A 115,343-nucleotide genomic window follows, 5' to 3' on the forward strand; every position below is an offset into this window, starting at 1 on the left:
GGGTCCAGTTGTTGCCCAGGCTGATCGGGTAGCCGCCCTCGACCGAGAGGGTCAGGGCGTGGCCGTTGCCATCCAGGCGCTGGCCGCTCTCGCTGCGGCCATTGATATCAAAGCGCGTGCCCATGGCCACCGCATCCAGGTGCCAGCCCTGGTCGTGGGTCATGCTCCAGTACACACCCAGGCTTTGCCCGTCGAGGTTGAGCACGCTCTCTTTGTTGCCGACCTGGGGTTTGCGCAGGCCGTCGAAACCGCTTTGCAGGTTGCTGTGGCCGACAAAGAAACCGGCGCGGTGAGTATTGCCGCCGCCGGTTTCACGAACGAACAGATCAGGGCTGATTTGCAGGCTCTGGTTCGGCGTGGCGAGGTTGTCGGCCTCTGGGCTTGAGGTGCGCACCGCAGTCGGGAAAAACTGCGCCCACTGGCTGGCGATGCTGTCGTTCGGTGCTGGCGCATGGCGTTCGGCCAGGCGTTCGGAAAACGCACCGAGGGTGCTCAGGCCCAGGCCGCTGGCGCTGACCGGGTTGAGCGAAAGTGCAGGTTGGGCCTGTACCAGGTTGTTGAACGGGTCGTTATCCTCCAGGCCCAATGCATGGGTTTCCAACGGGGTTGCCAGTAGCAGCGACGTGGAAACCGCATAGAAAACATACTCAAAGCCCGCAGGATTCGGAGTTTTTTTCATGGCGGTTCTCCTCTGTTTTTATAAGCCAGGGTTCTGGCTTGATGTCACGGGCTGTAAAGCAAAACCAGAGGGCGACCCAAACCAGCAAACCGGTCCCTGTCGCGCGCTGAAAAGCGCGCGCTAGAGGCTCGGAATGGAATCTGCAGTTGCTGCATTACTTGTAGCTAAGGAGAGGACGGGGCGGGCGTCAAGAAAGCGTGAAATAACCGTTGTCAAGCTATTGGTAGTGGCAATTAGCTGAAATTAAACAAAAATTTACATCCTATAGCCGCAACCGCTCTTTCCAGCGGTGCGGCTATGCCGAATGATTGCTAAAGCTGCACTTCCACGGCCAATGGCAGGTGATCGGAGAGGTGGCTCCAGGGCTTGTTGCCGAGAATTTGCGGGGCATGGCTGTGGGCGTTGCGCAGGTAGATGCGGTCCAGGCGCAGCAGCGGCAAGCGCGCCGGATAGGTGCGGGCAAGCAGGCCGTGATGACGCTCGAAGGCTTCGTGCAGGTCGCGGTGCAGGTTGAGGGTGCGGTTGCCGCGCAGTTTCCAGTCGTTGAAGTCGCCGGCGATGATCACCGGGGCATCGCCAGGCAGCGAGTCGAGCAGCTTGCGCAGCAGTTGCAACTGCTGTTGCCGGTGGCTTTCGAGCAGTGACAGGTGCACGCAAATGGCATGCACCTCGCGCTGCCCGGGCACATCCAGCACGCAGTGCAGCAGGCCGCGGCGCTCGGGGCCGGTGATCGAGACATCCAGGTTGCGGTGCTCGATGATCGGGTACTTGGACAACAGCGCGTTGCCGTGATGGCCGTCCGGGTAAACGGCATTGCGCCCGTAGGCGAAATCGCTCCACATGCTGTCGGCGAGAAACTCGTACTGCGAGGTTTGCGGCCAGCCGGCGTAACGGGCGGCATGGCGGTCGTGGGAGCCGAGCACCTCCTGGAGAAAGACGATATCAGCGCGGGTGCTGCGCACCGCTTCACGCAGTTCGGGGAGGATGAAGCGCCGGTTGAAGGCGGTAAAGCCCTTGTGGGTATTGACGGTCAGCACCCGCAGGCGCTTGACCGCGGCCGCCTGGTTTTCAGACATCATCGTCACGGAACAGCTCCAGCAACAGCAACGAGCGGCCACTGACCTGGAACTCGCTGCCAAAGTCATGATGCTCGCCTTTGCGCAGTTGCGGCCGGTCGGTGTCGATCAGGCAGTTCCAGTATTCGCCTTCCGGCACCTCGGGCAAGGTAAAGGCCACGGTATCGTGGTGGGCGTTGACGATCAGCAGCAAGGTGGCATCGGCGCCGGGGCGCAGAATACCGCTGACCTGGGCGCGGCCATCCATCAGCATGCCCAGGCAGCGCCCGTGGGCGTCCTGCCATTGCTCGACGCTCATCTCGCTGGCGTCCGGCGCCAGCCAGGTGACGTCCTTGACCCCGATCGCCTCATTGTAGTCACCGACCAGAAAACGCGAACGGCGCAGCACCGGGTAGGCCAGGCGCAGCTTGGTCAGGCGCTTGACGAACTTGAGCAATGCCGCACCATCCTCGTCCAGCTCCCAGTTGATCCAGCCGATCTCGCTGTCCTGGCAGTAGGCATTGTTGTTGCCGTGCTGGGTGCGGCTGAACTCGTCGCCGGCGACGATCATCGGCGTACCCTGGGCCAGCAGCAGGGTGGCGAAGAAATTGCGCATCTGGCGCAGGCGCAGGGCTTTGATCTCGGGGTCTTCGGTGGGGCCTTCGACGCCGTGGTTCCATGACAGGTTGTTGTTGCTGCCGTCCTGGTTGCCTTCGTCGTTGTCCTCGTTGTGCTTGTCGTTGTACGACACCAGGTCGCGCAGGGTGAAGCCGTCATGGGCGGTGATGAAGTTGACCGAGGCGTAGGGCCTGCGCCCGCGGCGGTTGAACAGCTCGCCGGAGGCGGTCATGCGCGCGGCAAAGTCGGCCAGCTGGCCTTCGTCGCCTTTCCAGAAAGCCCGCACGGTATCGCGAAAACGGTCGTTCCATTCTGCCCAGCCGGGAGCGAAATTGCCCACCTGGTAGCCGCCGGGGCCGCAGTCCCAGGGCTCGGCAATCAGCTTGACCTGGCTGAGCAGCGGGTCCTGGCGGCAGGCAACGAGAAAGCTGTGACGCTCGTCGAAGCCCTCGTGGTAGCGGCCGAGAATGGTCGCCAGGTCGAAGCGAAAACCGTCGACGTGCATCTCGCCGGCCCAGTAGCGCAACGAGTCGGTGACCAGTTGCAAGACGCAGGGGTGGCTGAGGTCGAGGGTGTTGCCGGTGCCCGAATCGTTGATATAGAAGCGCTTGTCATCGGGCATCAGCCGGTAGTAGGAGCAATTGTCGATGCCGCGCATCGACAGGGTCGGGCCCAGCTCGTTGCCTTCGGCGGTGTGGTTGTAGACCACGTCGAGAATCACCTCCAGACCGGCGTCATGCAGGTGCGCGACCATCTCCTTGAACTCGGCGATCTTGCCGTTGGCCAGGTAGCGCGGGTGCGGGGCAAAAAAGGCGATGCTGTTGTAGCCCCAATAGTTGTTCAGGCCCTTTTGCAGCAGATGCTGGTCGTTGACGAAGGCATGGATCGGCAGCAATTCGATCGAGCTCACCCCAAGCTGCTTGATATGCCCCAGCAGTTCGTCGCACATCAGCCCGGCAAAGGTGCCGCGATTGGCCTCTGGCACCGCCGGGTGGCGCATGCTGATACCGCGCACGTGGGCCTCATAGAGGATGGTGCGCTCCCAGGGAATGCCCACGCGCTGGTCGCGCCCCCAGGTGTAGGCCGGGTCGATGACCTTGCACTTGGGCACGAACGGCGCACTGTCGCGCTCATCAAAGCTAAGGTCGCCGTCGGGGTGGCCGATGGTGTAGCCGAACAGCGCCTCGGACCATTTCAGGCTGCCGACCAGTTGCTTGGCGTAGGGGTCGATCAGCAGTTTGTTGGGGTTGAAACGGTGGCCGTTTTCCGGGTCGTACGGGCCGTGTACGCGGTAGCCGTAGATCTGCCCGGGATGGGCATCGGGCAGGTAGCCGTGGAAGATCTCGTCGGTGTACTCCGGCAGCTCGATGCGTTCGAGCTCGACCTCGCCGCTGGCATCGAACAGGCACAGTTCAACCTTGGTGGCGTTGGCCGAGAACAGGGCAAAATTGACCCCCAGCCCATCCCAGCTGGCGCCCAGCGGGAAGGGCAGGCCCTCGCGGATGCGCGAGGGTTCGAGGTGAACTTCGGCGGTAGGCTTTGGCTTGCTCATGGAAATCCTTGATCAGACCGGGGGTTGGCACAGGGGTTATCGCGGGGCAAGTCGAGGCGTCGCACCGCCGCTCCCACAGGCTGTGCAGGAGCGGCGGTGCGACGCCTCGACTTGCCCGGCGATCAGGTTCATGCAGTCGGTGGCTTTTTGCTTGCCCTGGGCTTTTTCGGCGCTGGCGCAGTGCTTGCCGGCTTGGCCTTGGCGTTACTGGCCGGCGGCGCCTTGGCCGGTTTGCGCGGCGTTACCTTGGGCGCCAGCGCTTCGGCCTCGGCAAGCTTGCGCGCCATCGCCCAGTGCCGCTCTTCCTGGCCTTCGGGCTTACCTTCCGACTCCCAGATCTGATAGGCGAATTCACGGATACGTTTTTCTTCGACACTCATCTCTACGCTCCTGAGGACTTAACGATGTTCAACGAACAGATTGACCGGAAACTCCTTGAGTGCAGTGCTCAGCCACAGCTCCTTTGAGGCTGTGACTGCGCCTGTGGCAAAAAGTCCCGAGCAATTGCCAGGCGACAAGGCAAACGGCAAAACCAGCCGGGTATCGTCCCAGTTCTGTGCCGGGATCAGCGGTAGCGGTGATTGGCCAAGCAAGCTGCAGGCCAGGCGCGGCACCACCACCACGGCGCGCTGTTCGGCGCTCACCCGGGCAAACGCCAGGACCCGCCCGGCGTGTCTGCCGCGCACTTCGATCGGCAGGTACTGACCGCGCAGGAACAGCGGCGGGGACTGCTGGCGCCACTCCAGCACCTGGTTGATCAGCGCCTGTTTGACCCGGCCGCTGCGCCAGTCCTGGAGCAACTGCGCCGTTGTGGTGCCATCCGCCAGGGCCTGGCGCCGACCGGCAAAGTCCACCGCGCGGCGGTTGTCCGGGTCGACCAGGCTGAAGTCCCAGAACTCGTTGCCCTGGTACAGATCGGGCACCCCGGGCACGGTCATGCGCAGCAGGCACTGCACCAGGCTGTTGAGGGCGCCTGGGCAGGCGATCGCCTGCGCCGCCTCGGCCAGGGAATGACGCAACTGCTGGCTGGCGCGCTCCAGCAGCAGGGTGTCGATGAAATCCAGGCAGGCCTGTTCATAGGCCTCGTTCGGGGCGCTCCAGCTGCTGCGCAACTTGGCTTCACGCAGGGCTTTGCGCTGCCATTGGCGCAGGCGCTCGGCATAGGCCTCAAGCGCCAGCGGATTGTTCTCATCAAGGTCCAGCGGCCAGCTGCCGAGCAGGGTCTGGTACAGCAGCAGCTCATCGCCTGCACCTGGCGCTTCGCCGTCGACCAGGGTGCTGCGCAAGGGGCTGGCCAGCTCGCGCCAGTGTTCGACCCGGCTGGCAAACCAGCTGCTGCGTTCGCTGAGCACTGCCAGGCGCGCACGGCTGTCTTCGCCGCGCTTGTGGTCGTGGGTGGCGGTGGCCAGCAGGTTGTCCGGGAACTGCTCAAGGCGCGTGAGGCAATGTTGGTGAAAGTCCTCGACCGGGGCGCTGAAACGTTCGGCATCAAAACCTACGTCGTTACGCGACAGCAACAGTGCCGAGCGGTAGAAGGCCGTGTCTTCCACGGCCTTGGCGGCGGTGGGCGAGGTCAGTTGCTGAAAGCGCACGCAGGCGTGGCGCAGGTGCTTGCGCGGCCGGCCCGGCGGCAAGCGCCGCCAGGGCTCGCCGCCGAGCCAGCGCTGCAGGTAGTCGAGCACCGGCCAGTCAGCCTCGCTCAGGCACTGGCGGGCACCGCGCATGGCTTGCTGGAAGTACGCTTCATCTTCTACCGGGCGCCCGCAGGCATTGATGTAGGTGCGGTACACCGGGTAGTGCTCGATCAGCGCCTGCAACGCCCGGCGAATGGCGCCCAAGGTCAGGTCGCGGCTCATCAGGTCGTCGCGGGCCACTTGCAACAGCGCCTGGGCCACCGACTCGAAATCGCCGGCCAGGCTGCCATTGAGGATTTGCTGGCGGGCCAGGCGCACTTCCTCGCTGAAGTCCGGGCGTTCGCTTAGCGCGCTCCATAGCGCCGCCAACTCTGCTTCGCCGTCTGGATCATGCTGCAGCAGCGAGACCTGGTTCATGAACTCGTAGCCGGTGCTGCCGTCGACCTGCCAGTCGCGGTGCAGCTGCTCGTCGGCGCCGAGGATCTTCTCGACATAGATCGGAAAGTGCTCCAGCGCTGCCTCCAGTGGGCGCTGGGCCAAGAGCCCGTCGACCCGCCGGCGCAGCTTGCGGCAGTAGCCGCGCGGATCGGCCAGGCCGTCGATGTGGTCGATGCGCAGGCCGTCGACCAGGCCGCGGCCGATCAGCTCGAAGACCTTGCTGTGGGTGGCCTCGAACACCGCCGCGCGTTCGACCCGCAAGCCGCCCAGCTCGTTGACGTCGAAAAAGCGCCGCCAGTTGATATCGTCGCCAGCAGTGCGCCAGCTGGCCAGGCGGTAGGACTGACGTTCGAGCAGCGCGTGCAGGCGCTTGAAACCTTCGGGGCTGCGGCTGTCGAAGGCGCCGAGCACATCGTCCAGGGGCTGTTGGCGGGCCAGCGCCGCCAGTTCGGCCAGCAGCGGCCTGGCCTGCGCCGGCGCATCGTCAGCGCTGCGCAAGGCATTGAAGCGGCTGGCCAGTGTCTGCAGGGCTGCGCCACCTTCGGCGAGCACCAGGCCATAGTCGGCCGGGCAGATCGGAAAGCGGTGCTCGTGGTGCTGGATATGCAACTGGCCGGTTGCAGCGTCGAAGCGCAGCGGGATGTCGCCGCCTTGCAGCATCGCGCCGTAGTCACCGGCCAGAAACGGCAGCAGCAACTGACCTTCAAGCAGCGGGTCGGGCGAGTGCCACTGGATGTCGAAGAACTCGGCATAGCGGCTGCGCCGGCCCCAGGCCAGCAGGTCCTGCCACCAGGGGTTGTCGCTGCCGACCGCCATATGGTTGGACACCATGTCGAGGATCAGGCCCATACCGTGCAGGCGCAGCGCTGCCACCAGGCGCTCTAGCGCAGCTTCGCCGCCCAGATGCGGGCTGACCTGCCCGGGGTCGACCACATCGTAGCCATGGCGCGAGCCGGGGCGCGCGCGCAGCAGCGGCGAGGCGTACAGGTGGCTGATGCCTAAGCGGGCGAAGTAGGGCACCAGCGCCGCCGCCTGGTCGAGGCCGAAGTCGGCATGAAACTGCAGGCGCAGGGTCGCGGTCAGGGCTTTCATCGGTCACGCTCCCAGGCTTGTTCGCGGGCCTGCGCCAGCAGCTCCAGGCGCCGCGCCGCATCCGCGTCGTCAAGCAGCACGCTGGCCGCCAGGGCAAAGCGCCGGCGCCAGTTGGGGTGGCTGTCGATGGTGCCGGGCAGGTTGGGTTGCTCATCGACACCCAGCAGATCTTCCAGCGGTACCAGCACCAGCGGCGCGCGGGTATGGCCAAGGTAGCGGATGCTGGCATCGATCAGCGCGTCGCTCTCGGCCAGGGCCTGGCCGTAGTTCTGTTCAAGAGTGCGCCGCAGGCCCTGGCGCTCGTGTTGGCGGCTGTCGCGCCAGTGCCGCTCGGTGATGCCGTCGATCAGGCTCAGGCGCTGGTTCCAGTCGATATCACGGGCCTGCAGCCAGCCGGCCAGCGGCGGCAGGTCATGGGTGCTGGTGGTGGCCAAGGCGTTGTCGGGCCAGTCGAGGATGGGCTTGAAATGGCCGGGCGGGTCTTGCTCGAACAGCAGTACGCGCATGCCGAGGATGGCCCGCGCGGCGAGCTTTTCGCGCAGCCCCTCGGGCACGGTGCCGAGGTCTTCACCCAGCACGATGGCCTGGTGGCGCACTGACTCAAGGCTGAGCAGGCGCAGCAGATCATCGAGCGGGTAGTGCAGGTAGGCTCCTTCGGCCGGGGTGGCACCCTGGGGGATCAGCCACAGCCGTTGCAAACCCATGACATGGTCGATGCGCAGGCCCCCGGCATGGGCAAAGTTGGCCCGCAGCATCTCGATGAACGCCCGGTAGCCGTTGCGTCGCAGGCCTTCGGGCGAGAAGGCGCAGATGCCCCAGTTCTGCCCGGCGCGGTTGAGAATATCCGGCGGCGCGCCGACATTGAGGCCGGCCAGCAGCTCGTCCTGGCGGCTCCAGGCCTGGCTGCCGGCGCCGTCGGCACCCACCGCCAGGTCGGCGATCAGGCCGATGCCCATGCCATGGCTGCGCGCCGCATCCTGGGCACGTTGCAGGCTGCGTTCGATCAACCACTGACAGAAGGCGTGAAACGCCACCTCCTCGCTGTGCTGGCGGGCGAAGGCACTCACCTCGGGGCTGTGCGGGTCGTGCCAGGCAGCGGGCCAGTCGCGCCAGTCCTGGCCGATGTCGCGCTTGAGCGCGTGCTCCAGCAGTACCTCGAAGCGGCAGTGGCGTTCCAGGGCGGGGCCGGCGTGCTGGCGATAGCTGTCGAAGTCGGCGAACAACGGGTGCTCGGTGGCGATAAAGTCGCGGTACAGCGCACGCAGCAAACGCTGGCGAAACGATGCGGCCTGCGGCCAGTCGATCAGCGGCAGTTGTTCAAGCTGCTCCAGCGGCCCGTGCAACTGGCAGGCTTCAATGGCCATGCGCACCGCACGGTCCCCGAGCAGCGCCGCCGGGCTTGCATACAGGCTGTTGAGAAACAGCCGGCTGGAGGGCGAGTACGGGCTGTAGCGCTGGCTGTCGCTGGCGAACATGGCGTGCAGCGGGCTGATCGCCAGGGCATCGGCGCCGCGTTCGGCGGCGCTGCGCACCAGCGCCTCGAGGGCCAGGCAATCACCATAGCCGCCATCGTCGGGGCGACGCAGGCTGTACAGTTGGGCGCTCAGTCCCCAGCTGCGAGGCGTCGGCGTGCCCAGCGCATCGGCGATGCTGTAGCAGCGGGTTGGCGCCACGGCCAGGGTGAACTGTTGCTGGTCGATCTGCACCTGGTGATAGCCGATCGGCAAGCCGGCGGGGAGCCTGGCCTGATCATCCAGTTGCAACGGTTGTTCGCTGCCATCTTCAAGCAGCACCTGGCAGTCCATCGCTGGCGGAAAATAGCCGGACAGCTGCAGGGGGAGGCCGTGGTCAACCGTCAACAGCGGCGGCAGGTGGCGGGCATCGTGGGCGCGCAGCAGCGCCTGGATACTGGCTTCGATCGCCTCAACGCTGTCGACCGGGTGGCCTAGGCCGGCCAGCACCCGCTGCAGCGCCGGGTCACTGACCCGCTGGGCGCGGCCGTTGGCGTCGATCCAGTCCACCGCCAGGCCCGCCAGTTCGGCCAGTTGCTGCAAGCGTGGGTCAGTCATGGGCAGGCTCCGCTGGGGTGGTCGGCAGCAGGCTGACCAGGGTGGTGTAGGGCGGCAATTGCGTGTTGCCGATGCAGCTTTCGCTACAGCTGAACAGGCGTGCAGCGTTGGCCGGCAGGTCGGCCACTTGCGCGGTAGGGCCAAGGTTGAGGTCAATACGCAGCTCGCCGCCGCGTTCGAGCTGCCAGCGCACCGTCAAGGCCTGCGGCCCCAGCACCCGGGCGCCGAGGGCATGGATGCCGGGCAGGTTGGGGACGATGTGGCGGGCGCGCAGGGCCAGTAATTGCCGGTACAACTGCAACCATGGCTGTTGGCATGAGTGTGCTGGCCGCGGCCGCGAAGCGTCGAAGGTCTCGAGGGCATTGGGGTCGGGAATCCGCGAGCGGGTGACGGCATCGGCGAAGTCGGCAAAACCGGCAAACTCGGCGCGCCGGCCTTCGCGTACGGCATCGGCCAGTTCATCGTGGTGATCGGTGAAAAACACAAAAGGTTGCTCGCAGCCCCATTCATCGCCCATGAACAGCAGCGGAATCATCGGCGCCAGCAGCAACAGGGTGGTGGCTGCGCGCAAGGCCTGGGGCGGGCACAGTTGGTTAAGGCGCTCGCCGAACGCGCGGTTGCCGATCTGGTCGTGGTTCTGCAGGAACAGCACGAAGGCCGTGGGTGGCAAATGCCCGCTGGGCTCGCCGCGGGGACGGCCGTTGCGGTCGGGCTGGCCCTGGAAGACGAAGCCCTGGCTCAGGCAGCGCGCGAGTTTTTCGATGGTCGACTCGCTGTAGTCGGCGTAGTACGCCTCCTGCTCGCCGGTGAGCAGCACGTGCAGGGCGTTGTGACCGTCGTCGTTCCACTGCGCATCGAAGCCCTGTTCAAGCAGGTGCGCCTGGTTGTGTTCGTTCTCAAGGGTCAGCCATACCTGACGCCCCGGGGTGATCTCGCTGCGCACCCGGCGCGCCAGTTCGGCAAGAAAATCCGGGTCGTCGATGGCGTGCACGGCGTCCAGGCGCAGACCGTCGACGCGGTACTCCTGCAGCCACATCAGGGCGTTCTCGATAAAAAAGTCACGCACCTGGCGGCGGCGAAAATCAATCGCCGCGCCCCACGGGGTCTGGCGATCCTGGCGAAAAAAGCCACTGGCGTACTGGCCGAGGTAATTGCCGTCCGGGCCGAAGTGGTTGTAGACCACATCCATCAGCACCATCAGGCCATGGCCGTGGGCCTGGTCGATCAGTTCGCGCAGTTGCTCGGGGCTGCCATAGCTGTGCTGTGGAGCGAACGGCAGGACGCCGTCGTAGCCCCAGTTACGCTCGCCGGGGAATTGCCCGAGCGGCATCAGCTCGATGGCGGTAATGCCCAGCTCGGCCAGGGCCGGCAAGCGCTCGATCACCCCGGCATAGCCGCCGCACAGGCCGACATGCAGCTCGTAGATGACCGCCTCAGGCCAGGGGCGCCCGCGCCAGTCGGGGTACTGCCAGCGGTAGGCTGCGGGGTTCAGCAACTGGCTGGGGCCGTGCACGCCGTCGGGTTGGTAGCGCGACGCCGGGTCGGCCACCGTGAGCGTGGCGTCGATCCGGTAGCGGTAGCGGTCACCGGCCTTGCACGGCAGCTGGCCGACGAACCAACCGTCGGCCTGGGCCTGCAAGGGCTGGCGCGCACCGGCGTCGAATTCAACCTCCACCTGCTGTGCGTCCGGTGCCCACAGGGCAAACCGGGCGCTGTTGCTGTCCAGCATCACGGCCCCGTGGGTCGCGTGTTCCTGTGACCTCAAGGGCATACCTGCCATCTCCGCTTCAGCGTGGGGTTGCTCGGGCGTTTTCGACCAGCTCCTGATAAAGACGGGCATAAGGCTCGACGGCCTGGCACCAGTTGAACGGTTGGGTCATCGCCAGGCAGCGCATGGCATTGAGCAGGTTCTTCTTGCTGTACACGTAGAACGCCCGGCCCAGTGCTTCGCGGTAGCTGTCGACGGTCGATTCATCGAACAGAAAACCGGTGACGCCATTCTCGATGGTGTCGGCCAGGCCCCCGGTGTTGCGCGCCACCGGCAGCGAGCCAAAGCGCTGGGCGTACATCTGGCTCAGGCCGCAGGGCTCGTAGCGCGACGGCATGAGCAGGAAGTCGCTGCCGGCGAACATGCGCCGGGCATCGGTTTCGTTGAAGCCGATGCGCACGCCGATCTGCCCGGGATGGCGCAGGGCAAGTTCGCGCATGGCCTGTTCTTCTTCCGGTTCGCCACGGCCGATGATCGCGATCTGGCCGCCCTGGCGGACGATGTATTCGGCCACCCCCAGGGTCAGGTCCAGGCCTTTCTGGTAGACCAGGCGCGAAACCACTGCGAACAGTGGCCCGTTCGAAGGTTGCAGGCCGAACAGCTCACGCACCTGGCGGCTGTTGGCGGCCTTGCCGTGCCAGTCGTTGAGGCTGAAGGGGTGATCCAGGTGCGGGTCGCTGGCCGAGTCCCAGCTCTCGTCGATGCCGTTGGGAATACCGCTGAGCAGGCCTTGCTGGGCCTTGCTGGCGAGAAAGCCATCCAGCCCGCAACCGAACGAGGGCGTAGTGATTTCCCGGGCATAGGTGGCGCTGACCGTGGTGATGTGGCTGGAGTAGGCAAGGCCGGCCTTGAGGAACGACAGCTTGCCGTAAAACTCCATGCCTTCCTGTTGCAGGGCGTGGTCGGGGATCGCCAGTTCCGGGCAGCAGGCGCGGCTGACCACGCCCTGGTAGGCCAGGTTGTGGATGGTGAACAGGGTCGGCGTCTGCAGGCCGCGCCAGTGCATGTAGGCCGGGGCCAGGCCGGCCGGCCAGTCGTGGGCATGGACCAGGTCGGGCTTCCAGTGGACCATGCCTTCACCGGCGGCGATTTCTGCCGCGGCCAGGCCCAGGCGGGCAAAGCGGATGTGATTGTCGGGCCAGTCGCGACCGTTGTTGGCGCCGTAGGGCGTGCCCTCGCGCTGGTACAGCTCGGGACAGATCAACACATAGATGACCAGGCCATCGGCCAGGTCCATGCGCCCGATCTTGCAGGGCGGCAAGGCCGCGTGGCCGCCCAGCTCGCCGACCAGGTGGATCGGGTTGTCGCTTTCCAGCACCTGCGGGTAACCGGGGATCAGCACCCGCACATCGTGCAGGTGACGCATGGCCCGTGGCAGCGCCGCCGAGACATCGCCCAAGCCGCCGGTCTTGACCAGGTCGGCGATTTCCGAGGTGACGAACAACACTTTGCGTTTATGTGAAGAGTGTCTGGGGTCAGCACCCAGTGCCTTGGCTGTCGGCGTGAAATCCGCTGCAAGCGGTTCACGCGAATCCGGGGTGAATTGCTCTACATGAGGTTCGACAGCGGCACTGATCATACTTCTCTCCGTCCCTATGTTGTGCGGGCGTGGGCGCCCGTTGTTGTTTGTCTACCGATACTGTTCTCTGTGAGTGGTATTGCCTTGCCTTCCATGCCCCGCAGCCAAGCGCACAAGCGCTACGCAAGCCGGCGTCCTGCCGACGGCGTGGTGACGATATGGGGTGGGTGGGCCGCGTCCGTTGAAGCGGAATCGATGGCCTACTTAGTTCCTGACCTACCGCGATTGCAGAAGTTTCGACTATTTTCAGTCGAGTTTTCCGGGCGATGTCTGGCCGAATACCGAGTGTAGGAGAGAATTCGTGAAGAATGTGACCCGCTGGTCACTTTTGCTCGCAGGAACCTGCAGCAGCGCGACTGCAGGTTGTGGCACAACGTTTCAGACGGCTTAGGCGGGAGAAATGCCGTCAAGCAGGGCAGAAAACATCAGGTGCACAACCCGCCGCGGGGACGCTCAGCTGCGCGCTGGCAACTGGCCGTCCTGGGCTTGCTGCAGAAGCAGACTGAGTTGGGCGACCTGTTGTTGCAACTGCTCGCGCTCTTCTTTAAGGCGACGCAGCTCGTCGCGGTGTACCGTCACGTAGAGGGTCTGGGCAGGCATTTTTGGCAGAAGGGTTCCCATTGCACACCTCGCATAGGGTGGTTCGTTTTTCTAACAGCGTAGCTGCTGGATCGGCGGCGATTCTGAATTCTTTTGCAGGCCTTGGGAACTTTTTTGTTTCTGGCTGTCTTGCCGTTCGTCGCTGAACCAAGCGCGCGAGGGCTGGACTAACCTTGAAGGCCTGAGGCGCTATTTTTCATTCCAGGGGAGCATCGCACATGCAATTGGGAATCGTGGGGCTGGGCCGCATGGGCGGCAATATTGCACGGCGCTTGATGCGTGGCGGGCACCGCATGGTGGTGCATGACCGCGATCGTCAGGCAGTGGAAACCCTGGTCAAGGAAGGCGCCAACGGCGCCCATGACCTTGGCGCGCTGGTAGGCAAGCTGGAGAAACCCCGGGCGGTGTGGGTGATGCTGCCGGCCGGTGAGCCGACCGAGCAGACCATTGCCCAGCTTGCTGACCTGCTCGACGCCGACGACGTGATCATCGACGGCGGCAATACCTTCTACAAGGACGACATGCGCCGCGCCGCCGAGCTGGGCAAGCGCAACCTGCACTATATCGATGTCGGCACCTCGGGCGGCGTCTGGGGCCTGGAGCGCGGCTACTGCATGATGATTGGCGGCGAGCAGGCGGTGGTCGATCGCCTCGACCCGCTGTTCGCCACCCTCGCCCCCGGGGTTGGCGAGATCCCCCGCACCCGTGGCCGCCAGGGCCCGGCCGGGCGTGCCGAGCAGGGTTATATTCATGCCGGGCCCGCAGGTGCCGGGCACTACGTGAAGATGATCCACAACGGCATCGAATACGGCCTGATGCAGGCCTATGCCGAAGGGTTCGACCTGCTCAAGAGCAAGGGCAGCGATGCCGTGCCGGCCGAGCAGCGCTTTGACCTGAACCTGGCGGAAATCGCCGAAGTGTGGCGCCGTGGCAGTGTGGTCACCTCCTGGCTACTGGATCTTACCGCCGACGCCCTGGTGGCAGACCCGCAACTGGGCGGCTACAGCGGCTCGGTGGCCGACAGCGGCGAAGGGCGCTGGACCATCGATGCGGCGGTGGAACAGGCGGTGCCGGTGCCGGTGCTGTCCAGTGCGCTGTTCGCCCGCTTCCGTTCGCGCCAGCAGCAGGGCACCTACGCCGACCGCATGCTGTCGGCCATGCGTTTTGGCTTTGGTGGCCACGTCGAGAAGAAAGCCGAATGAGCAAAACACAGATCGAAGCGGCACCGCCTTGCAACCTGTTCCTGTTTGGTGCCAACGGCGACCTGGTCAAGCGCCTGTTGATGCCGGCCTTGTACAACTTGAGCCGTGATGGCCTGCTCGACAAGGGGCTGCGCATTATCGGCGTCGACCACAACGCCGCCACCGACAACGAATTCGCCGCGCGCCTGCAAGCCTTCATGCGCGAACGCGACAGGGCCAGCGAAGGCGCCAGCAAGTGCCTGGATGACAAACTCTGGGCGCGCCTGGCCAAACGCATCGGCTACCTCACCGGCGATTTTCTCGACGAGGCCACCTACCAGGCCATCGCCGAACGCATCCGCAGCAACCCCAGCGCCAACGCGGTGTTCTACCTGGCCACCTCACCGCGCTTTTTCAGCGAAGTGGTGCAGCGCCTGGGCACCGCTGGCCTGCTCGACGAAAGCGCCGGCTTTCGCCGGGTGGTGGTGGAAAAACCCTTCGGCTCGGACCTGGTCAGCGCCGAAGCGCTCAATGCCTGCCTGCTCAAGGTCATGAGCGAAAAGCAGATCTACCGCATCGACCATTACCTGGGCAAAGAGACGGTGCAGAACATCCTCGTCAGCCGTTTTTCCAACGGCCTGTTCGAAGCGTTCTGGAACAACCACTACATCGATCACGTGCAGATCACCGCTGCCGAAACCGTCGGTGTCGAAAGCCGCGGCGCCTTCTACGACAGTACCGGCGCCTTGCGCGACATGGTCCCCAACCACCTGTTCCAGTTGCTGGCGATGGTCGCCATGGAGCCGCCGGCGGCCTTTGGCGCCGATGCGGTGCGTAGCGAGAAGGCCAAGGTCATCGGCGCGATCCGGCCCTGGTCGAAGAACATGGCCCTGAAAAACTCGGTACGCGGCCAGTACAGCGCTGGCAAACAAGGGCGCAAGAAGGTCCCCGGTTACCGCGAAGAACCTCGGGTCGCGCCCGACAGCAACACCGAAACCTTCGTCGCCCTCAAGGTAATGATCGACAATTGGCGCTGGGTCGGCGTGCCGTTCTACCTGCGTACCGGTAAGCGCATGAGCGTGCGCGACACCGAGATTGCCATCTGCTTCAAGCCAGCGCCCTATGCCCAGTTTCGCGATACCGAAGTCGAGCGGCTCAAGCCCAACTATCTGAAGATCCAGATCCAGCCCAACGAAGGCATGTGGTTCGACCTGCAAGCCAAGCGCCCGGGCCCGGCCCTGGCCATGGAGAACGTCGAGCTGGGTTTTGCCTACAAGGACTTCTTCAAGATGCAGCCGTCCACCGGCTACGAGACGCTGATCTACGACTGCCTGACCGGCGACCAGACCTTGTTCCAGCGCGCCGACAACATCGAGAACGGCTGGCGCGCGGTGCAGCCGTTCCTCGATGCCTGGCAGGAGGGAGGCGAGGTGCAGCTCTATGCCGCCGGTGACAACGGCCCGACTGCGGCGGACGAACTGCTGACCCGCGATCGGCGGGTCTGGCACCCGATTGGTTGAGGGTTCACGCACAAGGGGGATGAATGCCGGGTTTGATCGAAGACTACGCCCTGCTGGGTAACTGTCGCAGCGCCGCGCTGGTAGGCCGCGACGGCTCCCTGGACTGGCTGTGCCTGCCCAGGTTCGACTCCCCGGCGGTGTTTGCCGCCTTGCTCGGCAATGAAGAAAACGGCCGCTGGCGCCTGGCGCCGAGCGAGCCTTTGGTGCAGGTCAGCCGTGAATACCTGGACGGCACCCTGATCCTGCACACCACCTTCACCACCGCCAGCGGCCGTGCGCGCCTGATCGACTGCATGCCCCTGGCTGAACACAACAGCGTGCTGCGCATTGTCGAGGGCCTGGAAGGCGAAGTGCCGTTCGAGATGGACCTGGTGATGCGCTTTGACTATGGCAACAGTGTGCCTTGGGTCGAAAAGGCCGAGCCGCTGGTGCTCTCGGCGGTGGTTGGCCCCGACCGGCTGATACTGCGCAGCGGCGCCGCCACCCAGGCCCTGGATCACCACACCGGCAGCCGCTTTACCGTCAAGGCCGGCCAGCGCCTGGCCTTCAGCCTGAGCCACCAGGCGTCACACCTGCCATTGCCTGCAGCGTTCGATGCCGAGCAAGCTTTGCAACGGACCCGGGAGCAGTGGCAGCAGTTTTCGTCGCGCTGCCCGGACGTCGGCCCCTGGACGGCGCTGGTCAAGCGCTCACTGCTTACCCTCAAGGCCATGACCTACGCGCCCACCGGCGGCATTGTCGCGGCGGTGACCACCTCGTTGCCCGAGCGCCTGGGCGGTGAGCGCAACTGGGACTACCGCTATTGCTGGCTGCGTGATGCGACCATGACCTTGCTGGCGTTCATGAACCTTGGTTACTTCGAAGAGGCCCAGGCCTGGCGCGAATGGCTGCTGCGCTCGGTGGCCGGCAACCCCGAGCAGATGCAGATCATGTACGGCCTGGCCGGCGAGCGGCGGCTGGCGGAGTATGAAGTGCCGTGGCTGGCCGGTTATGAAGGTGCACAACCGGTGCGTATCGGTAATGCCGCAGCGTTGCAGCACCAACTGGATATTTATGGCGAGGTCGCCGATGCCATGAGCCAGGCAATTCGTGGTGGCCTGCCGCGCCACCCGCGCAGCGCGGCGATTGCCCGGTTGATCATGCCGTACCTGGAAAAAACCTGGCAGCAGCCGGACGAGGGCATCTGGGAGGTGCGTGGCGGGCAGCAGCACTTCACCCATTCCAAAGTCATGGCCTGGGTGGCCTTCGACCGCGCTGCCGGCTTGAGCGATACCACCGAAGAAGGTCAGGCGCGCGCCGGGCATTACCGTCAGGTGGCGGCCAGGATTCACCGGCAGGTGTGTGAACAGGGCTTCGATGGGCAGCTGGGCTGTTTCGTCCAGGCTTATGGTTCGACCGAAATGGATGCCAGCCTGCTGCAGATTGCCCTGACCGGCTTCCTGCCGGCGGATGATCCGCGCTTTCTCGCCACCCTTGCGCGCATCGAGCAGCGTCTGCTACGCAATGGCCTGTTGCTGCGCTATGACAGCGACAGCGGTTGCGATGGGCTGACGCCGGGTGAGGGGACCTTCCTGGTCTGTTCGTTCTGGCTGGCGGATGTCTATGTGCTGCTGGGGCGGGAGGAGGAGGCCAGGACCTTGTTCGAACGTCTTGCGGCCCTGTGCAACGACGTCGGCCTGCTGGCCGAGCAGTACGACCCGCTGGGCCGGCGCATGCTCGGCAATTTCCCCCAGGCTTTCAGCCATATCGGCATCATCAACACCGCGCTGAACCTGCACCGCGCCCAGTGCCCGGTGCGCGACCGGGCGCAATGTGGTTAAAGGCATCGCGGGTCAAGTCGGGTCGCCGCACCGCCGCTCCCACAGGTAGCGTAGGCCTTTAGAGGCGCGAGCTGATCCATTGGCGATGCTGCTCACACTTCACCTTTGCGCCTTGTCGGCGAATGGACCGGCGATGCACGAGAAGCGAAAGCAAAAAAGCGCTCTGCTTCTAGATGTACGTAATTGCAGACGCCACCGATCGTCCCTTGCAGAAGGCCGAGTGGAACCCTTGCGTAGTGGGGCGACGGCCATGGATGGCCGGCGAGCGCCGCAGGGCCAGGGACGGCCCTTCGGCGCGCCCCCACGGGAGCAAGGGTGGAAGGAGGGAACCCGGAGCGCAGCGCAGGGCCGATGAAGGGACAGGGCGTTTTTGGTTACTTTTGCCGCCAAGCAAAAGTGACCCGCCGTAAGGGCGGAAGGCGCCGGCAGCGCCTCATCATCAAATGGATCAGCTCAAACACAGCCTGGCTGCCCCAATACTTGCAAGCTGCTTAAGACAGTTGCTCCCACAGGCCCGTGCAGTCAGCGTTACAACCAGTAGGTCACCGCCCACCACCCCAGCCCACCCATGACCACGGTATAGGGCAGCGCCATCCACACCATGCGCCCATACGACAGGCGAATCAGCGGCGCAATCGCCGAGGTCAGCAGGAACAGGAATGCCGCCTGGCCGTTGGGCGTGGCTACGCTCGGCAGGTTGGTGCCGGTGTTGATCGCCACCGCCAGGGTCTCGAAGTGCTCGCGGCTCATGCCGCCGTTGACAAACGCCTGCTTGACCTCGGTGATATAGATAGTGGCGACGAACACGTTGTCGCTGATCGCCGACAACAGGCCGTTGGCGATAAACAGCATGCCCGGCTGCTGATCGGCCGGCAGCGCCAGTACCCACTGGATCAGCGGGGTAAACAGCTGCTGCTGGTGGATCACCGCGACCACGGCAAAGAACACCACCAACAATGAGGTGAACGGCATGGCGTCCTGGAACGCACGGCCCAGGCGGTGCTCGTCGGTGATGCCGGTAAAGGCGGTAATCAGCACGATCACCAGCAGGCCGATCAGGCCGACTTCGGCCACATGCAGGCCCAGGCCGATGATCAGGATCAGCGCTGCCAGGCCTTGCACCACCAGTGCGGCACGTTGCTGGGTGGTGCGCTGGGCGTCGTCTTCGGCGGCATAGGCGGCCAGCACCTGGCGCACGTTGTCCGGCAGCAGGGTGCCGTAGCCGAACCAGCGCAGTTTCTCCAGCAGCACGCAGGTGACCAGCCCGGCGGCCAGTACTGGCAGCGACACCGGCGCCACCTTGAGGAAGAACTCGGCAAAGTGCCAGCCCATTTCGTGGCCGATCAGCAGGTTCTGCGGCTCGCCGACCAGGGTGCACACGCCGCCCAGGGCGGTACCCACGGCGCCGTGCATCAGCAGGCTGCGCAAGAATGCGCGAAATTGCTGCAGGTCTTCGCGGTGCAGGTGGGCGACGTGCTGGTCGCTGTCCAGGTCCGAGTCTTCCCGTGGGTTGGCGCCGGAAGCGACGCGGTGATACACCGAGTAAAAGCCGACCGCCGCGCTGATGATCACCGCCGTCACCGTCAGCGCATCGAGAAACGCCGAAAGAAAGGCCGAGAGAAAACAGAACAGCAAGGCCAGCAGGGCCTTGGAGCGCACGCCGAGAAGAATCCGCGAAAACACGAACAGCAGCAGGTCCTTCATGAAGTAGATACCGGCGACCATGAACATCAGCAGCAGGATCACCGGAAAGTTGTGCTGCAGCTCTTCATACAGCGCTTGCGGCGTGGTCATGCCCAGCAGCAGGGCTTCGACCATCAGCAGGCCGCCGGGCATCAGCGGGTAGCACTTGAGCGCCATGCCGAGGGTGAAGATGAACTCGATCACCAGCACCCAGCCGGCCACCACCGGGCCGAGGGTGAACAGCAGCAGGGGATTGAGCAGCAGGAACAGGCACAAGGTAGCCTTGTACCAGCGCGGCGACTGGCCAAGAAAATTGTGGGCCAGGGCGCCGGCCAGGGAGCGGGACATGAAAATGTATCCTTATGATTCAACAGCTGGGCAAAGTGCCGCATGTGCGAACGGAGATCAAGGTAAAAGTCCCGGTTTTGGCACAAGCGCGGCCTTGGCGCCGACGGGCACCTTGTTATAGTCCTGCGATCAACCTCGCCGCCTTCAAGGAGAGCACCGTGACTGACTACCAAGCGTTCAAGGTCGAACTGAACAACCGCATCGCCCACGTGCAGATCAACCGCCCGGAAAAGTACAACGCCATGAACGCGGCGTTCTGGAGCGAAATCGTCGAGATCTTCCGCTGGATCGATGAAACCGACGAAGTGCGCGCGGTGGTCATCAGCGGTGCCGGCAAGCATTTTTCTTCCGGCATCGACCTGATGCTGCTGGCCTCGGTGGCCAACGAACTGGGCAAGGACGTCGGCCGCAACGCGCGCCTGCTGCGCCGCACCATCCTGCGCATGCAGGCCTCGTTCAATGCCGTGGACAACTGCCGCAAGCCGGTGCTGGCGGCAATCCAGGGTTACTGCATCGGCGGCGCCATCGACCTGGTCTCGGCCTGCGACATGCGTTACTGCAGCAGCGACGCGCAGTTCTCGATCAAGGAAGTCGACATGGGCATGGCCGCCGATGTCGGCACCCTGCAGCGTCTGCCACGGATCATCGGCGACGGCATCATGCGCGAACTGGCCTACACCGGGCGCAATGTCGCCGCCGACGAAGCCCAGCGCATCGGCCTGGTCAACCGTGTGTTTGACAGCCATGAGGCACTGCTTGACGGAGTCTTTGCCATTGCCGCCGAAATTGCGGGAAAATCTCCCATTGCCGTGGCCGGCACCAAGCACATGATCAGCTACATGCGCGATCACCGCATCGACGATGGCCTGGAGTACATCGCCACCTGGAACGCCGCCATGCTGCAATCCACCGATCTGCGGGTGGCGGTTGCCGCCCACATGAGCAAACAGAAACCCGAGTTCGCCGACTGACCCCCGGCGGCGAACCCCGCAAGGAACCGGCACATGTCAGCGCGTTGGACCACCGCAGTACTGGACACAAACCTCACCGGCGGCTGGGCGGTCGCCCGCAGCAGTGAGGGTTTTCTGGTCGATGACAACGGCGCGCTGTTCCCGCGCGACTGGCTCAAGCGCCAGGAGCTGGACGTGCTTTGCGAGCACGGCATCGGCCATTTCGATGGCCAGCCGGTGTTCCTTCTGGAGTTGCGCAGCCCCCAGGCGGTAGCCGGCTGCAGCTGGCGCGGCTTGCGTCAGTTCATGCTCGAAGGCGACTTCGAGACCTACAAGATTCTTGGCTATGCCGCGCAGATCGGCACCTGGGCCCGCGAGCATCGCTTCTGTGGCAGTTGCGGCCAGGCCATGGAGCAAATCCACTGGGAGCGGGCGATGTACTGCGCGCCGTGTGATTTACGCAGCTACCCGCGCATCTCGCCGAGCATGATCGTGCTGATCAGCCGTGGCGACGAAATCCTCCTGGCCCGTTCACCGCGCTTTGTCAGCGGCGTGTACAGCACCCTGGCAGGCTTCGCCGAGCCTGGCGAATCGGCCGAAGACTGCCTGGTGCGCGAAGTGCGCGAAGAGGTCGCGATCGAGGTGCAGAACATCCAGTACGTCGGCAGCCAGTGCTGGCCGTTCCCCCATTCGATGATGCTCGGTTTTCATGCCGAGTACGCCGGCGGCGAGATCGTCATGCAGCCGGACGAGATCGAGGACGCCCAGTGGTTTCGCGTCGATGCGCTACCGCCGTTGCCGGCGGGGCGTTCGATTGCGCGCTATCTGATCGACCTGTACGTGGCCCGCCGCCTAGGCCTGGCCGAACCAGTGCTGCCACGCTAGGCGCACGGTCAGCGCCAGCACCACGGTGATGAACACCGGGCGGATGAACTTGCTGCCGCCGCTGATGGCGGTGCGCGCGCCGAAGAACGCGCCGACCATCAGTGCCGAGCCCATCGACAGGCCCACCAGCCAGTCGACCTGGCCGGAGAAGATGAACACCGACAGCGCTGCGGCGTTACTGACGAAGTTCATGCTGCGCGCCACGCCGCTGGCCTTGACCAGGTCGATGGGGTAGAGCAGCAGCGTGCTGACGGTCCAGAACGCGCCGGTGCCCGGGCCGGCCACGCCGTCGTAGAAGCCCAGGGTGAAGCCTTGGGGGATCTGCCACTTCTTTTTCACCGGCGCATCGGCATCCAGCGGCGCCTTGGGCGTGCCGCCGAACAGCAGGTAGACGCCACAGAGAAAGACGATCACCGGCAGCATCTTGTTCAGCCATTCGGCCGGCAGGTAGTGGGCCACCACCGCACCGATCAGGGCACCGATAAAAGTACCGACCAGGGCATGACGCCACTGCGCCGGGTGGAACAGCTTGCGCCGGTAGTAGGTGAAGCCGGCGGTGGCCGAGCCGAAGGTCGAGCTGAGCTTGTTGGTGCCCAGCACCAGGTGCGGTGGCATGCCGGCGGTGAGCAGCGCCGGGGTGGTGAGCAGGCCGCCACCGCCGGCAATGGCATCGATGAAACCGGCAACGAAAGCGACGGCGGCAAGAATCGCCAGGGTGGTGGGGTCTACGCTGAGTTCGAAAGGCATGGCGTGGGCTTAATCGACTGGGCGCAGAAGGGCTGCGCCGAAGGGTCGATATGGTAATGGAGATCGGGACTGTCTGTCAGGGCCTCATCGCGGGGCTAGCCCGCTCCTACTGTAGGGGCGGGCCTGCCCCGCGATGCTTTCATCAGGACAAAAAGCCACCGTCGACATTCAACGCCACGCCAGTGGTGTAGCTCGATGCGTCGCTGGCCAGGTACAGCACCGCGCCGGCCATCTCTTTCGGGTCGGCCACGCGCTTGAGCGGGATCTGCTGCAGCGCGGTGTTGAGGATCGCATCGTTCTTGACCAGCGCCGAGGCGAATTTGGTATCGGTCAGGCCTGGCAGCAGGGCGTTGCAGCGGATACCGAACGGCGCGCATTCCTTGGCGAAGACCTTGGTCATGTTGATCACCGCCGCCTTGGTCACCGAGTAGATGCCCTGGAAGATCCCCGGCGACACGCCGTTGATCGAGGCAACGTTGATGATGCTGCCGCCACCGTTGTCGCGCATCAGCTTGCCGGCTTCCACCGACATGAAGAAGTAACCGCGGATGTTGACGTCGACGGTCTTCTGGAAGGCGCCAAGGTCAGTGTCCAGCACGTTGCAGAACTGCGGGTTGGTGGCGGCGTTGTTGACCAGGATGTCCAGGCGCCCGAACTGTTCGCGAATGCCGGCGAAGACCTGGCTGATCTGCTCCATCTCGCCGATGTGGCAGGCAACCGCGGTGGCCTTGCCACCGGCGGCGATGATCGCTTCGGCAACCTGCTGGCAACCCTCGAGCTTGCGGCTCGAGACGATCACATGGGCGCCTTGCTGGGCCAGCAGGTGGGCGATGGCTTCGCCGATGCCGCGGCTGGCGCCGGAGACGAAGGCGACTTTGCCGTCGAGGTCGAACAGGTGGGTCTTGGACATGGTCTTTTCCTTGTTGGAGTCGTCAGAGTGGGGACTTGCCGATGACCTGCAGGCTCATGTGCTCCAGCAGCGTGTTCATGTGGATGAACTGGGCGAAGCGCTTGTCCTGGGTCTGGCCGTGGAAGAACCGGTAGTAGATCTGCTGGACGATGCCGGCCAGGCGGAACAGGCCGTAGGTGTAGTAGAAGTCGTAGTTGTCGATTTTGATCCCGGCACGTTCGCCGTAGTAATCGACAAACTGCTGGCGGGTGAGCATGCCCGGGGCGTTGCTTGGCTGGCGGCGCATCAGTTGCACCGGCGCCGGGTCGTCGGCTTGAATCCAGTAGGCCAGGGTGTTGCCCAGATCCATCAGCGGATCGCCAATGGTGGTCATTTCCCAGTCGAGCACGCCGATGATGCGCATGGGGTTGTCGGCATCGAGGATGACGTTGTCGAAGCGGTAGTCGTTGTGCACGATGGCAGGCTTGGGGTGATCGGCCGGCATTTTCTCGCGCAGCCAGGCGATGACCTTTTCCCAGCGTGGCGCATCGGCGGTCAGGGCTTTTTCGTAGCGGCTGGCCCAGCCCTCGATCTGGCGTTGCACGTAGCCTTCGGGCTTGCCCAGGTCGCCCAGGCCGCAGGCGTTGTAGTCGACCTGGTGCAGCTCGACCATCCGCTCGATGAAGCTCTTGCACAGGGCCTCGGTGCGTTGGGCATCCAGGCCCAGCTCCGGCGGCAGGTCCGAGCGCAAGATGATGCCCTTGACCCGGTCCATGACATAGAACTCGCCACCGATCAGCGACTCGTCGGTGCAATGCACGTAGGCCTTGGGGCAGTAGGGGAAGCCGCTGTTGAGCTGGTTGAGGATGCGGAACTCGCGGCCCATGTCATGGGCGGATTTGGCCTTGTGACCAAACGGCGGGCGACGCAACACAAACTCGCGCCCGGCGTATTGCACCAGGTAGGTCAGGTTCGAGGCACCACCGGGGAACTGGCTGATGGTCGGCGCACCGGTCAGGCCCTGGATATGCGCTTTCAGATAAGGGTCGATCACTGCGGCATCAAGTTCTTCGCCGGGGCGGACCTGGGTGGACTGGTCGGTGAGCGTCATGCGTTTCCCTTATGTTCAAAGCCAGAGATTATTGGCCAATCTAATTCCTGCCGCGCACGCTCACAAGCACACCCGGGCGTTATAGGTGAGCGTGTTGCAGCACAATCAGCAGGTTTGATCGGCTGAGCATATATAACTACACCCCGCTCCCTGCGTGCCTTTGATTGACTGCTGCCTTCCGCCATCCATGAGGCAGCGACAATGACCACCGACACCCTGACGCCTTTCAAGAGCCATGAGCGCTATTTCAACCAGCAGATCCCCACCTGGCTGAGCCATGCCAGCACCCATGCCATCAAAGAGCTGCATCAACGTCAACTGCCTCCCGCGCAGAGTGCCGCAGATACCGACGCGCAACTGCGCCAGGCATTGAGCGACAGCCTGAGGCGTACCCAGGCCTCCAGCGCTGCGGCCGCCCGGGTTTTGAGGCAAATCAAGGGAATCAGCGAGTTTGCCGAGCCGCTGCTACGCGCTGAAATAAACAAGCGCTTCGCGCTGGATATCAGCGTAACGGCCAATGAGCTGGTGCACATGCGCGATGATGCTTCGTTGCGCGAAGATCGCCTGGCCTCGGTGTTGATATCACGCCAGCCGTTATTGCAGGCGGCCTTGCAGAATTTTACTGCAAGCGACGCAGAGATCTTTCGCACCGATACCTACAGTGCGGTGACGGCGGTCGGTGCCTTGCAACCTTTCCCCTCGACAGTGGACCCTGAGCGGCGCGCCCATCAATCCATCCGTTACGCCAGCAAGCTGCCCATCAGCCCCCAGCAGTTTGCAAAGCTGTGCCGGGAGCTGGATATCGGCCAACAGTACCAGGACCATCTCAAGTCGATTCTCGATGCCGCCCACAGTCGCGACGCCGTGCGCCGCACGCTGGTAGCAGCGGCCAGGGACCGCTGCGAAAGCAACGTGCACGCGGCGCGTATCGCCGGCCACATCAGCGAGCCGGCTTACCACATGCTCAAGCAGATGCTCAGGCAGTCGGCAAGCGCCCCGGCGACACAGACCTTGAGGGTCGACAAGGTGTATGAGAGTGGCAGCAGCGCGTTCGACGGCTCGCGTTGCTACCTGCTCAACCTCTTCGGTAGCACCCTGGGCGGCGGTTTTCTATTGCTTGGCCCCGATCCTGCCGGCCAGGCGCTGCCGGTGCCGGTCGTGGTGATAATGCCGGGCGATGCCAAGCCTGTGCAGGAATACGACTCCTACGCTGATTTTTACCGCAGCCTCAAGGCGCGCCTGCAAGACCCGCAGTTCCAGGGCTTTTTCAGTCGCTTCGTCGGGCGCCGCGGGCAATCCACCGTATTCGCTCAATTGAAGCAAAGCGACAACTGGCACGCGCACCCACCCAGGCTTCAGGAAATACGCGGCGAGTGCTTCGACTACCTGCACAGCGCGATGTTGGCCAGGGCCTGGGACGACGCCAGGACCCTGGCGGTGCCGACCGCTGATGTCGATCGCGACGCCTGGTTGCAGGAGCTGAACCATTACCTGGGCCTGGGCTTTAGTATGCTCAACGTAGCCGCGTTCTTCGTGCCGGGCCTGGGCGAGGTGATGATGGTGGCCCTCGGTGCGCAGCTGCTGGGCGACCTGTTCAACGGCCTGCAAGCCTGGGAGGCCAATGACCAGCAGCAGGCTATCAGCTACTTGCAGTCCTTCGGTATCAACCTGGCTATCACTGCCGGACTGGGTGTGGCTGCGGGAGCCGCGGGCGCAGCGTTGAGCCAGCCGCTGGCGATCGATGCGCTGGAAGTGGTCGAGCTACCAGGGGGTGAGGTCCGCCTGTGGCGACCGGATCTTGCCCCTTACCAGCAAAGCACAGCACTGCTGGAGGGCCACTTTGCCGATGCGCAAGGCATTTACCGGGTCGCTGGCAAACGCTACATCCGCATCGAGGGCAAGCCATTGGAAATCACCCAGGATTCGCACCTGGGCAAATGGCGTGTCGAGCACCCCGACGACCCTCAGGCTTACCGGCCTGTACTTGAGCATAACGGTGAGGGTGCCTGGCATCATGCGCTGGAGCGCGTCGACAGTTGGCCACGCCCGACCCTGGTGCGCAGGCTCGGGCACGCCTTCGAAGGTTGGGCAGACGCGGCGCTTGAGCGCATGGCCGACATCAGCGGCGTCAGCGATGCTGAGCTGCGTGCGGTCTACAGTGACGACCAACCCGCCCCGGCAGCCTTGCTCGACGTCAGGCGGCGGTTTGAAATCGATCGCCTGATCGCGGCACAGATCGACAATGTCAGGACCGGGCAGGGGTTGCAATCAGGCTTCAACTACCCGGTATCGCTGCTGCCGGAGTTACCGCGCTGGCCGCAAGGCAAAGCCGTCGAGCTGTATGACAGTGCCGAACTGTGGGGGCAACCGATGGTGTATGGTCGTGCGCAGCCTGAGGTGGCCGCCATCAAGCTCTCGCGCAGTGACCTGGCCGCAGGACGCCTGATTCGCAGGGTGGTAGAGGGTTTGAGCGTGGCCGAACGCAGCCGCTGGTTTGGTAATGACCACTTGGCCCGCGACCTTGAAGCCGAGATCGGCCAGCAACTGGCTGAGCAGATGCAGGCATCAAGGTCACGGATTTTCGACAGCCTGTACCTGAATGTGAGTGAACCGCTCGACCCCCTGCAAACGGCGTTGCAGCGGGATTTCCAGGGGCTGTCGCGGCCGCTCGCCGAAGCCTTGGTCAAGGCGGCCAGCGAAGTTGAGCGCAGCCGCTGGCAGGCTTCCGGGCGGGTGCCGCTGACGCTTGCCAAACGGGCCCGCGAGGCGTCGCGCCAGGTACGCCTGTCACGCGCTTGCGAAGGCCTCGAAATCAGCTACCTGGCCAATGACGACAACTACCGGCTGGCCCTGCATTTGTTGCCGGAATTGTCCGGCTGGAGCGACTCGGTTCATTTGAGCGTGCGCCGCGACAGTGTGTCCGGCACTGAGCTCGACAGCATTGGCAGCGCGGGCGCGACGTCGCGAAAAACCCTGGTTAAAAGTGCCCAGGGCTGGCGCGCTTTCGACGAAAATGACGCCGAGTTGAGCGGGCTTGAGACAGCGGATCACGGCTTCTTCACCAGCCTGCTGCAGGCTTTGCCCGATAGCGAGCGCGTGGCGCTTGGCTTGAACATCGGTGACAGCACCGCACTGCGCCGCGCCCTGCTGGTGCAGGCGGCGCGTCAGCCTGCCAAGGCGCGGCTGGCGTTGGGCATGGCGGTGGAGCAGGGGCGTTTCAGGCCGCCCCTGCCGGTCGGGGCCGGGCGCCGTGGCTATCCCTTGGGTGGTACGATCGGGCGCTTGTTGCCGCGCACGTATGAGCAGCGTCTGCGCAGCCTGTTTCCCGACAAGACCGATGAACAGTTGCGCGATATTGTCCGTAATGCAGTTTTGCAGGGTGAAAACCTGGAAAATTTAGTCGGCGATCTGGAGCAGGAGCTGGAAGCCGAACGCCAAGGCCTGTCGTCGTGGGTGGAACAGGGGGCTACAAACACGGCCCGCGAAAGGCGCCGGCAATTGGCGATGCAGTTGCTGGATGTCTGGCAACTGCGCAGCAGGGCGCCACTTGAGGTCAGCGAGTATCAAGTGGATGGGGCGCCCGGCTACGTACTGACACTCAACTCCCCCAGGGTTGATGCGCTGCCGCCTCTTACGAGCGCCGTCGGCCAGATTCTCGAACTCGAGTTGAGCAGCATGACGGCCATCAGTGAGTTGCCGGCAGAGTTCTTGAGCGCCTACCCCAATCTGCGTCGCTTGAGCGTACGTCACACGCCGATCACGCAAATCCCGCAGAACATTGGCCAACTGAGTGAGTTGCGGGTGCTGGATCTCACCTATAGCCGAACAGGGTTGGCCCACCTGGCGCGCTTGGGCGGGCTTCGGCGTTTGTGGTCGCTGGATCTTCGGGGCGTGTCGCCCTCGCCGGTCACTGTCACGGCCGAGCAACTGGCGCCCTTGCGGCAGCTGTCCGGCTTGCGCTTCTTGTCACTGATGGAGAACGAAGCCAGCTTCGGCCCAGGCGCGTTTGCCGAATTGGCCGGGATGCCGAACCTGCGCCGGCTGTACCTGACGCGCAACAACATCACCCTGAGCGAAGCCGATGTCAGTGAGCTGGCGGGCATAACCAACTTGCGTGAGTTGTCCATGGGCCATAACCCGCTGGTGCTTACTCCGGACATTCGCCAGATGCCGCGGCTGCGCCTCTTGGCGTTGCCGGACGCGCACATCACTGGCTGGCCGCTGGGGCTTGAGACCACCGCGAACTTTGACGTTCGCCTCGAAGGCAATGCCATTATCGAAGTGCCTGCTGGCGCCGGACGAATGCCGCGGCTGTTGTTTGGCTACGAGGGCATGAGCGAGGCGCTGACTACCCGCTTGATTCGTGAGCGCATGGCGGTTCAGGCCGAGCCCGGGGCGGACGTGCGTATCGAGGAGGTGCTGGATGACGGAGGGGACACCGACCTGAGCGCCTATCAGCAACTGACGCAAGAGCAGGAGCACACCGCGCTGGAGCTGTTTCGCCTGCCTGAGTCACGCTCGTTCAGGCGTTTACTGGCCCGGTTGCTGACCAACGGACAAGTAACCGAGCCTCAGGCTGTGCAACTGATCGAGGCGGCTGCAGCGGACCCTGAACAACTGGGCAGGCAACTGTTCGCCCAGGCAGTTGACGCCGATACCTGCGAGGACCGCGATATCGTGGTATTCAGTGACCTGCAGGGGCTGCGAGAGGCCGATCAGGCACTCGGTCAGGGTGGCCAGGCAAGTCGACAGTTGCTGGCCCTGGGCATCAGCCGCTGGCGCCTGCAACGCCTGCGCACCTATGTGGCGGAGCAGATCCGCGGCTGGCAGGCCGATCCGCAGTTCGTGCACTTCATCGATGCGATCGAAGTGGAACTGTATTACCGGATTCATCTGGCTGAACGCCTGGGCTTGCGTCATCAACCGACAGAAATGATCCATGGCCATACGGTGTTCTGGGTCACCAGCGATATGCTGGCTGAGGCTGCGCGTATAATCCGCCAGGATCAGGCGGCTCTGCTGCCTGAATGGATGACCCAGGAAATCTATTGGCAAGATTACCTCAAGCGCAGGTATCGCGCGCGCTACGAGGCGCTACAGGCTCAACTGGCCGGCATCTTCGATCCTGCGACCGGTTTCATGGAAGACTTGCAACGGCTACGAGGAACGCAAGCAGACCTGACGACGCCGCTTCCTGTGGTAGCGGGGGAGACGGCTGAACAGCTGGCCTCGGCATTTGCGCTGGCACCAAGCGAGCTGGCGCAGCTAGCGTACGATGAAGCCACATGGATTCAGGCCTACAGGAAACTGCAGGATGCCCGGGAAGTGAGGGAAAACGAGCTTCCAGGGGTGCTGACAAAAGAAGAAATTGGACGTGATGCTGGTTGAGCCAGCAAAAAAAACCGAAGCCTGGGCTTCGGTTTTTTTATCGCTGCCAGCCGATCAGGCCGGGAACAGCTCGCTCAGTTTCATCGACAGCATCATGTCGCCTTCAACGCGCAGCTTGCCGCCCATGAAGGCCTGCATGCCGTCGGTTTCGCCGCTGACGATACCCTTGAGGGTGTCGCTGTCCAGCACCAGGGTGCAGTTGGCGTCGGCGTTTTCGCCTTCCTGGATTTCGCAGGTGCCATCCTTGACGATGAGGGCGTAGTGCTTGTCTTCGTCAGTGATGTTGAAACCGAATACCAGGTCCAGGCCAGCGGCGGCGGCTGGGTTGAACTTGGCTTTCATCGCTTCGACGGCTTTTGCTACATCGCTCATGGTGTGTTCCTTATTAAGTGATTTGCGTGACGGGTGAGGTCACAACGAGCCGGGGTTCATCGGTAGGTGATGAGCTCCGGCGCCTTCAACAGCTGCACATGGGCCTGACTGTTGAAGGAAGCCAGGGCCACCTCGCGGCCGCGAAACTTCAGTTGGCTGAGCGAGGTGTTGATGATCTGCCAGTTCAGCTCGAAAGCCTGGCCGGCAGTGATACGGGTTACCAGGTGGAGCAGGGCGGCAATGGTGCCGCCCGAGGTGAAAATGGCAATGTTGTCGCCGTTGCCGGCCTGTTGCAGCACCCGCTGCAGGCCGCCATCGACCCGCTGGACAAAGCCCTGCCAGCTCTCGGCGCCTTCGCAGGCATGTTCGCCGCCGTGCCAGCGCTGCACCAGCAAGGCGAACAGGCGCTGGAACTCGCTGCGGTTCTGGGTGCCGTTGCGCAGCACGTGCAAGGCTTCCGGCTCGTCCGGCAACAGGCCGGGCAGCAGGCCGCGGATCACGCCGTCGGCATCGAATTCGTTGAAGGCGTTGTCGGTTTCCAGCGTGGGCACTTCGCAACCGGCGTTGTGCATCACTGCCAAGGCCAGTCGCGCGGTGTCCTGCTGGCGGCGCAGGTCGCCGGCCAGGCAGCGGTCCAGGCGCAAGCCCAGTTGCGCCAGGTGCTCGCCCAGGGCCTCGCTCTGGCGCATGCCCACGGGCGAGAGGACGTCGTAGTCGTCTGCACCAAATGAAGCCTGGCCATGTCGAATCAGGTAGATACTGCCCACGTCGTCCGCCTGCGCTAAGGATGAGCCGAGGTTAGGTTGCCGCTGTCAGGCTGTCAACGAAAAAACATACAAGCGTTTGAAAAGAGCGTTTGAACTGCATTGCCGAAGATTTCCTGCGCTGGCAGGGGCAGGGCGGCCTCGGTATGCTTGACTATCGGTTCGCGCCGCACGGGCGCAGGCATGTTAAGGAGTTACTGTGGAGTTTCTTGCAGAGTACGCAAGCTTTCTCGCCAAGACCGCGACCCTGGTGATCGCGATTCTGATTGTCCTCTCGGCAATTGCCGGTCTGCGCGGCAAGGGCCGGCGCAAGGGCGGCGGCCAGTTGCAGGTCAATAAGCTCAATGAGTTCTATAAAGACTTGCGCGAGCGCCTGGAAAGCAGCTTGCTGGACAAGGCCCAGTTAAAAGCCTTGCGCAAGCAGCAGGCCAAGGCCGAAAAACAACTGAAGAAAAAGCCCGAAGAAAAAAGCCGGGTGTTCGTCCTCGACTTCGACGGCGACATCAAGGCCTCGGCCACCGAGAGCCTGCGCCATGAAATCAGCGCGGTGCTGAGCCTGGCCACGGCCCAGGACGAGGTGGTGCTGCGCCTTGAAAGCGGCGGTGGGATGGTCCATAGCTATGGCCTGGCGGCCTCGCAACTGGCGCGCATTCGCCAGGCCGGCGTGCCATTGACCGTGTGCATCGACAAGGTCGCCGCCAGCGGTGGCTACATGATGGCCTGCATCGGCGACAAGATCGTCAGCGCACCCTTTGCCATCCTTGGTTCGATCGGCGTGGTGGCGCAGTTGCCCAACGTCAACCGCCTGCTGAAAAAACACGACGTCGACTTCGAAGTGTTCACCGCCGGTGAATACAAACGCACCGTGACCGTGTTCGGCGAGAATACCGAAAAAGGCCGGGAGAAGTTCCAGGAAGACCTGGACATCACCCACCAGTTGTTCAAGGACTTCGTCTCGCGCTACCGCCCGCAGTTGCACATCGATGATGTTGCCACCGGTGAGGTCTGGCTCGGCGTTGCCGCGCTGAACAAGCAACTGGTCGACCAGTTGATGACCAGCGACGAGTACCTGAGCCAGCGCGCCCGCGAGGCCAACCTGTATCATCTGCACTTTGCCGAGCGCAAAAGCCTGCAGGAACGTGTGGGCCTGGCAGCCAGCGGTTCGCTCGAACACCTGGCGGTCAAGCTCTGGAGCCGTCTCAGTGGCCGGCTGTGGTAACCGGCTAGCCCTGCAACGCCCAAGCATTAATTAGCACCCTGGCGGTGCTTGCGGCAGGTCTCCTAGGCATTCAAGCCAACAGGAGACTTGCCATGACCACCCCCTCTTCACTATCCGTTCCCGGCCTGCATGGCCCGTTCATTTCGCAACGCCTGCCGGCCTGGCTTCGCCATGCCCGGCCCGAAGACTTCGAGCGCATGGGCGCGCAGTTGCTGGCGCAGCAGCATGGCCGCGAGCAGCAAGACTGGTTTGCGACTGCCAGCGCAGCGGAACAAACGCTACTGGTCGATTACCAGCAGCGCAGCCGCCGCTCAGGCCAGCGCCTGGCCCGTGAGCTGAAAGACCTCAAAGGCATCGGCGCATTTTGCGAGCCCTTGCTCAGGGCCCGGCTCAACGCCGACCTTGGGGCCGAGCCTGATGTCGACTTCGATGAGTTCGTGCGCATCGAGCGTGAATCGGTGCTGCTGGGGTCAATGCTCAGGACTGTCCCGCGCCGCCAGAGCCTGATGCAGGCGGCATTGCAGAACTTTGCCGCCGACAGCGAGTTTGAAGCCGGCACTGCGCTGGCGCCCAAGGACGCTTTCTTTCTTGAACTGATACCGGGGACCGAGCAGGGCTACCCGTGTTTTCGCTATCGCTACAGGCAAAAGCTCGATATCGAACCCCAGGCGTTTGCCCGCGTATGCCATGACCTGGACCTGGGCGGGCAATACCAGCGGCACCTGAGCGAAGTGTTCGAGACACCGGCCAGCAGCGCCCTGCGTCGTAGCCTGGCAATCGAGCTGTACAAGGATCAGTTAAGGGTGAACCTGCAGGTCGCCTTCATGAAAAAACAGATCAGCGAGCGGGGACGTCAGGCCTTGCTCGATCTGTTGAGTGGCGTACGGGCGCCGCGCTGGAATGGCAAGCCCGTGCGTTGCAGCCAACTGAGCATGTTCGAAGCGCCGCTGTCCGATGTGCTGGTGATCGGGCCTGAACGCAACGACAATCGCGTCGAGCCGGTCATCCTCTACCTGCCCGGGGCGCCGGGCGCGGCGCTCAAGGAGTACCCCTCGGTCAAGGCTGCCAGCGACGACCTGAAGGCCCTGCTGCGCAAACCCGCGTACCAGTCACTGTTGCGCGGCTACGTTGCCCACCAATCGCAGCAGCATGTACTGAAACGGCTGGAGGAGGCGCTGTATCACTTGGTCAATGATGGCGATGGCCTGCACTGGCGGCGGCCGAACCCGGACGCCAACCTGCATGTGCGCGAGAGCTTCATCGACCAGGAACTGTTTGGCTACCTGCAGGACCGTCACCTGCAGAAGATCAAGGATGAGGCGCGGGCCCTGGCCGTGCCCAGCGCCGACGCCGATGACCAGGCCTGGCGCGAGCGCCTGGCTTACTGGGAGTCGATCGGTTTCAACCTGCTCAATGCCGCAGCGTTTTTTGTCCCCTCGCTCGGGGCGGTGATGGCCGCCGTGGCGGCGGCGCAACTGATCGGCGAGGTGGTCGAAGGTGCCCATGCCTGGGAGGCTGGCGAGCTGGCCGATGCCTGGACGCACTTTAAATCGGTCGGCCTCAATGTGGCCTTCATCGCCGGGCTGGGCCTTGCCGGCAGGGCCCTCGAGCCGGTTGCGGCCAGCGAAGCGATCAATCGCCTGGTCAAGGTCAGGCTGCCCGATGGTCAATTGCGCTTGTGGCAGCCTGCACTGGGCGACTACGTCCGGGACATCGACCTGCAAGGGGTCGAGCCTGATGGCAAAGGTCACTACCTGGTCGAGGGCAAGCGCTACATCCGCCTGGGCGACGACACTTTCGCCGTGGCCACAACCGAAACCGGGCAGTGGAGCATCCTCCACCCGGCAGACCCATCGGCTTACCGGCCTGTGCTTGAACACAATGGCCAGGGCAACTGGCGGGTGATCGGCGAGCAGCCACTGGGCTGGAGCCGCTTGCAGTTGTTGCAGCGACTGGGGCATGCCGCTGAGGGGCTCAGCGACGCCGAGCGGCTGCAGGCGGCCGATATCAGCGGGGTCAGCGATGATGTTTTGCGTGCCATTTACGCCACGCAGCAACCACTGCCACCGGTGCTGGCCGATACCTTGCAGCGTTTACGCCTGGACCGCCAGCTCGAAACCTGGATCGGCAACCTGCGCAGCGGCTCGCCGGGCGGCGTGGGCCGGGACTTTGCCGTGGTACTGGCCACCGAACTGCCCAACTGGCTGAACCTGCCGATCGAAGTGTTTCGCGGCCCCGAGTTATGGGGCGACTCAACGGTGTACGGCCTGGCCCGCTGGCCTGATAGGGCAACGTTCAAGGTGTTGATGAGTGAGCTCTACGCCAACCAGTTGCCCGAAGCCATACTGCAGCGCTTCGATGAACAGGCGATCAAGCGTCTGCTGGGTGCCCACGTGCAACCTGCTGATCGCCTTCAGGCACTGCGTAACGCATTGGCAGCGCGGGCGCAGCTCAGGCGTGCGGCGATATTCGAAAGCATCTATGCGACGCCTGTCCAGCAGGCGCAGGCAGAGGTGCGTCTGCTGCAACGGGACTTTCCCTTGCTGCCCCTGCAGGCCGCTGAAGAACTGCTCAACCATGCCACCCCGGGCGAACTGGGCACGCTGCAGCAAGCCGCCGCGCGGGTGCCCCTGCGCCTGGCCGAGGAGGCCCGGCTGTACCAGCGCCAGGTGCGCTTGAACCGTGCGTTCGAAGGGATCTACCAACCGCGTTTGGCCAGCCTGGACAGTGACCTGCTGATGCTGCGGCTGCTCGATCAATTGCCGGGCTGGACTGCCCGGGTTCACCTGCAAATGCGTGCCGAAACGTTTGATGGCGAGCTACTGGCGTCGGTTGGCGAGCCGAGCGGCGAACTCAAGACCCTGCTGCGCAAAGACCAGCATTACAGCGCCTTCGATGCGCACGGCAACGAACTGACGGTCAACGACGACATGGCCGGGGCGCTACTGCGGGCACTGCCGGACAGTGAACGCCAGTCACTGGGGCTGCAGATTGGCGAGCGGGATCGCTTGCAGGCGACGCTGGCGGCGTTGGCCTCGGCCGATCGGCTTCGCGCTTCACGCTTGCTCGGCCAGCAGCCGGTACGCCCCTGGTTGCGCTCGCCGCTGAGCCTGGCCGATGGACGCCTGGGCTACCCGCTCAGTGGCCGTGGGGCGGTGGGCAGTCGATTCGACAACAGCTTGCTGAGCCAGGTCCGCAGCCTGTATCCGATTCTGGAGCCGCAAGAGGCGCAGCGTTTGCTTCAGGAACTGGGCGCGACCGAGGTTGAGCAGGCCCAGGCGCTGGAACAGCGTCGGCAAGAGTACCGGCAGTTGAGTGAAACGTTGAAGCAATGGGCCGGCCAGGAGCAGGATTTAGGGTTTGGTGCGATGGTAGCCCCGGCAAACTCGCCGGCGCTGATTCGGGTAGTTGAACAAATCAAAAAGGCCTGGCGCCGGGAAACTGCCCGTGTCCACGCCGGTGACGGGCGCTTTATCGGCTACCGTCTGGACTTGAGCAACTGGCGTCTGGGCGTGCTGCCAGCATTGACGGCGGATTTCAGTCACATTGGCGACCTGGTTCTCTCGGCAATGGGCCTGCAAGCAGTGCCGGCAAGCTTTCTGCAGGTTTTCAGCAGGCTGCGCTGGCTCGACCTCAACGGCAACCGCCTGACCGGGCTTGACGAGGCAATCGGCGAGCTGCAGGGCCTGACCCGGCTACAAGTACGCCATAACAACCTGGAGATGACCGAGGCGACCCAGGCGGTGCTGGGGCGGCTCACGCAATTGAAACTGCTGTATCTGGATGACAATCCGCTGGGCCAGCCACCTGCAGTCGCAGCAATGTCGCAGTTGCTCAACCTGTCTTTGCGAAGCACCCAGATCAGCACCTGGCCTGACGGGGTGTTCGAGCTTGAGCGGCTGGTAGTGCTGGATTTGCGCCTCAACCGGATTCGCCATATACCCGAGGCGGTACTGCAGACCACGCCGCAGGTTGTGAGGGTCAATGGCATCACCAGCCTGCATGGCAATCTCCTGGATCAATTCAGCCTTGAGCGGCTCGAAACTTACCACCAGCGCACTGGCGTGAATTTCCAGGTAGTGCAGAACCTGCGCGGGCCGCACCTTGTAACACCTGAATCCCCTGTAACGCTCTGGCTGACCGGCGTCGACGCGGTCAGAGCGGAGCAAATCAAAAACGATTGGCGCGTTCTGGCTGACATGGCGGGAAGTGGCGAGTTTTTCCGTCTGCTCAACGATTTACCCGGCACCGCCGATTTTCGCCTCGATTACACCGGGTTGCGCGAGCGTGTACTGAACGTGCTCGCTGCTGCCAAAAGCGATACAAAAGTCCGCGCTTCGTTGTTCGAATTTGCCAATGGCTTGGATACCTGCGGCGACGGCGTCATTCTGGTGTTCAGCCAGTTTGAGGTGCTGGTGCTGGTGCAACAAGCGAAGCAAGCCGGGACAGTGGTCGGTGCCGAATACGCGCTGGTCAACCTGGCTCGTGGCACAAGCCGTCTGGATGCGGTGGAGCGGATTGCCTTGCGTGATATTGCTGTACGACGGGCGGCAGGGCTTCGGGTTGACGATGTGGAGGTGCGTTTGGCCTATCGCATTGGTCTGGCCGAACGCCTGGACCTGCCGGGGCAGCCGCAAAGCATGCTGTTCGGGCGCATAGCCAATGTGACCCAGGCGCAGCTTGACGCCGCCGAAAACGAGGTGCTTGCGGGGGAAACGCCGGAGTTCCTGAAGGCTGAGCTCTCGAGTCGAGACTTCTGGATCGAGTTTCTCAAAAATAATTACAAGTCTCGATTCGAAGAGGCCAACAAACCGATTTCTGCCCTGCAGAATCAGTTGGACCTCGACGCAGACACGATTACGTCCCAGGAATATAAGGAAAGAAGCGATGCCAACCTTGAAAAGGCAAAGGAGGTTGAGCGCGAACTGATCGAGACACTGACCGCGGATATCTGGAACAGCGTGCCGGACCAGGTTACCCATCTATAACCACTTGGCTCCCGTGCCTGGCCGGGTTCGGGAGCCGCTCTCTTACACATGCCATTACACAAGCACCGGCGTGACAGGTGCCGGCTGCGTAACACTTTGCCCTGGTGCGACTCCAGTCTCGATACATGGAATTTTTCCAAGAGTCTGCAGGAGTACGCCGCTTGAACAGTTTTTGCTCGCCATCGGCCCAAGCCGCATGTCAGCTACCGGTAGGGGCGTCCCAGCGACGTGGCCCGTTGCGTGCTGGGGAGCGTGTCCAGCTCAGTGATGAACGTGGCCATCTGAATGTCATCTGCCTGGCGCCGGGCGGGCATTTTCACACCCACAAAGGCTATCTTGCCCATGACCACATCATTGGCCGCCCGGACGGCTCGCGGGTAACTGGCAGTCAAGGCCGGCAGTACCTTGTCTTCAGGCCGCTGCTGAGCAATTTTATCCAGTCCATGCCGCGAGGTGCAGCAGTGGTCTATCCCAAGGATGCCGGCCAGATCGTGACCATGGCCGACATCTTTCCCGGGGCGCGGGTGGTCGAGGCTGGCGTTGGCTCCGGGGCACTGTCCATTGCGTTGTTGCGTGCTGTAGGTGACCACGGTTACCTGCACTCGATCGAACGCCGCGAGGAATTCGCCGATATCGCTCGTGGCAACGTCCAGAGCCTGTTCGGGCAGGCGCATCCGGCCTGGCGGGTAACGTTGGGAGATTTGCAGGAGCAGGTACTCAAGCACGAAGCTCCGGGTAGCATCGACCGTGTGGTGCTCGACATGCTGGCGCCGTGGGAATGCCTGGAGGCAATCGCCGAGGTGCTCGTCCCGGGCGGCGTCTGGATTAGTTATGTTGCCACCGTCACCCAGCTGTCACGTACGGCGCAGGCGATTTGCGCCGATAGGCGCTTCACCGAGCCACAGGCCTGGGAATCGATGGTTCGTGGCTGGCACCTTGAGGGGTTGGCGGTGCGTCCTGAACACCGCATGGTCGCGCACACCGGCTTCTTGCTGCTGACCCGGCGCTTTGCCGACGGGGCAGGGCCATTGGTGTCGGTGGGGCAGAAGAAAGCTTTTGCCGATGAAGACCTTCAAGCCTGGAACGCCATCGAGACGACCAGGCGCCCCACCTCAGGCCGCAAGCTGCGCCGGGCTGCGAGGGCTGCGGCAGAGGGTACGGGGTTAATGCAGGATGAGCAACGATCTGGAGATTGATCGCCGGGCGACTCGGGTCGCCCGGCAATGCATTCAGCGACGACGGAACAGCGGTTGCGGTTCGTCAGTGGCGGCCTGGTAGGTCACCGAGAAGTCCTGCAGGCTCTTCAGCGCTTCGACCGGGTCCTTGTCGGCACGCAGGGCAAAAGCATCGAAGCCGCAACGCTTCATGTAGAACAACTGGTCGCGCAGCACGTCGCCAATGGCGCGCAGCTCGCCGGTGAACTTGTAGCGGTCACGCAGCAGGCGCGCGTTGGAGTAGTTGCGCCCGTCGGTGAAGGCCGGGAAGTTCAGGGCAATGACCTGGAACTGGTTGGCCACTTCGCCGATTTCTTCGGCTTCTTCGTCGGCGTCCAGCCAGACGCCCAGGCCGCCGTCGCGGGCCTTGAGCATATGGCCGTGTTCACGCCACAGCTGCAGCGGCACGATGTAGTCGTCGCAGTTGGTCACTTCGTCGATGTTGAAATCCTTGGGCAGCAGGTGCCAGGTTTCGTCGACGATCTGGTTGTTCTTAATGATTCGCTGCATAGACGCGTTCCTTGAATGGGTCGATGCCAATACGTTGGTAGGTGTCGATGAAGCGCTCGTCTTCGGTACGTTTTTCAACGTAGACGTCGATCAGCTTCTCGATCACATCCGGCATGTCGTCCTGGGCAAAGGAAGGGCCGAGGATCTTGCCCAGGCTGGCGTCGCGGCTGGCGCTGCCCCCCAGGGAGACCTGGTAGAACTCTTCGCCTTTCTTGTCCACCCCGAGGATGCCGATATGGCCGACGTGGTGGTGACCGCAGGCGTTCATGCAACCGGAGATGTTCAGGTCCAGCTCGCCGATGTCAAACAGGTAGTCGAGGTCGTCGAAACGACGCTGGATGGACTCGGCGATCGGGATCGACTTGGCGTTGGCCAGCGAGCAGAAGTCACCGCCCGGGCAGCAGATGATGTCGGTCAGCAGGCCGATGTTCGGCGTGGCCAAGCCGTTTTCGCGCAGCTCCAGCCACAGGGCATGCAACTGGCTCTGCTCGACGTCGGCAAGAATGATGTTCTGCTCGTGGGAGGTGCGCAGCTGGCCGAAGCTGTAGCGCTCGGCCAGGTCGGCCACGCTATCCAGTTGCTTGTCGGTGAGGTCGCCGGGGGCGACGCCGGTAGGCTTGAGCGACAGGGTCACGGCGACGTAGCCAGGGCGCTTGTGCGCCAGCACGTTGCGCGCGCGCCAGCGGGCAAAGCCCGGGTGCTGCTGTTCGAGCTCACTGAAGTCGAGGTTGTCCAGCGCCTTGTAGTCCGGGTCGACGAAGTGCTTGGCCACGCGGTGCACTTCGGCTTCGGTCAGGGTGGTGCTGCCGCCGCGCAGGTGGGCCATTTCGGCCTCGACCTTCTCGGCGAACACTTCAGGGGTGAGCGCCTTGACCAGGATCTTGATCCGCGCCTTGTACTTGTTGTCGCGACGGCCGTAGCGGTTGTACACCCGCAGGATCGCGTCCAGGTAACTGAGCAGGTCCTGCCAGGGCAGGAACTCGTTGATGAAGGCGCCGACCACCGGGGTACGGCCCAGACCGCCACCGACCAGTACGCGAAAGCCCAGCTCGCCGGCTGCGTTGTACACAGGCTCCAGGCCGATATCGTGCACTTCGATGGCCGCGCGGTCGCTGCTCGAGCCGTTGATGGCGATCTTGAACTTGCGCGGCAGGTAGGCGAATTCTGGGTGGAAGGTGGTCCACTGGCGGACGATCTCGCACCAGGGGCGCGGGTCGATCACTTCATCGGCAGCGACACCGGCGAACTGGTCGGTGGTGACGTTGCGCAGGCAGTTGCCGCTGGTCTGGATCGCGTGCATCTGCACGGTGGCAAGCTCGGCCAGGATCTCGGGGATGTCTTCCAGGGCTGGCCAGTTGTACTGCACGTTCTGCCGGGTGCTGATGTGGGCGTAGCCCTTGTCGTAGTCGCGCGCGATCTTCGCCAGCATCCGTGTCTGGCGCGAGGTCAGCTGGCCATAAGGCACGGCGACCCGCAACATCGGGGCAAAACGTTGGATATAGAGGCCATTTTGCAGGCGCAGGGGGCGGAACTCTTCTTCGCTCAGTTCACCGGCCAGGTAGCGGCTGGTCTGATCCCGGAACTGCTTGACGCGGTCCTCGATGATCCGCTGATCGTACTCGTCGTATACGTACATAGGGGTCCTGTTCTCAAGCTGCTTGCAGCTAATCGCGCGCACGGCCGCGCACTCCGGTGCGGAGCCGAGGAAAGATAGCAGTTTGCGTTTATGCGCAAAAGTGAAGTTTTTGCATATGAAAAGAACCATTTGGACTAAGTGAGACTGACTGGCATTTGTCCAATGTGCCACTACGGGCGGTTATAATTGCCGGTTTGAATAGCGGGAGCGTCAACGCATGCTCAAGGCCTTGTGCCAAAGCCTTTGCCTGAGCCTGCCACTGGTGGCCGGTGCGCAGGCGGCTTCAGTGGTGTTTCTCAATCCGGGCTATTCCAACGAGACTTTCTGGGTCAGTTATTCGCGTTTCATGCAGGCTGCCGCCGACGATCTGGGCCTGCAGTTGCGTATCCAGTACAGCGAGCGCCGGCCGGAGCTGGCGCTGACCCAGGCCCGTGAAGTGCTCGAAGGCCGTCAGCGCCCCGATTACCTGGTGCTGGTGAACGAGCAGTACATTGCTCCGGAGATCATCCGCCTGTCCCGCGACAGCGGGGTAAAGCTGTTCCTGGTCAATAACGGCCTGACACCGAATCAGGTCGAGCTGATTGCCAGCCACCCGGACAAATACCCGCCCTTGCTCGCCACCCTGGTCGGCAATGACGAGCAGGCCGGCTACCAGATGCTCAAAACCCTGATTGCCCTGCGTGCCCGCCCGGGGGTGACCCGGCCGTTGGAGCTGCTGGCGTTTTCCGGGCTCAAGACCACCCCGGCCTCGCAGTTGCGCGAGCAGGGCATGCGCCGCGCCCTGGCCGAGCACCCCGAGGTGCGCCTGCGCCAGGTGGTGTATGGCGGCTGGGGCCGCGAGCGTGCCTACGAACAGGCCCGCCAGCTGTTACAGCGCTACCCGAAGGTCGAGCTGGTGTGGTCGGCCAACGACGAAATGGCCTTTGGCGCCATGCAGGCGCTGGAGGAAGCTGGGCGCGTGCAGGGCAAGGATGTGCTGCTGAGCGCCGTCAACAGCTCGCCGGCGGCGTTGCAGGCGCGCATCGACGGGCGCCTGAGCGTGCTCATGGGCGGACACTTTTCCCTCGGCGGCTGGGCCATGGTGTTACTGCACGATGATGCGCTGAAACTGCCAATCGACCGAGATGGCCGGCGCGATTACCAGGTGCCGGTGCTGCAGATGATCGACCCGCAACGGGCCCGGCGCTGGCTGAACCTGCAGGATCAAGCCGACTACGGCCTGGATTTCAACCGTTTCAGCGCTCAGGGCCATGCGCCGGATTACCGCTACCCGTTTCTCAACGCCCCGGTCGAATATTGAAATACCCCTGCTTGAGCAATGGCCATTGCTGAACTTAACTGCTACGGGTGACATGCATTCCCATAAACACTACAAGAGGCGATGCAATGGGAAATTCGACCAAAGCGGGTAAGCCTGACAGCAGTGTCGATGCCTGGGCGATACTCTGTCTGATCATCCTCGTGGTAGTGACCGCCGTGTACTGGGTCAGCCACCAGTGACATCACCCGATGGGTAACAGTGAACCGCCCGCAGAATGGACATCTGCGGGCGGACTGCTTTTCAGCGGGCGGTCAGGTGCATGGCCAGTTGCACCAGCCCGATCAATACCAGAATGAACAGCAAGGTGAACACGGTGCCCAGCGCGATGAAGTGGCTGGCCTTGCCGTGGTTGAAGTCGCGGGCGCGGTTCTTGCCGCTTTGCACCCCGAAGGCCGCTGCCAGGATGCTTTGCAGCATCTGCCAGAAGGTCGGGGGTTTGCCTTGGGCGGGTTCGTCCATGAGGGGCTCCTTATAAAAGCCATCCCCCTCAGTGTAGACGGTAGCTGCAAGCTATGAGCTACAAGCTACAAGAAGCTGGTGCGCCTTCTTGCAGCTTGCAGCTTGAAGCTTGAAGCTTGAAGCTTCAGTTGTCATAACCAAGGTTAGGCGCCAGCCAGCGCTCGCTCACGCTCAGCTCCTGGCCTTTGCGCGCGGTGTAGCTCTGCACCTGGTCCTTGTCGACCTTGCCGACGGCAAAGTACTGCGCCTGCGGGTGGGCGAAATACCAGCCGCTGACCGCCGCCGCCGGGAACATGGCGAAGTGCTCGGTGAGGAACACGCCGCTGGGCCCGGTTTCGCCGATGGCGGTGCCGTCGAGCAGGCGGAACAGGGTTTCCTTCTCGGTGTGGTCCGGGCAGGCCGGGTAGCCCGGGGCAGGGCGGATACCCGAGTACTGCTCCTTGATCAGCGCCTCGTTGTCCAGGTGCTCGTCCTTGGCGTAACCCCAGTAGTCTTTGCGCACCTGTTCGTGCAGCCACTCGGCGCAGGCCTCGGCCAGGCGGTCGGCGAGGGCCTTGACCATGATCGAGTTGTAGTCGTCGCCCTTGTCCTGGTACGCCTTGGCCACTTCCTCGGCGCCGATGCCGGCGGTGGTGATGAAACCGCCGACGTAATCGGTGATGCCGGTGTCTTTAGGTGCGACGAAGTCGGCCAGGGAGAAGTTCGGCTTGTTGTCCGGCTTGATGGTCTGCTGGCGCAGGTGGTGCAGGTGCGCCAGTGGCTGACCATCGGCGCCATAGACTTCGATGTCGTCATGGTTGACCTGGTTGGCCGGCCAGAAACCGAACACCGCGCGGGCGCTGATCAGCTTTTCGTCGATCAGCTTGGCGAGCATTTCCTGGGCATCCTTGAACAGCGCGGTCGCGGCTTCGCCGACCACTTCGTCAGTGAGGATGCGCGGGTACTTGCCGGCCAGGTCCCAGGAGATGAAGAACGGCGTCCAGTCGATGTACTTGGCCAGTACCTTGAGGTCGATGTTCTCCAGTACCTTGACGCCGGTGAAGCTCGGCACCACCGGCTGGTAACCGGCCCAGTCATACTTGGGCTTGGCGGCGATCGACTGCTCGTAGCTCAGGCGCTCGGTGCGGGCGCTGCGGTTGGCGGTGCGCTCGCGCACCTCGATGTAGTCCATGCGGGTCTTCTCGACGAAGCCTGGCTTGAGTTCCTTGGACAGCAACTGGGTGGCGACACCCACCGCACGTGAGGCGTCGGTGACGTAGATCACCGCGTCGTTGCTGTACTTGGGCTCGATCTTCACCGCCGTGTGGGCCTTCGAGGTGGTCGCGCCGCCGATCATCAGCGGCAGGTGGAAGTCCTGGCGCTGCATTTCGCGGGCAACATGGACCATCTCGTCCAGCGACGGGGTGATCAAGCCGGACAGGCCGATGATGTCGCATTTTTGCTCGCGGGCGGTCTGCAGGATCTTCTCGGCCGGGACCATGACGCCGAGGTCGACGATGTCATAGCCGTTGCAACCGAGCACCACGCCGACGATGTTCTTGCCGATGTCGTGCACGTCGCCCTTGACCGTGGCCATGAGAATCTTGCCCTTGGCTTCGGGCTTGTCGCCTTTTTCCAGTTCAATGAAGGGAATCAGGTGCGCTACCGCCTGCTTCATCACCCGCGCCGACTTGACCACCTGGGGCAGGAACATCTTGCCGGCGCCAAACAGGTCGCCGACCACGTTCATGCCGCTCATCAGCGGGCCTTCGATCACCTCGATCGGGCGCGCGCATTGCTGGCGGCACTCTTCGGTGTCTTCCACGATAAAGGCGGTGATGCCCTTGACCAGCGCATGTTCCAGGCGCTTGCCAACCGGCAGCGAGCGCCATTCCTCGTTCTCGACTTCCTTGACCGCGCCACCGCCCTTGTAGTCGTCGGCGATCGCCAGCAGGGCGTCGGTGCCTTCCGGGGTGCGGTTGAGCACCACGTCTTCGACCCGCTCGCGCAGCGCCGGCGGGATCTCGTCGTAGATCTCCAGCTGGCCGGCGTTGACGATACCCATGGTCAGGCCGTTCTGGATCGCGTGGTAGAGGAACACCGAGTGGATCGCCTCGCGCACCGGGTTGTTGCCACGGAACGAGAACGACACGTTGGAAACACCGCCCGAGCTCAGGGCGTAGGGCAGGTGGTCGCGGATATAGGCGCAGGCTTCGATGAAGTCGACGGCGTAGTTGTTGTGCTCCTCGATGCCGGTGGCAACGGCGAAGATGTTCGGGTCGAAGATGATGTCTTCGGCCGGAAAGCCCACTTCGTTGACCAGGATGTCGTAGCTGCGCTGGCAGATCTCGCGCTTGCGTGCGGCGGTGTCGGCCTGGCCGACCTCGTCGAAGGCCATCACCACCACGGCGGCGCCGTAGCGCTTGCACAGCTTGGCGTGATGCTTGAAGGCCTCGACGCCTTCCTTCATCGAGATCGAGTTGACGATGCCCTTGCCCTGGATGCACTTGAGGCCGGCTTCGATCACTTCCCACTTGGAGGAGTCGATCATGATCGGTACGCGGGAGATGTCCGGTTCACCGGCGATCAGGTTGAGGAACTTGACCATGGCCGCCTGGGAATCGAGCATCCCTTCGTCCATGTTGATGTCGATCACCTGGGCGCCGGCCTCGACCTGCTGCAGGGCGACTTCCAGCGCTTCGGTGTAGTTCTCTTCGCGGATCAAGCGGGCGAACTTGGCAGAACCGGTGATGTTGGTGCGCTCACCGACGTTGACGAACAACGAGTTGCGGTCGATGGTGAACGGCTCAAGGCCCGACAGCCGGCAGGCCTTGGGGATGTCGGGAATGGCCCGTGGCGGGTACTTGGCGACCGCTTCGGCAATCGCCTGGATATGCCCCGGGGTGGTACCGCAGCAGCCGCCGATGATGTTCAAGAAGCCGCTGGCGGCGAACTCTTCGACCACCACGGCCATTTCGGCCGGGGTTTCGTCGTACTCACCGAAGGCGTTCGGCAGGCCGGCGTTGGGGTGCGCCGAGACATGGGTGCCGGCTTTGCTCGACAGCTCTTCGAGGTAGGGGCGCAGGTCCTTGGCACCGAGGGCGCAGTTCAGGCCCACCGAGATCGGGTTGGCATGGCGCACCGAGTTCCAGAACGCTTCGGTGGTCTGCCCCGACAGGGTGCGGCCGGAAGCATCGGTGATGGTCCCGGAGATCATGATCGGCAATTGGACGCGGTCTTCCTCGAACACCTGCTGCACGGCGAAGATCGCCGCCTTGGCGTTGAGGGTGTCGAAGATGGTCTCGATCAGGATCAGGTCGGCGCCGCCAGCGATCAGGCCGCGGGTCGCCTCAAGGTAGTTTTCTACCAGCAGGTCAAAGGTGACGTTGCGATAGCCCGGGTCGTTGACGTCCGGGGAAATCGAGCAGGTGCGGCTGGTGGGGCCGAGCACGCCGGCAACGAAGCGCGGTTTGTCCGGGGTTTCGAGGGTCTTGGCGTCGGCGACCTGACGGGCGATGCGTGCGCCTTCGAGGTTAAGCTCATAGGCCAGCGACTCCATGCCGTAGTCGGCCTGGGAAATCTGCGTGGCGTTGAAGGTGTTGGTTTCGAGAATGTCGGCGCCGGCGTCCAGGTAGGCCTTCTCGATGGCGGCGATGACGTCGGGGCGCGACAGCAGCAACAGGTCGTTGTTGCCTTTGACATCGCTTGGCCAATCGGCGAAGCGCGTGCCACGATAGTCGTGTTCCTCGAGGCGGTAGCTTTGGATCATAGTACCCATGCCGCCATCGAGAATCAGGATGCGCTCTTTGAGTGCTTGCTGAAGTGCTTGGAAACGAGCGCTGCGGTCAGACATAGGACTACCTGGTCGGGCAAAAACAAAAGTTGCGGAATAATAACAAAGCTGCGCGGTTTTTAGACGTGTTGAAGATTTACATGAATTTCATTCATGTTGGCACGCCGCCAGCACCGGTAGAATCGTGAAGCTATCAATACCCAGGACATTCGGCACATGGTGCATCGCTTTCTTGCCGGCGCTTTCGCTCTGTTCATCAGCGGCGTGGCGTTGGGGCAAGCCCCTCAATCAAGCTCGGCTATTTCGTATACCCGGGACATCCAACCGATCTTCACCGAGAAATGCGTGGCCTGCCACGCCTGCAACGACGCGGCCTGCCAGCTCAACCTGGGCAGTGCCGAGGGCGCCTCGCGCGGTGCCTCCAAGGTGCCGGTGTACCAGGGCGAGCGCAGCAAGGCGGTCGCGCCGACGCGCTTGTTCTACGATGCCACCAGCACCGAAGGCTGGCAGCGCAAGGGCTTTTACTCGGTGCTCGACAACCAGGGCAGCCAGGCCGCGCTGATGGCGCGCATGCTCGAGCTTGGGCACAAGACCCCGCTGACGCCCAACGCCAAGTTGCCCGAGGAGATTGTCCTGGGCCTGAACCGCAACAACATGTGCCCATTGCCCGGGGAGTTCGACGCCTATGCCGGCGCGCACCCGAAAGAGGGCATGCCGCTGGCAGTTACCGGCCTCACCGATGCCCAGTACCAGACCCTGCAGCGCTGGCTGGCGGCCGGTGCGCCGGTAGAGCACGAGCCGATCCAGCCGAGCGCCAGGGAGGCCGCGCAAATTGCCGACTGGGAAGCGTTGCTCAACCGCCCCGGTTCGACCGAAGCGCTGGTCGGGCGCTGGCTGTACGAGCACCTGTTCCTTGCCCACATCCACTTTGTTGGCGGCGAGCAGGGGCATTTCTTCCAGTGGGTACGTTCGCGCACCCCAAGCGGCCAGCCGATCGACCTGATCGCCACGCGCCGGCCCAACGACCCGCCGGGCACCGACTTCTATTACCGGCTGATGCCGGTGCAGGGCGTGATCGTGCATAAAACCCACATCACCTACCCGATGGGCCCGCAGAAGCTCAAGCGCGTCAAGCAGCTGTTCTACAGCGGCGACTGGCACGCCAATGCGCTGCCTGGCTACGGCCCGCGTCACCGCGCCAACCCGTTCGAGACCTTCGAAGCGATCCCGGCGGTGGCCCGTTACCAGTTCATGCTGGATAACGCCGAGTACTTCGTGCGCACCTTCATCCGCGGCCCGGTGTGCCGAGGCCAGATTGCCACCGACGTGATCCGCGATAATTTCTGGACGCTGTTCCAGGAGCCGGCCCACGACCGTTACCTGACCGATGCCGAGTACCGCGGCCAGGCCACGCCGCTGCTGGCGATGCCCGGGCAGATCGACGACGTCGGCAGCATCCTGACCCTCTGGCATGCCTACCGCGACAAGCGCAACGAGTACGAAAAGCTGCGCCGCGAGGCCTATGCCGAAGTGCCGCCGCCGAGCTGGTCGACCCTCTGGGCCGGCAACGACAACGCGCTGCTGACCATCTTCCGTCACTTTGACAGCGCCTCGGTGAGCAAGGGCCTGATCGGTGACGTGCCAAAAACCATCTGGCTGTTCGATTACCCGCTGTTCGAACGCACCTACTACCAGCTGGCGGTCAACTTCGATGTCTATGGCAACGTCTCGCACCAGGCGCAGACGCGGCTGTACTTCGACCTGATCCGCAATGGCGCTGAGGTCAACTTCCTGCGCCTGATGCCGGCCGATGCCCGTGGCGCGATCCTCAGCGACTGGTACCAGAACGGCGGCAAGGTGAAGATGTGGATGGACTATGAGGACATCGACACCGACACCCCGAGCGCACTGAAACTCGACAAGCGCGACCCCAAGCGTGACTTCGGTCTCAAGCTGATCCAGCGCACCGGCAGCCTCAACGCCGCGCCCGACCCGATCAACCGCTGCCAGGGCGCCTATTGCTCGCGGCCGCAAATGAGCGAGGAGTTCCGTGATGTCGAGCAGTCGCTGAGCCGCCTGGTCTCGCGCCCGGCGGCGGGCCTTAAGGTGATCAATCAGTTGCCTGAAGCGACCATGCTGCGCATCGAAGGGCAGGGCGGCCAGCGCCAGGTCTACAGCCTGTTGCGCAACCGCGCGCACAGCAACGTCGCCTTCATGCTCGGCGAGGCCTACCGCTACCAGCCGGGCCTGGACACCCTGACCCTGGTGCCGGGCGTGCTCAGCAGCTACCCCAACTTCATGTTCAACGTTCCGGCCAGCGATGTGCCGGAGTTCGTCGAAGACCTGGAAGCGGCTCGCGACGACACCGCCAGGTTCGAGCGCATCGTCATGCGCTGGGGTGTGCGCCGCAGCCATCCGCAGTTCTGGCAGTACTTCCACGACCTCGACAGCTACATCAAGGAGACCGACGCGGTGGAGTCGGGGGTGCTCGACATGAACCGCTACGAGAACCTGTAAGCATGACCGCCGGGAAGGTCGCCTGACCTTTCCCGGCAACCTGTGGTCCGAGCTCTCATGCGGCCCCGGTTCCGGCCGGGGCTTGAGTGGGACTTGAGACGCAGGTAACCGGATGCTGTATTCGCTTCAGGCTTTAAGGGCGCTTGCCGCCTGGGTGGTGGTTTGCCATCACTTCATGCAGATTTTCTTCGACTTCCATGCCAGTGGCCCGATTGGACAGTTCTTGACTGACCGCGGCGCCGTGGGCGTGGATGTGTTCTTCGTCATCAGCGGTCTGGTGATCTACCTCTCGACCCGCGACAAGGCCATGCCGGCCCGTCGCTTTCTGCTCAACCGGGCGCTGCGCATCGTGCCGGCCTACTGGTTCTACACCGCACTGATGGCCTTGCTGCTGGTCGCCGCCAGCCAGTGGATGCCGCACCAGGCCATCGACCTTGAGCATTTTCTCTTGTCGTTGCTGTTCATTCCGGCCGAGAACCCCGGCGGTTACGGCCAGTACCCGACCCTCAATGTCGGCTGGACCCTGAACTACGAGATGTTCTTCTACCTGCTGTTCTCGCTGGTGTTCGTGGTCCGCCAGCAACACCGGCTATTGCTGGTGGCGTTAGCATTGCTGCTGGTCAGCGAGGTGCTGACCCGCGCCGGGCTGCTCAATCACTTCTACCGTAACAATATCGTCTATGAATTTTTGCTCGGTATCGGCATCGGCGTGCTCTACCGGCGCGGATGGATCGCCCAGGGCCTGTGGCTGCCGCTGGCGATCCTGGCGGCGGCGGGGCTGGCGATCTATCACCTGGATGCCTCGATGCGCTTGCTGCACTGGGGCGTGCCGAGCGCGTTGATTGTTTTCGCCTGCATTGCCTTGGAGCCGTACTTCAAGGGCAACCGCCTGCTCAAGGCGCTGGGCGATTGCTCGTACTCGGTGTACCTGATCCACGTGCTGGTGCTGTATGCCGGCTGGTTTGCAAGCGAGCGCCTGAACCTCAGCCCGTATGCGGTATTTGCCCTGTGCGTACCGTTGATCGCCGGGCTGTCGTGGGCCAGTTACCTGCTGCTGGAAAAGCGTTTGTACCGGCGCATGAGCGCCTGGTTCGAGGCCCGGCGCGGCACGCCGGTGGCGGTAACCCTTTCCTGACAGAATTACTAGGACTTTGTTCGGCGGCCAGGTTGGCGTAAACTGCCGGCAAGTCTGTGAGGAACTTCCATGAGCGCCATAACTATTACCGACGCCGCGCATGATTACCTGGCCGATCTGCTGGAAAAGCAGAACACCCCGGGTATTGGCATTCGCATTTTCATTACCCAACCGGGCACCACCTACGCTGAAACCTGCATTGCCTACTGCAAGCCGGGCGAGGAGAAGCCGGAAGACGAGGCGGTAGGTCTGAAGACCTTCACTGCCTACCTTGACGCGGTCAGCATTCCGTTTCTTGAGGATGCCGTGGTCGACTACGCTACCGACCGCATGGGCGGCCAGCTGACCATCAAGGCGCCGAACGCCAAGGTGCCGATGGTCAACGAAGACAGCCCGGTCAACGAGCGCATCAACTACTACCTGCAAACCGAGATCAACCCGGGGCTGGCCAGCCACGGCGGCCAGGTCAGCCTGATCGAAGTGGTCGAGGACGGCATCGCCGTGCTGCAGTTCGGTGGTGGTTGCCAGGGCTGCGGCCAGGCCGACGTGACCTTGAAGGAAGGCATCGAGCGGACCTTGCTCGAGCGCATTCCCGAGCTCAAAGGTGTGCGTGATGTGACTGACCACAGTCAGAAAGAAAACGCTTACTACTAAAGTCTGATCACGGGTCAAGCACGCTTCTTGTGGGAGCGGGCTTGACCCGCGATGGTTTTCAAGCCTCAAAAGTCATAACTGACACTCGCATAGTAAAACGCCCCCTGCGCCCCCTCCGGCGAGGTAATCGAATACTTCGGCACCCCATACAACTGTGGCCCATCGAGCTTATCCGGATGGCTGTCGAACAGGTTGATCGCGCCCACCGATAATTTCAGCCCCTGGTCGAAGCTGTAGCTCAGGTCCAGGTCGGTGATCCACTGCGCGCTGAAGGTCTGGTCCAGGTCCGGGTTGCTGCTGTTCAGGCTCTGCCACTCGCCATAGCGGCGCTGGGTCAGGGTCACGCCCCAGTTCTCGTACAGCCAGTTGGCGCTCAAGGTCAGTTTGTCTTCCGGCGTGCCGTGTTCGATCAGGCCTTGGGTGGCGCGGCCGACGATCTGCTCGCCGCTGATGCCGCCGACATCGCGCAGCTCGGTGATCCGCGTGCGGGTCTTGGCAAAGCCTGCGTTGAGGTTGAGCCGGCCAAACGGCTGCAAGTCCCACTGGTACTGCCCGGCCAGCTCGACGCCGTCGGTGCGGGTGTCGGCGATGTTGGTGTAGAACGCCGCGCTCTGGATGTTGGCGTAGGGCGTGCCGGCAAAGATCGGCCCGACCACGTTGCCCGGCAGCTGGTCGGAGAGGGTGATGCGGTTGTCGATATCGATGCGGTAAGCGTCGAGGGTCACTGAGGCATTGCTCAGTGGCCGCCAGACCAGCCCCAGCGACAGGTTGGTGGACTCTTCCGGCTTCAACGCCCGGCCACCCAGCAAGGCCGCTTCCGGGCTGTCGGCGCGCAGGGTGCGCTGCTGCACCTCGACCCAGTTGCCGCTGCCCGAAGGCTGCTCGACTACCTGCACACTGAACGACGAAAGGCCGCTCTGCACCAGCGACGGCGCGCGGTAGCCGGAGCTGATGCTGCCGCGCGCGGCAATCTGCGGGGTGAAGTCGTAGCGCAGCGACAGCTTGCCGTTGGTGGTGTCGCCAAAGTCCGAATAGTGCTCGGAACGCACCGCCACCCCGGCCTGGAACGTGTCGGTGATCTGCCCTTCGACATCGACATAGGCACCGAGCACCTTGCGCTCAAGCGAGGCGGCATCGACCTGGGTGATGCCAGCGTAGTAACCGGGAATGCGCCGGCCAGTGAGCGGGTCGAGGGTGTTGAACAGCGGCCCGTTCTGCCAGCCGGCCGCTTCGCCGGCACTCAGGCTGTAGTGCTCCTTTCGCCAGGCCAGGCCCGCCGACAGGGTCAGCGGCCTGGCCAGCAGGTCGGTGGGGAAGTCGCGGACCCAGTCCAGGGTCAGGTTGGTCTGCTCGTTCTCGCGCTCGCCGGTGTAGATTTTATCCGGGCTGGCGTTGCCCCAGCTGGGGTTGATGGCATTGCGATCGGTGGACTTGAGCGTGTCGTTGCCGTAGTTGGCGGCCAGGTCGAACTTGCCCAGGTGTTCGTCTTCGTAACGCAGGCCACCCGTCACGGCGTAGTCTTCGAGGTTGTAGCGGGTGATCGGCAGGCGCCCGTCCGGGTAGCGCTGCAGGGCCACGCTGGCGTAGTTGTTGCGCAGGGTGGTCGGCGGGTCGAAGAAGCCTTCGGCGTCGGTGTTCTTGTGCGCGTAGGTGGCAAAGCCGTAGGCGCTCAGGCCGTCGCCGATGCCCAGCTCGCTGTTGGCCACCAGGTTGTACTGGTCCGAGACATTGCCCGAGCCCCAGTTCCAGGTGCGGTAGCGGTTGTTCTGTTCGCGCTCGCTGTTGATGTTGGTCGAGCCTGGGTAAAAGATCCGGTTGTCCGCGCGGGTGTCGCTGGCCGGGTCCTGGCTGCCGGCATCGAAACTCAGGTTGAGAAAGCCATCGTTGGGCAGCGCCAGGCCTTTCCAGCCGCTGAGCTTGCGCTGCAGGCCGTCGCCCTTGGCGTAGCCGCCGAAGCGATAGCCGAGGTTGCCACCGGCGTCGTTCTCTTTGAGCACGATGTTGATCACCCCGGCGATGGCATCCGAGCCGTACTGGGCGGCGGCGCCGTCACGCAGGATCTCCACCCGTGAGATGGCGCTCAACGGGATCAGGCTCAAGTCCACCGCCGCCGCGCCGCGGCCGTTGGCCAGGCCCTGGCGGGTGACGTTGGCGCTGCTGTGGCGGCGCTTGCCGTTGACCAGTACCAAAACCTGGTCGGAGGCCAGGCCGCGCAACGAGGCGCCCTGGGCGATGGAGCCGGCAAAGGCGCCTTGCGGCGACTGCGGGAAGCTGAACGACGGCGACAGCGCGGTGAGCGCCCCGGACAAATCCTGGGCGCCGGTTTCCTGCAACTGCTCGGCGCTGAGCACATCCACCGGGGCGGCGCTCTGCAGGGCGGTGACATCACTGCGGCGGGTGCCGACCACCACCACGGTGTCGAGCTTGCTGTCGCTGGCGCCCGGCGCCTGGGCGTAAACGCCGGGCGCGCCGAAGCCGCCGATGACCAGCGCGATGGCGCCAGCCAAGGGGGTAGGTCGGAACATGGGAACAGACTCCTGTAAGGCAGAAAGGATGCAGCGATCAGAACCGGCTGGTGACACTCAGGCCCACGGTGCGCGGGTCGCCATAGGTGATCACGTACTGGCCGGCGGTGCCGTTGGGGCGGCCGTGAACCTGGTAGCGGCGGTCGGTGAGGTTATTGACGAAACCGGTGACGCTGAGCTTTTCATCCGGGCTGAACCAGGTCAGGCGGCTGTTGGCCAGGGTGTAGTGCGCCTGGTTGAGCGGCTGGTCGGCGCTGCTCTGGCGGTCGGCCAGAAAGTACTCGCGGTCACGGAAGCTGACATCGGCACCGGCCACCAGCTTGCCGCCGACTTCCAGCGGGATGGTGTAGTCGCCGCCCAGCGACACCACGTAACGCGGCGAGCGCACGAAGCTGTTGCCGCTGTAGTCGGCGGTCACCGCGCCGGTGGTGGGGTTGGTGTTCTTGAAGTCGGTGTACTCGGTGTCGAGGAACGACAGCGCCGCGCGCAGGTGCAGGTAGTCGGTCGGCTGGCCTTCGAGCTCAAGCTCGGCGCCCTTGACCTTGCCCTTGGCGCCGTTGGTCAGCGCGGTGGTGAGGATGCCGTTGTTGACCGTCAGCAGGTTGACCTGGATGTCCTGGTAGTCGTAGTAGAACAGGTTGGCGTTGACTGTCAGGCGGTGGTCGAGCCATTCAGACTTCAGGCCCAGCTCGTAGGCGTCCAGCTCTTCCGGATCGACCGTGGTCAACTGCGCAAGGCTGGTGGATAGACCGGTGTTGAAACCGCCGGAACGAAAACCATGGGCATAACGGAAGAACACCCGCAGGTTGTCGTTGATGCGGTACTCGGGGGTCAGGTCGTAAGTCCAGGCGTCCCAGCGCTTGGCCTCTTCCTGAGAGCCGTTGCTGCCGCTGGCGGTCAGCGGGATCAGCGGGCCGTTGGCAGTGGCGCGGGTCAATTGCACCAGGTCAAGGTCGATGTCCTTTTTCTCGGTGGTCCAGCGCAGGCCACCGGTAACGGTCAGGTTGTCGCTCAGGTCGTAGGCGAGGTTGCCGAACAGCGCGTAGCTGTCGGTTTTGTGGGTGTAGCTCAGGTCACGAAAATCCACCGTGCCGCCGGTCTGGTTGGAGCCGGTGCCGTTGGGCGTAGGCCCCGGGGTGACGGTGCGCAAGGCGCTGCTGTCGAGGGTTTCGTGGAAGTAGTGGGCGCCGAGCATCCAGCGCAGGGTTTCCTGTTGCGGCGAGGCCAGGCGAAATTCCTGGGAGTACTGGTCGTAACGGTTGTCGCTGTCGGCGGCGCCGTTGACTTCATAGGGGGTGTAGTCGGCGTCGCTGAGTTGCTGGTTGCGGATGTAGTCGTAGGCGGTGATCGAGGTCAGCTTGTAGTCGCCGATGTCCCAGTTCAGGGTCAGCGAGGTGCCGTTGTGGTCGAGCTTGGCATCTTCATCGACGTTCAGCTCGATGCGCCGGCCTTCCGGGCGCTGGTAGCCGACGTTGTAGTAGCGCCCCAGCGTCAGCGAACCGCTGCTGCCATCGCCCTTGAACTGGCGGCCGTGGACCTTCCACAGCGCTTGAAGGTCAGGGTTGAGCCTGGCCAGGAACTGCACACGCACAGCCTTCTTGTTGACGTCGCCGTAGGTCTGGTCGTTGCTCAGGTTGTGGGTGAAGCCATCGCGCTCTTCGGAGTACAGCGACACCCTTGCTGCCAGGCGCTCATCGACCAGGGCGCCGCCGATGGCGCCACTGAGGATTCGCTCGTTCTTGCTGCCAAAGCCGAGGGTGCCGAAGCCGTCGGTGTCGAAGCCCGGCTTCTTGGAGATGATGTTCACCGCGCCTGCGGTGGTGTTCTTGCCATACAGGGTGCCTTGCGGGCCGCGCAGGATCTCGATGCGCTCAAGGTCGAACAACGGGCCGCCGCCGGCCACCGGGGCATTGAGGTAGACGTCGTCGGCGTAGATACCCACCGGGTAGACGGTGGCGGCGCCGGTGTCGCCGGTGCCCAGGCCGCGAATGTACCAGCGCGGGCGACCATCGCCGTCGGGGTTCTTCGCCGAGGCGTTGGGGATGAAGGTGGTGATATCGCCCATGGCGCGCACGCCGTCGGCGGTGATGCTGCTGCCTTGTACCGCAGTGACCGCCACTGGCACTTCCTGCAGGGTTTCTTCGCGGTGCTGGGCGGTGACCGTAACGGTTTTCAGCGCCGGTGTAGTGCTGGTGTTGTCTTCGGCCCTGAGCAGCTCCGACTGGCTGGCCAGCAGGATGCTCAGGCCGATGCCTTTGGCGATTGGGTTAAGTGTGTGCATGCTGCTGGTCTCCCCGGATGTGCAGTTGAAGGGGATAGAGCAGGGTTTGTGCCATGTTTGTATCTTGTTGTATTTAAAGGATTTTATTGGGTTTTTTAGCGGTGGCTGCTAGTTATTCAGCAGGGGGGTGTGGAATGCCTGTTGCTGGGGCAGCAATCGCGGGGCAAGTCGGGGCGCCGCGATCAGGTAGCGACCCGCGAAGTAGAGCCGATCACCGCCTCCAGCACACTGAAATCAATCCACTCACGCACATCGAAACGCCGCGGTATAAAGTCCCAGCGATGGAGAAAATCGGTGAAGTCCTGCAACGCCTCGATCGAGCGGCCATCGAGGGTGGTGCGCAAGCGCCGGTGGGCGTCCTCGCCATAGGCCGCTGCCACCCAGTACTCGCTGGTGTTCAGCTCGCGGGCAAGATAGCGCCGGGTTTCATCGGCATTGGCCCAGGCCCACTGCTCGGTACGCAGCAGCACATCAACGATGCGCTTGCAGGCACCGAAGTGCTGCTCCAGCAGGTTGATGTCCACGGTCAGGGTCCGCGGCGTGCCGTTGTTGGCGCGAATCAGCGGATCAGGGTGGGAGCCGGTGTCGATCACTACCCGCAGGCCGAATTCGTGGGCCAGTTGCAGGGCCGTGGCGCCCTTTAAAAAGATCGCGTCGATATCGCCGCGCAGTAGGCCGATCAGCTCGTTGTTGCGGCGGCTGACGCGGTTGACGCCGAGGGTCACCGCCGCGCCATGCACATGAGTGACCTGTTCATCGCTGTGGGTGCCGCCGTAGGGGTAGTCGACCAGCTCGACATCGGCGACGTTCAGGCCTTCGAGCTTCAGCGCGTTCTCCAGCCCGCGCAGGGCCTGGGCGCGGGTGAAGTCGATCTGCACGTTGGCCCATTTCGGCAGGCCGAAGCGGCGGTTCTTGAGGTCGCGCACGGTGCGTACGCCGCTGTCTTCGGTGGTCAGGATCAACTGCACTTCATCGGCCCAGCTCAGGCCCAGCACGCGGGTCTGCACGCCGCTGGCGTAGGCCCAGATCGCCGGGATGTTGCCGCCGTGGCGCACCGAGTTGCGCAGGTGATGGTCGTAATGGGCTTCGCGCACTTCGCGCTCGCTCGATTCGCGCAGCGACTGGATCGAGGTGCCCAGCGGCTGGAAGGCTTCGGCCAGGCGCCCGCTTTGCACGGCGATGCCAAGGCCGGTGGGCACCGGGCTGTGGGTGTACCAGAGGGTATCGAGGGGTGTGCTCATTGTCGGTTCTAGTCCTTGTCAGGTGGCCGGTTAGCCGGCCAGTGCGGTATGCAGCCCGTCCATGGGGCGGCGGTCGATCCATCGGCGTACATCGAACGCCGTGCGGATAAAGCGCCAGCGCTGCAGAAAGGTCACGAAGTCCTGCAGGGCGGCGATGGCCTGTTCGTCGAGGGCGGTGCGCAAGCGCAGGTGCGCGTCTTCGCCGTAGGCGCGGCTGACCCAGTACTCGCTGCTGTTGGTTTCCAGCGCCAGGTAGCGGCGGGTCTGCTCTGGGTGCTGATGGGCCCAGGCTTCGGCGCGCAGGACGCTGTAGAGCACTTGGGTGGCCACCGGCAGGTGCTGGTCGAGCAGCGCCTGGTCGACCGTCAGGGTGCGCGGCGTGCCGTTGTTGCTGCGCATCAGCGGATCGGGGTGGGCGCCGATGTCCAGTAATGTGCGCAGACCGAAATCATGGGCCTGCTGCACGGCGCTGGCGCCCTTGAGAAAGATCGCATCGACTTCACCGCGCAGCAGGCCGATCAGCTCCAGGTTGCGCGCCTCGTCACTGCTGGCCACGCTGCTGCCGGCAACAACGCGCAGCGGGCTGTCACTGAAACCGCTGTCGTAGCGGTAGTTGACCAGCTGCAAGTCGCCGACCTGCAAGCCCTCGAGTTTCAGCGCGTTCTCCAGCCCGCGCAGGGCCTGGGCGCGGGTGAAGTCGATTTGCGCGCGGGCGCGGTCGGGCAGGCCGAAGCGCTTGCCGGCCAGTTGCCTGATGCTGTGAATGGCGCTGTCGGCGCGGGTCAGGATCAACTGCGCCTCATCGGCCCAGGACAGCCCGATCAGGCGCGTCTCGCGGCCCTGGGCGCGGGCCCAGATTGCTGGAATGCTGCCGCCATGACGCACTGAATGGCGCAGGCTGTGATCGAAGTGCGACTCGCGCACCGCAGCATCGTCGGCCTCGCGAATCGACTGCACCTGGGTGCCAAGCGTGTGCAGGCTGTCCTGCAGCCAGCCTTGCTGAACGGCAATGCCCAGGCCCGTGGGCACCGGGCAGCGGGTGTACCAGAGGGTATCGAGGGGTGTGCTCATATCGGGCTCCGGTCAGGCGCTGGCGGTCAGCGGCAGCACCTCCTGGCCGATGCGCAAGGCTTCTTCCAGGTGCGGGTTGCCGGCCAGGATAAAGGTCGAGAAACCGGCGTCGCGGTATTCGGCCAGGCGTTCGGCGATGTTCTCGTGGCTGCCCACCAGGCCCACGGTCGGACCAGGCTTGGCCTTGGCAAAACCGGCCCAGAGGTTGGCGCCGATGATCAGGTCGTCGAAGCGCTGGATGTTCTGGTGATAGGCGGTTTGCCGCGCGCCACCCACCGAGTCGCTGGCGCTGGTGAAGGCCGTGGAGACGGCGCTGGGCTTGCCTTCGAGCTTGTCGAACTGGCGGCGCAGGTCGCGCCAGGCGGCGTCTTCGGTTTCACGCGCGAACAGGTCGACGCGCAGGCCGAAGCGCACCGTGCGCCCTTGCTTGTCGGCAAGCTCGCGTACCCGCTCGATGTGCGGCTTGAGCTGCTCAACCGGCTCGGCCCAGTTCAGGTACACGTCGGCGTGGCGGGCGGCGACTTCCAGCGCCGGCTCGGAGAAGCCGGAGAAGTACACCCCCGGCTTGCGTTCGTTACCCAGGTGCGGCGGCAGTGCGCCGTTTTCCAGGCGGTAGATGTCGCCGTCGTAAGAGAAGCGCTCGTTGCTCCACAAACCCTGGATGATGTCGAGGAACTCGCCGGTACGCTTGTAGCGCTGGTCGTGGTCGAGAAAGTCGCCCTGGGCGCGCTGGCTGGCCGGGTTGCCGCCGGTGATGATGTTCCAGTCCAGGCGCCCGTGGCTCAGGTGCTGGAGGATTGCCGCCTGCTGCGCGGCGTAGGCGGGCAGGGTCCAGGTGGCCTGGAAAGCGATCAGAAAGCGCAGGCGGCGGGTTTCCCGGGCCAGGGCCGCGGCGGCGATCCACGGCTCGGGGCCGGTGGGCAGCAGCGCGCCTTCAAAGCCTGCAAGTTCTGCGGCCTTGGCCACCTGGGCGATGTAGTCGATGTAGGTGAAACCATCGGCGCTGCCGTCCTGCAACAGGCCGGGAGCGATATGCCCGGGGCTGCGGCTGAAACTGCCGCGGTTGTGCTTGTCGGTGCTCAGTTGCGGGCCGTCGGTGCCCAGGGGCAGACGCCAGAAGAATTCGGTGCTCATGGCTGTTCCTCGATGAAGGTAGAGACAGCGGTGCAACGCCCATGCCACGCCGCGCGGGCCCGTAATCATTGGGGGTTGGCGGCAGGGGTGTTGCCAGGGCAGCAACCGGTCAGCAGTGGCTGCGGCGGTTGCAGCACAAAGCATCGCGGGTCAAGCATTGACCTTGTGGGAGCGGCGGTGCGGCGCTCCGACTTGACCCGCGAAAGGCCTCAACCAACCTGTAACTCGGCACCGTGCTGATACCGCCGATACAACGCCGCATAATCGCCACCCTTGGCCAGCAACTGCTGATGCGGCCCTTGCTCGACCAGCTTGCCCTCGCGAATCAGCACGATGCGGTCGGCATCGCGAATGGTCGCCAGGCGGTGGGCGATGATGATCGCCGTGCGCCCCTCGCACAGGCGCCGAAGCGCCCGCTGGATGCGCCGCTCGGTGTGCACATCGACCGCCGAGGTGGCCTCGTCGAGCACCAGCACCGCCGGGTCCGCCAGGTAGGCGCGCACCAGGCACACCAGCTGGCGCTGGCCCTGGCTGAGGTGGCTGCCCAGCGGCCCGACCTGGGTGTCATAGCGATGCGCCAGGCGCTCCAGCACCTCGTCGGCGCCCAGCTCGCGCACCGCGTCAATCAGCGTGTCGTCATCGGCATGCGGCGCGGCCAGGCGCAGGTTGTCGAGGATGCTACCGTTGAACAGCACGTTGTCCTGCAGTACCACGCCAACGTGGCGGCGCAACTGTTGCTGGCTGAGCTGGCGAATATCGACGCCATCGAGGGTCACCGCGCCGTGATCAACTTCGTAGAAGCGTGTGAGCAACTGCACCAGGGTGCTCTTGCCATGCCCGGACGGGCCGACAATCGCCAGCACTTCACCGGCATTGATGCGCAGGTCGAGGCCGTCGATCACCGGCCGGGTGGGTTGCGGCAAATAGGCAAAGCGCACCTGCTGAAAATGCACCTCGCCGCGTGCCGCGGGCAAGTCCACCGGGGCAACCGGGTCGACAATCTGCGGCGCGGTGTCGAGCAACAGGAAGATCCGCTGAGCCGAGGCGGAACCGGTGGCATAGCGTTCGAACAGGTCGGTCAGTTCTTGCAATGGCCCAAGGAACAGCATCACGTAGAACAGGCTTTCGCCGACCTGGCCGACCGTGACCGTGCCCTTGGCCAGGCTGTAGCCGCCGACCAGCACCAGCACCGCCATGCCGGCGGCGCTGAGCAGCGCGGTAAAGGGCGCGAACCAGCCCGAGCGCAGGCTGCCGATGATCAGCGCTTTGTTGAAGTCGTGCAGCAGTTGTGTGTAACGCTTAAGGTTCGGCGCCTGCTGGCCGGTCTGCTGTAGCAGGCGCACGCCGCTGACGCTCTCGACCAGGTGCGCGGTGAAGCGGCTGCGCTGTTCGGCGACCTTGGCCCAGTTGCGCTGGGCGATGCGCTTGAACGCCCAGGTCGCCGCCAGCAGCAGCGGCACGCTGCCGATCAGGCTGAAGAAGAACAGCGGCTCGATCAGCCACAGCATCACCGCCGCCAGGCTGCAGCGCAGCAGGGCGCCGAGCAGTTCCGGCGGGCCCTGGATCAGCAGCGGCTCCAGGGCATCGACATCGCGGTCGGCGCGGGAAATGATACGCCCGGCGCGGGTGCGGTCGAAGTAACCGACGCTCAAGGCCTGGACGTGGGCAAACACCCGCACCCGCAATTGGTTGAGCACCTGGATCGCCGCGCTGCCGGCGATATACTGCGATACCCCGGCCAGCACAAAGCGCCCCAGCCAACTGGCCGCCAGGCCCAGCCCCAGCCACATCACCAGCGGTTGCTCGAGCAGCCAGCGATTGCCGTCGTGGATCAGACCGCGGTCGAGCAGTTCACGAACGAACCAGGGTCGCAGGAACACGGTAAACACCAGCAGCAGCTCCAGGCCGATGACCCAGGCGATCTGTTTGCGCACAGGCCGCAACAACGGCAGCAGGCGCTGGAACATGCTGCGATCGAGGGCTTTTTTTGCCAGCAGCTCTTCGATCTCGATATCGCTCAGGGCGTTGCCCGGCAGTGGCTTAGCCATGGTCGATCCCCAGCAGGTCACGGTAAGTCGGGTTGCGCTGCAGCAGTTGCGCGTGGGTGCCGCTGTCGGCGATGGCGCCGTGGTCGAGCAGCAGCACGCGGTCGGCGCGTTGCACGGTGGAAACTTTGCTGGCGATCAGCAGCAGGGTGGTGGCGCTTGCCTGCTGGCGCAGGTTGTCCAGCACCCGGCCTTCGCTCAGCGCATCCAGGGCGCTGGTGGCATCGTCCAGGCAGAGAATGGCCGGCGCCGCGAGCAAGGCCCGGGCCAGGCACAAGCGCTGGCGCTGGCCGCCGGAGAGGGTCACGCCGCGATCGCCGAGCGGGCTGTCGAGGCCTGCGGGCAGGCGTTCGAGGATATCGTCGGCGGCGGCCTGGTGCAGGGCCTGGAGCAGTTGCGGGTCGCTGGCGTCGGGCGCACTCAGGCGCAGGTTGGCGGCCAGGCTGTCGGCAAACAGAAAACTCTCCTGGGGCAGCACATGCACGCGCCGGCGCAGGTCGCGCAGCTCCAGGTTGCGAATGTCCTGCCAACCGGACTGCGCGTTGCCGAGCAGCACACGGCCCTGGGCAACATCGCTCAGGCGTGGCAACAGGCTGGCCAGCAGGCTCTTGCCGGTGCCGGTGGCGCCGACCAGGGCGACGGTTTCACCGGGGGCCAGCTCGAACGAGCAGTGACGCAGGATCGCCTGGCCACCGCCAGGGGCGGCGACACTGACGTCTTCAAGTCTCAGCCCCAGCGGCCCCTCGGGCAGGCGCTGACTGCCGCCGACAATCGCCGCCGGCGCATCGAGCAACTGCCAGATCCGCCCGGCCGAGGCGCGGGCGTCGGCGAAGGTCTGCATCACCCGGCCGATGCCTTCGATGCGAAATACCAGGGTGGTGGCGATCAGCAGCGACGTGACCAGTTCGCCAATGCCGATCCGGCCGGCGGCGACCAATTGCGCGCCCACCACCAGTATCCACACATGCCCCAGCGCCACCACCGCTTGCGGCAGTGGAATCCGCGAACTGGCGTAGGCCAGGGCCTGGCGTGCCAGGCTGCTGAACTGCAGGACCTGACGCTCGAAGCCGTCGATGCGCTGGGCTTGCAGGCCGAACGACTTGATCACCCGTACCGCGCCAATGCCTTCAGCGAGGTCCTGGTTGACCCGGTCGTAGGCGGCGCCGACCGCGCGGTCGAGGCTGACCAGGCGCTCGGTCTGCACTACGAATATCCACACACCGATCACCGTCAGCAGCAGCGGCCCGAGCGCCAGCCACGGGTGGTACCAGGCCAGCAGGCCGACGGTGGCGAGTATCACCAGCGGCGTTTCGACCAGCTGGCGCCAGAAGCTCACCAGTGCATCGCGGACCTTGTCGGCATCGCGGGTGGTGCGGGTGACCATCTCGCCCATGCCGTGCTGCCAGTGATAGCCCAGGTGCAGGCGCAGCACCTGCTCCAGCAGGCGCTCGCGCAGGCGCGTGAGCAGCGCCTGGCCAAGGATCAGCGAGCCGATGGCGGCGGCGTACTGCAGCAGCGCGCGGCCCAGGGCCACGCCGAGGATCAGCCAGAACCAGCCCCAGGCGCGCTGACCGTCGAGGCTGCCATCGGCCAGGCGCTGCACCGCCGTGCCGGCGCTGACCTCGTTGAGGGCGTGGCCGATCAGCCATTGTTGCCAGACCAGGCCAAGGTTGATGGAAACGAACAGCCCGGCGACCAGGGCGAAACGCCAGGGCATTTCACCGTAGATCGCCAGGCTGCGCAGCAGCGGGTGTCGAGGGCTCATGAAGGACTCGCGGCAGGAGGAAAGTGTGTGCTCAGCGGTTGGCGCCGGCCTTTTGCTTGGCATTGAGGATGGCGGTGTATTCGCCGGGGTCGATGCCGTTGAGGTAGTAGTTGCCGACGTGGTGCAGGCGCCAGCGGATCGGGTCGTGGGTGGTGTGCACCCGGGCGTTGCGCCAGAAACGGTCGAGGTTCCACTTGCTCAAGGATGAGCTGGCGCCGAGCAGCGAGAAGATGTCGCTGGAGATCTTCAGCGCAGCGCCATCGGAATGGGCGCGGGCGCTGGCCACCGAAAGGATCAGCTCGTCTTGCAGGGCCTTGTTGTCCGGGTCCTGCTCGTGGGCGTCGAAGGTTCGCGCGGCGTCGCGCAGCAGTGATTCGGCGGCGCGCAGGGCCACCGCGTACTCGCCGATCTGGCGAATGATGTGCGGCTCGTCGCTGGCCCGTTCCACCTCGCTCTCGACCCACGGCCGGGCGTGCTGGTTGAGGTAGTCGATGCCGGCCTGCAGGGCGCCGGCGGCGATACCGGTGTCGATGGCGGCGTGAAGGATCTGCGGGAAGGTCAGGCCGGTGCGCTTCATCGGGCCCTGGCGGCGCAGCACGTAGCGCTCGTCCAGCTCGATGTTGTCGAAGATTACCGTGCCGCTGACCGAGTTGTTCTGGCCGAAGGCGTCCCAGTCATCGACCAGGGTCAGGCCGGGCGTGTCGCGCTGCAGCAGCACGCCGGCGCCGCCGTCATCGCTGGCGGCGGTCAGCGAGATCCACTCGGCCAGGTAGGCGCCGGTGGAGTAGAACTTGCTGCCGTTGAGGATCAGCTTGCCATCGGCGCGGCGCTCGACCCGGGTCTTGAGGGCGAACTTGTTCTTGCCGCCGACCTCGGCCAGGGCATTGCCCAGGCGCTTGCCGGCCAGTACATCGGCGATCAGCCGATCACGCACGGCATCCGGGTAGCCGCTGAGCACGCCGCGCAGCATCACGTTGTGAATCTGCAGCAACTGGCCGACGCCGCCGTCGGCGCGGGAGATGATCCGCACGGTCTCGACGATGGTCTCGACCGACGCGCCCAGGCCGCCGAGCGCTGTCGGTACGCCGATGGCGGTGATGCCGCTGTCGGACAGTAACTGCGCCTGGCGCCGGGGCAGTTCGCGGTTGAGCAACGGGTCGGCAGCGAGGGCGGCGATTTGCTCGGCAATTTCATGGGCCGCGGCGATGGCCTGGGCGGGGCTGTGCAGGCGATGGGGCAGAGCACTCACGATAGGGCTTCCTTGAATGAACAGGTACCCAGGGCCTTGAGCAGGTTCTGTGCCAGTGGCGGCAAAGCCCCGTGGGGCAGGGCTTGCGGCGTTTTTGCCGGTGCCGGGTGTTGCTGGGGCAGCAGTAAGCCGGTGATTGTTGCTCTGGCAGCAGCAGGCTTGCGGCCCGACTGCTGGCAGATCAGCAGTCGCGCCTTGCGGCAAGGGGCAAAGCCCAATGAAATCAGGGCTTTGCCGAGTTGGCACGGGCGCTGCAATAGCTCAGGCACAGGCCACCTGGCCGATTCGATCCGCTTGATGGAGCATGCCCATGACAATCGCCGCCACCTTGCCACTGCCCAGCGCAACCACGCTTGAGCAACTCTGGTTCACCCGCTGCCCGGTGCCGACCGCTTCCGGCATCGCCTACACCCTGGGCTGGCTCACGGAAGAATTCGCCGCCGACGGCCTGCCGGTAGAAACCCTGCAGGAAGTCCGGCAACTGGGTCATCACCACTACGATCACCAACTGCCCGGGCTGTTTCGCGAGGGCGGTAACGTGCCGGCGTTGGCCGCCCGCGCCGCCGGTGCACCGAGCCGGCTGATCGGCCTGACCTGGATCGAGGAATGGCAGACCATCCTGGTGCGCCCGGATTCGGGCATTCGCAGCGCCGCCGACCTCAAGGGCAAGCGCCTGGCGCTACCGGCCTGGGGCGCCAACCGCCCCGGCAGCATCGCCCGGGCCATGAGCCTGCACGGCTACAAGGGCGCGCTGAGCCTGGCCGGGCTGAGCTTCGATGATGTCCAGCTGGTGGAGGTGGCGCTGCAGTCCCAGGACGATGCACCGACCCCGCAGCAGGGCCTGCAACGCCTGTGGTCGGGCCTGGATTACCTGGTGCGCGGCGAGGTCGATGCGGTCTACGTCAAGGGCGCTGCCGCCGCCGATGCCGCCCGGCGCCTGGGCCTGGTGGTGGGCATTGACCTGGACCAGATCACAGACCCACGCTATCGCATCAACAACGGCACGCCACGGCCGATCACCGTGCACCAGAGCCTGCTCGACGATCACTTCGAGCTGGTGGTGCGCTTTCTTGCCCAGACCCTGCGCGCCGCCGACTGGGCCCGCGACAACCGCGACGGCCTGCTGCGCATCCTCCAGGACGAAACCCGCGCCGGTGCCGAAGGCGTCGATCAAGCCTACCGCGGCGACTTTCATACCACCCTGGCCCCGGACCTTTCGGCCGAACGCCTGGCGTACCTCGACATCCAGAAAACCTTCCTCAACCTGCACGGCTTTCTCGAAGCCGATTTTGCCCTGGCCGACTGGGTCGACCCGCGTCCACTGCAAGCCGCCCAGCAACTGCTGGCTGAACGCCGCGCCCGCGCTTAAAGGAGCATTGCCATGACCGTACTGACCACCGAGCACCTGATCGACGCCGAGCTGCAAACCTTCATCGAGCAGGTGCTCGACGAGGCCGGGCAGGCCTTCACCGTGTTCCGCGAAACCAACACCATCACCGCCAACGGCACCGTCGGCTTTATCGAACGGGTACCGGGGCGCGAGCTGCTGGTGTCGGTCAACTACCCGGGGCCGTGGGAGTACCGCAAACCGCTGCAGGCCACGGTCAGCGACCTGGCCGGCAACCTGGTGCATGGCCAGGGCAAGGGTGGCCTGGGCCGTTACGCCAAACTGTTCCGCGAGCAGGCGCAGATCACCACGGTGTCGCATGTGCACTCGCCGTACCTCGGCGCCTGGGCCCAGACCCAGCGCACCTTGCCGTTCAACTACGTGCCGGTGCAGCGCTTCCAGCTGGCCCGCGAGCTGCCGACCTACATCGACCGGCGCCAGGACGAGGTCGATTTCATCCTCGAACGCCTGGCCGAGAACCCCTTCACCCCGGCCATCCTTGAAGCCAACGGTGGCGCCACGGTGTGGGGCCAGCAGGGCCTGCGCGCCACTGCCGAGTTCATCGTGCTGCTGGAGGAGGGCGCGCAACTGCAACTGCTGGCCGAAGCCATCGGCGGCTCGCGGCCCTTCGGCCCGGGCGTGCTCACCCAGCAATGGAAGATGAGCAGGCTGATCGACAAGGCCAGCGAGCTGGGCCTGATTCCCGCCACCGACCGCATTCGCGCCTGAGGAAAGACCATGGCAGTGAAAATTCTCTGGTACCTGACCAGCCCCGATGGCCCCTATCCGTGGGAAGCCCAGGGGCGCTGGAAAACCGATTTCGCCCACCTCAAGCAACTGGCGGTGGCCAGCGATCGCCTGGGTTACTACGGCTCGCTGCTGGGTTCAAGCCCCAACGAAAGCCTGGCAGTGGCCGCCGCGCTGATCGACGCCACCGAGCGCCTGCGTTTTCTGGTGGCCCAGCATCCGGGCGAGCTGTCGCCGGCGGTGCTGGCCAAGTGGGCGCTGACTTTTGACGAGTTCTCCAACGGCCGCCTGTTGTTCAACGTGGTCAACGGCAGCGACGCCGGCCTGGCCACCCTCGGCGTGCATTACCCGCACGACGAGCGCTACCAGTTCAGCCTGGAATACTGGCGCGCGTTCCAGAGTATTTATACCGGCGAAACCGCAGGCTTTGACGGTCAGTACGTCAAGCTGGCGCCGCGCCCGGCTGCGGCGGCACGTCACCCGCTGGGCGGCTGGCACCCGCCAAAACGCGCCAGCGTGCCGCTGTGGGGCGCCGGCACCTCGGGCCCGGGCGTGGCTCATTCGGTGCAACTGCTGGACGTTTACTTGAGTTTTGCCGACACCCCGCCAAAGCTTGGCGACAAGTTCCGCCGGGTAGCGGCAGAGGCGGCGAAGATCGGCCGCGAACTGACCTTTGGCACGCGCCTGCAGATCATCGTGCGCGAAACCGAGGAAGAGGCCTGGGCCCACGCCGAAAAACTGCTGCAGCAGACTTCGCTGGCCACCGCCCGCGCCGCCATCGAACGCCAGTTGCCGCCCGGGCAGAGCCTGGAGACCTTCAGCAGTGACAACCCGCAGATCCAGCGCAATGTGCAGAGCATTCGCGACGGCCGCCTGCCCACCGCGCGGGAGCTTGAGATCTATCCCAACGTCTGGACCGGCCCGAGCCTGTTCGGTTTCAACATTCTCGGCCCGGCGGCCGGTACCTACCTGGTCGGCAGCGCCGAGCAGGTGGCCGAACGGATTCGCGAGTACGAGGCCCAGGGCACCTCGGCGTTCATCCTCTCGGGCTTCCCGCTGATTGATGAAGCCCACCGGGTCGCCGACCTGCTGTTCCCCTTGCTCGACCTGGACCACGGTTTCGACATTGCGCACCTGAGTGTGCGCACGGTTGCCGAACCGGCTTAAGGAGTTGCCCATGCCAAACGAATTTTCCCGCCGGGTGTTTCTCGGCAACAGCCTGGCCGTCGGTGGCGGCCTGTTGCTCGGCTCCAGTTTGCTCACAGGTTGCGGCGCCGGCGAGCCGGCGGTGGTCGGCGCCATCAGCCGGCCCACCCAGCCGGTGCGTGGCGGGCGCTTGCGGGTTGGCATCATCGACGGCGACCAGGCCGGCAATCTTGATGCCCACAAGCCGTCTGGCGGCGGGATCATTCGCGGCTGGGCGTTGTACAGCAAGTTCTGGGAGTGGAACGACGACGTCAGCACGCGCCTGGGCCTGGCCGAGTTCGCCGAGCCCAACGCCGATGCCAGCGCCTGGACCATCCGCATCAAGCCGGGCCTGGAGTTCCACCATGGCAAGAGCATCACTGCCGACGACATGCTGTTTTCGATCCTGCGCCTGACCGACCCGAAACTGGCCTCGCCGTTTGCCGGGCTGGTCGGCGCCATCGACCGCCAGGCCTTGCGCAAGCTCGATGAGCGTACCATCGAGATCCGCTTCAAGCAGGGCCGCAGCTTCTTCCCGCTGGACGAAACCCTGATTGCCTTCGGCGCTATCGTGCCGACCGATTACGATCCGCTAAGCAACCCGGTGGGGGCGGGGCCGTACCGGCTGAAAAGCTTTGTGCCAGGCCAGCGCGCGCTGTTCACCCGCTTCGAGAATTACTACAAACCCAACCAGCCCTACGCCGACGAGCTGGAGATCATCGAATTCAAGGACCAGGTGTCGCGGGTCGCCGCCCTGCGCGCCGGGCAGATCGACGTCGCCAGCGGTGTGCAGGCCGAGCACAGCGCCCTGATCAAGGCCGACCCACGCTTGCAACTGGTGGTCTCGCCCACCACCTCGTTCAGCGGCTTCAACCTCAACACCGCCAAGGCGCCGTTCCAGGACGAGCGGGTGCGTCAGGCCTTTCGCCTGCTGGCCGATCGGCAAGAGCTGATCGGCCGTGGCCTGAATGGTTTCGGGCGCATCGCCAACGACCTGTATTCGCCGCAAGACCCGACCTACAACCACGCTATCGCCCAGCGCGGCTACGACCTCGACCAGGCCCGCTCGCTGCTGCGCCAGGCCGGTGCCACCGACCTGCGCGTCGAGCTGACCACCACCGCCAACGAAGTCAACGCCGCGCTGGTGTTCGCTCAACAGGCGAAGAAGGCCGGGGTCCAGGTCAAGGTCACACCCGTGGACAGCTCGGTGTTCAACGGCCCGCAGAAAGAGCAGTGGCTGATGTCGCCAGGCTCCACGCCTGCCCGTGGCTTCCTGGCCACCGGCCTGCACAACGACGCGCCGCTGGCGATCTACAACCGCAGCAATTTTCGCGATGAGCGTTTCTCCGAGCTGTTCACCCAGGCCCTTGGCCAGCCCGACCTTGAGCGGCGCAAGCAACTGGTGCACGAGGCCCAGAGCATCCAGCACCAACGCGGCGGCTTGCTGATCTGGGGCTTTACCGACGTGCTCGATGCCGCCTCCAGCAAGGTCGGCGGCTTGCACGGCGAACAGACCACCTTCGCCTCCTGGCGCTTTGACAGCCTGTGGTTGAACCATGCCTGAACCGTGCGCACGAACTTCCCGACTGCCTGCCTGGCTGCCCTGGTTCATCGGCCGCCTGGGCTACGGCCTGCTTACCGCCTGGGTTATCAGCCTGGTGGTGTTCATCGCCACCCAGGCATTGCCGTCGGACCCGGCGCGGGTCATCCTCGGCCCCGAGGCGCCGCTGCAAAGCGTGCTGACCCTGCGCGAGCAACTGGGCCTGAACCGGCCGATCCTGGTGCAGTATTGCAGCTGGCTTGGCCAGGTGCTGCGCGGTGACCTGGGCATCTCGCTGGACTCCAGCCAGCCGGTGGCCTCGATCATTTTCAGCCGCTTCGGCAATACCCTGGCGCTGCTGGCCGGCGTGCTGGTACTGGTGGTGCCGCTGGCCCTGGGCATCGGCGTCAGCCTGGCTTTGCGCCGCGACAGCCGCCTGGACCGTTTTGGCCTGTCGGCGCTGATCTTCCTTAAAGCCACGCCGGGGTTCTTGCTGGCCATCGGCCTGGTGCTGCTGTTCTCCATGCCCCAGGTCAACCTGCTGCCGGCGGTGTCGATCCTTGATCCGGACAAGGCCCTGTGGCAGCAGCTTGAGTACCTGCTGCTGCCGATCTTCGCGTTGAGCCTGTCGTCGCTGCCGTACCTGGCGCGCATGGTCCGCGCCTCGATGATCGAAGCGCTGGAGTCGGACTACGTCAGCGCGGCGCGCCTGCGCGGCATCGCCGAATGGCGCATCGTCTGGCGCCACACCTTGCCCAATGCCCTGGTGCCGGCGATCCAGGGCGTGGCCCTGACCCTGCGCACCTTGATCGGCGGCGCCTTGCTTGCCGAGGTGATCTTCAGCTACCCGGGCATCGGCACCCAGCTCAACAGCGCGATCCAGATGCGCGACCTGCCGCTGGTGCAGGGCGTGGTGCTGGTGATCACCCTCGGGGTGGTGCTGATCAACCTGGTGGCCGACCTGCTCACCGTGCTGCTGACCCCAAAACTGCGCACCGCCCGCCGTGCCACCCTGATCCAGCGCAACCGCCGTGGTATCCAGAGTTGGTGGCGGCGCCCGGCAGCCAAAGCCCCTTGAGAGGAATCGCCCATGTTCAATTCACGCTGGTGGCGTGAGCCGCAGATTCGCCGCGGCGCCCTGGTGACCCTGGCCATTGTCCTCCTGGCGCTGTTCGGGCCGTGGCTGGCGCCCCATGCGCCCACCGACATGGTCGGCGGGGTGTACGGCACGCCGGCAACGGATGCGCCGCTGGGCCATGATTTTCTTGGCCATGACGTGCTGTCGCGGTTGCTCAATGGCGGCCTGTCGATTTTGTGGATGTCGTTGGCGGCAGCGGCGATTGCTTTGGTCGTCGGCACCGTACTGGGTCTGCTGGCCGGTCTGTCGCGCCAGCGCCTGGACCAGGCGATCACCTGGCTTGCGGATGTCTGGCTGGCGTTCCCCGACCTGATCCTGGTGCTGTTGATCGTCTCGATGCTCGGCCGCGCGCCGTGGCTGATCGTGCTTACCGTGGCCATTGCCTTCACCCCCGGGGTGATCCGACTGGCCCGGGGTAGCGCGGTAGCGGTGGCCAGCCAGGAGTTCGTCGAGGCGGCGCAGATGATGGGCTTTTCGCGCACGCGCATCCTTGTGCGCGAGATCCTGCCCAACGTGCTCACACCGTTGCTGGTGCACTTTGGCAACATGCTCACCTGGGGCATCGGCATGCTCTCGGGCCTCAGTTACCTGGGGTACGGCGTGGCGCCGCCGGCTGCCGACTGGGGCCTGATGATCAATGAAAACCAGGCTGGCCTGCTGGTTCAGCCTTGGGCGGTATTGGCCCCGGCGCTGCTGATCGGGGTGTTCGCCTACGGCACCAACATCTTCGCCGAAGGCATTGCCCGGCACAGCGCGGGAGAGCGCCGATGAATTCCTATGCGCCATCGCGGGTCAAGCCCGCTCCCACAGGCTTGACCCGCGAAAAGCCGGCCCTGCGGGTGCAAAACCTGCGGGTTGAACTCAACACAAGCGCCGACATCATCGACCACATCAACTTCAGCCTGGCCCCCGGTGAAATCCTCGGCCTGGTCGGTGAGTCCGGCTCGGGCAAGACCACCCTGGCCACCGCCTTGCTGGCCCACGCCCGGCGCGGTGCACGGATTGCCACCGGGCAGATCGCGGTCGCCGACGTCAGCCTCCTTGAGCTGCGCGGCGAAGCCCTGCGCCAGGCCCGTGGCGGGCTGATCGGCTACGTCGCCCAGGACCCGGCGCAAGCCCTCAACCCGGCGCTGCGCATCGGCCGCTTGTTGCTGGAAACCCTGCACGCCCACGAACCGCAATTGGCAAAGGAGGCGCAGCAACAGCGCCTGCAGCAGACCCTGATAGACGTCGGCCTGCCGGGCGACGCCGAGTTCCTGCGGCGCTTCCCTCATCAGTTGTCTGGCGGCCAGCAACAGCGGGTGATGCTCGCCCTGGCCTTCGTGTTGCGTCCACGGCTGATCGTCCTCGACGAGCCGACCACGGCGCTGGATGTCAGCACCCAGGCGCACATCCTGCAAACCCTGCGCCGGCTGTGCAAGGAGCAGGGCGTGGCGGCGGTGTACGTGTCCCACGACCTGGCGGTGATCAAGGACCTGGTCGACCGGGTGATGGTCATGTACGCCGGGCGCATCGTCGAAGTCGCGAGCCGCGAACGGCTGTTCGCCCGCCCCAGCCACCCTTACACCCTGGGCTTGCTGGCGGCGATTCCAGACGTTGCCCGCCAGCACCCGCTGCAAGCAATTCCCGGCCATGCCCCGGCGCCGGGCCAGCGTGCCCATGGCTGCGCGTTTGCGCCGCGCTGCCCACGGCGAACGGCTGCCTGTGAACAGGCCGAGCCGGGCTTGCAAACCCTCGAGGCGCAGCAACAGGTCGCTTGCCTGCATCCGCAGCTTGAGGCACCAGCACCGATCGCGGCGCTGCAGGTTCGGGCGATTCGCGCCGATCAGGCACCGCTGCTGGCGATCAGCAATCTGAACCTCAGCTACGACCGCCAGGTGCTGTTCGACCTGGCCCTCGACGTGCAGGCAGGCGAATGCCTGGCGGTGGTCGGCGAGTCTGGCTCGGGCAAGACCAGCCTGGCCCGCACCCTGGCAGGCCTTGGCGACAACGCCAGCGGTGAGCTGCGTTTCGACGGCCAGCCGTTGAGCCTGCTGGCTCGGCAGCGGCCCAGCGCCAGCCGACATCGCATCCAGTATGTTTTTCAGAACCCGTACCGCGCCCTGAACCCCCGGCAGACCGTGGCCCAGTGCCTGCAGGCGCCGCTGGAGCACTTCTTCAAACTCAAGGGCCAGGCCTGCCGGGCGCGTATCGAGGCGGCGCTGCAGCGGGTGGCCTTACCCGCCTCGGTGGCTGACAAGTACCCCCATCACCTCTCCGGTGGCGAGCGCCAGCGGGTGGCGATTGCCCGCGCGCTAGTGTGCGAACCCAGCGTGCTGATCTGCGATGAAGTGACCTCGGCGCTGGACGTTTCGGTGCAGGCGGCGATCCTGGCGTTGCTCAAGCAACTGCAAGGCGAAGGCATGACCCTGGTGTTCGTCACCCACGACCTGGGGGTGGTGCGGGCGATTGCCGATCGGGTGGTGGTGATCCAGCAGGGGCGCATCGTTGAGCAGGGCCCGGTGGATCAGGTGCTGGACAGGCCGGCAGACCGCTACACCCAGAGCCTGCTGGCCCATACGCCACGCCTGGCGGCGGTCTAGCGGCTGCGCCAGGGCGCGCCGTGGGCAAAGCGCGCCTCGATCCACTGCTTGAAGGCGAGGGTCGCGGCGCTGTTGTAGCGGGCGCCGGGGCGCACCAGGTAAATGCCGGCGTCGGCATCCAGCTGCCAGTCGGGCAGCACCCGCAGCAGGCGGCCGCTGTCGAGGTCGTGCTGCATCAGCCAGTCGCCACCGGCAAGGATGCCAACCCCGGCCCGGGCGGCGGTCAGCAGCGCTTCGTTGTCGTTGCTGACCAGCGAGCCGCGCACTTTAACCGTGTGTTGCTGGCCCAGACCGGCCAGGCGCCACTCCGGGTACGAACGCAGGCCGGTAAAACCCAGGCAGTTATGCCCGGCGAGGTCGGCCGGGGTTTGCGGCTGGCCGTGCTGTTGCAGGTAGGCTGGCGCTGCGCAGAGGATACGCCGGTGCTCACAGAGCTTGCGCGCCACCAGGCGGCTGTCGGCCAGCTCGCCAATGCGGATCGCCGCATCGAAGCCTTCGGCGACGATATCGACAAAACGTTCGGCGTATTCGGTCTCAAGCTGCACCTGGGGAAACGCCAGGGCAAACTCGGCAAGCATCGGGCTCAGCCACAGCCGGCCCATGGACGAGGGCAGGGCGATGCGCAGGCGCCCGCGCACCTGGGTCGCACCTTCGGCGGCTTCGCGCTCGGCCTCGCTGATCAGGCTGGCGGCCTGGCGCAGGCGCTCGACCAGGCGTGCGCCTTCGTCGGTGAAGCGCAACTGGCGGGTGGTGCGCTCGACCAGGCGAATGCCTAAGCGCTGTTCCAGGGCCCCGAGGCGCTTGGACAGCACCGACGGGTGGCGCTGCAGCGTGCGCCCGGCAGCGGCAAACGAGCCGTGCTCGAACAGCGCCAGGAGGGTGGCAAGCTCATCGGCCTGGCGACTGTCGAACGGGTCCATCGCGGTTACCTCGGTAGGTCAGGGCGTGAGGATGATTGCGCCCTGTGAGCGTCCTTGTTGCAGGTCGTCATGGGCCAGTGCGGCGTCGGCCAGGGCATAACGCTGCCAGATCTGCGCGCGAATGATACCTGCCGCCAGCGCTGCCAGCACCTCCCCGGCGCGCTGCTGGTACTCGCCAGCGCTTGCCGTGTGCGCCGCCAGCGAGGGCCGGGTGATGAACAACGAGCCCTTGGCGTTGAGGGTGCTCAGCTCGATGGCTGGCGGCGCTCCCGAGGCCATGCCGCAGGACACCAGCAAGCCGCGCGGGCGCAGGCTGTCCAGTGAGGCCTCGAACGACAGCCGGCCAATCGGGTCGTAGACCACGTCGAGTTTGCGCCCTTGAGTGATATCCAGCACCTGCGCAGCGAGGGTCGCGGCGTCGAACACCAGCACCTGATCACAGCCGGCGGCACGGGCGCGGGCGACACTTTCCGGCTTGGAGACCACGCCAATCACAAATGCGCCCAGGTGCTTGGCCCAAGGCACCAGCAACTGCCCCAGGGCCCCGGCGGCGCCGTAGATCATCAGCCGCGTGCCGGGCCCGACCGGGTACGTGCTGTGAAGGAGGTAATGGGCGGTGATGCCCTTGAACAGCACGGCGGCGGCTTGCTCCAGGCCAAGATCATCGGGCAGTTTCACCAGCCGCTCGGCGGGGTACAGTCGGGCGCTGGCATAGGCGCCCAGGGGGCCGGTGGCGTAGCCGACGCGCTCGCCGACAGCCAAGCCGCTGACGCCGGCGCCGATTGCCGCTACCGTTCCGGCGCCCTCAAGGCCCAGCCCGCAGGGCAGGGCGATGGGCACATCGCCCTTGCGCTGGCTGACGTCCAGCGGGTTGACGCCGATCGCCGCCTGTTCAAGCCAGACCTCGCCGGGGCCGGGGGCTTGCGCGCTGGTTTGTTCGAGGTGCAGAACACTTGGTGCGCCCGTCTGCTGGAGGCGGATGTGCATGACCATGGTTGAGAGTCCTGAGACACAGTTAAGGTGCGTTCAAGGGTATTTTTTCAACCAGGGTCCAGCAATCGGCTTGCATGCAGTTGATTGCTGCAGCCAGTGCACGAGTCTGAGTGTTTGAACCTGCTTATGCCAGCAAAGGCCGTAATACGCCCGCTACGATGGTGTCGTTGAGGTACTCGACGATGCCGTGGCGGTTATCGCTGCCGTTGCTGGCGTTGCTGTGGTTTTGCACCGCAGGTGCTCCACTGAAGCGCGCGGCGGGAATTTCGTAGAGCGCCACCACATCGCGTTTGTCACGAATGTTGACCCAGCTGGGTACGCCATCCGGGGCCTTGCGCGGCGAACCGTTGGAGGGCAGCCGGCTCAGGATGGCTTCAATGCCCAGGGGCGAGCCGAGGGTCACCAGGCCCTTGATGTTGCTGCGTGCAGGCCGGTTCATCAGCAGGTTATAGGCAATGATGGTGCCCAGAGAGTGAGCTACCACGATGCACGGATCGTTTTCTGGAAGCTGGGCATCGACCAATTTGTTGACCGCGTCACGGATGGTTTTTTCGGTCAGGTAGTACCACACATCGCGGGTGAACAGCTCGACCGAAGTCGCGCCGACACCGGGCAACTGGTCGAGCAGGCGCAGGGCCGCCAGCACGCCGCGCCAGTTCTGAACACCTTTCTCAAGCATCTCGCCATTGGCCTCGGCGTTGATCTGTTCCTTGCTGATACCTTGCTGCTTGGCGATGTCGTAAATGACCTGGCGCATGAACTCTTCTTCCTCGCCACCCGGGGCCGCGGCGTCGGCGCCTTTGTCGGTGAGTACCTGAAAGTCTTTCTGCGCTCTGCGGTAGGTTTCGTCGAACAACAGATCACCGTAGTAAGGGAAGGCCACATCGACCACGCCAGGGTAGGGCGAACCGATGCCTTCAAAACCCTTGATCAAGGCATTGGTCCAGGTGTTTTGCAGGGTGAGCGGGTTTTTACCTTGTTGCGACCGGCCATGGATGAACACGACTTTCATGACAACTCTCCTTGTAGAAAAGCTTCGATAAGCGGTTGGGTATCGCGGCGGCGAAAGGTCGACCATTCAGTATTGAGCCGGTATTTACCGGCTTCGAGGATTGCAGGGTGGAGCTTCTGGTTCTTGCCATGGGCTGCCAGCACTGTCCAGCCAAGGCTCATCATCGGGCAGAACGGTGCGATCAGCGGCCGTGCCTTGCGCTTGCCGGGTGCCTGGGCGCCGGCGAGCAAAGCCACATCGAACGGCACGGGCAAAGGCGGTTGGGACGATGCCTGGTAGTCAAGGAAGTAGCTCAGCACCGAACGCACGCCTTGGTCGTCAGCGGCCAGCAGATAGGCGTAGGCGGCGTAGATGCCCAAGGTCGGGTCCAGGCGCTTTTCCTGGCGCAGGACATCGGCGAAGCTCGATGCCTGGATCGCGGCCAGGGTGCGCAGTTTGGCGCTGCTGGCGAAGGCTGCGGCAAGTGCTTGCAAGTGGTGCAGGTGCAGGCGCCTGCTCGGAGTTTGCGCAAAGGTCTGGGCCAGGGTCCTACCCATCTCGAACGAAACCGACTGCACCAGGCCTTCGTCTACGTGGACTGTGCCTATGTAGCCGGGCATGACCGGTAAGACGATCAGGGTGTCGTCGCTGAACGTGACGATGACTGACTGCGCCTGAGCAGACGGCGCCAGGCTGATGATGCTCTGCTGGTCATCGGTTTGCACATCGGGCGCCGCTTGGCCGGGGGCCACCAGGACGCTGATGGCCTGGCTACCGATGATGCGCAATCCGCTTTCGGCCGGGCTCTGGGGGAGTGCTGTGTAGCGCTGCAGGTTGCGCCGGTAGGCTTCGTCGAGGCCGGCTTGTTCAAGCAATGTGGTGCTGATGTACGCCTCGGGTTCCTTGAGAAAGCTGCTGGCCACCTGTTGTATCGCCTGGTTTCGGCTGGTGACCCTGAGGTTTGCTGGAAACAGCTCGGGAAGCGGCAGGATCTGGATTTGCTCAAAGTAGGGTGCTCCGGCTTCAGCGGGCAGGCCGTAGTCCAGCGGCCCGGGGCCAGGCAGCGGGGGAGGGCTGGCAAAGACTAGCGGCGGGCTGGCATAGCCGAGGAACAGCGGTTGGCGCGCCTGGACAATGATGTCCGGCGTTTGCTCGAAGCGCGGTGTTTGCTGCTGGGCGCGGGTCGGCACCTGGTTGTACAGGTAGTCTTCCAGAAGCCAGGTGGGAATGATCGGCACGCTGGAGCCCGGCCAGGTCTCGCAAATTTCTGTCGGAGGGCTTTGCAGCGCTTCGAGCAGGACCTTGGTAAAGAATCCTTCGCCTTTGTACTCCTTGGCGGTTTGTGACGGTTCGGTGGCGTAGAAGATATCGACCTTGCCGGGCTTGATGCCGACCACCGCACCGCGTTTCACCGCGGGCCTGCCACTGACCTGGCCCAGTGAGCCAAAGGGGTCGACCGCATTGCGACAGGCGTCGGAGATGATCACGACATGGGGTACGCCAATATGGCGGGCGTTGAGCGCCGTTGCAGCAATGTTGATGGCTTCGTCGGGGTAGTCCTTGACGTTCGACAGCAAGACTTGTTCATCGGCGCCGTTCTTGACAATGCCGTGCCCGGAGAAATACAGGATCAGCAGGTCGAGCCCGCCGACCGCGAGCAAGTCGCGGGCGGCGGTCTGGATCGCCTTGGCTTCGACCACCTGGTCATTCTGATCGGTCAGTACGCTGATGCTCGGGCTGATGCCGAACTGCTGTTGCTCCTCCAGCCAGCGGGCAAATTGCAGTGCCCCGCTGGCCGCGCCTTTCAACGAATCCAGAATGCCAGTGTGATCCACCCCGACGGCAATCAAACCAACGTTTCGGCTCATGGTCCGGCCCTCGGTCCGCTAGAGGCGTAGTGCTATCAGTATGGGGCGGTTTTTGCGCTTATCCAGTGCTGTGCCGCTGCCGGGCGACGAGGTACCAGCAGGATTGCATCTGGTTCTACGAGCGCACCACGTCGCACCGCAAGCGGCTGCGTCAGGAGTAGCCGCTGTTGTAGGCATGGTCTGATGCCCGGGTTTAAACGCGCGGCAAGCACACAGCGCTAAACCGGTGCATGCCGGCTGTTTAAACAACCCCCTCCAGCGCGCCATCTTGGCCCGCTATGTGCTTTGCCTCAGCTATCGATTACTGATCGATTGGTCAAACCTGCAAGTCGCTGGATTCGCTTGAGCGCGTAGGTTGTTTCTTGCAAATGCGTCTGTCGCCGAGTTGGGGCAGCGTTTACTGGAACCTGAGGCATGTCGCTCCCCGCAACCCCCGACCTGGACACCGCAGATGCCGGCTGGCGCGCCGAGCTGCGGCTGCGTTTCGTTCGGGGCGAGAGCAAGACCTGTATTGGTGCGCGGCGCCATTTCGGTCCTCTTTTGGTGCAGCGGCCGTTCTATCCCGAAGGCGCACCGTGCCACGTCTACGTGCTGCACCCGCCGGGTGGCGTGGTCGGCGGCGACAAACTGCTGCTCGATGTGCACCTGGAACCCGGCAGCCATGCGCTGCTGACCATGCCCGGAGCGACCAAGTTCTACCGCAGCGGCGGCCCGACCTCGATCCTCCAGCAGCATTTTTACCTGGACGAAAACAGCACGCTCGAATGGCTGCCCCAGGGCAACATCTGTTTTGCCGGCGCCCGCGTGCGCCTGGAAAACCGCTTTACCCTGGCGCCTGGCGCGCGCCTGCTGGCCTGGGAAACCCTGTGCCTGGGCCGCCCGGTGATGGCCGAGACCTTCAGTCACGGCGCCGTCGACAGTCGCCTGCACATCGAGCTGGCCGACGACCCGGGCCTGCACGAGCGTCTGCGCATCGACGGCGGGCAGCTCGACAAAGTCGCCGGCTTGCCGCTGCAAGCAACCTTTTGCGCCTATCCGGCCAGCAGCGAACTGCTTGAACAGAGCCGCGCCTTGCTTGAAGACCTGGGCGCTCCGGCCGGCGCGACCCTGCTTGGCCAGTTGCTGGTGGTACGCCTGCTCGATCACGACAACCAACGCCTGCAACTTACCCTGCAGCGGCTCTGGCACGCCTTGCGACCCGTCGTGGTCGGCCTGGCGCCATGCCCGCCGCGTATCTGGGCCACCTGAGAGAACGCCATGGAGCTGACCCCGCGAGAGAAAGACAAACTGCTGCTGTTCACCGCTGCACTGCTGGCCGAACGGCGCCTGGCCCGTGGCCTGCAGCTCAACTACCCGGAGGCGGTGGCCTTGATCAGCGCCACGGTGATGGAAGGCGCCCGCGACGGGCGCACCGTTGCCGAGCTGATGAACCTCGGCCGCGAGGTGCTGCGCCGTGACCAGGTGATGGCCGGGGTCAGCGAGATGATCGCCGATGTGCAGGTGGAAGCGACCTTTCCCGACGGCACCAAGCTGGTCACCGTCCATGACCCGATTGTCTAGGAGCACAGGATGATTCCCGGAGAAATACAGGTTGCCGACGGCGACATCGAACTCAACGCCGGCCTTGAGGTGATCAGCGTCACCGTCGCCAACCACGGCGACCGGCCGGTGCAGGTCGGCTCGCACTATCACTTTTTCGAGGTCAACAACGCCCTGGTGTTCGAGCGCGAGCCGACCCGAGGTTACCGCCTGGACATCGCCGCTGGCACCGCCGTGCGTTTCGAACCGGGCCAGGCGCGGACCGTCCCGCTGGTGCCGTACCGCGGCAAGCGCGAGGTCTACGGCTTTCAGGGCAAGGTCATGGGCAAGCTGGAGAATCAGGCATGAGCCGCATATCGCGCAGGGCCTATGCCGACATGTTCGGCCCGACAGTGGGCGATCGCGTACGCCTGGCCGACACCGAGCTGTGGGTCGAGGTCGAGAAGGACTTCACGATCTATGGCGAGGAGGTCAAGTTCGGCGGCGGCAAGGTCATCCGCGACGGCATGGGCCAGGGCCAGATGCTTGCCGCGCAGGCGCTGGACCTGGTGCTGACCAACGCGCTGATCATCGACCACTGGGGCATCGTCAAGGCCGACATCGGCATCAAGGACGGGCGCATCGTCGGTGTCGGCAAGGCTGGCAACCCCGATGTGCAACCGGGAGTGACCTTGCCAGTCGGGCCGGGCACCGAAGTGATCGCCGCCGAAGGCAAGATCGTCACCGCTGGCGGCATCGACTCGCACATCCACTTCATCTGCCCGCAGCAGGTCGAAGAGGCGCTGACCTCGGGCATTACCACCTTCATTGGCGGCGGCACCGGGCCTGCCACCGGCACCAATGCCACCACCTGCACCTCCGGGCCCTGGTACCTGGCGCGCATGCTCCAGGCCGCCGACCAATTGCCGATCAATATCGGCCTGCTGGGCAAAGGCAACGCCTCGCGGCCCGAAGCCTTGCGCGAGCAGATCGAAGCCGGCGCCGTGGGCCTCAAGCTGCACGAAGACTGGGGTTCGACCCCGGCAGCCATCGACTGCTGCCTGGGCGTGGCGCAAGAGCACGACGTGCAGGTGGCGATCCATACCGACACCCTCAACGAGTCGGGCTGTATCGAGGACACTCTGGCGGCGATTGGCGATCGCACCATCCATACCTTCCACACCGAAGGCGCCGGCGGTGGCCATGCGCCGGACATCATCCGCGCGGCGGCCTTTGCCAATGTGCTGCCGTCCTCGACCAACCCGACCTTGCCCTACACCCAGAACACCGTCGACGAGCACCTGGACATGCTCATGGTCTGCCATCACCTGGACCCGAGTATTGCCGAGGACGTGGCGTTTGCCGAGTCGCGTATCCGCCGCGAGACGATTGCCGCCGAAGACATCCTCCATGACCTGGGCGCGTTCTCGATGACTTCGTCCGACTCCCAGGCCATGGGCCGGGTCGGCGAAGTGGTGCTGCGCACCTGGCAGGTGGCGCACCAGATGAAACTACGCCGTGGCCCCTTGGCGCCGGATACCGCGCGCAGCGACAACTTCCGGGTCAAGCGCTACATCGCCAAGTACACCATCAACCCGGCGCTGACCCATGGCATCGCCCACGAAGTGGGCTCGGTGGAGGCCGGCAAACTCGCCGACCTGGTGCTCTGGGCGCCGGCGTTCTTCGGCGTCAAGCCTGCGCTGGTGATCAAGGGCGGGATGATCGCCATGGCGCCGATGGGCGATATCAACGGCTCGATCCCGACCCCGCAACCGGTGCACTACCGGCCGATGTTCGGCGCCCTCGGTGCCGCGCGCCACGCCACGCGCATGACCTTCCTGTCGCAGGCGGCGATCGCGCGTGGCGTGCACCGGCAACTGGGGCTGCAGAGCCTGATCGGCGAGGCCCGGGGCTGTCGCACAGTGCGCAAGGGCGACATGGTCCATAACGGCCTGTTGCCGATGATCGAGGTCGACTCGCAAACCTACGAGGTGCGCGCCGACGGTGAACTGCTGGTGTGCGAACCGGCCACGGTGTTGCCGATGGCCCAGCGTTATTTTCTGTTTTAAGGAGCGAAGATGATCCTGTTGACCCGTCGCCTGAGCGACGCCGCCACGGTAAGCGGCACCGTCACCCTCACTGTCGATACGCGGATCAAGAGCCGCGTGCGCGTCACCCTCGACGATGGCCGCGAGGCCGGCCTGATGCTCGAACGCGGGCAGTTGCTGCGCGGTGGCGAGCTGCTTGGCGAAGCGCAGGGCGGCGAGGTGATTCGCGTGCTGGCGGCGGCCGAGCAGGTGTCCAGCGTGCGCTGCGCCGATCCACTGTTGCTGACCCGCGCCGCCTATCACCTGGGCAACCGCCATGTGCCGCTGCAGATCGAGGCCGGCCTGCTGCGCTATCAGCACGACCATGTGCTGGATGAAATGGTCCGTGGCCTGGGCCTTGACGTAACGGTCGAGCAAGCACCGTTCGAGCCTGAAGCCGGGGCCTACCAGAGTGCCCCGCACAGCCATGCCCACAGTAACCACCTGTTCGTTCGCGTCGCTCACCACTGATTGTCGATAAGGAGATTGTCCCATGAAAAAACTCGTCACCCTCGCGTTGCTGCTGGTTGCGCTTCCGGCCTTTGCCCACCCCGGCCATGATGCCAATCCGCTGCAGGATGGTTTGCTGCACCCGCTGACCGGCCTCGATCACTTGCTCATGCTGCTTGGCACCGGGGTGCTCGCGGCGCTGACCGGGCGTACCCTGGCGCTGCCGTTGCTGACCCTCGGGGCGATGTTCGGCGGGGCGCTGATGGGCCATGTGTTCGGCGGTGTGATCGGCATGGAGCAGATGATCATCGGCTCGCTGCTGGTGGCCGCTGCCGCGCTGCTGCTGCCCAGCCGCCAGGTGCTGCTGGCCCTGGCCATGCCGCTGTTTGCCCTGTTCCACGGCTGGGCCCACGGCGTTGAAGCCAGCCCGGGTGCGTTCTGGGTGTTCAGCGCAGGTTTCGTCACGGTCAGTGGCCTGTTGCTGCTGGCAGGCTTTGCCGGGGGTTGCCTGCTGCGTCGGCACACCGGCCTGCAGAAAGTCTTCGGTGGCGGCTTGCTGGCCGGTGCCGCGCTGGTGCTGGCCGGCTGATGAGCAGCAACCTGAAGCTGCTGCGCCTGTTGCAGCTGGCAAGCCCCAGCCTGCCGGTAGGCGGCTTTACCTACTCGCAAGGCCTGGAGTGGGCGGTGGAGGCCGGCTGGGTGCAGGGCGCCGAAGGCTTTCGCGCCTGGCAACGCCAGCAGATCGAGGACACCCTGTGCCACCTCGACTGGCCGCTGCTGGCGCGCTTGTACCAGGCTTGCCTGGCGGATGACGCCGAAGCCTTCGCGCGCTGGAGCCGGTTTTTGCTGGCCAACCGCGAAACCGCCGAACTGCGCCTGGAAGAACGCCAGCGCGGCAAGGCCCTGACCCGTTTGCTCGACGGCTGGCAACTGGGCCAGGCACCCCAATGGCGCAGTTCGCTTGAGCTCAGCCAACTCGGCGGCATGGCCTGGCTGGGCGTGCACTGGGATATCCCCTTGGCTGACCTGGCCCTCGCGCACGGCTATGCCTGGCTCGAAGGCGCGGTGATGGCCGGGGTCAAGCTGGTGCCGTTCGGCCAGCAAGCAGCGCAGACCCTGTTGCGTGACCTGAGCGAAACCTTGCCCGCTGTGCTGGTAACTGCTCTGGCCCTGGACGATGACCAGCTTGGCGGCGGCCTGCCGCTGCTGGCGATTGCCTCGGCGCGCCACGAAACCCAATACACCCGATTGTTCCGCTCCTGAGGAAAGCCCCATGCAAAGTTATCAGCAACCCCTGCGCGTTGGTGTCGGCGGCCCGGTCGGCTCCGGCAAGACCGCGCTGCTTGAAGCGCTGTGCAAGGCCATGCGCGACCACTATGAAATCGCCGTGGTAACCAACGACATCTACACCAAGGAAGACCAGCGCATCCTCACCGAGGCCGGCGCCCTGGCCCCCGAGCGCATCGTCGGAGTGGAAACCGGCGGCTGCCCGCACACCGCGATTCGCGAAGATGCCTCGATGAACCTGGCGGCGGTGGAAGAGCTGGCGCGCAAATTCGGCAACCTCGAAGTGATCTTCGTCGAGAGCGGCGGCGACAACCTCAGCGCCACCTTCAGCCCGGAACTGGCCGACCTCACCGTGTACGTGATCGACGTCGCCGAAGGCGAGAAGATCCCGCGCAAGGGCGGGCCGGGGATCACCAAGTCGGATTTCCTGGTGATCAACAAGATCGACCTGGCGCCTTATGTCGGCGCTTCGCTGGAGGTGATGGAAAAGGACACCTGGCGCATGCGTCCGGAAAGACCCTGGGCCTTCACTAACCTCAAGACCGGGCAGGGGTTGCAGCGGGTGATTGATTTCATTGTCGAGCGGGGGATGTTGAAAGTGTCGGTGTAGCCAAAAGCATCGCGGGGCCGCGCAATCCTGTGGGAGCGGCGGTGCGACGCCTCGACTTGCCCCGCGATCAATCTATCTGCGCCCCACAAAAGGCAACAACATCCCGACCTTGCGCTGATACTGCCGATACTGCTCGCCAAACAACTGCACCAGGTCCTTCTCCTCCAGCAGCGTGCCCATCAGGATGTACAAGGTACTCACCCCGGCAAACAGCAAGTGGCCAACCGTCATGTGCGGCGTCGCCCAGAAGCTCATGACAAAGCCCAGGTACAACGGGTGGCGCACCAGCCGGTACAGCCAGGGGGGCTTGAAGGCGCTGGCTTCGCCGGGGTGTGGGCGAAAGGCGTCGAACGCCTGCTTGAGGCCGAACAGTTCGAAGTGGCTGAGCAGGAAGGTGGCCAGCACCAGGATGATCCAGCCCAGCCAGTAGAGCGCCTCGATCAGCCCGCGGGCCGGTTGCGCCTGGACATCCCACAGGGTCAGGGGAATCGGTTGCCAGAGCAGGAACAGCAGGCTCAGCGCCAGGCTGCTGAACAGCACATAGGTGGCCCGCTCGATGGGCGCCGGTACCCATTGCAGCCAGAACTGCTTGAAGCCCTTGCGCGCCATGCCGCTGTGCTGCAGGGCGAACAGGCTGATCAGCAGCACATTGATCGGCACCGCGAAGTACCAGGCGGTCGGCGGGCCGGAGTTGATGTCCTTGGGAACTTCCGGGGGGCCAATAAAGCCCACGAAGTACGCCAGCACCAGCATGGAGAACAGGTAACAGACCAGGCTATAGAGCAAGCCGAGGCATTTGCGCAGCAGGGGGATCTCGTCCATGAGGGGCTCCTTTGAGTCAGCACCTGAACGTCCTGCTCAGGTGGGGTGCAACGGCTGAACCCTTAACCCTAGACCAGTAAAACTGCCGCCAAGCCGCGTGGGGCAATCAGCCGCAGCTCAACTTTGCCCGGCGAGCCTGCTAGAGTCGCGCCCCTTAACCAATCAATCCGGTGCAGGAGGCAGCTTTGATGATGTGCAGTCAGTGCGGTAACGACCACGGCGATGAACTGGGGGAACTTGCGTTTCGGCGCCCGGATGCGCTGTTCGCGCTAGCCGCCGAGGAACGCCAGAGCAAGGTCAGGGAAAGCAACGACTGGTGCGTGATCGCCGGCGAGCGGTTTTTTTTGCGGGCACTGCTGCCGCTGGCCGTGGCGCAAATCAACGATAGTTACTGCATCGGTATCTGGGTCGAACTGCAGCCGGCGGATTTCGAGCGCGTCTGCGAGCTCTGGCGCGATGAGCACCAGGCCGCCGAGCCGCCTTTTGCCGTGCGCCTGGCCAACAGTATTCCGACCCTGGCAGAAACCCTGGGGCTTGAAGGCCGGTTGCAGTTGAGCGGCCCGACCTCGCGCCCCAGCGTGACCCTGGCCGCCAGCAGCCACCCATTGGCGGTGGAGCAGGCCAAGGGCATTTCCCTGCACCGCGCCCACGAGTACAGCCAGGTGTTTGCCTGACAGGCTCAGGCCTTGAGCGTGGCCATGTCGATGACGAAGCGGTACTTCACATCGCCGGCGATCATGCGGCTGAAGGCTTCGTTGATGTTACCGATATCGAGCATCTCGATGTCGCAACTGATGCCGTGCTCGGCGCAGAACTCCAGCACTTCCTGGGTTTCGGCGATGCCGCCGATCAGCGAGCCGGCCAGCACCCGGCGCTTCATTACCAGGTTGGCGGCGTGCAGCGCCGGGTCGACCGGCTCGATCAGGCCGACGAGAATGTGTACGCCGTCGAACTTCAAGGTCTGCAGGTAGGGGTTGAGGTCGTGCTGGACCGGAATGGTGTCGAGAAGAAAATCGAAACGCTCGGCCGCGGCGCGCATCTGCGCCTCATCGGTGGACACGATCACGTGGTCAGCCCCCTGGCGCCGGGCTTCTTCGGCCTTGGCCGGCGAGCGGGTGAAGAGGGTGACTTCGGCGCCCATGGCCTTGGCGAATTTGATGCCCATATGGCCCAGGCCGCCCATGCCGAGAATGCCCACGCGGTCACCGGGCTTGACCCCGTAATGCTTGAGCGGTGAGTAGGTGGTGATGCCGGCGCAGAGGATCGGCGCCGCGCTGGGCAAGTCCAGGCCTTGTGGAATGCGCACGACAAAGTGCTCGCTGACCACGATGCTGCTGGAGTAACCGCCCATGGTGTTGCTGCCGTCGACCCGGTCGGGGGTGGCGTAGGTCATGGTCGGGCCTTGCAGGCAGTATTGCTCCAGGTCCGCCTGGCAGGCTTCGCAGTGGCGGCAGGAGTCGACCATGCAGCCCACGCCCACCAGGTCACCGACCTGATAGCGGCTGACCTTGGCGCCGACGGCGGTGACCTTGCCGACGATCTCGTGGCCGGGCATCAGCGGATACACGGCGATGCCCCACTCGTTGCGGGCCTGGTGGATGTCGGAGTGGCACACGCCACAGTAGAGGATCTAGATCGCCACATCGTCGGCGCGCGGGCTGCGGCGCTGGAAGGTCATGGGCGCCAGGGGCGTGGTGGCGGACTGGGCGGCGTAACCGATGGCTGTGTACATAGGGCCTCAATAAACGGTGATCGGTGAAGGCTGCGCATTCTGCGCATCCAGCGTCGGCTCGCCTATCGTCATTCCTCCGCCAGTCATGCCTAAAACTCCGTACTTGGTCGCCGGACTCTGGCGCCTGGCCGCGAAGCTGCGATGATGTCAGTGTCCAATCCTCCGTGCGGTTTTTCATGCAGCTCACTCGCCACTCCGATGCCAACGCCACCCTCTGTACCCTGATCCGCTCCCTGGCGCTGCGCCCGGGTTTTGTCGACACGCCACTTGCCCAGGTGCAGGTGCTGTCGGCCAGTCACTACGTGGCCAGCAGCCCGCAGATTTACGAACCGAGCCTGATGATCCTCGCCCAGGGCAGCAAGCTGGCGCGCCTTGGGCCGCGTACCCTGGAATACGGCGCCGGGCATTACCTGGTGCAGGCGCTGTCGGTGCCGTTCATGTGTGAGACCTTTGCCACCGAGCAGGAGCCGCTGCTGGGGGTGTCGGTGGCCATCGACCGCGGCGTGCTCGGGGAGCTGGTGCAGAGCATGGGCCTGGCGCCAGACCGGGCGATCACGGCGCAAACCCCGGAGTCGATGACCTCGGCGGCGCTGGATGAGGCCATGCGCGACAGCGTCGAGCGTTTGCTGCGCTGCCTGCTCGACCCGCTGGACTGCCAGGTAATGGGCCAGGCGCGGGTGCGGGAGGTGCTGTATGTGGCCTTGCGCGGGCCGCAGGCCGGGGTGTTGCGGGCACTGGTCGAGCAGCAGGGCCACTTTGCCCGCATCGCGGCGGCGCTCAGCTACTTGCGCGAGCACTATGCCGAACCGCTGAGCGTCGAAGCGCTGGCGGCGTGCGCGAACATGAGCGCCTCGACCTTTCACGAGCACTTCAAGCGCAGCACCTTGCTGTCGCCGATGCAGTACCTCAAGCGCCTGCGCTTGCTCAAGGCCCAGCAGATGCTGATCGGTGAGGGCATGGGCGTGGCCCAGGCGGCGCACCGGGTGGGCTACCAGAGCACCTCGCAGTTCAGCCGCGAGTACAAGCGCCATTTCCAGCGCAGCCCGGGGGAAGAACAGCCGTATCTGTGACCCGGCCTGGCTCTCGTCTGCTTACACATTGTGGTTTAAGGTGGGCACCTGCCTCTCATGACAGGGATCGATCATGAAACACCCGCTTTTGCAGCCCCTCGTTGTCGCGCTGTTGCTGGGCGCTGCCGTGCAAGCCCCGGCGGCGTTGCCCAGCGCGCCGTCGTATATCGACGATAGCCTGTATTCCCCGGCTGCCAAGCAGCGCATCCTGCCAGCGATGTTCGCCCAGACCCTGGCCAGCACCCGTTACCTGGCCAGGCCGGACAACCCGCTGATCACCCAGGCCGAGGCGAGCGAATTTCGCCAGACCAGCAACTACGACGAAACCCGCGCCTACATGACCCGCCTGGCCGCCGCCTCCGGGGGCAGCATCGTGCTCAACGACCTGCCGGAGAAAAGCGCCGAAGGCCACCCGATGTTGATGGCCATCGCTTCCCTTGAGGTCGACAAGTCGCCGGCCGGGCTCAACGAGTCGGGCAAGCCGACGATTTTCGTCGAAGCCCAGATTCACCCCGGCGAAGCCAATGGCAAGGACGCGATGTTCATGCTCCTGCGCGACATGACCACTGGCGACAAACCGCTGGCTGCGTTACTGGAGAAGGTCAACATCCTTTTCATTCCCACCGTCAATGTCGACGGCGACCTGCGCCGCAGCGCCTACGGGCGCATCAACCAGAACGGCCCGGATGAAACCGGCTGGCGGGTCAACGGCCTGAACTACAACCTCAACCGCGATTTCACCAAGCTCGACAGCGCCGAGATCCGCAACGTCGCCTGGGTGTTCAACACCTACCAGCTGAGCTTTTTTGCCGACACCCATTCCACCGACGGCGCCATGTACCCCTACGACAGCTCCTATTGCCACAATGGCAACGGCTGGTCGCCGGCCAGCAGCGCCTGGATCGACAAGGTCATGCGCGCACCGGTGTACCAGGCGCTGGAGGCCGACGGCCATGTGGTGCATGAATGCATCAGCCTCAACAGCAACCAGGACCCGACCCAGGGTTACTACCCGTACCGCACCGACTACGCGCGCTTTTCCAACCAGTACGGCGACATCCGCAACGTGCCGTCGATCCTCATCGAGCAGCACGCCTTGCACCCGTATCAAACCCAGGTGCTGGGCAACTACGTGATGCTCAAGAGCATGTTCCAGGTGATTGGCGATCAGGCCACGTCGCTTGGCGAAGCCATCCGCCAGGACCGCGAACGCCTCGAAGCCCAGGAGCAGGTGACCCTCACCTGGAAACCGGGCAAGGCCCAGAGCACCGCCTTTACTGTCGGTGACTATCGCTATGAGCAGTCGCCGATCACCGGTGCCAGGACCCTCGTCTGGAGCAACACGCCGAAGAAGCTCAGCGTGCCGGTGACGGGCAACACCGAGCCCGACCTGGTGGTCAAACGGCCTAAACAGTATGTGGTGCCGGGCCAGTGGCGCGAGGTGATTGCCCGGCTCAAGGCCCATGGCATCCACATGACCACCCTCGACAAGCCGACGCCGATTGCCGTCACCCTGTATCGCATGGACCAGGTAAAAGTGGCGGGGGGCTTCGAGCCCGACCGCACCCAGGTCAACCAGATCCCGGGCTACGAAGGGCGCTTGCTGGTCAGTGGCGTGGCCAAGCCGCTGGAGCGCTTGCAGACCTTCCCGGCCGGCTCGGTGGTGATCGATACCGACCAGCCGCTGGGCGTGCTGGCGGTCAACCTGCTGTACCCCGAAAGCCCCGACTCGTTCTGGGCCTGGGGCTTTTTCAATGCGACCCTGGTGGCGGCGGAAGAACCTGAGGAATACGTGATGGAGCCGATGGCGCGCAAGATGCTCGCCGAAAGCCCCGAGCTCAAGGCCGAGTTCGACAGCAAGCTCAAGGGTGACAAGGCCTTCGCCGCCAGCCCCAGCGCACGCTTGCACTGGTTCTACCAGCGTACGCCGTTCTATGACGTCAATGCCTTTGTCTATCCGGTGGGGGCGGTGTACTGAACCGGTATCGATCGGTCTGAAAACGGTATTGGTCATACGCAAAAACCGTGATCTATAAAGGCTCTGGTCTTCCCGCCCGAGCCTTTATGCATGAACACCCGCCGTCGTTCACTGATTGCCGCCAGCATGGCCCACGCCGTGCACGATGGCCTCACCGATGTCATCTACGTCTTGCTGCCGCTGTGGCAGGCGCAGTTTGCCCTGAGTTTCGCCCAGGTCGGCCTGCTGCGTGGCGCCTACGCCGGGATGATGGCTGGCCTGCAATTGCTGGCCAGCCGCGCGGCAAAACGCTGGGGCCGTGAGCGTCTGCTGGTCGGCGGCACCGCCCTGGCCGGGCTGGCCTACCTGGTGGCTGGCCAGGCCGGGGGCCTGGGTATGCTGCTGTTCGCCTTGTTGCTGGGCGGCCTCGGTGCCAGTACCCAGCACCCGCTGGCATCGTCGTTGGTCAGCGATAGTCATGAGGCCGGCGGCGAGGTCAAGGAGGCGCTGGCGCACTACAACTTTGCCGGTGATATCGGCAAGATGCTGGTGCCCGCCGGAGTCGGCCTGTTGCTGGTGGTGACCAGCTGGCAAACCAGCGTCACCGTGCTGGGCATCCTTGGCCTTGCGGCCGCTGCGCTGCTCTGGTGGCTGATCGCGCCGCAGCCGTCGGCGGCGCCGGGCGTGCGCAAAGCAGTGATTGCTGTTGGCAGCGACTCCGCCAGCGGCCTGGCCGCCTTGCTGCTCACCGGCACCCTCGACAGTGCGGTACGCATGGGCTTTCTCACCTTTCTGCCGTTTCTGCTGCAAGCCAAGGGCGCAGGCTCCGCCGGTATCGGCCTGGCGCTGATGCTGCTGTTCGTCGGCGGCGCCTTCGGCAAGCTGCTGTGCGGCTACCTGGGCGCACGTATCGGCATGATGAAAACCGTGTGGTGCACCGAGTCGCTCACTGCGCTGCTGATCGTGTCGATGCTGTACCTGCCGCTGACGCCGATGCTGGTGCTGTTGCCGCTGTTGGGCCTGGTGCTCAATGGCACCTCGTCGGTGCTCTACGGCGTGGTGCCGGAGCTGGCGGGGGCGGGCAGGCGCGACCAGGCCTTTGCCCTGTTCTACACCGGCACCATCGGCGGCGGCGCCCTGGCACCGGTGGTGTTTGGCGCTGTTGGCGATAGCGCCGGCATCACCACGGCGGTGATCAGCCTGGCGGCACTCCTGCTGCTGACCCTGCCGCTGTCCTGGTGGGTGGAGCGGCAACTGCATTGCGGCTTGCCTGGCAAATTTGGATCTAACTATAATGAATGAGATTCATTACCAGATAACTTTGCCCAGGCCGCCTCCATGTCCAGCGCTGACCCTTCGCTGCAACTCGCTGTTCACACGCTGTATGAGGCGCATCACCCGTGGCTGTGCGGCTGGCTGCGCAAGCGCCTGGGCTGCCGCGAGCATGCCGCGGACCTCGCCCAGGACACCTTCATCCGCGTCATGACCCAGCGCAAGGCCCCGGAATTGCGTGAGCCACGGGCCTACCTGAGCACCGTCGCGCGCAGCCTGATGATCGACCTGTTCCGCCGCCGCGCACTGGAGCAGGCCTACCTCGAAACCCTCGCCGCACGCCCGGAGCTGCTCGACATCTCGCCGGAAACCCGCGCCCTGGTGATCGAGACGCTGATGGAAATCGACGCCATGCTTGACGGTCTGGGGCGCAAGACCCGCGAGATCTTTCTCATGGCCCAGCTCGACGGCCTGAGCTACGTGGAAATCGCCCGGCGCCAGAACCTCGCGGTCAACACGGTGAAGAAACACGCCGTGCGCGCCCTGACCCATTGCCTGCTGCTGGCCGAGGACTGAGCGGTGAGCGCCCAGCGCCTGGATCGCGCCACCCTCGAAGCGGCCGCCCACTGGTTCGTCGAACTGCGCTGCGAAGCGCCAGACCCGGCTACCCGCCTTGCCCACCAACAGTGGCTGGCCGGTGATCCGCGCCACCGCCAGGCCTGGGAGCGCTTGCAGCGGGTACAAGGCACCTTTGCTCAGGTCAGTGCTGGCGTTGCCCGGCCGCTGCTGGCCAGCGCCCAGGCCAAGCGCCGCGAAGTGCTCAAGGTACTGTCGCTGCTGCTGGCCGCGGGCGGGGCAGGGACCCTGGCCTGGCAGACCACGCCGTTGCCGGCCTTGATCGCCGACCAGCGCACCGGCACCGGCGAGCGGCGCAGCATAGGCCTGCAGGATGGCAGCCAGTTGCACCTGAACACCGCTACCGCGGTGGATATTCACTACAGCGGGCAGCTGCGCGAACTGCGCCTGCTCAGCGGCGAGATCCTCATCGAAACGGCAAAAGATGCCCTGGCCCGGCCCTTCATCGTGCATACCGGCGAAGGCAGCATTCGCGCGCTGGGCACGCGTTTTATCGTTCGCCGCGACGCCGGGCGCACCCGGGTGAGCGTGCAGGAGCATGCCGTGCAAGTGCGTTGCAGCGCTGATCTGCTCACCCCCGTGCGGGTCGAGGCCGGCCAGCAACTGAGCTTTGAGCGCGCCAGCATCAGCCCGTTGCAGCCCGCCAACCCCGAGGCCGACGCCTGGCTGCGCGACCTGCTGGTGGTGCACGACTGGCGCCTGGACGACTTTATCAACGAATTGCAGCGCTACCGGCCCGGGCACCTGGGGTGCCACCCGGCGGTGGCCGGCCTGAGAATTTCCGGGGCCTTCCAGTTGGCCAACAGCGACCCTATTCTCGCCAACCTGAGCAGCACCTTGCCGGTGCGTATTCGCCAGTTCAGCCGCTACTGGGTCAGGGTCGAAGCGGCCTGAAACGCAGCAGAAAATTATTTTCACAAGGGGGGTGTTGATTCAGATTCTCATTCGACTTGTAGGTAGAGGCGCCTCAGACGCCACCACCACTGCCAACGGGCGAAAGGAAACTGCATGTCCCTTTGTAATCCACACTCCACGCGCAACCTGCGCACACTCACCCCTTTGCGCCGTGCCATTGAGGCCGCGCTGTTCGGCTCGGCCCTGGCAGGCGCCGGCGCCAGCCTGATGGCCGCTGCGCCGGCCTGGGCCGAGACCCGCGTCGAAAGCCAGTTCGACATTCCCGCCGGCTCCCTGGAGTCGGCGCTGACCCGCTTTGCCGCCAGCGCCGGGGTCACCGTGTCGTTCCAGCCGGCCGATACCCGTGGCCTGCAATCGCCAGGCTTGCATGGCCGCTACAGCGTCGAGGCCGGCTTGCGCCAGCTGCTGGCCGGCAGCAACCTGCAACTGCTGCGCCAGGACAGCGGTAGCTACTCGCTGCTGCCAGGGGCGGGCGATGACGCCAGCGTGCAGCTGGACGCCACCGCCATCAACGGCAAGGCGGTCGAGTCGGCCTACGGGCCGGTCGATGGTTATGTCGCCACCCGCAGCGCCACCGGCACCAAGACCGACACGCCGATCCTGGAAATCCCCCAGGCGGTCAACGTGGTCACCGCCGCCCAGGTCGAAACCCAGGGCGCGCGCAATCTCACCCAGGCCCTGCGCTACACCCCGGGCCTGAGCGTCAACGGCTTTACCGACCGCAACAACATTGCCGACGAGATCACCAGCCGCGGCTTCGCCCCGACCCCGCTGTACCTGGACGGTGCCTACCTGCCGTACGCCGGAAGCCTGGGCGGTGCGCCGCAGATCGACCCCTACACCCTCGAACGCATCGAAGTGCTCAAGGGCCCGTCGTCGGTGCTGTATGGCCAGAACCAGCCGGGCGGTATCGTCAACATGGTCTCCAAACGCCCGACCCGCGAACAGCGCAACCAGGTCAAGTTCGGCCTGGGCAGCTACAGCCGGGTCAATGGCGCGATTGATCTGAGCGGCCCGATGGATGAAGCCGGGACCCTCAGCTACCGCCTGGTGGGCGTGGCGAAAAAGGGCAACGACCAGCTCGACCACACCAACAGCCAGCGCATGCTGCTGGCGCCGAGCCTGACCTGGGCGCCTAACGAAGACACCGCGCTGACCCTGTATGCCCAGCTGCAGCGCGATGACGGCCTGGCCGATTACCAGGCCTTGCCGAAAATCGGCTCGCTCGACCGCGGCCCCGATGGCCAGCGCATCGACCGCGATGCGTTTCTCGGCGACTCCCATTACAACGACTACCGGCGCGACCAGTTTGTGCTCGGCTACGACTTCAGCCATGCCTTCAGCGACGACTTGAAGTACCGCCAGACCGCGCGCTACATCGACATCCGCGACCGCTACAAGGGTTTCTACCTGCGCGGCTTCGTCAGCGATGCCGACACCGGCGTGCTCGACCAGACCCACGCCACCCGCACCAAGCTCGACTGGCGCCAGCACAACACCGCCTACACCATCGATAACAACCTGGAGTACAAGTTCGCCACCGGCCGCCTGCAGCACACCACCCTGGTGGGCCTCGACTACCGCCGCTTCAACCGCAAGTACACCGGCTACAATGCCTATGGCGTGGCCCCGGTCGATCTGTACAACCCGAGCAACTACCCCACCGACGACGTGGTGCCGCAGCTGACCACCCAATGGGACAACACCATCGGCCAGACCGGCCTGTATGTGCAGGACCAGATCAGGCTCGACCAGTGGATCATCACCGTCGGCGGGCGCCAGGACTGGGCCAAGGTCGAAAACAAGGACCTGCTGGCGCGGACCATCACCGAGCAGAACGACCAGAAATTCACCGGCCGGGTAGGGCTGACCTACGTCACCGAGTTCGGCCTGGCGCCTTACATCAGCTATTCGCAGTCGTTCCTGCCGACCATCGGCACCAGCGCCCCGCAGCGCGGCGCCAAGGCCTTTGAGCCGACCGAGGGCGAGCAGTATGAAATCGGCGTCAAGTACCAGCCGCTGGACAAGACCCTGATCACCGCCTCGCTGTTCGAGCTGACCCAGAAGAACGTCAAGACCGGCGACAAGCTCTACCCTGAGTACGAAAGCCAGGACGGCGAAGTGCGCTCGCGCGGTGTCGAGCTCGAGCTCAAGACCCGCCTCGACAACCTCGACGTGCTGGCGGCGGCCACCTACATCGACTCGTTCTACACCAAGAGCAACTATGGCGATAAGGGCAACCGTTCCGAGGCGCAAGCGCCGGTGTCGGCTACCCTGTGGGCCGACTACCACTTCACCCAGGCTGCGCTCAACGGCCTGACCGTCGGTGCCGGCGCGCGCTACACCGGGCGCAAGCCGGGGGATTCGGCCAACGCCTTCGACGTGCCGGCGTTCGTCGTTTACGACACCACTATCCGCTACGACCTGGGCAAACTCGACCCAAGCCTGCGCGGGCTGCAGACCAGCCTGAACGTGCAGAACCTGTTTGACCGCGAGTATGTCTCGGACTGCAACTATTCCTTTGGCTGCTACTACGGGCAGGAGCGGGTGGCGTCGCTTGAAATGACTTACGACTGGTGATATGAGCCGGCCTCACTGGCGATGGGCCGCATAGCGGCCCTGGGCTGGACGCTCTTGCACCCCTGTGTCACTGTCGGCGCCACCGTTCGGCAGCAAACAGGGTTGGCCAATGCTCAGCAGTACCCAGTTCAAGGCGTTCAATCGTTGTGTCCTGCAACTGGCGAGCTTGGCCCGCGAGGGTGGCGGCTCGCATTTCATCGCCGAGGGCCTGCAGGCGTTTCGCGCAATAGTGCCGTTTGCCTCGGCCTGGTGGGGCGAGATGTCTGGGGCTGGCGCAACCGCTGCGCCGCAAAGCTGGATGCACGGGCGCATCGACCTGCCGCCGGCCTTTGCCCGCGAATGGAGCGAGGTTGCCGGCATCGACTGTTTCGCCCACACCACCCTGGCGCGGCCAGGGCAGGTGGTGCGCGACAGCGAGTTCACCGACCCCAACGAGGCGGTCAATGTCTTCGCCCGCCGCTACGACCTCTATCACCTGATGTGCATTACCTTCGAGCTGCCACAGAGCGGCCTGAACTTTTACGTCTGCCTGTACCGCGGCGAGCACGACGCTGCCTTTTGCGAAAGCGAAGACGGCTTGTTCGCCGCCTTCTGCGAGCAGCTGCTGCAACTGTGGCGCTTCCAGGTGCAGGACATGATCCGTCTCGATACCGGCAACGCGGCTGCCGATTTCGCCATTGCCCGTCTCGATGGCAGCTTGCTGTATGTGGGCGCGCGGGTGTGCGCGGCAATCGAGCAGGCGCTGCCGGGCTGGAGCGGCTCGTTGCTGCCGCCCCAGGTGTGCGCGCAACTGGCCAGGGCGCCGTGCGTGATGCGCCTCGGGCGCAGCAGCCTGACCCTCAGCGCCAATGGCGAGCATGTGATTGTGTCGCTGGAAGCACCCGCGCCAGGGGTGCTGCTGGCGCCCCGCGAGCGCACCGCAGCCATGCTGTTTGCCGCCGGGCACTCCTACAAGGAAATCGCCCGGATGCTGTCCTTGAGTCCGGCGACGGTGCGCACCTACCTGCGCAATTGCTACGTGCAACTGGGGGTCAAGAGCAAGGTGGAGCTGGGTGCGGCGTTGCGCCTGTCGATGCCGGTGGCGGAAAAAACCGCCTGACCCTCCTCATTTGCAGAGGTCCATTGCCGCGCTGCGCGCTATAGGGTGTCACCAGCCCTATAACAACAAGAGAGCGCTGCAATGCAACGATTGATCCCCACGCTGTTGGCCACTGCCCTGGCCTGTGCTTCGCTGCCGGCCCTGGCCGCCGCCGACCTGGTGCTGTTCAACGGCAAGGTCTACACCGGCGAACCCGGCCAGGGCTTGATGCAGGCGGTTGCGGTCAAGGATGGCAAGGTCCTGCAAGTGGGTAGCGATGCGCAGATCCAGGCCCTGGCCGACACCCACACGCAACGCATCGACCTGGCCGGCAAGGTGCTGATGCCCGGCATGATCGACAGCCACAGCCACCCGGTGGTGGCGGCCTACGACAGCCTCGGCGCCAACCTGCAGGATGAGGTCAAGCCGCTGCCCGCGCTTGAGCAGTGGATCCTTGCCGAGGTCGAACAAGGCCGTGGCAAGGCTGGCGATGTGATCAGTGTCGCCGGGGCGAGTTCGGCCTACTGGGACAACAGTCGCGAACTTGGCCAGTTGTTCAACCAGGGCCGCTGGGCCACTCAGCCGCTGGTGCTTAGTGGCATCGACGGCCATACCGGTTGGGCCAACCAGGCCATGCTCAAGCGTATGCAGATCGACGCGGCGTGGGTCAAAAGCCTGTCCGAGCAAGACCGCAGTTATGTCGGCCACGAGGCCGACTTCAGCCCCAACGGCTACTTCGCCGAAGCGCGCTGGGACCAGGTCCGCAGCCAGATCCCCGCAGCCAGCCAGGAAGTGATGCTCAAGGCCGCACGCGAGGCGGTCAGGGTCAACAACCAGTATGGCGTCACCGCCTGGATGGATGCCGCAGCCAATGCCGGCAGCGGCGATTCGCTATTCGATTTCAAGGCCACGGCGCAAACCGTTGGCGTGCTGCCGCTGTACCGGGCGCTGGCCGAGCGCGGTGAGCTCAATGCCCATGTCGCGGCGCTGATGATCACCAACCCCAAGAGCCGGCCGGCCGACCTTGAGGTGCTGGCCCAGGTCGTGAAGCAGTTCGAGGGGGTGCCCAACCTGAGTTTCCCGGGCATCAAGGTGTTTGTCGATGGCGTGCTCGAATATCCGGGGCAGTCGGCGGCGGTCATCACCCCATACAGCAACAGCCACAAGAACGGCCAGTTGTTGATCGAGCCGCAGCATTTCGGCGAGCTGGTGGCCGCGGCCGAGCAGCGCGACTGGATTGTGCACATGCATGCGGTCGGTGACCGGGCGGTGCGCGAATCGCTCAATGGCGTGGCCTATGCACGCACGCTGCAAGGCAAGCCGCTGGCGCACAGCATCAGCCATCTGCAGATGGTCGACCCCAAGGACTTTGCGCGCTTCAAGCAACTGGGGGTGATCGCCTCCATGCAGATGCTCTGGGCGACCGCTGAAAACTACACCGTCGAGCTGGTCAAACCCTACGTCAGTGCCCAGGGCTACGCCTTTCAATACCCGGCGCACTCGTTGCAACAGGCCGGTGCGCTGATCGCCGGCGCCAGCGACTGGCCGGTGTCCAGCCCCAACCCGTGGAATGCCATTGCCCAGGCCATGACCCGCAAGGGCCCGCTGGGTGTGCTCAATGCCAAGGAACGTGTCGACCGCCAGGTCATGTTCCAGGCCTACACCCTCAACGCCGCCAAGGCCCTGCGCCTGGAACGGCAGATCGGCTCGCTAGCGCCCGGCAAGCAGGCCGACCTGATCGTGCTCGATCGCGATGTGTTCAAGGTCAGCGCCCAGGAGCTGTTCGACACCAGGGTGCTCAAGACCTACTTCGCCGGCAAGCAGGTGTACGCCAGCGAGTCCTGACAGCGCCGTTACCCGCACACGCATAACAACAAGGGTCTGGTATGAACACACGCTTGCTCATTGCTTCGCCTGCCTGGCGCCGCTGACGGCCCAGGCATTGACACTCAACGATTCCTTCAGCCTCGACATGAGCCTGGCCGCGACCAGCGACTACCGCTCCCGGGGCATCTCGCAAAGCCTCGGCGACCCGGCGCTGCAGGCCGGCGCCACGCTGATGCACAGCAGCGGCCTGTACCTGGGCGCCTGGACTTCGACGGTGGATTACGGCTTCGACTACAAGACCCGCCAGGAAATCGAGTACTACGCCGGCTGGTACTGGCAGGCCAGCGATGCCATCAGCCTGGATATTGGCTACCTCAAATACAGCTACCCCAAGGAAGGCCAGTTCAACATGAGCGAGGTCTACGCCATCCTTGACCTCTATGGGCTCAAGCTGGGCGCCTATTACTCAAGCGATGCGCCCAACGCCTTTGGCAAGGACCAGGACACCCTGTACAGCTATGTTGCCTACAGCTTCGCCTTGCCGGCCGAGGTCGGCCTGGAACTGCGGGCAGGGCGCAACGATGTCAAGGACCCGGCGTTCTGGTCGGCCAGTGGCGATGACCGCAATGCGTACTATGAGTGGGAGGCAAAGCTGAGTCGCGAGTTTGTCGGCGTGACCTGGGGCTTGAGTTACATCGACACCGACCTGTCCAAAAGCGAGTGCAGCAATTGGTATGGCTATGACGACCTGTGCTCGGCGACTGTGGTGGTAAGTGCCAGCAAGGCGTTCTGAGCCGGCATCAATCCAATGCTGAAGGCAGCGCCGAACCTGTGGGAGCGGGCTTGCCCCGCGATCGAGTGCGCAGCGCTGGTAATTTTCTGGCTGCACAAAGCCCATCGCTGGCAAGATGGGCGCAGTCCGGTAGAACGAGCGTTGTATGCCCCACGCCAACGATCACACGCCATGGCAGGTTTTCCTGATCTTCCTGCGCCTGGGCCTGACGTCGTTCGGTGGCCCCGTCGCCCACCTTGGCTTTTTTCGCCAGGAGTTTGTCAGCCGTCGGCGCTGGCTGAGCGAGCGCAGCTATGCCGACCTGGTGACGCTTTGCCAGTTTCTGCCGGGCCCTGCCAGCAGCCAGGTCGGCATCGCCCTGGGCCTGTCGCGCGCAGGTTACGCCGGGGCGCTGGCGGCCTGGCTGGGATTCACCCTGCCTTCGGCGCTGGCCCTGACCCTGCTGGCCCTGGGGCTGGGCGGTTATGCCGAGGCGGTGCCGGCCGGCATCCTCCATGGTCTTAAGGTGGTGGCGGTCGCGATTGTCGCCCAGGCGGTGTGGGGCATGGCCCGCACGTTGTGCCCGGATGCGCCGCGGATTGTGCTGATGCTGGCGTCTGCCGGGCTGGTGCTGTTGCTGCCCGGTGCCGGGGCGCAGGTGGCGGTGATGGTTGCAGCGGCTGGCGCGGGGTTGATGCTGCTGAAACCGGGCAGCAGCGTTGTCCACGAGCCTTTGCCGATCGGGGTCAGCCAGCGCGCTGGCGGCTGGTGGTGGCTGCTGTTCTTCGCCCTGTTGCTCGGTTTGCCGCTGCTGGCCGGGCTCTGGCCCGATCCGACCTTGAGCATGATCGATGCCTTCTACCGCACCGGCGCGCTGGTGTTCGGTGGCGGACACGTGATGCTGCCACTGCTGCAGGCTGAAGTGGTGCCCACCGGCTGGGTCGGCAACGAGACGTTTGTGGCAGGTTACGGCGCTGCCCAGGCTGTGCCCGGCCCCTTGTTCACCTTTGCCGCCTTTCTTGGCGCCTCGATGCACGGGCCGCAGTCCGGCTGGCTGGGGGCGGTGCTGTGCCTGCTGGCGATCTTCGCCCCGGCGTTCTTGCTGGTGTTCGCGGCGTTGCCGTTCTGGGAGCGCATGCGCCGCAACCCGCGCCTGCAGGCGGCGATGCTGGGCGTCAATGCGGCGGTGGTGGGGCTGTTGCTGGCGGCGTTGTATCAGCCGCTGTGGACCAGCGCCATTGGCCAGCCGCTGGATGTTGTCCTGGTGTTGCTGGCGCTGGTCGCACTGATGGCCTTCAAGCTGCCGCCCTGGCTGGTGGTGATCGCCTGTGGCCTGGGCGGGCAGTGCTTGAGCCTGCTCAGATAAAAATCGTGCCGCGCAGGTACAGCGCCGCCTGGCCGCTGATGATCACCCGGCCGTTGTCGAGCACTTGGCAATGCAACTGGCCTTTGCGCAGGCCGCCTTGCTCGGCGCTGAGGCTGTGCTTGCCCAGGCGCGCGGCCCAGTAGGGCGCCAGCGAGGTATGGGCAGAGCCGGTGACCGGGTCTTCATTGACGCCTACCCGCGGGCCGAACCAGCGCGAGACGAAGTCAACCTCGCGGCCCGGGGCGGTGACGGCGATGCCGCGCACGTCAAAGGCGGCCAGGGCGGCGAAGTCGGGGGCAAGCGCTGCGACCAGCGCCGGGTCGTCGACCACCACCAGGTAGTCATCGGTGCGGTACAGCGCCTCGATCCGCTCAAGCCCCAGGGCCTGCAACAAACCCTCGGGCACGGCCAGCGCCTGTGGCTGGCGGGCCGGGAAGTCCATGGCCAGGCGAGCGCCGTCACGCCGAACGCGCAACTCGCCGCTGCGGGTGGCAAAGCGCAGGGTGTCGCGTTGTTCGCCCAATTGCTCGAACAGCACCCAGGCCGCCGCCAGGTCGACTTCTACCGTCGGGGTAAACCAGCGCAGCTCGAACAGCTCGCCATTGGCGACCACGAACGCGGTTTCCGAGAGGTTGTTTTCGGCAGCAATCTGCTGCAGCGTCGCGTCTGCCAGCCAGGCTTCAAGCGGGCACACCGCTGCCGGATTGCCGCCAAACGCCGTGGCTGAGAACGCGTCTACCTGGAATATTTCAACTTGCATGGGTCATTGCTGTCCGTTGTCTGTTGCCCGGAGCTGCTCCAGGTAGTTGTAGATGGTGTAGCGGGTCACGCCGAGCGATGCCGCGGCCTTTTCGATGCCGCCCTTGACCAGAAACAGGCCGCGTTCCTGCATCAGCCGCACCGCTTCGCGCTTTTGCGCCGTCTTCATGCCGAGCACACCGCCGGGGCAGGCGTCGTGAATGATCTCGGCCATCAGCTGTTGCAGGTCCCTGGTCTCGTCCGCCACCGGCGCGGCCGCACTGGCCAGGCCCAGCAGCCCGCCGAGCAACTGGTGCGCAGCTTCGACGGCGCTCAGATCGGCATTCACGCACAGGCTGGCAAACGGCTGCCCGCTGCTGTCGCGATAGACCACGGTAGCGCTGCGCAAGGTGCGGCCGTCGGGGGCGAGGGTGGCGTAGTTGTCGACCACGATAGGCTCGCAGCTGCTGCGATCGTCCATGGCCCGGCGCACCGCGGCAAAGCCCAGATCATGACGCGGGCTGCCGAGCAGCGAATCACCGACCCGGCGCCCGGTGACATGGCCGTTGGCGATGGCGAGGATCGAGCGCTCAGGGTTAAGCAGGTCGTGCAGGACAACCTCGGTATGGTTACCGACGACCTGGCTGAGCATTTTCAGGGTGCTGTGCAGTACGCCGAGGATAAGTTGCTGTTCGTGGTTCTTTGCTGGGCAAACCTTCATCGCAGCCTTCGTGGGCGTTGGACGGTGAAGGTAGGCTATCAACGTAAATTTTAAATATCAACACTGTGTTGAATTTGCTGTTTGTAGTCGCAGCAACCGCTCGACCTGCGCCAGCTCCCAGGTGCTGAGCAAGCTCACCGGATCTGTGCCCCATTGCCAGCTGTCCAGCGTGCCTTCACGGCCATCGCTGCTGCGGCAGGCGAGGCAATGGTGCAAGTGGCTGCCGTCGAAATCCAGGTGCAGGCGCCAGCCATCGATGTCGATCTCAACCCCGACACGGCGCAACGGGCGAAGGCCGAGGGCGGCGTCACGCAGTTGCTGGCAAACCTCGCGGGCACTCAGGGCTGGCATCTGTTTCATTCTCAAAAGCGGGGGGCTGAGCATAAAGCCTGCCGGCGCCAGTGTCAGCCGTTGCCCGGGCTTGATCTGCGCGAGCCAAGTGCGTAGCGTCCGCGCCCTGGTCCTTTGAGAAATTGCTATGACCCTGATGGAACGACTCTTCACCTGCGCGTTGGGATTGAGCGCAATCGCCCCGGCCGTGGCCGCCGACAGCCTGGCCATTGAACACTGGACCCAGCCCAGTGGCGCGCGGGTCTACCTGTTGGCGCAAAGCCAGGCCAGCGACCTGCAGATCCAGGTCGACTTCGATGCCGGCAGCCGCCGCGACTCACAGGACCAACCGGGCCTGGCGGTGCTTGGCGCGGTCCTCGCGGTGGAAGGTGTGCACGCCCAGGGCGACGCCCCGGAACTGAACGGCAACGCGCTGCGCATGGACTGGATGCGCCTGGACAGCCAACTCAATACCCAGGTCGATGCCGACCGTTTCAGCTACATCCTGACCATTACCGATAACAACCCCCAGCGCCAGGCCGAGGCCAGCGCCTTGCTCGGCCGGCAGATTGCCGAGCCGGCCTTTGCCGGCAGTATCTGGTTTCGCGCCAAGCCCTATTACATTCGCCAGGTCAACGGTGAAACCACCAAGCGTTTTCCCGGGGTAGGGCATCGCTTTGCCCAGGCGCTGTACGGCGACCACCCTTATGCCCGCGAGCTGACCCGCCCGGGGCTGCAGCGCAACAAGCAGATCGACCTGTACGAATACGCGCTGCCGTTCGGCTATGCCCTGACCCCGGCCATGCTCGAACGTACCCGCATGGAGGATCTGCGCAGCCATTACACGGCAATGATGCTGCCGTGCCGGGCCACGGTCAGCCTGGTCGGCAAGCTTGACCGGGCCCAGGCCGATGCCGTGGCCAGCGCGGTACTGGGGCGCTTGCCGAGCGGTCAGTGCACGGCATTGCCGGCGCTGCCCAAGGTGCAGGCCCTGAGCCAGGCCAGCCACCAGCAGATCGAGCCACAGCAAGGCACGATCTGGATACAGATCGGCCAGCCGGCGGTGCCGCGCAGCGACCCGGACTTTTTCCCGTTGCTGCTGGGCAGCGACATTCTCGGTGGCGAGCACTGGCCGACGCGGCTCAATCGGGCCATCGGCCAGGCGCTTGGCGGTGATGTCAGTTGGCAGTCGGCCAGCTATTTCGCCATGGGCCAGCAAGCCGGGGCGTTTGTGATCTCTGTGGAAGTGAGCGCCGGGTACCAGCAGCAGGCCGAGCAGGCGGTTCATCAAGCGTTAGCACGCTTTGTCAGCGAAGGCCCGAGCCCGGAGGAGCTGGACGAGGCCAAGGCGCGTTTGCTTGCCCATTTTGACGGTACCAGCCGCCAGCGCCTGCTTGAACACGTGGCGCAGGTCGCCTTGAACCAGCTGCCGGACGACACCTTGGTGACCTGGCGCGAGCAGCTTGAGGCGGTGACGCCTGCGCACGTAAAAGCGGCATTCCAGCGCGTCGTACAGCCGGGTAAACAGGCGACGGTGGTGGCGGGGCAGGACTACTGAGTTTACCCCGCGATCAGCCGCGCAAAAAATCCGGGGTATTGAAATTGCTCAGGCGCGGGTCTCCCTCGGCGCACTCCACCGCCCGCAGCGGATGCTGGCGCAAGGTTCGCTGCACCCCCCGGTCGCCGGCGTCCCAGGCGTGCTGCAAGTCGCTGCGCAAGGCGCAGGGGATCAGGCTGAACATCGGCTGCCAGTAACCACCCTGGCGAATCATCGCCGGTTGCTGCTGGTCATTGGCCAGGTTCATCAGCTCAAGGATCAGTGCCTGGTCAATCAGTGGCGCATCGCAGGCCAGCACCAGTATCCAGTCGTGGCGCGCCACTGCAAGCCCGGCCAGTACTCCGGCCAGCGGCCCGGGGAAGTCCGCCTCGGCGTCGCCGACCAGTTGATCGGCATAGGCCCGGTAGCGGTCCGGGTTGCGGTTGCAGGAGATGATCAGGTCGTCGGTCAGCGGCCGCACCACGGCGTGGATGTGGGCGATCAGCGGCTGGCCCTGCCAGTCGAGCAGGCCTTTGTCCTGGCCGCCCATGCGCTGGCCACGGCCACCGGCAAGAATGAGGATGGAGCAGGGAGGCGGGGCGGCGGGCATGGTCAGGGTTCCTGGCAGTATCAGCCGCTCACCTTCCCATGCACGCCGCGGTCTGTCCAGATCAGCTGTCGCTGGCTTCTGGCGCAGGGGCTTGAGCCTTGGCCCGGCGTTTGCCGGTCAGGCGCATCACAACAACAAAGAACACCGGCACGAACACCACCGCCAGGGTGGCGCTGAGCATGCCGCCGATCACCCCGGTACCGATCGCCTGCTGGCTGGCGGAGCTTGCGCCGCTGGCAATTGCCAGGGGCACCACGCCGAGGATGAATGCCAGCGAGGTCATGACGATCGGCCGCAGGCGCAGGCGCGCCGCCTGCACGGTGGCATCGACCAGGTCGTGGCCTTCATCGACCAGGCTCTTGGCGAACTCGATGATGAGGATGGCGTTCTTCGCCGACAGGCCGATCAGGGTGATCAGGCCGACCTTGAAGAACACATCGTTGGGCATGCCGCGCAGGCTCACCGCAATCACTGCGCCGAGCACCCCCAGCGGTACCACCAGCAGCACCGAGGTCGGGATCGACCAGCTCTCGTACAAGGCCGCCAGGCACAGGAACACCACCAGCAGCGACAAGGCCATGAGGATCGGCGCCTGGGAGCCGGACAAGCGCTCCTGCAGCGACAGCCCGGTCCATTCCAGGCCCATGCCCAAGGGCAGTTGGTCGACCAGGCGCTGGATCTCGTTCATCGCCTCGCCGGAGCTGTAGCCCGGTGCCGGCTCGCCCGACACGGCAATCGCCGGGTAGCCGTTGTAGCGGGTCAGCTGCACGGGGCCGGTGATCCACTTGGCCTGGACGAACGCCGACAGGGGCACCATCTTGCCGCTGCTGTTGCGCACGTGAATTTTCAGCAGGTCATCGACCTGGCTGCGCTGGTCGCCTTCGGCCTGCACCACCACGCGCTGCATGCGCCCCTGGTTGGGGAAGTCGTTGACGTAGTTGGAACCCACCGCAGTGTTGAGCACGTTGCCGATATCGGCAAACGATACGCCCAGGGCGTTGGCCTGCTTGCGGTCGACTTCCAGCTGCACCTGCGGGCTTTCGGCCAGGGCGCTTTCGCGCACGTTGACCAGCACCGGGCTCTTCTCGGCGGCGGCGAGCAACTGGTCACGCGCCGCCATCAGCCCGGCATGGCCGAGGCCACCGCGGTCCTGCAGGCGGAACTCGAAACCGCTGGAAGTGCCCAGGCCGTCCACCGGCGGTGGCAGCACCGAATAGGCGATGGCGTCCTTGAGCTGGCTGAAGGCGGCGTTGGCGCGGTCGGCGATCGATTGCGCGCTGTCGTCGCTGCCGCGTTCGGACCAGTCCTTGAGGGTAGTGAATGCCAGCGCCGCGTTCTGGCCGTTGCCAGAGAAGCTGAAACCGAGAATCAGCGTGCTGTTGCCCACGCCAGGTTCGGTGGCGTTGTGCGCCTCGATTTGCGCCGCCACCTGTTCGGTGCGGGCGCGGCTGGCCCCCGGCGGCAGCTGGATGTCGGTGATGGTGTAGCCCTGGTCTTCGGTGGGCAGGAACGAGGAGGGCAACTGGCTGAAGCCGTACACCAGCCCGGCCACCAGAACCGCGTAGACCAGCAGGTAGCGACCGCTGCGCTTGAGGGCCTGGATCACCCAGCGCTGGTAGCCGTTGGTCATGCTCTCGAAGCGGCGGTTGAACCAGCCGAAGAAGCCGGTTTTTTCGTGGTGCGAACCCTTGGTAATCGGCTTGAGCAAGGTCGCGCACAGGGCCGGGGTCAGGCTCAGGGCGAGGAACGCCGAGAACAGGATCGACACTGCCATCGACACCGAGAACTGCTGATAGATGACCCCCACTGAGCCTTTCATGAAGGCCATCGGCAGGAATACCGCCACCAGTACCAGGGTGATGCCGACGATGGCGCCGCTGATCTGGCTCATGGCCTTTTTGGTCGCCTCGCGCGGCGCCAGGCCTTCCTCGCTCATGATCCGCTCGACGTTCTCGACCACGACGATGGCGTCGTCCACCAGGATACCGATGGCCAATACCATGCCGAACAGGGTCAGGACGTTGACCGAGAAGCCCAGCGACAGCATCACCGCAAAGGTGCCCATCAGCGCCACCGGCACCACCAGGGTCGGGATCAGCGTGTAGCGGATGTTCTGCAGGAACAGGAACATCACCGCGAACACCAGGGCCATGGCTTCGAGCAGGGTGGTGATCACCTGCTGGATCGAGACCTTGACGAACGGCGAGGTGTCGTAGGGGATGTCGAACTTGGCCCCCGGCGGCAGGTAGCGCGACAGCTCGCTGAGCTTGGCTTGCACCAGGGTCGCGGTTTCCATGGCGTTGGCGCCGGGCGACAGCTGCACGCTGAAGGCACTGGTCGGCTTGCCGTTGAGGCGGGTGCCGTACTGGTACTCCTGGCTGCCGATCTCGACCCGGGCGACATCGCCAATGGTCACGGTCGAGCCATCGGGGTTGGCGCGCAGGACGATGTCCTGGAACTCCTGGACCGTGCTGAGCTGGCCCTTGATCACCACGTTGGCGGTGATTTCCTGGGTGCCGGTGCCCGGCAGGTCGCCGATGCTGCCCGGCGCCACCTGGGCGTTTTGCGCGGCAATGGCCTCGTTGACGTCATCGGGGGTGAGGTTGAAGCCGATCAGCCTGGCCGGGTCGATCCAGATGCGCATGGCCCGCTCCGAACCATACAGCTGGGCCTTGCCGACACCCTTGAGGCGGCGGATCTCGTTCATCACGTTGCGGGCGAGAAAATCGCTCAGGGTGACTTCGTCAAGGCTGCCGTCCATGGCCGTGAGGGTCACCATCAGCAGGAAGCCGGTGGAGACTTTCTCGACTTGCAGGCCTTGCTGGCTGACCGGGCGCGGCAGGCGCGACTCGACCACTTTCAGGCGGTTCTGCACATCGACCTGGGCCAGGTCCGGGTTGGTGCCCGGTTCGAAGGTGGCGGTGATGGTGGCGCTGCCCAGGCTGCTTTGCGAGCTGAAATAGAGCAGGTTGTCGGCACCGTTGAGCTCTTCCTCGATCAGGCTGACCACGCTGTCGTCGATGGTCTGCGCCGAGGCACCCGGGTACACGGCGTAGATTTCCACCTGCGGCGGCGCCACGTCGGGGTACTGGGCCACCGGCAATTGCGGGATGGCCAGGGCGCCGGCAAGCAGGATGAACAAGGCGACCACCCAGGCGAACACCGGGCGGTCAATGAAAAACTGCGGCATGAATCAGGCCCTCACTGGCCGTTGGACTGAACGATGGGGAGGGCGTCCTTGCCCGCGTTGTCGACCTCTACCTGGTCGCCGGGGCTGATGTGCTGCAGGCCTTCGACCACCACCCGGTCACCGGGGGCCAGGCCTTCGCTGACAATCCAGCGGTCGTTCTGCACACTGCCCAGCACCACCGGGCGTTCGCTGACGCGCTGTTCGCCATCGACCAGCATGACCTTCGGCTTGCCGGCGCTGTCGCGCAGGATGGCCCGCTGCGGCACGCTGATGCCTTGCTGCTTGACCGCCTGCTCCAGGCGCACGCGGATGAAGCTGCCCGGCAGCAGGTCGAGGTCGGGGTTGGGGAACTCGCTGCGCAGGGTGATCTGGCCGGTGCTCGGGTCGACGCTGATGTCCGAGAACAGCAGTTTGCCCGGCAGCGGGTAGGGCGTGCCGTCGTCCTGGATCAGCGTCGCGCTGGCCTGGTCCTGGCCCACCTGCTGCAGTTCGCCGGCACGCAGGGCGCGGCGCAGGGCATTGAGTTCGCGGGTCGACTGGGTGACGTCGGCATGGATCGGGTCGAGCTGCTGGATGGTCGCCAGCGGTGTGGTTTCGTTCTGCCCGACCAATGCCCCTTCGGTCACCAGGGCGCGGCCGATGCGTCCGGAAATCGGCGCGGTGACGGTGGCGTAACCGAGGTTGAGCCTGGCTCGCTCAAGCGCCGCCTTGGCCGCGGCGACGTCGGCATCGGCCTGCAGGAAGGCGGCGCGGGCATCGTCGTGCTGCTGGCGGCTGATGGCATTGATGGCGATCAGTTCGCGGTAACGCTGATCCTGCAGGCGCGCCTGGTAGCGCGTGGCCTCGGCGCGGGCCAGGGCGGCGCGGGCACTGTCGAAGTCGGCCTGGAACGGCGCCGGGTCGATGCGAAACAGCACATCGCCCTGTTTGACGTCGCTGCCTTCGCGGTACACGCGCTTGAGCACCACGCCGGCCACCCGCGCGCGCACTTCGGCAGTGCGCGGGGCGAGGATGCGGCCATTGAGCTCGGTGGTGATCGCCAGCGGCTGCACCTGCACGGTCTCGACCCGCACTGCGCTGGGCGGGGCCTTTTCTTCGGCAGGCGATTTGTCGTCGCAGGCGCTCAGGGCGAAAGTGATCAACAACAGCGGCGCCAGGGCGCGCAGACGGGCGGGACTTGAACTGGACATGCGGATCTTCCGAAAATGACCCGGCAATGCTAAGGCAGGCGACCGACGGGCAACAGTTAAGCTGTGTAGGCCATGTGTAAAAAAGTGTGAAGCTTTATCCTGCGAGCGCGTGAGCTCTTATATCCTGCCTGACTTTCCCAGCCTGTCAAACTGCCCATGCCCAATATTCTCCTGGTCGAAGACGACTGCGCCCTGTCCGAACTGATCGCCAGCTACCTGCAGCGCAACGACTTCAGCGTCAGCGTGATTGCTCGTGGCGATCACGTGCTGGCCGAGGCGCGGCGCAACAAACCGGACCTGGTGATCCTCGACCTGATGCTGCCGGGCCTCGACGGCCTGCAGGTGTGCCGGCTGTTGCGCGCCGAGTCCCAGGCCCTGCCGATCCTCATGCTGACCGCCCGCGACGATAGCCACGACCAGGTGCTGGGCCTGGAAATGGGCGCCGACGACTACGTGACCAAACCGTGCGAACCACGGGTGCTGCTGGCGCGGATACGCACCTTGCTGCGCCGCAGCAGCATCAACGAGCCACGCCTTGAGAGCGACCTGATCGTGGTCGGCGGCCTGCGCATCGATCTGGCCGAGCGCAATGTGTTCTGGCGCGAGCAGCCGGTGGAGCTGTCCAGCGGCGAATTCAATCTGCTGGTGGTGCTGGCGCGCAATGCCGGCGTGGTGCTCAGCCGCGACCGCATCCTCCAGCAACTGCGCGGCATCGAGTTCAACGGCACCGACCGCTCGGTGGACGTGGCGATTTCCAAGCTGCGGCGCAAGTTCGACGACAGCGCAGGCGAGGCGCGCAAGATCAAGACCGTGTGGGGCAAGGGGTATCTGTTCAGCCGGGTCGAGTGGGAGTTCTAGCGGCTCATGCTGAAAATCCTCATCCGCCTGTACCTGATCACCATCGTCGCCTATGCCGGGGCGATCTTTTTGATTCCCGATGCCATCGTCGGCGCCTTTCACCAGCGTTTCATTGCCTACAACCTTGACCAGGCCCGTGGCGTGCAACGCTTGATCGTCAAGCAGTTCGAGCAGGTGCCGAGCACTGAATGGCCGGCCAAGGCCAAGGAACTGGCGGCGGATTTCGCCCCGCTGGAAATCCAACTGCGCCGCCAGGACCAGATTGGCCTCAGCTATGCGGAGCGCGACCGCCTCAAGGCCGGCCTGAACGTGGTGCGCCTGGGCGACTGGGGCTACTACGAGACCGCCCTGGCACCACTGGACGACACCTGGCTGGTGGAACTGAGCAATCCGCCCGACCCCCTGGACATCAGCCTGCTGTCCTGGGTGGTGACCGTGCTGATCGGCGCCGCGTTGCTCGGCTGCCTGCTGTTCTGGGTCTGGCCGCACTGGCGCGACCTTGAACGGCTCAAGGAAACCGCCCGGCGCCTGGGCCAGGGCGAGCTGTCGCAGCGCACGCATATTCCGCCGCGCTCGAACATCGGCGAACTGGCCCAGGTGTTCGACACCATGGCCCAGGACGTCGAACGCCTGCTGACCCAGCAGCGCGAACTGCTCAATGCCGTGTCCCATGAGCTGCGCACGCCGCTGACACGCCTGGATTTTGGCCTGGTGCTGCTGTTTGACGAAGTCCCGCCCAACTGCCGCAAGCGCCTGCTGGAACTGGTCGGGCATGTGCGCGAGCTGGATGAACTGGTGCTCGAGCTGTTGTCCTACAGCCGTCTGCAGAACGCCGACCAGGCCCGCGAGCGGGTCGAGGTGTCGCTGCTGGAGCTGGTCGACAGCATCCTCGGCAGCTTTGCCGAAGAGCTCGATGGCCGTGGCATCGAATGGCAGGTGCGCGCCGACGACAACCTGCCGCGCTTCATCCTCGACCCACGGCTGACCGCCCGTGCCTTGCAGAACCTGGTACGCAACGCCATGCGCTACTGCGACGGGCAGATCCTCCTGCGCCTGAGCCTCGACCCCCAGGGCCATTGCCTGCTGACCGTGGAGGACAACGGCATCGGCATCCCCCACGACCAGCGCGAGCTGATCTTCCAGCCGTTCTACCGCCTGGACCGCAGCCGCGACCGTACCACCGGCGGCTTCGGCCTGGGCCTGGCGATCAGCCGCCGGGCCATCGAAGGCCAGGGCGGCACCCTGACGGTCGGGCAGTCGGCGCTGGGCGGTGCGCAGTTCAAGATCAGGCTGCCGCGCGGCTAGCGGCGCGGGCGCAAGTCGCGCCAGTGCTGCTCGACGTAGTCCAGGCACAGCGCTTTGCGCTGCGGGCCGAACACCGCCTGCCAGCCGGGCGGGCAGGCCAGGTAGGCCGGCCACAGGCTGTGCTGGTGCAAGTGATTGCGCAGCACCTGGAATTGCCCTTGCGGGTTGTCGAATGGGCTGCTCATGGGTTCACCTCCTGGGCACGGCGGGCGCTTTCGCTGGCCTGCAGGGCCCTGGCCAGCAGCGGTGCGATCTGCGCCACGGCGTCGGCACGCAGCATGTTTTCGTGCATGCAGGCAATATCGTGGACCTGCAACCGGCCATCGACGTGGGTGCGCCAGTGCTCGGGGTCTTGCCACAGGGCGTCACGCAGCCCTTCGGTAGCGCGCAGGAACAACACCTCGCCGGCAAACACCTGCGGTTTGAAACGCTCCATCAACGGCACGGTCTGGCGCACTTCATCGCAGAAGGCCTGGACGATCGCGCCTTCCAGGTTGAGCACTTCGGCCAGGTAACGGCGCTGCTCGGCGATCGATTGCAAGGGCTGGCTGAAGTCTGCCGGGCTGTTGGTCAGGGTGCCGATCAGCAGGGCCAGCAGTTGTTGGTCGCTCAGTTGCGGGACCTGGCTGAGAGGTTGCAGCGGGTAGCCGTCGAGCAGCGCCAGCAGTGCCACTGACTCGCCCTCGCGCTGCAGCAAGGTCGCCACGGCGTGGGCGACATGGCAGCCGAATGACCAGCCGAGCAAATGGTACGGGCCAACCGGCTGGACCTTGCGGATCTGCGCCAGGTAGTCGCTGGCGCAGGCTTCGACGCTCTGCGGGCGTAGCCCCGGGTTGCGCAGGCCGCGAGCCTGCAGGGCATACAGCGGGCGGTCGGGCAGGTAACCACTGAGCGCCGCGTAAGGCCAGCCCAGGCCGCCGCCCGGCGGCAGGCAGAACAGCGGCGCCTGGCTGCCCTCGCTGCGCAGTTCCAGCAGCACCGTGAACGGGTCGCCAGGACGGACCAGGTCCGCGCTGCGCTGGAGCTGCTCGGCAAACTGGTGCAGCACCGGGCGGGTGAACAGATCGGTGGGCATCACTTCTATGCCCAGTTGCTGGCGCAAGCGTGCGGCGACTTGCACTGCCAGGATCGAATGGCCGCCCAGTTCGAAGAAGTGGCTGTTGCGGTCGATACCCTGGCGCTGCAGCAGTTCACTCCAGATCTGCACCAAGGCCTGTTCGAGCGGGCCTTGCGCAGGCTCGGCGGGGCGTTGTGCCTGCAGGTGCTGCGCCGGCACCGGCAGCGCCCGGCGGTCGAGCTTGCCATTGGCGGTGCACGGCAGTTGCGCCAGCACCACAAATACCTTGGGCACCATGTACTCGGGCAGGCGCTCGCCCAGGTAATAGCCAAGCTGGCCCAGGTCCAGCGCCTGTTCACCGGCCAGCACCAGGTAGGCCACCAGTTGTTGCTGGCCGGGGCAGTCTTCGCGCACCTGCACCGTACAGCGGGCAATCTGCGGATGGCTGGCCAGCAGGTGCTCGATCTCGCCGAGCTCGATGCGCAGGCCGCGCAGCTTGACCTGCTGATCAACCCGCCCGAGGTATTCAAGCTGGCCGTCGGCGCGCCACAGTGCCAGGTCGCCGGTACGGTACAGGCGGCTGCCGGGCGGCCCGAACGGGTTGGCGACAAAGCGCTCGGCGGTCAGCCCCGGGCGGCGGTGATAACCCCGGGCCAGGCCGATGCCGCCCAGGTACAGCTCACCAGGGCTGCCGATTGCCTGCTGGTGCAGGCTGCTGTCGAGTACATAGGCCTGCAGGTTGGCGATCGGTTGGCCGATCGGCACGCTGTGGCTACCATCGTCGCGACAAGTCCAGTGACTGACATCGATGGCCGCTTCGGTGGGGCCATAGAGGTTGTGCAGGGCGGTATTGGGTAGCGCCTGCAGCACCTGGTGCTGCAGCTCGGCGGGCAGCGCTTCGCCGCTGCAGATGATGTGCCGCAGGCTTTGGCCCTGGCCGGGTTGGAGCTCGGGCACAAACACCTGCAGCATCGACGGCACGAAGTGCAGGGTGGTGACCTGGTAGCGCTCGATCAGCGCCAGCAACTGTTGCGGGTCGCGGTGGGCCCCGGGCTCGGCGATAGCCAGGCGGGCACCGCTCATCAACGGCCAGAAGAACTCCCAGACCGACACGTCAAAGCCACAAGGGGTCTTCTGCAGCACAGTGTCGGCGCTCGTCAACGGGTAGGCCGCCTGCATCCACATCAACCGGTTGTACAAGGCCTCATGGCTGTTGCCGGCACCCTTGGGCTGGCCGGTGGAGCCGGAGGTGTAGATCAGGTAGGCGAGGTTGCTGCCTTGCACGTGGCTGAGGGGGGTATCGTCGTTGCCGTGCTCATCGTCCAGCAGGTCATCGAGCATCAGTTCAGGGGCAAGATTGGCGCCAAGGCCGCTGTACGCCTGCGCTGTCAGCAACAACTGGACTGCGCTGTCCTCGATCATGAAGCGCAGTCGCTCGCGCGGCAGCTCCAGGTCCAGCGGCACATAAGCGGCGCCGGCCTTGAGGATGGCCAGCAGGCCGATCACCAGTTCCAGCGAGCGCGGCATGGCGATGGCGACCAGGCTGTCGGCGCCGATGGCGTGCTGTTGCAGACGATTGGCCAGGCGATTGGCCTGCTGGTTCAGGCGCCCGTAGCTGAGCTGCTGGTTGGCGAACAGCAGCGCGCAGGCATCGGGTGTGCGCCGGGCCTGCTGCTCGATCAGTTGGCTGACCGGCTGCCACGGCGAGTAGTCCACCGCGGTGCGGTTCCAGGCGTGCAACTGCTGGTGCTGTTCGTCGCTCAGCAGTTCGATGCGGGCAACCATCTGTTGGGGCTGTTCGATCAGCGCGTCGAACACCTTGAGCAGGCGCTGCTGGTGTTCGGCCAGTGCCTGGGCGCTGTAAAGCCCGGGGTTGGCGTCGAAATCGAACTGCAGGTCCTGGCCCAGGCCGCGCTCATAGAAGAAGATGCCCAAATCGTCGGTGGTGCCGTTGGACAGGTTGCGTGCGCGGGTAGGGTGGCCGTCGAAGGCAATGGCGTAGTCGAAGGGCTCGATATTGACCAGGGTGGTGAACAGCTGCTGATGAGCCCCGTGCAGGCCCAGGTCGTTGCGCAGGTGCTCGTAGCGGTATGACTGGTGGCGCAGCAACTGGCGCATTTGCCGCGATACCTCCTGGACCAGCTCGGCCAGGCTCATGTCCGGGCGCATGCTCAGGCGCATCGGCATGGCGTTGGCGACCATGCCCGGCACCTGGCGCATGCGTGCGTTGCGCCGGGCGCTGAGCGGCACACCGATGACCATGTCCTGGTTGCCGGTGGCCCGATAGAGGTAGGCGGCGGTGGCGGCGGTGAGGATCTGCGGCAAGGTGCTGCCCAGTTCGCTGGCGCGCTGGCGCAGGGCGTCGACCCTGGCCGCGGGCAGGTGGGCGGTGCGGCGCAGCAGGCCGTCGTGGTTGAGGGTGCGCTGGCGCGCCAGGCTCATCGGCGCCGGCAGGTCGGCGAAGCGCTGCATCCAGTACTCGCGGTCACGCTGAAAGCGCTCCGACTGGCGATACTCGCTGTCTTGTTCGGCCAGTTCGCTGATCGGCAGCAAGGCGCTGGCGGCGGACACCGGCTGGCCTTCGCCGAGGGCCTGGTAGGTGTCGGCCAGGCGCCGCACCAGCAACCCGGCGCCAAAGCCGTCGAGGATGATGTGGTGCGGGCGCTGGTACCAGACAAAATGCGCCGGGCCCAGCTTGAGCAGCGCCGACATCCACAGCGGGTCGCAGCCCAGGTCGACGCGGCGCTGGATGTCGTCATGCATCCAGGCATCGGCACTGGCCCGTGGATCATCCGCCGTGCTGAAGTCGAGAAACGGCAGTTCCCCCCTGAATCGCGGGGCCAGCAGTTGCCGCGGGCCTTCGGCGCTGTCAACGAAGTTCAGCCGCACCGCTTCGGCCTCATCAGCCACTCGGCGCAGGGCGGTCATGAAGCGCTCGACGTCCACCGCGCCAAATATGTCGACGGACTCCGCCAGGTTCATGTTGGTCTGAGGTGGGGCAAGCTGGGCGTTGAACCACATGCACAGTTGGCCTGCGGTCAAGGGGTGGCCGGTTTCGCTGGTGATGTTCGAATCCATTCGAGTGTTCCTCTGTCCGGGTTTGCGCGAAATTGCAGCGTAGAGCGGCGCAAATGATCTGCAAGTGCACGCGGACGGGGGCTTTGAGAGGCAGCGCAAGGGGGCTTGGCGATGACCGGCAGAGCACTACTACAGCCGCTGTGACGGCACGATTGCGGCCTTTACCGGCAGGATGGTCGCGGTTGGCCGCAGGCTTGCACTCGCTGCCAGGCGGCTCGGCAGGGGTGGCGGGAGCATCTCGGCGAAGGCGCGGCGCCATTGGCGGCCGCCGCGAAGGGCTGAAGGCTTACAACCCGAGAGGCTCGCGCCACAGCACGTAGCGGTCCTTGCCACTGCGCTTGGCCTCGTACAACGCCTGGTCGGCCTTGACCAGGGCGTTGCTCAGGGTGTCTTCGGCGAGGATTTGCGCCAGGCCGATACTGATGGTCACCGGATGCTCGGCGACTTCGTCACGGACCCGCCGACACAGGGCGTCGATGCGCCGTTCGGCGTCGGCCTGGTTGAGCCCCCAGACGTAGATCACGAACTCTTCACCGCCCAGCCGTGCGTACTCGAATTCGCTCATCGAGGCCTTGATGCTGGCGGCGATGCGCTTGAGCACCACGTCGCCGATGTCGTGGCCGAACTGGTCGTTGACCTTCTTGAAGTTGTCGATGTCGATCATCGCCAGGTAGCGCGTGGCGGCCGCGTCCTGCTGCAGGTGTTTTTCGGCCTTGGCCATGAACGAACGGCGGTTGGGGATCTCGGTCAGGGCATCGACGTAGGCTTGCTCGAGCAGCAGCTTGGCCATGTAGAAGTTGTACAGCTTGGCCCGGCGCATCTTCAGGTAGCTGTACAGGGTCAGGCCGTTGAGAAACACCGCATAGCAGACGAACATGCTGCCACGCAGCTCGAACAGGTGCATGTCCGGGACCTGGAACGGGTTGAGGTTGACCCAGGTCACCAGCATCGTCGCCAGGAACGACCAGCGCCGCACCGGCAGCACCGACACGCTGTACAGCACACTCGAGGCGCCGAGGACCATCCAGGCCGGGCGCAGCGCTTGCGGCAGGCCGTCGATCACCAGGCGCACCGCCAGGGTGATCACGGCGATGAACACCAGGTTGAGCACATCGAAATGCGCCGCCTTGCGGACGAAGCCGAGGATGATGGTGAGCATGCCCATCACCGCAATGAACAGCGCCGACAGCCAGGTCAGGCCCTGATTGCCCTGGTAGCTGACGATCAGGTCGAACAGAATCCAGATCCCCAGGCTCAGCACGAACACCAGCAAGCTGAACGACTTCAGGCTTTCGAAGTCGTGCTGGCGGAATTCTTCGCGCAGTTGCGGCGGTGCGACGTTCCTGCGCACTTGCTGTTCGATGGTCTTGTACATGGCAGCCCTGAATGCTCGAAGAAGACGGTTTCAGTGCCCGGCCAAGGGCAGTACCCCCTGGGTCCAGGGCCGGTAGCGCAACGAGAACACTGCCCGCGGATGACAGTCGCTGCGCAGCTGCGGTGGCGCTGCCACGGCAGTGAAGGGCTGGCCGGCGGCGCTGGTCTGGCGAAAGGCTTCGTTGACGATGCCGATGCTGCAGGGCAGGGCATCCTCGTAGTGCTGGCGCACCAGCGGCGCCAGGCGCCCGGTGCCGGCGCCGTCCTGCCACCAGACCTGCAGCTTGAGGCTGGCCAGCTGCTCGAGCCAGCGAGCATTGACTTGCGGGCTCAGGCGCGCGGCGCTGAAAGCGCTGATGTGCAGCGGCGCATCCAGGCGGCGATTGAAGGCCTGTAGCTGGGTGTACAGCGCCTGGCGGCGGTCGGCACTGTGAAAGTGCAGGTCGTCCAGCTCCATCGGCAGGTACCAGCCGGCCACCGGCAACTGCCAGTCCTGGCGGATCTTGCGCTGCTGGGCCAGGGAATTGCCCAGTTGCGCGCGCCAATA

The 115,343-nt window shown here is 64.8% G+C and carries 85 protein-coding genes and 1 pseudogene (2 of these 86 only partly in view); 42 read left to right on the top strand and 44 right to left on the bottom strand.

Translation table 11 applies throughout. The features are described from left to right. The 9 genes from LOY22_RS11630 to LOY22_RS11670 form a co-directional block, all read right to left on the bottom strand. On the bottom strand, nt 1–679 hold the 5' portion of the coding sequence (locus LOY22_RS11630) for an autotransporter outer membrane beta-barrel domain-containing protein (protein ID WP_093383718.1). Its footprint begins 392 nt before the window's first position; 679 of the gene's 1,071 nt are visible here — the first part of the coding sequence; its start codon is at nt 677–679; its stop codon lies off the left edge, out of view. Nucleotides 680–990: 311 nt separating this feature from the next. Continuing rightward, nucleotides 991–1,758, bottom strand: a complete 768-nt coding sequence (locus LOY22_RS11635) for an endonuclease/exonuclease/phosphatase family protein (protein WP_093383713.1) — start codon at nt 1,756–1,758, stop codon at nt 991–993. Next, a complete protein-coding gene (gene glgX, locus LOY22_RS11640) occupies nt 1,748–3,904 on the bottom strand; it encodes a glycogen debranching protein GlgX (RefSeq protein WP_258597551.1) in 2,157 nt (718 codons plus the stop codon). The genes LOY22_RS11635 and glgX overlap by 11 nt, the downstream gene beginning before the upstream one ends. A 128-nt stretch (nt 3,905–4,032) precedes the next feature. After that, entirely contained in the window at nt 4,033–4,284 is a 252-nt protein-coding gene (locus LOY22_RS11645; protein WP_093383704.1) for a DUF2934 domain-containing protein, read from the bottom strand. An 18-nt stretch (nt 4,285–4,302) separates the two neighbouring features. Continuing rightward, nucleotides 4,303–7,068 carry a malto-oligosyltrehalose synthase gene (locus LOY22_RS11650; protein WP_258597553.1) on the bottom strand — a complete coding sequence of 922 codons (2,766 nt, stop codon included), beginning with the start codon at nt 7,066–7,068 and terminating at the stop codon, nt 4,303–4,305. Then, on the bottom strand, nt 7,065–9,137 hold the full coding sequence (malQ, locus tag LOY22_RS11655; RefSeq protein WP_258597555.1) for a 4-alpha-glucanotransferase: 2,073 nt from the start codon (nt 9,135–9,137) through the stop codon (nt 7,065–7,067). The genes LOY22_RS11650 and malQ overlap by 4 nt, the downstream gene beginning before the upstream one ends. Further along, nucleotides 9,130–10,908, bottom strand: coding sequence for a malto-oligosyltrehalose trehalohydrolase (treZ, locus tag LOY22_RS11660; RefSeq protein ID WP_258597557.1), 1,779 nt, complete (start codon nt 10,906–10,908; stop codon nt 9,130–9,132). Before treZ ends, malQ begins: the two co-directional genes overlap by 8 nt. Before the next feature lie 16 nt (nt 10,909–10,924). Beyond that, the gene (gene glgA, locus LOY22_RS11665; RefSeq protein ID WP_045198548.1) at nt 10,925–12,484 is read right to left on the bottom strand and encodes a glycogen synthase GlgA; all 1,560 of its coding nucleotides are present in this window, start codon (nt 12,482–12,484) and stop codon (nt 10,925–10,927) included. Nucleotides 12,485–12,937: 453 nt separating this feature from the next. Beyond that, entirely contained in the window at nt 12,938–13,105 is a 168-nt protein-coding gene (locus LOY22_RS11670) for a DUF6026 family protein (RefSeq protein WP_176794265.1), read from the bottom strand. A 197-nt stretch (nt 13,106–13,302) separates the two neighbouring features. Between LOY22_RS11670 and gnd the strand changes: the two genes are divergently transcribed. The 3 genes from gnd to LOY22_RS11685 are packed head-to-tail and all read left to right on the top strand — an operon-like array spanning nt 13,303 to nt 17,605. Beyond that, nucleotides 13,303–14,286 (top strand): phosphogluconate dehydrogenase (NAD(+)-dependent, decarboxylating), encoded by a 984-nt coding sequence (gene gnd, locus LOY22_RS11675; RefSeq protein WP_195883850.1) that lies wholly within the window; start codon nt 13,303–13,305, stop codon nt 14,284–14,286. Beyond that, a complete protein-coding gene (gene zwf, locus LOY22_RS11680) occupies nt 14,283–15,785 on the top strand; it encodes a glucose-6-phosphate dehydrogenase (RefSeq protein ID WP_258597559.1) in 1,503 nt (500 codons plus the stop codon). The genes gnd and zwf overlap by 4 nt, the downstream gene beginning before the upstream one ends. A 23-nt stretch (nt 15,786–15,808) precedes the next feature. After that, on the top strand, nt 15,809–17,605 hold the full coding sequence (locus LOY22_RS11685; protein WP_258597561.1) for a glycoside hydrolase family 15 protein: 1,797 nt from the start codon (nt 15,809–15,811) through the stop codon (nt 17,603–17,605). A gap of 528 nt (nt 17,606–18,133) precedes the next feature. Here LOY22_RS11685 and nhaB read toward each other — a convergent pair. After that, the gene (nhaB, locus tag LOY22_RS11690) at nt 18,134–19,636 is read right to left on the bottom strand and encodes a sodium/proton antiporter NhaB (protein WP_093383671.1); all 1,503 of its coding nucleotides are present in this window, start codon (nt 19,634–19,636) and stop codon (nt 18,134–18,136) included. 158 nt (nt 19,637–19,794) lie between these two features. Here nhaB and LOY22_RS11695 point away from each other — a divergent pair, with 158 nt between their 5' ends. Together LOY22_RS11695 and nudC are read left to right on the top strand one after the other, a co-directional pair. Then, nucleotides 19,795–20,607, top strand: coding sequence for a crotonase/enoyl-CoA hydratase family protein (locus tag LOY22_RS11695; RefSeq protein ID WP_045198558.1), 813 nt, complete (start codon nt 19,795–19,797; stop codon nt 20,605–20,607). Nucleotides 20,608–20,640: 33 nt separating this feature from the next. Continuing rightward, the gene (gene nudC / locus LOY22_RS11700; RefSeq protein ID WP_093383666.1) at nt 20,641–21,471 is read left to right on the top strand and encodes an NAD(+) diphosphatase; all 831 of its coding nucleotides are present in this window, start codon (nt 20,641–20,643) and stop codon (nt 21,469–21,471) included. On the opposite strand, the gene LOY22_RS11705 is transcribed toward nudC, so the two are convergent. The 3 genes from LOY22_RS11705 to LOY22_RS11715 form a co-directional block, all read right to left on the bottom strand. Further along, nucleotides 21,439–22,218 (bottom strand): TSUP family transporter, encoded by a 780-nt coding sequence (locus LOY22_RS11705; RefSeq protein WP_045198562.1) that lies wholly within the window; start codon nt 22,216–22,218, stop codon nt 21,439–21,441. The two genes, nudC and LOY22_RS11705, sit on opposite strands and share 33 nt — an antisense overlap. Nucleotides 22,219–22,360: 142 nt before the next feature. Continuing rightward, nucleotides 22,361–23,128 (bottom strand): SDR family oxidoreductase, encoded by a 768-nt coding sequence (locus LOY22_RS11710; RefSeq protein WP_045198566.1) that lies wholly within the window; start codon nt 23,126–23,128, stop codon nt 22,361–22,363. 22 nt (nt 23,129–23,150) lie between these two features. Next, nucleotides 23,151–24,218 (bottom strand): phosphotransferase family protein, encoded by a 1,068-nt coding sequence (locus tag LOY22_RS11715; protein ID WP_093383661.1) that lies wholly within the window; start codon nt 24,216–24,218, stop codon nt 23,151–23,153. A 201-nt stretch (nt 24,219–24,419) separates the two neighbouring features. On the opposite strand from LOY22_RS11715, the gene LOY22_RS11720 reads away from it, so the two are divergent. After that, nucleotides 24,420–29,606 carry a dermonecrotic toxin domain-containing protein gene (locus tag LOY22_RS11720; protein WP_258597563.1) on the top strand — a complete coding sequence of 1,729 codons (5,187 nt, stop codon included), beginning with the start codon at nt 24,420–24,422 and terminating at the stop codon, nt 29,604–29,606. Nucleotides 29,607–29,660: 54 nt separating this feature from the next. Here the strand turns inward: LOY22_RS11720 and LOY22_RS11725 are convergent, their stop codons facing one another. Both LOY22_RS11725 and LOY22_RS11730 read right to left on the bottom strand, forming a co-directional pair. Continuing rightward, the gene (locus LOY22_RS11725) at nt 29,661–29,978 is read right to left on the bottom strand and encodes an SCP2 sterol-binding domain-containing protein (RefSeq protein WP_045198572.1); all 318 of its coding nucleotides are present in this window, start codon (nt 29,976–29,978) and stop codon (nt 29,661–29,663) included. Nucleotides 29,979–30,034: 56 nt separating this feature from the next. Then, complete coding sequence (locus LOY22_RS11730) at nt 30,035–30,745, bottom strand: histidine phosphatase family protein (RefSeq protein WP_093383652.1); 711 nt, start codon at nt 30,743–30,745, stop codon at nt 30,035–30,037. A 196-nt stretch (nt 30,746–30,941) separates the two neighbouring features. On the opposite strand from LOY22_RS11730, the gene sohB reads away from it, so the two are divergent. The 3 genes from sohB to LOY22_RS11745 all read left to right on the top strand — a co-directional run bounded on the left by sohB (nt 30,942) and on the right by LOY22_RS11745 (nt 38,145). After that, nucleotides 30,942–31,961, top strand: coding sequence for a protease SohB (gene sohB, locus LOY22_RS11735; protein WP_093383647.1), 1,020 nt, complete (start codon nt 30,942–30,944; stop codon nt 31,959–31,961). Nucleotides 31,962–32,053: 92 nt separating this feature from the next. After that, a complete protein-coding gene (locus LOY22_RS11740) occupies nt 32,054–36,949 on the top strand; it encodes an NEL-type E3 ubiquitin ligase domain-containing protein (RefSeq protein WP_258597566.1) in 4,896 nt (1,631 codons plus the stop codon). 161 nt (nt 36,950–37,110) lie between these two features. After that, nucleotides 37,111–38,145, top strand: a complete 1,035-nt coding sequence (locus LOY22_RS11745) for a tRNA (adenine-N1)-methyltransferase (RefSeq protein WP_258597567.1) — start codon at nt 37,111–37,113, stop codon at nt 38,143–38,145. 33 nt (nt 38,146–38,178) lie between these two features. Here the strand turns inward: LOY22_RS11745 and LOY22_RS11750 are convergent, their stop codons facing one another. Together LOY22_RS11750 and LOY22_RS11755 are read right to left on the bottom strand one after the other, a co-directional pair. Beyond that, complete coding sequence (locus tag LOY22_RS11750; protein ID WP_045198582.1) at nt 38,179–38,673, bottom strand: DUF934 domain-containing protein; 495 nt, start codon at nt 38,671–38,673, stop codon at nt 38,179–38,181. Further along, nucleotides 38,657–40,309 (bottom strand): nitrite/sulfite reductase, encoded by a 1,653-nt coding sequence (locus tag LOY22_RS11755; RefSeq protein WP_093383634.1) that lies wholly within the window; start codon nt 40,307–40,309, stop codon nt 38,657–38,659. The genes LOY22_RS11750 and LOY22_RS11755 overlap by 17 nt, the downstream gene beginning before the upstream one ends. A 217-nt stretch (nt 40,310–40,526) precedes the next feature. On the opposite strand from LOY22_RS11755, the gene LOY22_RS11760 reads away from it, so the two are divergent. Next, the gene (locus LOY22_RS11760; RefSeq protein WP_258597569.1) at nt 40,527–41,609 is read left to right on the top strand and encodes an ABC transporter substrate-binding protein; all 1,083 of its coding nucleotides are present in this window, start codon (nt 40,527–40,529) and stop codon (nt 41,607–41,609) included. A gap of 261 nt (nt 41,610–41,870) precedes the next feature. Here the strand turns inward: LOY22_RS11760 and LOY22_RS11765 are convergent, their stop codons facing one another. Both LOY22_RS11765 and metH read right to left on the bottom strand, forming a co-directional pair. Beyond that, a complete protein-coding gene (locus LOY22_RS11765; protein ID WP_010223692.1) occupies nt 41,871–42,089 on the bottom strand; it encodes a DUF2970 domain-containing protein in 219 nt (72 codons plus the stop codon). A gap of 124 nt (nt 42,090–42,213) precedes the next feature. Next, complete coding sequence (metH, locus tag LOY22_RS11770) at nt 42,214–45,921, bottom strand: methionine synthase (protein ID WP_258597570.1); 3,708 nt, start codon at nt 45,919–45,921, stop codon at nt 42,214–42,216. 156 nt (nt 45,922–46,077) lie between these two features. Between metH and LOY22_RS11775 the strand changes: the two genes are divergently transcribed. The 3 genes from LOY22_RS11775 (at nt 46,078) to nfuA (ending at nt 50,167) form a co-directional block, all read left to right on the top strand. Further along, nucleotides 46,078–48,378, top strand: coding sequence for a fatty acid cis/trans isomerase (locus LOY22_RS11775; RefSeq protein WP_093383624.1), 2,301 nt, complete (start codon nt 46,078–46,080; stop codon nt 48,376–48,378). 112 nt (nt 48,379–48,490) lie between these two features. Beyond that, the gene (locus LOY22_RS11780; protein WP_093383619.1) at nt 48,491–49,513 is read left to right on the top strand and encodes an acyltransferase; all 1,023 of its coding nucleotides are present in this window, start codon (nt 48,491–48,493) and stop codon (nt 49,511–49,513) included. A 69-nt stretch (nt 49,514–49,582) separates the two neighbouring features. Next, a complete protein-coding gene (gene nfuA, locus LOY22_RS11785; protein ID WP_045198594.1) occupies nt 49,583–50,167 on the top strand; it encodes a Fe-S biogenesis protein NfuA in 585 nt (194 codons plus the stop codon). A gap of 65 nt (nt 50,168–50,232) precedes the next feature. Here nfuA and LOY22_RS11790 read toward each other — a convergent pair whose 3' ends face one another. The 9 genes from LOY22_RS11790 to LOY22_RS11830 all read right to left on the bottom strand — a co-directional run bounded on the left by LOY22_RS11790 (nt 50,233) and on the right by LOY22_RS11830 (nt 63,747). Further along, nucleotides 50,233–52,692 (bottom strand): TonB-dependent siderophore receptor, encoded by a 2,460-nt coding sequence (locus LOY22_RS11790; RefSeq protein WP_258597572.1) that lies wholly within the window; start codon nt 52,690–52,692, stop codon nt 50,233–50,235. 37 nt (nt 52,693–52,729) lie between these two features. Beyond that, nucleotides 52,730–54,973 carry a TonB-dependent receptor gene (locus LOY22_RS11795; protein ID WP_093383608.1) on the bottom strand — a complete coding sequence of 748 codons (2,244 nt, stop codon included), beginning with the start codon at nt 54,971–54,973 and terminating at the stop codon, nt 52,730–52,732. A gap of 182 nt (nt 54,974–55,155) precedes the next feature. Then, complete coding sequence (locus tag LOY22_RS11800; protein WP_045198597.1) at nt 55,156–56,214, bottom strand: ABC transporter substrate-binding protein; 1,059 nt, start codon at nt 56,212–56,214, stop codon at nt 55,156–55,158. 30 nt (nt 56,215–56,244) lie between these two features. Beyond that, nucleotides 56,245–57,285, bottom strand: coding sequence for an ABC transporter substrate-binding protein (locus LOY22_RS11805; protein ID WP_258597574.1), 1,041 nt, complete (start codon nt 57,283–57,285; stop codon nt 56,245–56,247). A 12-nt stretch (nt 57,286–57,297) separates the two neighbouring features. Then, nucleotides 57,298–58,419: an LLM class flavin-dependent oxidoreductase gene (locus LOY22_RS11810; protein WP_258597576.1), complete on the bottom strand. Its 1,122-nt coding sequence runs from the start codon at nt 58,417–58,419 to the stop codon at nt 57,298–57,300. A gap of 209 nt (nt 58,420–58,628) precedes the next feature. Then, complete coding sequence (locus tag LOY22_RS11815; RefSeq protein ID WP_258597578.1) at nt 58,629–60,467, bottom strand: ABC transporter ATP-binding protein; 1,839 nt, start codon at nt 60,465–60,467, stop codon at nt 58,629–58,631. Beyond that, the gene (locus LOY22_RS11820) at nt 60,460–62,229 is read right to left on the bottom strand and encodes an ABC transporter ATP-binding protein (RefSeq protein WP_093383586.1); all 1,770 of its coding nucleotides are present in this window, start codon (nt 62,227–62,229) and stop codon (nt 60,460–60,462) included. The genes LOY22_RS11815 and LOY22_RS11820 overlap by 8 nt, the downstream gene beginning before the upstream one ends. A gap of 31 nt (nt 62,230–62,260) precedes the next feature. Continuing rightward, the gene (locus tag LOY22_RS11825) at nt 62,261–63,478 is read right to left on the bottom strand and encodes an acyl-CoA dehydrogenase family protein (protein ID WP_258597580.1); all 1,218 of its coding nucleotides are present in this window, start codon (nt 63,476–63,478) and stop codon (nt 62,261–62,263) included. Further along, nucleotides 63,475–63,747: a hypothetical protein gene (locus LOY22_RS11830; RefSeq protein ID WP_143013291.1), complete on the bottom strand. Its 273-nt coding sequence runs from the start codon at nt 63,745–63,747 to the stop codon at nt 63,475–63,477. The genes LOY22_RS11825 and LOY22_RS11830 overlap by 4 nt, the downstream gene beginning before the upstream one ends. A gap of 41 nt (nt 63,748–63,788) precedes the next feature. Between LOY22_RS11830 and LOY22_RS11835 the strand changes: the two genes are divergently transcribed. The 7 genes from LOY22_RS11835 to LOY22_RS11865 are packed head-to-tail and all read left to right on the top strand — an operon-like array spanning nt 63,789 to nt 72,057. Further along, on the top strand, nt 63,789–64,847 hold the full coding sequence (locus LOY22_RS11835) for an ABC transporter substrate-binding protein (protein WP_093383571.1): 1,059 nt from the start codon (nt 63,789–63,791) through the stop codon (nt 64,845–64,847). Nucleotides 64,848–64,859: 12 nt separating this feature from the next. Further along, the gene (locus tag LOY22_RS11840) at nt 64,860–65,594 is read left to right on the top strand and encodes a class II aldolase/adducin family protein (RefSeq protein ID WP_045198608.1); all 735 of its coding nucleotides are present in this window, start codon (nt 64,860–64,862) and stop codon (nt 65,592–65,594) included. 9 nt (nt 65,595–65,603) lie between these two features. Then, nucleotides 65,604–66,779: an LLM class flavin-dependent oxidoreductase gene (locus tag LOY22_RS11845; RefSeq protein ID WP_258597583.1), complete on the top strand. Its 1,176-nt coding sequence runs from the start codon at nt 65,604–65,606 to the stop codon at nt 66,777–66,779. Nucleotides 66,780–66,789: 10 nt separating this feature from the next. Beyond that, entirely contained in the window at nt 66,790–68,361 is a 1,572-nt protein-coding gene (locus LOY22_RS11850) for an ABC transporter substrate-binding protein (protein WP_093383562.1), read from the top strand. Then, complete coding sequence (locus LOY22_RS11855) at nt 68,354–69,415, top strand: ABC transporter permease (protein ID WP_093383558.1); 1,062 nt, start codon at nt 68,354–68,356, stop codon at nt 69,413–69,415. The genes LOY22_RS11850 and LOY22_RS11855 overlap by 8 nt, the downstream gene beginning before the upstream one ends. A gap of 12 nt (nt 69,416–69,427) precedes the next feature. Further along, a complete protein-coding gene (locus LOY22_RS11860) occupies nt 69,428–70,246 on the top strand; it encodes an ABC transporter permease (RefSeq protein WP_093383553.1) in 819 nt (272 codons plus the stop codon). Beyond that, nucleotides 70,243–72,057, top strand: coding sequence for an ABC transporter ATP-binding protein (locus tag LOY22_RS11865; protein ID WP_093383549.1), 1,815 nt, complete (start codon nt 70,243–70,245; stop codon nt 72,055–72,057). Before LOY22_RS11860 ends, LOY22_RS11865 begins: the two co-directional genes overlap by 4 nt. Here LOY22_RS11865 and LOY22_RS11870 read toward each other — a convergent pair. The 4 genes from LOY22_RS11870 to LOY22_RS11885 all read right to left on the bottom strand — a co-directional run bounded on the left by LOY22_RS11870 (nt 72,054) and on the right by LOY22_RS11885 (nt 76,829). Then, complete coding sequence (locus LOY22_RS11870; protein ID WP_093383544.1) at nt 72,054–72,977, bottom strand: LysR family transcriptional regulator; 924 nt, start codon at nt 72,975–72,977, stop codon at nt 72,054–72,056. The genes LOY22_RS11865 and LOY22_RS11870 overlap by 4 nt on opposite strands. An 18-nt stretch (nt 72,978–72,995) precedes the next feature. Then, nucleotides 72,996–73,970, bottom strand: a complete 975-nt coding sequence (locus LOY22_RS11875; protein ID WP_195883871.1) for a quinone oxidoreductase — start codon at nt 73,968–73,970, stop codon at nt 72,996–72,998. A 124-nt stretch (nt 73,971–74,094) separates the two neighbouring features. Further along, entirely contained in the window at nt 74,095–74,982 is an 888-nt protein-coding gene (locus tag LOY22_RS11880) for an alpha/beta fold hydrolase (RefSeq protein ID WP_093383533.1), read from the bottom strand. After that, nucleotides 74,979–76,829 carry a caspase family protein gene (locus LOY22_RS11885; protein ID WP_258597586.1) on the bottom strand — a complete coding sequence of 617 codons (1,851 nt, stop codon included), beginning with the start codon at nt 76,827–76,829 and terminating at the stop codon, nt 74,979–74,981. The genes LOY22_RS11880 and LOY22_RS11885 overlap by 4 nt, the downstream gene beginning before the upstream one ends. A gap of 414 nt (nt 76,830–77,243) precedes the next feature. Here LOY22_RS11885 and LOY22_RS11890 point away from each other — a divergent pair, with 414 nt between their 5' ends. From LOY22_RS11890 to ureG, 8 genes are read left to right on the top strand one after another with little or no spacing between them, the layout of a single operon-like run. Then, a complete protein-coding gene (locus tag LOY22_RS11890) occupies nt 77,244–78,077 on the top strand; it encodes an urease accessory protein UreD (RefSeq protein WP_093383524.1) in 834 nt (277 codons plus the stop codon). 9 nt (nt 78,078–78,086) lie between these two features. Next, a complete protein-coding gene (locus LOY22_RS11895; protein WP_093383521.1) occupies nt 78,087–78,389 on the top strand; it encodes an urease subunit gamma in 303 nt (100 codons plus the stop codon). A gap of 9 nt (nt 78,390–78,398) precedes the next feature. Then, on the top strand, nt 78,399–78,716 hold the full coding sequence (locus LOY22_RS11900) for an urease subunit beta (protein WP_045198635.1): 318 nt from the start codon (nt 78,399–78,401) through the stop codon (nt 78,714–78,716). Further along, nucleotides 78,713–80,416: an urease subunit alpha gene (gene ureC, locus LOY22_RS11905; RefSeq protein ID WP_045198637.1), complete on the top strand. Its 1,704-nt coding sequence runs from the start codon at nt 78,713–78,715 to the stop codon at nt 80,414–80,416. Before LOY22_RS11900 ends, ureC begins: the two co-directional genes overlap by 4 nt. Nucleotides 80,417–80,425: 9 nt before the next feature. Then, nucleotides 80,426–80,905 carry an urease accessory protein UreE gene (gene ureE / locus LOY22_RS11910; RefSeq protein ID WP_093383518.1) on the top strand — a complete coding sequence of 160 codons (480 nt, stop codon included), beginning with the start codon at nt 80,426–80,428 and terminating at the stop codon, nt 80,903–80,905. Between the two features lie 22 nt (nt 80,906–80,927). Further along, nucleotides 80,928–81,473 (top strand): HupE/UreJ family protein, encoded by a 546-nt coding sequence (locus LOY22_RS11915; protein ID WP_093383515.1) that lies wholly within the window; start codon nt 80,928–80,930, stop codon nt 81,471–81,473. Next, complete coding sequence (locus tag LOY22_RS11920) at nt 81,473–82,147, top strand: urease accessory protein UreF (RefSeq protein WP_093383509.1); 675 nt, start codon at nt 81,473–81,475, stop codon at nt 82,145–82,147. The genes LOY22_RS11915 and LOY22_RS11920 overlap by 1 nt, the downstream gene beginning before the upstream one ends. Before the next feature lie 10 nt (nt 82,148–82,157). Next, nucleotides 82,158–82,781 carry an urease accessory protein UreG gene (gene ureG, locus LOY22_RS11925; RefSeq protein ID WP_045198646.1) on the top strand — a complete coding sequence of 208 codons (624 nt, stop codon included), beginning with the start codon at nt 82,158–82,160 and terminating at the stop codon, nt 82,779–82,781. A 72-nt stretch (nt 82,782–82,853) separates the two neighbouring features. On the opposite strand, the gene mddA is transcribed toward ureG, so the two are convergent. Then, entirely contained in the window at nt 82,854–83,603 is a 750-nt protein-coding gene (gene mddA, locus LOY22_RS11930) for a methanethiol S-methyltransferase (RefSeq protein WP_258597591.1), read from the bottom strand. Between the two features lie 188 nt (nt 83,604–83,791). On the opposite strand from mddA, the gene LOY22_RS11935 reads away from it, so the two are divergent. After that, nucleotides 83,792–84,277, top strand: coding sequence for a DUF2199 domain-containing protein (locus tag LOY22_RS11935; protein WP_093383494.1), 486 nt, complete (start codon nt 83,792–83,794; stop codon nt 84,275–84,277). 5 nt (nt 84,278–84,282) lie between these two features. On the opposite strand, the pseudogene LOY22_RS11940 reads toward LOY22_RS11935, so the two are convergent. Beyond that, nucleotides 84,283–85,335, bottom strand: a pseudogene (locus tag LOY22_RS11940) (NAD(P)-dependent alcohol dehydrogenase). 176 nt (nt 85,336–85,511) lie between these two features. On the opposite strand from LOY22_RS11940, the gene LOY22_RS11945 reads away from it, so the two are divergent. From LOY22_RS11945 to chrA, 10 genes are all read left to right on the top strand, one after another. After that, nucleotides 85,512–86,405 (top strand): AraC family transcriptional regulator, encoded by an 894-nt coding sequence (locus tag LOY22_RS11945; RefSeq protein WP_045198654.1) that lies wholly within the window; start codon nt 85,512–85,514, stop codon nt 86,403–86,405. A 73-nt stretch (nt 86,406–86,478) separates the two neighbouring features. Next, nucleotides 86,479–88,383 carry a M14 family metallopeptidase gene (locus tag LOY22_RS11950; RefSeq protein WP_093383489.1) on the top strand — a complete coding sequence of 635 codons (1,905 nt, stop codon included), beginning with the start codon at nt 86,479–86,481 and terminating at the stop codon, nt 88,381–88,383. Nucleotides 88,384–88,473: 90 nt separating this feature from the next. Further along, the gene (locus LOY22_RS11955; RefSeq protein WP_045198657.1) at nt 88,474–89,664 is read left to right on the top strand and encodes an MFS transporter; all 1,191 of its coding nucleotides are present in this window, start codon (nt 88,474–88,476) and stop codon (nt 89,662–89,664) included. 36 nt (nt 89,665–89,700) lie between these two features. After that, nucleotides 89,701–90,210 (top strand): sigma-70 family RNA polymerase sigma factor, encoded by a 510-nt coding sequence (locus LOY22_RS11960; RefSeq protein ID WP_045198658.1) that lies wholly within the window; start codon nt 89,701–89,703, stop codon nt 90,208–90,210. Nucleotides 90,211–90,213: 3 nt separating this feature from the next. Beyond that, nucleotides 90,214–91,164: a FecR domain-containing protein gene (locus LOY22_RS11965; RefSeq protein WP_045198659.1), complete on the top strand. Its 951-nt coding sequence runs from the start codon at nt 90,214–90,216 to the stop codon at nt 91,162–91,164. 114 nt (nt 91,165–91,278) lie between these two features. Further along, a complete protein-coding gene (locus tag LOY22_RS11970; RefSeq protein ID WP_258597592.1) occupies nt 91,279–93,765 on the top strand; it encodes a TonB-dependent siderophore receptor in 2,487 nt (828 codons plus the stop codon). Between the two features lie 109 nt (nt 93,766–93,874). Beyond that, nucleotides 93,875–94,864: a LuxR C-terminal-related transcriptional regulator gene (locus LOY22_RS11975; RefSeq protein ID WP_045198664.1), complete on the top strand. Its 990-nt coding sequence runs from the start codon at nt 93,875–93,877 to the stop codon at nt 94,862–94,864. A gap of 81 nt (nt 94,865–94,945) precedes the next feature. Then, nucleotides 94,946–96,688: an amidohydrolase gene (locus LOY22_RS11980; RefSeq protein ID WP_258597593.1), complete on the top strand. Its 1,743-nt coding sequence runs from the start codon at nt 94,946–94,948 to the stop codon at nt 96,686–96,688. 73 nt (nt 96,689–96,761) lie between these two features. Continuing rightward, a complete protein-coding gene (locus LOY22_RS11985; protein ID WP_258597801.1) occupies nt 96,762–97,463 on the top strand; it encodes a TorF family putative porin in 702 nt (233 codons plus the stop codon). 145 nt (nt 97,464–97,608) lie between these two features. Next, nucleotides 97,609–98,808 (top strand): chromate efflux transporter, encoded by a 1,200-nt coding sequence (gene chrA, locus LOY22_RS11990; RefSeq protein ID WP_258597594.1) that lies wholly within the window; start codon nt 97,609–97,611, stop codon nt 98,806–98,808. Here chrA and LOY22_RS11995 read toward each other — a convergent pair. The 3 genes from LOY22_RS11995 to LOY22_RS12005 are packed head-to-tail and all read right to left on the bottom strand — an operon-like array spanning nt 98,801 to nt 100,618. Then, nucleotides 98,801–99,568, bottom strand: a complete 768-nt coding sequence (locus tag LOY22_RS11995) for a PhzF family phenazine biosynthesis protein (protein ID WP_258597595.1) — start codon at nt 99,566–99,568, stop codon at nt 98,801–98,803. The genes chrA and LOY22_RS11995 overlap by 8 nt on opposite strands. Before the next feature lie 3 nt (nt 99,569–99,571). Continuing rightward, the gene (locus tag LOY22_RS12000; RefSeq protein WP_093383461.1) at nt 99,572–100,267 is read right to left on the bottom strand and encodes a transcriptional regulator; all 696 of its coding nucleotides are present in this window, start codon (nt 100,265–100,267) and stop codon (nt 99,572–99,574) included. Nucleotides 100,268–100,324: 57 nt separating this feature from the next. Next, nucleotides 100,325–100,618: a hypothetical protein gene (locus LOY22_RS12005; RefSeq protein ID WP_258597596.1), complete on the bottom strand. Its 294-nt coding sequence runs from the start codon at nt 100,616–100,618 to the stop codon at nt 100,325–100,327. 136 nt (nt 100,619–100,754) lie between these two features. Here LOY22_RS12005 and LOY22_RS12010 point away from each other — a divergent pair, with 136 nt between their 5' ends. Next, nucleotides 100,755–102,155, top strand: coding sequence for a pitrilysin family protein (locus tag LOY22_RS12010; RefSeq protein WP_258597597.1), 1,401 nt, complete (start codon nt 100,755–100,757; stop codon nt 102,153–102,155). Between the two features lie 13 nt (nt 102,156–102,168). Here LOY22_RS12010 and mobA read toward each other — a convergent pair whose 3' ends face one another. From mobA to LOY22_RS12025, 3 genes are all read right to left on the bottom strand, one after another. After that, the gene (gene mobA / locus LOY22_RS12015; protein WP_258597598.1) at nt 102,169–102,744 is read right to left on the bottom strand and encodes a molybdenum cofactor guanylyltransferase MobA; all 576 of its coding nucleotides are present in this window, start codon (nt 102,742–102,744) and stop codon (nt 102,169–102,171) included. A gap of 61 nt (nt 102,745–102,805) precedes the next feature. Further along, the gene (locus tag LOY22_RS12020) at nt 102,806–105,934 is read right to left on the bottom strand and encodes an efflux RND transporter permease subunit (protein WP_258597599.1); all 3,129 of its coding nucleotides are present in this window, start codon (nt 105,932–105,934) and stop codon (nt 102,806–102,808) included. An 11-nt stretch (nt 105,935–105,945) separates the two neighbouring features. Continuing rightward, nucleotides 105,946–107,124: an efflux RND transporter periplasmic adaptor subunit gene (locus tag LOY22_RS12025; RefSeq protein WP_093383439.1), complete on the bottom strand. Its 1,179-nt coding sequence runs from the start codon at nt 107,122–107,124 to the stop codon at nt 105,946–105,948. Nucleotides 107,125–107,280: 156 nt separating this feature from the next. Here LOY22_RS12025 and LOY22_RS12030 point away from each other — a divergent pair, with 156 nt between their 5' ends. Further along, complete coding sequence (locus LOY22_RS12030) at nt 107,281–107,982, top strand: response regulator transcription factor (RefSeq protein WP_045198685.1); 702 nt, start codon at nt 107,281–107,283, stop codon at nt 107,980–107,982. Between the two features lie 6 nt (nt 107,983–107,988). Beyond that, nucleotides 107,989–109,287 (top strand): ATP-binding protein, encoded by a 1,299-nt coding sequence (locus LOY22_RS12035; RefSeq protein WP_045198688.1) that lies wholly within the window; start codon nt 107,989–107,991, stop codon nt 109,285–109,287. Here the strand turns inward: LOY22_RS12035 and LOY22_RS12040 are convergent. The 4 genes from LOY22_RS12040 to LOY22_RS12055 form a co-directional block, all read right to left on the bottom strand. Further along, nucleotides 109,284–109,472 carry an MbtH family protein gene (locus LOY22_RS12040; protein WP_045198690.1) on the bottom strand — a complete coding sequence of 63 codons (189 nt, stop codon included), beginning with the start codon at nt 109,470–109,472 and terminating at the stop codon, nt 109,284–109,286. The genes LOY22_RS12035 and LOY22_RS12040 overlap by 4 nt on opposite strands. Continuing rightward, a complete protein-coding gene (locus LOY22_RS12045; protein ID WP_258597600.1) occupies nt 109,469–113,422 on the bottom strand; it encodes an amino acid adenylation domain-containing protein in 3,954 nt (1,317 codons plus the stop codon). The genes LOY22_RS12040 and LOY22_RS12045 overlap by 4 nt, the downstream gene beginning before the upstream one ends. Nucleotides 113,423–113,708: 286 nt before the next feature. Continuing rightward, nucleotides 113,709–114,797 (bottom strand): diguanylate cyclase, encoded by a 1,089-nt coding sequence (locus LOY22_RS12050; RefSeq protein ID WP_258597601.1) that lies wholly within the window; start codon nt 114,795–114,797, stop codon nt 113,709–113,711. Nucleotides 114,798–114,827: 30 nt separating this feature from the next. Continuing rightward, nucleotides 114,828–115,343, bottom strand: partial view of a DUF4434 family protein gene (locus LOY22_RS12055; RefSeq protein WP_045198696.1) — the 3' portion only. 330 nt of this gene lie beyond the right edge of the window; 516 of the gene's 846 nt are visible here — the last part of the coding sequence; the start codon falls outside the window, past its right edge — the gene reads right to left on this strand; its stop codon occupies nt 114,828–114,830.

Source organism: Pseudomonas sp. B21-035 (assembly GCF_024748945.1).
In the GTDB taxonomy this organism is placed as follows: Bacteria; Pseudomonadota; Gammaproteobacteria; order Pseudomonadales; family Pseudomonadaceae; genus Aquipseudomonas.

What these genes read in the sequence shown, in the direction of transcription:
- LOY22_RS11635 (WP_093383713.1), bottom strand. Translation starts at nt 1,758, where the DNA reads ATGATGTCTGAAAACCAGGCGGCCGCGGTCAAGCGCCTGCGGGTGCTG.
- glgX (WP_258597551.1), bottom strand. Translation starts at nt 3,904, where the DNA reads ATGAGCAAGCCAAAGCCTACCGCCGAAGTTCACCTCGAACCCTCGCGC.
- LOY22_RS11645 (WP_093383704.1), bottom strand. Translation starts at nt 4,284, where the DNA reads ATGAGTGTCGAAGAAAAACGTATCCGTGAATTCGCCTATCAGATCTGG.
- LOY22_RS11650 (WP_258597553.1), bottom strand. Translation starts at nt 7,068, where the DNA reads ATGAAAGCCCTGACCGCGACCCTGCGCCTGCAGTTTCATGCCGACTTC.
- malQ (WP_258597555.1), bottom strand. Translation starts at nt 9,137, where the DNA reads ATGACTGACCCACGCTTGCAGCAACTGGCCGAACTGGCGGGCCTGGCG.
- treZ (WP_258597557.1), bottom strand. Translation starts at nt 10,908, where the DNA reads ATGCCCTTGAGGTCACAGGAACACGCGACCCACGGGGCCGTGATGCTG.
- glgA (WP_045198548.1), bottom strand. Translation starts at nt 12,484, where the DNA reads ATGATCAGTGCCGCTGTCGAACCTCATGTAGAGCAATTCACCCCGGAT.
- LOY22_RS11670 (WP_176794265.1), bottom strand. Translation starts at nt 13,105, where the DNA reads ATGGGAACCCTTCTGCCAAAAATGCCTGCCCAGACCCTCTACGTGACG.
- gnd (WP_195883850.1), top strand. Translation starts at nt 13,303, where the DNA reads ATGCAATTGGGAATCGTGGGGCTGGGCCGCATGGGCGGCAATATTGCA.
- zwf (WP_258597559.1), top strand. Translation starts at nt 14,283, where the DNA reads ATGAGCAAAACACAGATCGAAGCGGCACCGCCTTGCAACCTGTTCCTG.
- LOY22_RS11685 (WP_258597561.1), top strand. Translation starts at nt 15,809, where the DNA reads ATGCCGGGTTTGATCGAAGACTACGCCCTGCTGGGTAACTGTCGCAGC.
- nhaB (WP_093383671.1), bottom strand. Translation starts at nt 19,636, where the DNA reads ATGTCCCGCTCCCTGGCCGGCGCCCTGGCCCACAATTTTCTTGGCCAG.
- nudC (WP_093383666.1), top strand. Translation starts at nt 20,641, where the DNA reads ATGTCAGCGCGTTGGACCACCGCAGTACTGGACACAAACCTCACCGGC.
- LOY22_RS11705 (WP_045198562.1), bottom strand. Translation starts at nt 22,218, where the DNA reads ATGCCTTTCGAACTCAGCGTAGACCCCACCACCCTGGCGATTCTTGCC.
- LOY22_RS11710 (WP_045198566.1), bottom strand. Translation starts at nt 23,128, where the DNA reads ATGTCCAAGACCCACCTGTTCGACCTCGACGGCAAAGTCGCCTTCGTC.
- LOY22_RS11715 (WP_093383661.1), bottom strand. Translation starts at nt 24,218, where the DNA reads ATGACGCTCACCGACCAGTCCACCCAGGTCCGCCCCGGCGAAGAACTT.
- LOY22_RS11720 (WP_258597563.1), top strand. Translation starts at nt 24,420, where the DNA reads ATGACCACCGACACCCTGACGCCTTTCAAGAGCCATGAGCGCTATTTC.
- LOY22_RS11725 (WP_045198572.1), bottom strand. Translation starts at nt 29,978, where the DNA reads ATGAGCGATGTAGCAAAAGCCGTCGAAGCGATGAAAGCCAAGTTCAAC.
- LOY22_RS11740 (WP_258597566.1), top strand. Translation starts at nt 32,054, where the DNA reads ATGACCACCCCCTCTTCACTATCCGTTCCCGGCCTGCATGGCCCGTTC.
- LOY22_RS11750 (WP_045198582.1), bottom strand. Translation starts at nt 38,673, where the DNA reads ATGCAGCGAATCATTAAGAACAACCAGATCGTCGACGAAACCTGGCAC.
- LOY22_RS11755 (WP_093383634.1), bottom strand. Translation starts at nt 40,309, where the DNA reads ATGTACGTATACGACGAGTACGATCAGCGGATCATCGAGGACCGCGTC.
- LOY22_RS11760 (WP_258597569.1), top strand. Translation starts at nt 40,527, where the DNA reads ATGCTCAAGGCCTTGTGCCAAAGCCTTTGCCTGAGCCTGCCACTGGTG.
- LOY22_RS11765 (WP_010223692.1), bottom strand. Translation starts at nt 42,089, where the DNA reads ATGGACGAACCCGCCCAAGGCAAACCCCCGACCTTCTGGCAGATGCTG.
- metH (WP_258597570.1), bottom strand. Translation starts at nt 45,921, where the DNA reads ATGTCTGACCGCAGCGCTCGTTTCCAAGCACTTCAGCAAGCACTCAAA.
- LOY22_RS11775 (WP_093383624.1), top strand. Translation starts at nt 46,078, where the DNA reads ATGGTGCATCGCTTTCTTGCCGGCGCTTTCGCTCTGTTCATCAGCGGC.
- LOY22_RS11780 (WP_093383619.1), top strand. Translation starts at nt 48,491, where the DNA reads ATGCTGTATTCGCTTCAGGCTTTAAGGGCGCTTGCCGCCTGGGTGGTG.
- nfuA (WP_045198594.1), top strand. Translation starts at nt 49,583, where the DNA reads ATGAGCGCCATAACTATTACCGACGCCGCGCATGATTACCTGGCCGAT.
- LOY22_RS11790 (WP_258597572.1), bottom strand. Translation starts at nt 52,692, where the DNA reads ATGTTCCGACCTACCCCCTTGGCTGGCGCCATCGCGCTGGTCATCGGC.
- LOY22_RS11795 (WP_093383608.1), bottom strand. Translation starts at nt 54,973, where the DNA reads ATGCACACACTTAACCCAATCGCCAAAGGCATCGGCCTGAGCATCCTG.
- LOY22_RS11800 (WP_045198597.1), bottom strand. Translation starts at nt 56,214, where the DNA reads ATGAGCACACCCCTCGATACCCTCTGGTACACCCACAGCCCGGTGCCC.
- LOY22_RS11805 (WP_258597574.1), bottom strand. Translation starts at nt 57,285, where the DNA reads ATGAGCACACCCCTCGATACCCTCTGGTACACCCGCTGCCCGGTGCCC.
- LOY22_RS11810 (WP_258597576.1), bottom strand. Translation starts at nt 58,419, where the DNA reads ATGAGCACCGAATTCTTCTGGCGTCTGCCCCTGGGCACCGACGGCCCG.
- LOY22_RS11815 (WP_258597578.1), bottom strand. Translation starts at nt 60,467, where the DNA reads ATGGCTAAGCCACTGCCGGGCAACGCCCTGAGCGATATCGAGATCGAA.
- LOY22_RS11820 (WP_093383586.1), bottom strand. Translation starts at nt 62,229, where the DNA reads ATGAGCCCTCGACACCCGCTGCTGCGCAGCCTGGCGATCTACGGTGAA.
- LOY22_RS11835 (WP_093383571.1), top strand. Translation starts at nt 63,789, where the DNA reads ATGACAATCGCCGCCACCTTGCCACTGCCCAGCGCAACCACGCTTGAG.
- LOY22_RS11840 (WP_045198608.1), top strand. Translation starts at nt 64,860, where the DNA reads ATGACCGTACTGACCACCGAGCACCTGATCGACGCCGAGCTGCAAACC.
- LOY22_RS11845 (WP_258597583.1), top strand. Translation starts at nt 65,604, where the DNA reads ATGGCAGTGAAAATTCTCTGGTACCTGACCAGCCCCGATGGCCCCTAT.
- LOY22_RS11850 (WP_093383562.1), top strand. Translation starts at nt 66,790, where the DNA reads ATGCCAAACGAATTTTCCCGCCGGGTGTTTCTCGGCAACAGCCTGGCC.
- LOY22_RS11855 (WP_093383558.1), top strand. Translation starts at nt 68,354, where the DNA reads ATGCCTGAACCGTGCGCACGAACTTCCCGACTGCCTGCCTGGCTGCCC.
- LOY22_RS11860 (WP_093383553.1), top strand. Translation starts at nt 69,428, where the DNA reads ATGTTCAATTCACGCTGGTGGCGTGAGCCGCAGATTCGCCGCGGCGCC.
- LOY22_RS11865 (WP_093383549.1), top strand. Translation starts at nt 70,243, where the DNA reads ATGAATTCCTATGCGCCATCGCGGGTCAAGCCCGCTCCCACAGGCTTG.
- LOY22_RS11870 (WP_093383544.1), bottom strand. Translation starts at nt 72,977, where the DNA reads ATGGACCCGTTCGACAGTCGCCAGGCCGATGAGCTTGCCACCCTCCTG.
- LOY22_RS11875 (WP_195883871.1), bottom strand. Translation starts at nt 73,970, where the DNA reads ATGGTCATGCACATCCGCCTCCAGCAGACGGGCGCACCAAGTGTTCTG.
- LOY22_RS11880 (WP_093383533.1), bottom strand. Translation starts at nt 74,982, where the DNA reads ATGAAAGTCGTGTTCATCCATGGCCGGTCGCAACAAGGTAAAAACCCG.
- LOY22_RS11885 (WP_258597586.1), bottom strand. Translation starts at nt 76,829, where the DNA reads ATGAGCCGAAACGTTGGTTTGATTGCCGTCGGGGTGGATCACACTGGC.
- LOY22_RS11890 (WP_093383524.1), top strand. Translation starts at nt 77,244, where the DNA reads ATGTCGCTCCCCGCAACCCCCGACCTGGACACCGCAGATGCCGGCTGG.
- LOY22_RS11895 (WP_093383521.1), top strand. Translation starts at nt 78,087, where the DNA reads ATGGAGCTGACCCCGCGAGAGAAAGACAAACTGCTGCTGTTCACCGCT.
- LOY22_RS11900 (WP_045198635.1), top strand. Translation starts at nt 78,399, where the DNA reads ATGATTCCCGGAGAAATACAGGTTGCCGACGGCGACATCGAACTCAAC.
- ureC (WP_045198637.1), top strand. Translation starts at nt 78,713, where the DNA reads ATGAGCCGCATATCGCGCAGGGCCTATGCCGACATGTTCGGCCCGACA.
- ureE (WP_093383518.1), top strand. Translation starts at nt 80,426, where the DNA reads ATGATCCTGTTGACCCGTCGCCTGAGCGACGCCGCCACGGTAAGCGGC.
- LOY22_RS11915 (WP_093383515.1), top strand. Translation starts at nt 80,928, where the DNA reads ATGAAAAAACTCGTCACCCTCGCGTTGCTGCTGGTTGCGCTTCCGGCC.
- LOY22_RS11920 (WP_093383509.1), top strand. Translation starts at nt 81,473, where the DNA reads ATGAGCAGCAACCTGAAGCTGCTGCGCCTGTTGCAGCTGGCAAGCCCC.
- ureG (WP_045198646.1), top strand. Translation starts at nt 82,158, where the DNA reads ATGCAAAGTTATCAGCAACCCCTGCGCGTTGGTGTCGGCGGCCCGGTC.
- mddA (WP_258597591.1), bottom strand. Translation starts at nt 83,603, where the DNA reads ATGGACGAGATCCCCCTGCTGCGCAAATGCCTCGGCTTGCTCTATAGC.
- LOY22_RS11935 (WP_093383494.1), top strand. Translation starts at nt 83,792, where the DNA reads ATGATGTGCAGTCAGTGCGGTAACGACCACGGCGATGAACTGGGGGAA.
- LOY22_RS11945 (WP_045198654.1), top strand. Translation starts at nt 85,512, where the DNA reads ATGCAGCTCACTCGCCACTCCGATGCCAACGCCACCCTCTGTACCCTG.
- LOY22_RS11950 (WP_093383489.1), top strand. Translation starts at nt 86,479, where the DNA reads ATGAAACACCCGCTTTTGCAGCCCCTCGTTGTCGCGCTGTTGCTGGGC.
- LOY22_RS11955 (WP_045198657.1), top strand. Translation starts at nt 88,474, where the DNA reads ATGAACACCCGCCGTCGTTCACTGATTGCCGCCAGCATGGCCCACGCC.
- LOY22_RS11960 (WP_045198658.1), top strand. Translation starts at nt 89,701, where the DNA reads ATGTCCAGCGCTGACCCTTCGCTGCAACTCGCTGTTCACACGCTGTAT.
- LOY22_RS11970 (WP_258597592.1), top strand. Translation starts at nt 91,279, where the DNA reads ATGTCCCTTTGTAATCCACACTCCACGCGCAACCTGCGCACACTCACC.
- LOY22_RS11975 (WP_045198664.1), top strand. Translation starts at nt 93,875, where the DNA reads ATGCTCAGCAGTACCCAGTTCAAGGCGTTCAATCGTTGTGTCCTGCAA.
- LOY22_RS11980 (WP_258597593.1), top strand. Translation starts at nt 94,946, where the DNA reads ATGCAACGATTGATCCCCACGCTGTTGGCCACTGCCCTGGCCTGTGCT.
- chrA (WP_258597594.1), top strand. Translation starts at nt 97,609, where the DNA reads ATGCCCCACGCCAACGATCACACGCCATGGCAGGTTTTCCTGATCTTC.
- LOY22_RS11995 (WP_258597595.1), bottom strand. Translation starts at nt 99,568, where the DNA reads ATGCAAGTTGAAATATTCCAGGTAGACGCGTTCTCAGCCACGGCGTTT.
- LOY22_RS12000 (WP_093383461.1), bottom strand. Translation starts at nt 100,267, where the DNA reads ATGAAGGTTTGCCCAGCAAAGAACCACGAACAGCAACTTATCCTCGGC.
- LOY22_RS12005 (WP_258597596.1), bottom strand. Translation starts at nt 100,618, where the DNA reads ATGCCAGCCCTGAGTGCCCGCGAGGTTTGCCAGCAACTGCGTGACGCC.
- LOY22_RS12010 (WP_258597597.1), top strand. Translation starts at nt 100,755, where the DNA reads ATGGAACGACTCTTCACCTGCGCGTTGGGATTGAGCGCAATCGCCCCG.
- mobA (WP_258597598.1), bottom strand. Translation starts at nt 102,744, where the DNA reads ATGCCCGCCGCCCCGCCTCCCTGCTCCATCCTCATTCTTGCCGGTGGC.
- LOY22_RS12020 (WP_258597599.1), bottom strand. Translation starts at nt 105,934, where the DNA reads ATGCCGCAGTTTTTCATTGACCGCCCGGTGTTCGCCTGGGTGGTCGCC.
- LOY22_RS12025 (WP_093383439.1), bottom strand. Translation starts at nt 107,124, where the DNA reads ATGTCCAGTTCAAGTCCCGCCCGTCTGCGCGCCCTGGCGCCGCTGTTG.
- LOY22_RS12030 (WP_045198685.1), top strand. Translation starts at nt 107,281, where the DNA reads ATGCCCAATATTCTCCTGGTCGAAGACGACTGCGCCCTGTCCGAACTG.
- LOY22_RS12035 (WP_045198688.1), top strand. Translation starts at nt 107,989, where the DNA reads ATGCTGAAAATCCTCATCCGCCTGTACCTGATCACCATCGTCGCCTAT.
- LOY22_RS12040 (WP_045198690.1), bottom strand. Translation starts at nt 109,472, where the DNA reads ATGAGCAGCCCATTCGACAACCCGCAAGGGCAATTCCAGGTGCTGCGC.
- LOY22_RS12045 (WP_258597600.1), bottom strand. Translation starts at nt 113,422, where the DNA reads ATGGATTCGAACATCACCAGCGAAACCGGCCACCCCTTGACCGCAGGC.
- LOY22_RS12050 (WP_258597601.1), bottom strand. Translation starts at nt 114,797, where the DNA reads ATGTACAAGACCATCGAACAGCAAGTGCGCAGGAACGTCGCACCGCCG.